The organism is Paenibacillus sp. MMS18-CY102 (assembly GCF_009789195.1).
Classification (GTDB): domain Bacteria; phylum Bacillota; class Bacilli; order Paenibacillales; family Paenibacillaceae; genus Paenibacillus_T.
On the sequence record NZ_WSTC01000001.1, the window covers coordinates 171946 to 287288 of the forward strand.

At 51.1% G+C, this 115343-nt stretch carries 106 protein-coding genes, 1 riboswitch and 1 other annotated feature (2 of these 108 only partly in view); of the genes, 24 read left to right on the top strand and 82 right to left on the bottom strand.

Translation table 11 applies throughout. The features are described 5' to 3' along the window. The 3 genes from GON22_RS00945 to GON22_RS26375 form a co-directional block, all read right to left on the bottom strand. Positions 1–174: the start of a hypothetical protein gene (locus GON22_RS00945; protein WP_160394250.1), read on the bottom strand. Its footprint begins 201 nt before the window's first position; 174 of the gene's 375 nt are visible here — the first part of the coding sequence; its start codon is at positions 172–174; its stop codon lies off the left edge, out of view. An 11-nt stretch (positions 175–185) separates the two neighbouring features. After that, positions 186–710, bottom strand: a complete 525-nt coding sequence (locus tag GON22_RS00950) for a hypothetical protein (protein WP_160394251.1) — start codon at positions 708–710, stop codon at positions 186–188. 544 nt (positions 711–1254) lie between these two features. Continuing rightward, entirely contained in the window at positions 1255–1383 is a 129-nt protein-coding gene (locus GON22_RS26375) for a hypothetical protein (protein ID WP_272898756.1), read from the bottom strand. Positions 1384–1506: 123 nt separating this feature from the next. Between GON22_RS26375 and GON22_RS00955 the strand changes: the two genes are divergently transcribed. Both GON22_RS00955 and GON22_RS00960 read left to right on the top strand, forming a co-directional pair. Next, positions 1507–2442 carry a phosphodiester glycosidase family protein gene (locus GON22_RS00955; protein WP_160394252.1) on the top strand — a complete coding sequence of 312 codons (936 nt, stop codon included), beginning with the start codon at positions 1507–1509 and terminating at the stop codon, positions 2440–2442. Positions 2443–2463: 21 nt separating this feature from the next. Beyond that, entirely contained in the window at positions 2464–3480 is a 1017-nt protein-coding gene (locus GON22_RS00960; protein WP_160394253.1) for a bifunctional glycosyltransferase family 2/GtrA family protein, read from the top strand. Here GON22_RS00960 and GON22_RS00965 read toward each other — a convergent pair whose 3' ends face one another. The 20 genes from GON22_RS00965 to GON22_RS01060 form a co-directional block, all read right to left on the bottom strand. Then, entirely contained in the window at positions 3481–4140 is a 660-nt protein-coding gene (locus tag GON22_RS00965) for a phosphatase PAP2 family protein (protein ID WP_160394254.1), read from the bottom strand. Between the two features lie 157 nt (positions 4141–4297). Then, positions 4298–5113, bottom strand: a complete 816-nt coding sequence (locus tag GON22_RS00970) for a TatD family hydrolase (RefSeq protein ID WP_160394255.1) — start codon at positions 5111–5113, stop codon at positions 4298–4300. Positions 5114–5164: 51 nt separating this feature from the next. Then, the gene (locus GON22_RS00975) at positions 5165–6025 is read right to left on the bottom strand and encodes an ABC transporter ATP-binding protein (RefSeq protein WP_160394256.1); all 861 of its coding nucleotides are present in this window, start codon (positions 6023–6025) and stop codon (positions 5165–5167) included. Beyond that, a complete protein-coding gene (locus GON22_RS00980; protein ID WP_160394257.1) occupies positions 6022–6789 on the bottom strand; it encodes an ABC transporter permease in 768 nt (255 codons plus the stop codon). Before GON22_RS00980 ends, GON22_RS00975 begins: the two co-directional genes overlap by 4 nt. Continuing rightward, on the bottom strand, positions 6779–7081 hold the full coding sequence (locus tag GON22_RS00985) for a thiamine-binding protein (protein ID WP_160394258.1): 303 nt from the start codon (positions 7079–7081) through the stop codon (positions 6779–6781). The genes GON22_RS00980 and GON22_RS00985 overlap by 11 nt, the downstream gene beginning before the upstream one ends. A gap of 28 nt (positions 7082–7109) precedes the next feature. Further along, positions 7110–8147 carry an ABC transporter substrate-binding protein gene (locus GON22_RS00990; protein ID WP_160394259.1) on the bottom strand — a complete coding sequence of 346 codons (1038 nt, stop codon included), beginning with the start codon at positions 8145–8147 and terminating at the stop codon, positions 7110–7112. A 174-nt stretch (positions 8148–8321) separates the two neighbouring features. After that, positions 8322–8433, bottom strand: a riboswitch (TPP riboswitch). 91 nt (positions 8434–8524) lie between these two features. Beyond that, on the bottom strand, positions 8525–10153 hold the full coding sequence (locus GON22_RS00995) for a glycosyltransferase (RefSeq protein WP_160394260.1): 1629 nt from the start codon (positions 10151–10153) through the stop codon (positions 8525–8527). Between the two features lie 18 nt (positions 10154–10171). Beyond that, the gene (locus tag GON22_RS01000) at positions 10172–10933 is read right to left on the bottom strand and encodes a TylF/MycF/NovP-related O-methyltransferase (protein ID WP_160394261.1); all 762 of its coding nucleotides are present in this window, start codon (positions 10931–10933) and stop codon (positions 10172–10174) included. Next, on the bottom strand, positions 10930–11859 hold the full coding sequence (locus GON22_RS01005) for a transketolase family protein (RefSeq protein ID WP_160394262.1): 930 nt from the start codon (positions 11857–11859) through the stop codon (positions 10930–10932). Before GON22_RS01005 ends, GON22_RS01000 begins: the two co-directional genes overlap by 4 nt. Then, positions 11856–13793: an NAD-dependent epimerase/dehydratase family protein gene (locus GON22_RS01010; RefSeq protein ID WP_160394263.1), complete on the bottom strand. Its 1938-nt coding sequence runs from the start codon at positions 13791–13793 to the stop codon at positions 11856–11858. Before GON22_RS01010 ends, GON22_RS01005 begins: the two co-directional genes overlap by 4 nt. A gap of 11 nt (positions 13794–13804) precedes the next feature. Beyond that, positions 13805–15097, bottom strand: coding sequence for a methyltransferase domain-containing protein (locus GON22_RS01015; RefSeq protein WP_160394264.1), 1293 nt, complete (start codon positions 15095–15097; stop codon positions 13805–13807). After that, entirely contained in the window at positions 15081–16238 is a 1158-nt protein-coding gene (gene rfbG / locus GON22_RS01020; RefSeq protein ID WP_160394265.1) for a CDP-glucose 4,6-dehydratase, read from the bottom strand. The genes GON22_RS01015 and rfbG overlap by 17 nt, the downstream gene beginning before the upstream one ends. 61 nt (positions 16239–16299) lie before the next feature. Further along, on the bottom strand, positions 16300–17094 hold the full coding sequence (gene rfbF / locus GON22_RS01025) for a glucose-1-phosphate cytidylyltransferase (protein WP_160394266.1): 795 nt from the start codon (positions 17092–17094) through the stop codon (positions 16300–16302). Next, positions 17091–19331 (bottom strand): methyltransferase domain-containing protein, encoded by a 2241-nt coding sequence (locus GON22_RS01030; RefSeq protein ID WP_160394267.1) that lies wholly within the window; start codon positions 19329–19331, stop codon positions 17091–17093. The genes rfbF and GON22_RS01030 overlap by 4 nt, the downstream gene beginning before the upstream one ends. Further along, the gene (locus GON22_RS01035; RefSeq protein ID WP_160394268.1) at positions 19325–20449 is read right to left on the bottom strand and encodes a glycosyltransferase; all 1125 of its coding nucleotides are present in this window, start codon (positions 20447–20449) and stop codon (positions 19325–19327) included. Before GON22_RS01035 ends, GON22_RS01030 begins: the two co-directional genes overlap by 7 nt. A gap of 134 nt (positions 20450–20583) precedes the next feature. Next, positions 20584–21009: a hypothetical protein gene (locus tag GON22_RS01040; protein WP_160394269.1), complete on the bottom strand. Its 426-nt coding sequence runs from the start codon at positions 21007–21009 to the stop codon at positions 20584–20586. Positions 21010–21102: 93 nt separating this feature from the next. Then, positions 21103–22212 carry a GerAB/ArcD/ProY family transporter gene (locus GON22_RS01045; protein WP_160394270.1) on the bottom strand — a complete coding sequence of 370 codons (1110 nt, stop codon included), beginning with the start codon at positions 22210–22212 and terminating at the stop codon, positions 21103–21105. A gap of 1 nt (position 22213) precedes the next feature. Next, positions 22214–23332 (bottom strand): GerAB/ArcD/ProY family transporter, encoded by a 1119-nt coding sequence (locus tag GON22_RS01050; protein WP_160394271.1) that lies wholly within the window; start codon positions 23330–23332, stop codon positions 22214–22216. A gap of 27 nt (positions 23333–23359) precedes the next feature. Then, a complete protein-coding gene (locus GON22_RS01055; protein WP_160394272.1) occupies positions 23360–24583 on the bottom strand; it encodes a Ger(x)C family spore germination protein in 1224 nt (407 codons plus the stop codon). A gap of 34 nt (positions 24584–24617) precedes the next feature. Further along, complete coding sequence (locus tag GON22_RS01060) at positions 24618–26171, bottom strand: spore germination protein (RefSeq protein WP_160394273.1); 1554 nt, start codon at positions 26169–26171, stop codon at positions 24618–24620. A 140-nt stretch (positions 26172–26311) separates the two neighbouring features. Here GON22_RS01060 and GON22_RS01065 point away from each other — a divergent pair, with 140 nt between their 5' ends. Then, positions 26312–27853: an FAD-dependent oxidoreductase gene (locus GON22_RS01065; protein WP_160394274.1), complete on the top strand. Its 1542-nt coding sequence runs from the start codon at positions 26312–26314 to the stop codon at positions 27851–27853. A gap of 149 nt (positions 27854–28002) precedes the next feature. Here GON22_RS01065 and GON22_RS01070 read toward each other — a convergent pair whose 3' ends face one another. Continuing rightward, positions 28003–29199, bottom strand: a complete 1197-nt coding sequence (locus tag GON22_RS01070; protein ID WP_160394275.1) for an MFS transporter — start codon at positions 29197–29199, stop codon at positions 28003–28005. 160 nt (positions 29200–29359) lie between these two features. Here GON22_RS01070 and GON22_RS26505 point away from each other — a divergent pair, with 160 nt between their 5' ends. After that, on the top strand, positions 29360–29767 hold the full coding sequence (locus GON22_RS26505) for a hypothetical protein (protein WP_160394276.1): 408 nt from the start codon (positions 29360–29362) through the stop codon (positions 29765–29767). 69 nt (positions 29768–29836) lie between these two features. On the opposite strand, the gene GON22_RS01080 is transcribed toward GON22_RS26505, so the two are convergent. Then, positions 29837–30175 carry a YolD-like family protein gene (locus tag GON22_RS01080; RefSeq protein WP_160394277.1) on the bottom strand — a complete coding sequence of 113 codons (339 nt, stop codon included), beginning with the start codon at positions 30173–30175 and terminating at the stop codon, positions 29837–29839. Continuing rightward, positions 30172–31416: a DNA polymerase IV gene (locus GON22_RS01085; protein WP_160394382.1), complete on the bottom strand. Its 1245-nt coding sequence runs from the start codon at positions 31414–31416 to the stop codon at positions 30172–30174. The genes GON22_RS01080 and GON22_RS01085 overlap by 4 nt, the downstream gene beginning before the upstream one ends. A 615-nt stretch (positions 31417–32031) precedes the next feature. Here GON22_RS01085 and GON22_RS01090 point away from each other — a divergent pair. Both GON22_RS01090 and GON22_RS01095 read left to right on the top strand, forming a co-directional pair. Next, positions 32032–33795, top strand: a complete 1764-nt coding sequence (locus tag GON22_RS01090) for an ATP-dependent nuclease (RefSeq protein ID WP_160394278.1) — start codon at positions 32032–32034, stop codon at positions 33793–33795. Continuing rightward, a complete protein-coding gene (locus GON22_RS01095) occupies positions 33776–35308 on the top strand; it encodes a UvrD-helicase domain-containing protein (protein WP_160394279.1) in 1533 nt (510 codons plus the stop codon). Before GON22_RS01090 ends, GON22_RS01095 begins: the two co-directional genes overlap by 20 nt. 160 nt (positions 35309–35468) lie before the next feature. On the opposite strand, the gene GON22_RS01100 is transcribed toward GON22_RS01095, so the two are convergent. The 4 genes from GON22_RS01100 to GON22_RS01115 all read right to left on the bottom strand — a co-directional run bounded on the left by GON22_RS01100 (position 35469) and on the right by GON22_RS01115 (position 39641). After that, positions 35469–35939, bottom strand: coding sequence for a DUF4871 domain-containing protein (locus GON22_RS01100; protein WP_160394280.1), 471 nt, complete (start codon positions 35937–35939; stop codon positions 35469–35471). A gap of 394 nt (positions 35940–36333) precedes the next feature. Then, a complete protein-coding gene (gene tyrS, locus GON22_RS01105) occupies positions 36334–37623 on the bottom strand; it encodes a tyrosine--tRNA ligase (RefSeq protein WP_160394281.1) in 1290 nt (429 codons plus the stop codon). 70 nt (positions 37624–37693) lie between these two features. Further along, positions 37694–37923, bottom strand: a binding site (T-box leader). A gap of 37 nt (positions 37924–37960) precedes the next feature. After that, the gene (locus tag GON22_RS01110) at positions 37961–39517 is read right to left on the bottom strand and encodes a DUF2515 domain-containing protein (protein ID WP_202113014.1); all 1557 of its coding nucleotides are present in this window, start codon (positions 39515–39517) and stop codon (positions 37961–37963) included. Next, entirely contained in the window at positions 39414–39641 is a 228-nt protein-coding gene (locus GON22_RS01115; RefSeq protein ID WP_160394282.1) for a hypothetical protein, read from the bottom strand. Before GON22_RS01115 ends, GON22_RS01110 begins: the two co-directional genes overlap by 104 nt. Before the next feature lie 102 nt (positions 39642–39743). Here GON22_RS01115 and GON22_RS01120 point away from each other — a divergent pair, with 102 nt between their 5' ends. Continuing rightward, a complete protein-coding gene (locus tag GON22_RS01120; RefSeq protein ID WP_160394283.1) occupies positions 39744–40427 on the top strand; it encodes an SOS response-associated peptidase in 684 nt (227 codons plus the stop codon). A gap of 177 nt (positions 40428–40604) precedes the next feature. Continuing rightward, complete coding sequence (locus GON22_RS01125; RefSeq protein WP_160394284.1) at positions 40605–41108, top strand: GyrI-like domain-containing protein; 504 nt, start codon at positions 40605–40607, stop codon at positions 41106–41108. Positions 41109–41238: 130 nt separating this feature from the next. On the opposite strand, the gene GON22_RS01130 is transcribed toward GON22_RS01125, so the two are convergent. The 5 genes from GON22_RS01130 to GON22_RS01150 form a co-directional block, all read right to left on the bottom strand. Beyond that, positions 41239–41526, bottom strand: coding sequence for a stage VI sporulation protein F (locus GON22_RS01130; RefSeq protein ID WP_160394285.1), 288 nt, complete (start codon positions 41524–41526; stop codon positions 41239–41241). Positions 41527–41618: 92 nt separating this feature from the next. Further along, positions 41619–43667 (bottom strand): ATP-dependent DNA helicase RecG, encoded by a 2049-nt coding sequence (gene recG, locus GON22_RS01135; RefSeq protein ID WP_160394286.1) that lies wholly within the window; start codon positions 43665–43667, stop codon positions 41619–41621. Positions 43668–43673: 6 nt separating this feature from the next. After that, the gene (locus GON22_RS01140; RefSeq protein WP_160394287.1) at positions 43674–44537 is read right to left on the bottom strand and encodes a DegV family protein; all 864 of its coding nucleotides are present in this window, start codon (positions 44535–44537) and stop codon (positions 43674–43676) included. 24 nt (positions 44538–44561) lie between these two features. Continuing rightward, positions 44562–46331, bottom strand: coding sequence for a DAK2 domain-containing protein (locus GON22_RS01145; RefSeq protein WP_160394384.1), 1770 nt, complete (start codon positions 46329–46331; stop codon positions 44562–44564). A gap of 31 nt (positions 46332–46362) precedes the next feature. Beyond that, positions 46363–46722 (bottom strand): Asp23/Gls24 family envelope stress response protein, encoded by a 360-nt coding sequence (locus GON22_RS01150; RefSeq protein ID WP_160394288.1) that lies wholly within the window; start codon positions 46720–46722, stop codon positions 46363–46365. A 561-nt stretch (positions 46723–47283) separates the two neighbouring features. Between GON22_RS01150 and rpmB the strand changes: the two genes are divergently transcribed. Next, complete coding sequence (gene rpmB, locus GON22_RS01155; protein WP_160394289.1) at positions 47284–47472, top strand: 50S ribosomal protein L28; 189 nt, start codon at positions 47284–47286, stop codon at positions 47470–47472. 161 nt (positions 47473–47633) lie between these two features. Here rpmB and spoVM read toward each other — a convergent pair whose 3' ends face one another. The 18 genes from spoVM to GON22_RS01245 all read right to left on the bottom strand — a co-directional run bounded on the left by spoVM (position 47634) and on the right by GON22_RS01245 (position 68090). Further along, positions 47634–47714, bottom strand: coding sequence for a stage V sporulation protein SpoVM (spoVM, locus tag GON22_RS01160; RefSeq protein WP_040711006.1), 81 nt, complete (start codon positions 47712–47714; stop codon positions 47634–47636). Positions 47715–47861: 147 nt separating this feature from the next. Beyond that, positions 47862–48140: a hypothetical protein gene (locus GON22_RS01165; RefSeq protein ID WP_160394290.1), complete on the bottom strand. Its 279-nt coding sequence runs from the start codon at positions 48138–48140 to the stop codon at positions 47862–47864. 71 nt (positions 48141–48211) lie between these two features. Beyond that, positions 48212–48856, bottom strand: a complete 645-nt coding sequence (rpe, locus tag GON22_RS01170; protein WP_160394291.1) for a ribulose-phosphate 3-epimerase — start codon at positions 48854–48856, stop codon at positions 48212–48214. 3 nt (positions 48857–48859) lie between these two features. Next, positions 48860–49786: a ribosome small subunit-dependent GTPase A gene (gene rsgA, locus GON22_RS01175; protein ID WP_160394292.1), complete on the bottom strand. Its 927-nt coding sequence runs from the start codon at positions 49784–49786 to the stop codon at positions 48860–48862. Next, positions 49773–51935, bottom strand: a complete 2163-nt coding sequence (gene pknB, locus GON22_RS01180) for a Stk1 family PASTA domain-containing Ser/Thr kinase (protein ID WP_160394293.1) — start codon at positions 51933–51935, stop codon at positions 49773–49775. The genes rsgA and pknB overlap by 14 nt, the downstream gene beginning before the upstream one ends. Positions 51936–51941: 6 nt before the next feature. Next, on the bottom strand, positions 51942–52697 hold the full coding sequence (locus GON22_RS01185; RefSeq protein WP_160394294.1) for a Stp1/IreP family PP2C-type Ser/Thr phosphatase: 756 nt from the start codon (positions 52695–52697) through the stop codon (positions 51942–51944). 7 nt (positions 52698–52704) lie between these two features. Next, positions 52705–53775 carry a 23S rRNA (adenine(2503)-C(2))-methyltransferase RlmN gene (gene rlmN / locus GON22_RS01190; protein ID WP_160394295.1) on the bottom strand — a complete coding sequence of 357 codons (1071 nt, stop codon included), beginning with the start codon at positions 53773–53775 and terminating at the stop codon, positions 52705–52707. Positions 53776–53875: 100 nt separating this feature from the next. Beyond that, entirely contained in the window at positions 53876–55456 is a 1581-nt protein-coding gene (gene rsmB / locus GON22_RS01195) for a 16S rRNA (cytosine(967)-C(5))-methyltransferase RsmB (protein ID WP_160394296.1), read from the bottom strand. Beyond that, positions 55453–56409 carry a methionyl-tRNA formyltransferase gene (gene fmt, locus GON22_RS01200; RefSeq protein ID WP_160394297.1) on the bottom strand — a complete coding sequence of 319 codons (957 nt, stop codon included), beginning with the start codon at positions 56407–56409 and terminating at the stop codon, positions 55453–55455. The genes rsmB and fmt overlap by 4 nt, the downstream gene beginning before the upstream one ends. A 7-nt stretch (positions 56410–56416) precedes the next feature. Then, on the bottom strand, positions 56417–56914 hold the full coding sequence (gene def, locus GON22_RS01205; RefSeq protein ID WP_006036480.1) for a peptide deformylase: 498 nt from the start codon (positions 56912–56914) through the stop codon (positions 56417–56419). A 67-nt stretch (positions 56915–56981) separates the two neighbouring features. Further along, positions 56982–59516: a primosomal protein N' gene (priA, locus tag GON22_RS01210; protein ID WP_160394298.1), complete on the bottom strand. Its 2535-nt coding sequence runs from the start codon at positions 59514–59516 to the stop codon at positions 56982–56984. Further along, positions 59513–60736: a bifunctional phosphopantothenoylcysteine decarboxylase/phosphopantothenate--cysteine ligase CoaBC gene (gene coaBC, locus GON22_RS01215; protein ID WP_160394299.1), complete on the bottom strand. Its 1224-nt coding sequence runs from the start codon at positions 60734–60736 to the stop codon at positions 59513–59515. The genes priA and coaBC overlap by 4 nt, the downstream gene beginning before the upstream one ends. 142 nt (positions 60737–60878) lie before the next feature. Continuing rightward, on the bottom strand, positions 60879–61103 hold the full coding sequence (gene rpoZ / locus GON22_RS01220) for a DNA-directed RNA polymerase subunit omega (RefSeq protein WP_160394300.1): 225 nt from the start codon (positions 61101–61103) through the stop codon (positions 60879–60881). Positions 61104–61117: 14 nt separating this feature from the next. Continuing rightward, positions 61118–61735, bottom strand: coding sequence for a guanylate kinase (gene gmk / locus GON22_RS01225; RefSeq protein ID WP_160394301.1), 618 nt, complete (start codon positions 61733–61735; stop codon positions 61118–61120). A gap of 13 nt (positions 61736–61748) precedes the next feature. Further along, on the bottom strand, positions 61749–62009 hold the full coding sequence (remA, locus tag GON22_RS01230) for an extracellular matrix/biofilm regulator RemA (RefSeq protein WP_006036475.1): 261 nt from the start codon (positions 62007–62009) through the stop codon (positions 61749–61751). 355 nt (positions 62010–62364) lie between these two features. After that, entirely contained in the window at positions 62365–64257 is a 1893-nt protein-coding gene (locus tag GON22_RS01235; protein WP_160394302.1) for a bifunctional homocysteine S-methyltransferase/methylenetetrahydrofolate reductase, read from the bottom strand. Between the two features lie 28 nt (positions 64258–64285). Further along, positions 64286–65116 (bottom strand): diaminopimelate epimerase, encoded by an 831-nt coding sequence (dapF, locus tag GON22_RS01240; protein ID WP_160394303.1) that lies wholly within the window; start codon positions 65114–65116, stop codon positions 64286–64288. A 187-nt stretch (positions 65117–65303) separates the two neighbouring features. Next, entirely contained in the window at positions 65304–68090 is a 2787-nt protein-coding gene (locus GON22_RS01245; RefSeq protein WP_160394385.1) for a calcium-translocating P-type ATPase, SERCA-type, read from the bottom strand. 195 nt (positions 68091–68285) lie between these two features. Here GON22_RS01245 and GON22_RS01250 point away from each other — a divergent pair, with 195 nt between their 5' ends. After that, positions 68286–70040 (top strand): Rqc2 family fibronectin-binding protein, encoded by a 1755-nt coding sequence (locus GON22_RS01250; RefSeq protein ID WP_160394304.1) that lies wholly within the window; start codon positions 68286–68288, stop codon positions 70038–70040. Positions 70041–70270: 230 nt separating this feature from the next. Here the strand turns inward: GON22_RS01250 and GON22_RS01255 are convergent, their stop codons facing one another. From GON22_RS01255 to GON22_RS01290, 8 genes are all read right to left on the bottom strand, one after another. Continuing rightward, positions 70271–71134, bottom strand: a complete 864-nt coding sequence (locus GON22_RS01255; RefSeq protein WP_202113015.1) for a PHP domain-containing protein — start codon at positions 71132–71134, stop codon at positions 70271–70273. Beyond that, on the bottom strand, positions 71125–72036 hold the full coding sequence (locus tag GON22_RS01260; protein WP_160394305.1) for a selenium metabolism-associated LysR family transcriptional regulator: 912 nt from the start codon (positions 72034–72036) through the stop codon (positions 71125–71127). Before GON22_RS01260 ends, GON22_RS01255 begins: the two co-directional genes overlap by 10 nt. 101 nt (positions 72037–72137) lie before the next feature. Continuing rightward, positions 72138–72575 carry a hypothetical protein gene (locus tag GON22_RS01265; RefSeq protein ID WP_160394306.1) on the bottom strand — a complete coding sequence of 146 codons (438 nt, stop codon included), beginning with the start codon at positions 72573–72575 and terminating at the stop codon, positions 72138–72140. 271 nt (positions 72576–72846) lie between these two features. Beyond that, positions 72847–73110: a YlbG family protein gene (locus tag GON22_RS01270; protein WP_160394307.1), complete on the bottom strand. Its 264-nt coding sequence runs from the start codon at positions 73108–73110 to the stop codon at positions 72847–72849. 53 nt (positions 73111–73163) lie between these two features. Beyond that, positions 73164–73664, bottom strand: a complete 501-nt coding sequence (locus GON22_RS01275; protein ID WP_160394308.1) for a YlbF family regulator — start codon at positions 73662–73664, stop codon at positions 73164–73166. 80 nt (positions 73665–73744) lie between these two features. Continuing rightward, positions 73745–75721 carry a helicase-associated domain-containing protein gene (locus tag GON22_RS01280; RefSeq protein ID WP_160394309.1) on the bottom strand — a complete coding sequence of 659 codons (1977 nt, stop codon included), beginning with the start codon at positions 75719–75721 and terminating at the stop codon, positions 73745–73747. Beyond that, on the bottom strand, positions 75718–77424 hold the full coding sequence (locus tag GON22_RS01285) for a DNA repair helicase XPB (RefSeq protein WP_237178922.1): 1707 nt from the start codon (positions 77422–77424) through the stop codon (positions 75718–75720). The genes GON22_RS01280 and GON22_RS01285 overlap by 4 nt, the downstream gene beginning before the upstream one ends. Before the next feature lie 134 nt (positions 77425–77558). Then, positions 77559–78755, bottom strand: a complete 1197-nt coding sequence (locus GON22_RS01290; protein ID WP_160394311.1) for a M20 metallopeptidase family protein — start codon at positions 78753–78755, stop codon at positions 77559–77561. A gap of 222 nt (positions 78756–78977) precedes the next feature. Between GON22_RS01290 and GON22_RS01295 the strand changes: the two genes are divergently transcribed. Then, a complete protein-coding gene (locus tag GON22_RS01295) occupies positions 78978–79322 on the top strand; it encodes a YugN family protein (protein ID WP_006036458.1) in 345 nt (114 codons plus the stop codon). Between the two features lie 13 nt (positions 79323–79335). After that, a complete protein-coding gene (gene ftsW, locus GON22_RS01300; RefSeq protein ID WP_160394312.1) occupies positions 79336–80511 on the top strand; it encodes a putative lipid II flippase FtsW in 1176 nt (391 codons plus the stop codon). A 58-nt stretch (positions 80512–80569) separates the two neighbouring features. On the opposite strand, the gene GON22_RS01305 is transcribed toward ftsW, so the two are convergent. After that, entirely contained in the window at positions 80570–80953 is a 384-nt protein-coding gene (locus GON22_RS01305; RefSeq protein WP_160394313.1) for an Asp23/Gls24 family envelope stress response protein, read from the bottom strand. A 164-nt stretch (positions 80954–81117) separates the two neighbouring features. On the opposite strand from GON22_RS01305, the gene cax reads away from it, so the two are divergent. The 4 genes from cax (at position 81118) to GON22_RS01325 (ending at position 87327) form a co-directional block, all read left to right on the top strand. Continuing rightward, on the top strand, positions 81118–82182 hold the full coding sequence (cax, locus tag GON22_RS01310; RefSeq protein WP_160394314.1) for a calcium/proton exchanger: 1065 nt from the start codon (positions 81118–81120) through the stop codon (positions 82180–82182). A gap of 215 nt (positions 82183–82397) precedes the next feature. After that, positions 82398–84155, top strand: coding sequence for an alpha-glycosidase (locus GON22_RS01315; protein ID WP_160394315.1), 1758 nt, complete (start codon positions 82398–82400; stop codon positions 84153–84155). A 190-nt stretch (positions 84156–84345) separates the two neighbouring features. Continuing rightward, positions 84346–85374 (top strand): LacI family DNA-binding transcriptional regulator, encoded by a 1029-nt coding sequence (locus GON22_RS01320; RefSeq protein ID WP_160394316.1) that lies wholly within the window; start codon positions 84346–84348, stop codon positions 85372–85374. Further along, complete coding sequence (locus tag GON22_RS01325) at positions 85375–87327, top strand: glycoside hydrolase family 15 protein (protein ID WP_237178923.1); 1953 nt, start codon at positions 85375–85377, stop codon at positions 87325–87327. 129 nt (positions 87328–87456) lie between these two features. Here GON22_RS01325 and GON22_RS01330 read toward each other — a convergent pair whose 3' ends face one another. From GON22_RS01330 to GON22_RS01350, 5 genes are all read right to left on the bottom strand, one after another. Continuing rightward, a complete protein-coding gene (locus GON22_RS01330; RefSeq protein ID WP_160394317.1) occupies positions 87457–87744 on the bottom strand; it encodes a YlaN family protein in 288 nt (95 codons plus the stop codon). Between the two features lie 124 nt (positions 87745–87868). Then, positions 87869–88111: an HPr family phosphocarrier protein gene (locus tag GON22_RS01335; RefSeq protein WP_006036450.1), complete on the bottom strand. Its 243-nt coding sequence runs from the start codon at positions 88109–88111 to the stop codon at positions 87869–87871. A 100-nt stretch (positions 88112–88211) separates the two neighbouring features. Further along, entirely contained in the window at positions 88212–89327 is a 1116-nt protein-coding gene (locus GON22_RS01340) for an aminopeptidase (protein WP_160394318.1), read from the bottom strand. Positions 89328–89418: 91 nt separating this feature from the next. Beyond that, positions 89419–90303: a hypothetical protein gene (locus GON22_RS01345; RefSeq protein ID WP_160394319.1), complete on the bottom strand. Its 885-nt coding sequence runs from the start codon at positions 90301–90303 to the stop codon at positions 89419–89421. Positions 90304–90404: 101 nt separating this feature from the next. Beyond that, positions 90405–92324 carry a sensor domain-containing diguanylate cyclase gene (locus GON22_RS01350; RefSeq protein ID WP_160394320.1) on the bottom strand — a complete coding sequence of 640 codons (1920 nt, stop codon included), beginning with the start codon at positions 92322–92324 and terminating at the stop codon, positions 90405–90407. A 403-nt stretch (positions 92325–92727) separates the two neighbouring features. Between GON22_RS01350 and rpsD the strand changes: the two genes are divergently transcribed. After that, a complete protein-coding gene (rpsD, locus tag GON22_RS01355; RefSeq protein WP_160394321.1) occupies positions 92728–93330 on the top strand; it encodes a 30S ribosomal protein S4 in 603 nt (200 codons plus the stop codon). A gap of 93 nt (positions 93331–93423) precedes the next feature. Here rpsD and yidC read toward each other — a convergent pair whose 3' ends face one another. The 3 genes from yidC to GON22_RS01370 form a co-directional block, all read right to left on the bottom strand. Further along, complete coding sequence (gene yidC, locus GON22_RS01360; protein ID WP_160394322.1) at positions 93424–94269, bottom strand: membrane protein insertase YidC; 846 nt, start codon at positions 94267–94269, stop codon at positions 93424–93426. Next, entirely contained in the window at positions 94191–94559 is a 369-nt protein-coding gene (locus tag GON22_RS01365; protein WP_160394323.1) for a hypothetical protein, read from the bottom strand. The genes yidC and GON22_RS01365 overlap by 79 nt, the downstream gene beginning before the upstream one ends. Before the next feature lie 94 nt (positions 94560–94653). Continuing rightward, positions 94654–94863, bottom strand: a complete 210-nt coding sequence (locus GON22_RS01370; RefSeq protein ID WP_160394324.1) for a YwbE family protein — start codon at positions 94861–94863, stop codon at positions 94654–94656. Positions 94864–95036: 173 nt separating this feature from the next. On the opposite strand from GON22_RS01370, the gene GON22_RS01375 reads away from it, so the two are divergent. Next, positions 95037–96398: a TrkH family potassium uptake protein gene (locus tag GON22_RS01375; RefSeq protein WP_160394325.1), complete on the top strand. Its 1362-nt coding sequence runs from the start codon at positions 95037–95039 to the stop codon at positions 96396–96398. A 167-nt stretch (positions 96399–96565) separates the two neighbouring features. Further along, complete coding sequence (locus GON22_RS01380) at positions 96566–99769, top strand: transglycosylase domain-containing protein (protein ID WP_160394326.1); 3204 nt, start codon at positions 96566–96568, stop codon at positions 99767–99769. 159 nt (positions 99770–99928) lie between these two features. On the opposite strand, the gene acsA is transcribed toward GON22_RS01380, so the two are convergent. Continuing rightward, entirely contained in the window at positions 99929–101653 is a 1725-nt protein-coding gene (gene acsA / locus GON22_RS01385; RefSeq protein ID WP_160394327.1) for an acetate--CoA ligase, read from the bottom strand. A gap of 199 nt (positions 101654–101852) precedes the next feature. Here acsA and GON22_RS01390 point away from each other — a divergent pair, with 199 nt between their 5' ends. From GON22_RS01390 to GON22_RS01400, 3 genes are read left to right on the top strand one after another with little or no spacing between them, the layout of a single operon-like run. Then, the gene (locus GON22_RS01390) at positions 101853–102485 is read left to right on the top strand and encodes a GNAT family N-acetyltransferase (RefSeq protein WP_160394328.1); all 633 of its coding nucleotides are present in this window, start codon (positions 101853–101855) and stop codon (positions 102483–102485) included. 48 nt (positions 102486–102533) lie between these two features. Beyond that, the gene (locus GON22_RS01395) at positions 102534–103715 is read left to right on the top strand and encodes an acetoin utilization protein AcuC (RefSeq protein ID WP_160394329.1); all 1182 of its coding nucleotides are present in this window, start codon (positions 102534–102536) and stop codon (positions 103713–103715) included. 57 nt (positions 103716–103772) lie between these two features. Then, on the top strand, positions 103773–104231 hold the full coding sequence (locus tag GON22_RS01400) for a GNAT family N-acetyltransferase (RefSeq protein WP_160394330.1): 459 nt from the start codon (positions 103773–103775) through the stop codon (positions 104229–104231). A 137-nt stretch (positions 104232–104368) separates the two neighbouring features. On the opposite strand, the gene GON22_RS01405 is transcribed toward GON22_RS01400, so the two are convergent. The 5 genes from GON22_RS01405 to GON22_RS01425 all read right to left on the bottom strand — a co-directional run bounded on the left by GON22_RS01405 (position 104369) and on the right by GON22_RS01425 (position 107549). Further along, positions 104369–105067 (bottom strand): 5'-methylthioadenosine/adenosylhomocysteine nucleosidase, encoded by a 699-nt coding sequence (locus GON22_RS01405; protein ID WP_160394331.1) that lies wholly within the window; start codon positions 105065–105067, stop codon positions 104369–104371. Next, entirely contained in the window at positions 105067–106074 is a 1008-nt protein-coding gene (gene ccpA, locus GON22_RS01410) for a catabolite control protein A (protein ID WP_160394332.1), read from the bottom strand. Before ccpA ends, GON22_RS01405 begins: the two co-directional genes overlap by 1 nt. A 69-nt stretch (positions 106075–106143) precedes the next feature. Continuing rightward, complete coding sequence (gene ytxJ, locus GON22_RS01415; RefSeq protein ID WP_160394333.1) at positions 106144–106500, bottom strand: bacillithiol system redox-active protein YtxJ; 357 nt, start codon at positions 106498–106500, stop codon at positions 106144–106146. A 42-nt stretch (positions 106501–106542) separates the two neighbouring features. Then, entirely contained in the window at positions 106543–106950 is a 408-nt protein-coding gene (locus tag GON22_RS01420; RefSeq protein ID WP_336604249.1) for a hypothetical protein, read from the bottom strand. 146 nt (positions 106951–107096) lie between these two features. Further along, on the bottom strand, positions 107097–107549 hold the full coding sequence (locus GON22_RS01425) for a VanZ family protein (protein ID WP_160394335.1): 453 nt from the start codon (positions 107547–107549) through the stop codon (positions 107097–107099). Between the two features lie 62 nt (positions 107550–107611). On the opposite strand from GON22_RS01425, the gene GON22_RS01430 reads away from it, so the two are divergent. Next, positions 107612–108139 (top strand): type 1 glutamine amidotransferase domain-containing protein, encoded by a 528-nt coding sequence (locus GON22_RS01430; protein WP_160394336.1) that lies wholly within the window; start codon positions 107612–107614, stop codon positions 108137–108139. Positions 108140–108194: 55 nt separating this feature from the next. Here GON22_RS01430 and ptsP read toward each other — a convergent pair whose 3' ends face one another. The 6 genes from ptsP to GON22_RS01460 form a co-directional block, all read right to left on the bottom strand. Continuing rightward, on the bottom strand, positions 108195–109925 hold the full coding sequence (gene ptsP / locus GON22_RS01435) for a phosphoenolpyruvate--protein phosphotransferase (RefSeq protein ID WP_160394337.1): 1731 nt from the start codon (positions 109923–109925) through the stop codon (positions 108195–108197). After that, a complete protein-coding gene (locus tag GON22_RS01440) occupies positions 109922–111808 on the bottom strand; it encodes a glucose PTS transporter subunit IIA (protein ID WP_160394338.1) in 1887 nt (628 codons plus the stop codon). The genes ptsP and GON22_RS01440 overlap by 4 nt, the downstream gene beginning before the upstream one ends. 141 nt (positions 111809–111949) lie before the next feature. Then, the gene (locus GON22_RS01445; RefSeq protein WP_160394339.1) at positions 111950–112561 is read right to left on the bottom strand and encodes a hypothetical protein; all 612 of its coding nucleotides are present in this window, start codon (positions 112559–112561) and stop codon (positions 111950–111952) included. A gap of 124 nt (positions 112562–112685) precedes the next feature. Continuing rightward, positions 112686–113117, bottom strand: coding sequence for a CoA-binding protein (locus tag GON22_RS01450; protein ID WP_160394340.1), 432 nt, complete (start codon positions 113115–113117; stop codon positions 112686–112688). A gap of 61 nt (positions 113118–113178) precedes the next feature. Then, entirely contained in the window at positions 113179–114471 is a 1293-nt protein-coding gene (aroA, locus tag GON22_RS01455) for a 3-phosphoshikimate 1-carboxyvinyltransferase (protein WP_160394341.1), read from the bottom strand. A 21-nt stretch (positions 114472–114492) separates the two neighbouring features. Then, a complete protein-coding gene (locus GON22_RS01460) occupies positions 114493–115053 on the bottom strand; it encodes a shikimate kinase (RefSeq protein ID WP_160394342.1) in 561 nt (186 codons plus the stop codon). A 122-nt stretch (positions 115054–115175) separates the two neighbouring features. On the opposite strand from GON22_RS01460, the gene GON22_RS01465 reads away from it, so the two are divergent. Continuing rightward, positions 115176–115343, top strand: partial view of a hypothetical protein gene (locus tag GON22_RS01465; RefSeq protein ID WP_160394343.1) — the 5' portion only. It continues 132 nt past the right edge of the window; 168 of the gene's 300 nt are visible here — the first part of the coding sequence; its start codon is at positions 115176–115178; its stop codon lies off the right edge, out of view.

A 115343-nucleotide genomic window follows, 5' to 3' on the forward strand; every position in this document is an offset into this window, starting at 1 on the left:
TGCTACTTCAGCAATAATAGAACCGTTCGGGTATTCAATCTTCAAGTTTATCAAACTCTGATCGAGATTATTATGGACCGTGATGCTAATGCCTTCTTGCTTCCCTACAATTAGAGCTACTGTAATAACCGAAATCACTAATAAAATGGCTAAAAAAAACAAACCTTTCCTCATCCCACTGCTCCTCACATGCCCGCGCTTGTTATTGAAACTTTCGTAATCACTTCATTCTCATCAAACGCATAGGTAACCCATGGAATCGAATAGTTGTGATCAAAATCGCCTTGCCTATATCCATCAATAAACCCAATTTCATTCGACGGGTTGTCTGTAATTTGCTGTTGTTCTGCATACGCCACCTTCACATCATGCAGAGTGCTGCCAACTCCTACCTTCTCCTTCCCGAATCGGTAATCTGGTGATGTTATGAAGACACAAGATAACGAAGTTCCGTGTTGAAAATAGCCGGTCACCCCTCTGTTAGTTCGAACGGTAATTGCATCTCTATCTCGATCCACACTTAAAGGTGTACCAAAACGAGCTATAAATTCCTCATATGAAGCGTGGCTCTCAATCCCCATCTTCCCAAAATAATCGTTCTCCGTGTAATGAGGCCCATCATTTATAAGCATGTAGCTTACCAACGCAATTGCTAGTACGGCACAGATCAATCCCCCGCCGATGACCATCTTCTTTTTAATCGGATTCAAGCCCCTCTCACAAAAGCACTTCTCTCTCTCTCTCTGCAGCCACCACACTCCCAACGATTGACAAAGCCATTTAGTTTCCCTGCCTCTTGCCTCGCTCCTCCACCCAGCATTTTCAGCCCGCGTTCAGCACAGCTTCAAGCTCAATTCAGGCACTGATGCTGGCGATGAAATCATCATCAACTACAATGGCGAGGAAGATTGCGACGATCCGTTGTGGTTCGATATTAAAACCGAAGAGTAACGTTAAAGATGAAAAGCCGCCAGAGCATCGGCGTGACTGAACCTGTTTGTGAGACAGGCAGCAGTCCCGCTGCGAGCTCGGGCGGCTTTTTTTGTTTGGCATGATTAGGTGCGGACAGCCAACGGTACGATGATGCGCACACGGTAAAGAGTAACGGAGGGAGGTTGACGCGCTAACGGACCGGAGAGCCCTTATTTCGAGTAAAAAGCTACTTTTTTAAAGCTAACGGACTCCAGAGACGCTATTTGCGTTCTTTTGCCCCTTTTCGATAGGTTTGAAGCCAAATAACGGCCCTGGGGTCCGTTAGAATAACAAACTGTCGTTTTTGAGCTTAATAACGGCCCCACGGTCCGTTAGATTAGTCCACCCCACAACCGACACCACAATTTCGGATTCGCCTGCCACTTCTACTGCCACTTCTACCTCCCACACGTCCCCTCGCCTTCTCTCGCATCCCCCCGCCAACCATTTTCAGCCCGCGTTCAGCACAGCTTCAAGCCCCATTCAGGCATCGATGCGACAATAGCTTCATCATTACGATGTTGAAGCGAGGTCATGTCATTGAAGAAGTTTACCCGTAAAAAGAAAATTTGGCTTAGTGCCGCCTTCGTTGCCGTTCTAATCATCGGATCCGTGCTGTATAAGCTAGCCGACCGCTATCTCATTGAGCATGTGGAGGTGCAGTTGGACGCGCCCAATTCCACTTCCGCTACCCAATCTGCAACAGCCGCAGCCAATGCGAAATATGATGATGCGAACTACGAGAGCGACGATGTTTCTATCCATGTGGATCAAGCAATAAAAGGCTCCGGAGAGGATCAAATCACGTATTACGTGGCTGACGTAACGCTGCGCGACGGTGCAACCCTGCAAACCGCGTTAGCCAAAAATGCGTTCGGCCGCAATATTACCGAAAACACATCGACGATTGCAACCAACAACAATGCTATTCTCGCCATTAATGGCGACTATTACGGCTTCCGCAGCGACGGGGTCGTTATCCGTAACGGCACCGTGTTTCGGGACGAGCCTGCCCGGGATGGGCTTGCCTTATTCAAGGACGGCACGATGCTGTCATACGACGAAAGCCAAATAAGCTCCTCAGAGCTAGTAAGACAAGGCGTAACGAACACGTTTTCCTTCGGCCCGATCTTGCTCAAAGAAGGCACAATACCAAGTGATTTCAGCCATGTCGAGATCGACACCAACTTCGGCAACCACTCCATCCAAGGGGCGAACCCCCGCACGGGCATTGGCATGATTAGCCCTAACCATTACGTGCTCGTCGTCGTTGACGGACGCAGTTCGGAGAGCAAAGGGATGACACTAGCTGAATTCGCACAGTTGTTCAAGGATTTGGGCTGCACGGAAGCTTACAATCTGGACGGCGGCGGCTCTTCAACGATGTACTTTATGGGGAAAGTCGTGAACAATCCGCAAGGCAGGGAAAAAGAACGAGGCGTGAGCGACATTATTTATGTGGGAGCTTAAACCGTCAGGAGGCGACAAAACATGACTATACTTATTCCATCCTATGAACCAGATAACCGCCTGCTTGAGCTGATCGTTCAGCTTAAAGCAACTGGCAACCATGATATCGTTGTAGTAGATGATGGGAGCGGGGAGCGCTATCGCCATATTTTCGAGAAAACGGCCGAGTATGGCTGTAAAGTGCTTACCCACGCCATTAATCTGGGCAAAGGCCGTGCCCTGAAAACCGGCTTTCAATATATGCTCGAGACCGGGCAACGAGCGTCTATTATATGCGCAGACAGCGATGGCCAGCATCTGCCCGAAGATATTATGCGGATCGCTGAGGCAGTCGAGAAGCATCCCCGCCAAATCGTGTTAGGCAGCAGGCGCTTTACCGGCAAGGTGCCGCTGCGCAGCCGGTTCGGCAATAGCGCTACACGCATGGTGTACAGCTTTACGACCGGCACGTCGCTCCATGACACGCAAACTGGCTTGCGGGGCTTCTCGCCCGACATGCTGGATTGGTTATGCCGCATCCCTGGCGATCGTTTCGAGTACGAGATGAACATGCTGCTGGAAGCGCAGCCCGAAGGCTATCATTTGCTTGAAATCCCGATTGACACGGTATATCTCGATGATAACAAATCGTCCCATTTTCGGCCGGTTGCCGATTCGATGAGCGTCTATATGCCGATTGTAAAATTCAGCTGCTCATCGCTATTCGCTGCACTCGTGGACTACTTGCTTCTGTTTCTCGTGCATTTACTCACTTCCAGCCTATTGCTATCGGTCGTTGCGGCGCGGCTAACCAGTTCAATTATCAATTACTCGATGAATCGAAAATTTGTCTTTGCCGAAGGCGATGGCGCCCAATCGAAGGTGCAGCGCTCGCTGCCCCGTTATTTTTCACTCGTATTGCTCATTCTCGCCCTTAATTATGGCCTGCTCTACATGCTGCACGACCGTCTATCGATCGCTCTACTGCCAGCAAAACTGCTTACCGAAAGCATCCTATTCGTTCTCAGCTACTGGGCGCAGCGAAAATTTGTCTATTAGTTAACGTCCCAAATAGGCTTGCCGCAGCCGGAAAAAGCCGATTGCGGCACATAGCCAAGCGCCGCTTGCCATGTACGCCCCTGCCACGTCACTCGGGTAGTGGACGCCTACATAAATCCGGCTGAGGCCGATCATAACAACGAGCAAGGTGCCCACAACCGCCAACAACGTACGGGAGCCTCTATGCTTCATATGCTTCCATAACAAATAACCCGTGACGCCATACAGCGTGAATGCCGCCATCGAATGCCCGCTTGGAAAACTGTAGCCGCCAGCCTCGACGAGCCGATCCCCTACAGGACGCGCGCGTTGAAACAGCTGTTTGAGAATCGAATTAAGCCAAGCCGACCCGCCGTTCACAACGATAAAAAAGAGCAGCTCCATACGGTAACGGAGCAGCGTAAGCACGACTAACACAATAGCACCGATGCCTACAACGGGCCAACTATCCCCTACATGCGTGATCCCTTTCATAGCTGCTGTCATCGATGGGCCTTCCAGCTTTCGCACGAACGTAATCACATGCTCATCGAAAGCTTGAATCCATGCCCCTGCTTCCCAAACTTTGATCGCGATTCCGCAGAAACCGATCAAGAAGAGCAAGGCGATGCCAAATGGCAGCCATTTTGCCCGGATGTGAACATGCTGCTGTGCCTGCAAACCATTTCCCCTCCTCTAGTTCAGCTTATTGTTTCCTTACCTTCCATTAATCTTGCAATGATGCCGATGATTCTTGTTTGCTATAAAGCAAAAAAAGCTGAAGCTAGTTTGTAATGCTCTCACTAGCGCCAGCTTTCGCTAACCGTTCACTTGACGGTTATGGCGTATACAAAGTTTTCGTATTACGGAACATCGCGCCTGCAACCTCCGCCTCGGGCAACCCTTTGAGCAAAGCAATCTCACGAATGACATCCACCACCATAGCCGGCGTTGTTGCACGGCCTTGGAGTGGTCCCTCGAACGGCCAAGGGCCATCAGTCTCCGCCATCATCAGCTCAAGCGGATACATGCGAACAAGCTCACGTATCTCTTCCTCGTACAACACATCAGGTGTGATCGAAATATATCGCCCCGTTCGAATCATCCGTTCAATCGTCGCGACGTCGCCTTTGAACCAATGAAAATGAGCCCGCCGTACCTGATATTTGTCCAACAGCTCACAAACTTTTGCCGCATCTTCGTATACCGCGTGCAGCACGAGGGTACGGCCAAGCTCTGCAGCCAGTGCCGCAAACTGCTCCAGCATATGCACATACGGCGCTTCATCGAATGAATGGCCCGCCGTCTCCTGCTCGGTACGCGTATAGTATGGCAATCCTACTTCGCCAATCGCAAAAGCTTCGCCCGCCTCATGCCGCTCACGAATCCAAGCCAACAGCTCCGCTAGCTCCTCATTGCTTGGCGCCGGCTGCTCCGGATGAAACCCGTAAGCGGGTATCACGAACGTTTGGTCGAGCTGGGAAAGCGCATAATTCTTCCGGCTAGATGCCAAATGCATCGATACGGCTACGAGCCCTTCACCGCCTGCTTCCCGCGCTTCGGCTGCCATACGTTCACGCTGTTCATCCTCGTAATGGTCCCAATGGATGTGGGCATCCATCCAGCTCCAGCCCGGTGTTCCCATTTGCTTCATCTAATCACCCCTAGGCTAATGTTCCACGCCACACCATGCGATCCATTCCGTTCAATGCATGCTGTTATTGTCCAATAAAGCGTAGATTTCGCTCTCTAGCTCATTGAATGCCGCTTGATTGCGAATCGATCCTGCACGCGGGCGCGGGAACGGCACCTCGAACTCCTGAAGAACGACAGAAGGCGATGCCGATAGTACAATGATTCGATCAGATAAAAACACGGCTTCCTCAATGCTATGCGTCACGAACAGGACGGAGCGGCGATCCGCTTCCCATAGCGATAACAGCCATTGCTGCATATGAATTCGCGTTAAAGCATCGAGCGAGCCGAACGGCTCGTCGAGACACATCAATCGCTGCGGCGACAACAATGCACGGAGAAACGAGACGCGCTGCTGCATGCCGCCTGACAGCACATGCGGATAGGCTTGGGCATAATCCGCTAAGCCTACGCGCGGCAGCCACTGCTGGACAAGCGCTCTCGCTTCGCTACGATCGACACCCGCAATCGTCAGCGCCAGCTCGATATTCGCTTCTACGGTCTTCCATTGCAGCAACGACGACTGCTGCGGCATATACGCAATCCGGCCGCGTTCCCCATCGCCCGCTGCCTTGCCCTCCAGCTCAATTGTCCCCGCAGTCGGCGCTTCAAGCCCGCCAATGAGCCGGAACAACGTCGACTTCCCGCTGCCGGACGGCCCGATTACCGAGACGAACTCCCCTTCCCGGACTGATAACGAGACGCCTCCAATTATCGTTTTGGCATGCTTGCCGCTTCCGTACACTTTGTTTACGTTATCGAGGCGCAGCACCGCCGATGCTTGCGGCTGGCTGAGTGAGGACGCTTCTGAATTCCCGATAATCGATACGCCTTCGATTCGTTCAAGCGTTCGCGTCTCCTTGTCGCTCATGTGCGTTCCTCCTTCTTCGGCCGCCAGCGTATTACAAGCCGTTCAATTAATACAATAATGCCATACAACGCCAAGCTGATCGCGACAATAATAATAACAGCAGCAAAGACTCGCGGTGCCATGAAGCCTTTACGCGACATTTGCATAAAGTAGCCTAAGCCGCGATCCGCACCGATCCATTCCGCTACGACCGCCGAGGTCATGCTGTAGGTAGCCGCAATTTTCAGCCCGCTGAACATATAAGGGATCGCATTAGGCAGCTCTAGCGAGGTGAACAGCTGCAGGCGCCCTGCCCCTAGCATGCGAAGATACTCGGCTAGCTTCGCATCCCTCTCCTGCAAGCCAGCCAACATGCTGACGGCAATGGGGAAAAAGCAAACGAGCGCAACGAGCAGAAGCTTTGGCGTTAGCCCAAAACCAAGCCAGAGCGCCAGCAGTGGAGCCAATGCGATTAAAGGAATGTTCTGGGATAAAACGAGCAGCGGCGAAATCGCCTCGCGCGCTCCCGGTATTAGATGCAGCAAAGCGGCCAGCACAATGCCAGCCGCCGCTCCTCCAATAAAACCGATTAGCGCAAGCTGCAGCGTCGCGCCCGTATGATCCAGAAGGCGGGGCGCGATGCGCGATGCCTCCTGCACGATATCCATAGGGGAAGGCAGCAGATAACGTTCCACCGCCCCTCCGTCCACGACGATTTGCCATACGATAATGATAAGCGCCAACGCTATTGCAGGCGGAACGATTTTACGCCAACTACTGGCCATCTGGGTACTTCTCCAGCAAGCGGCCCATCGAAGCGCCACTGCCCGGATTGTAATAAATTTTCACTTGCGAGATAACCGAAGGGCAGCCCAGCTCTGCCATCGCTTCACTCATTTGCTGCACAACAGCTAACAGCTCCGGCAATTCGCCCTCCATCGTCGTCTCAAGCGGCGCTACCCGATAAGGAACGCCAGCAGCTTTAATAATGTCAATCGCGCGGTCGACGTAAGGAATTACGCTTTCCCCGCCCGGTGTTGTCGGTAAAATTTGAATGCTTACGAGTGCGTTTGCCATTCGTCTCTCTCCTTTGGCCTGCTATGAATTAGGATTGTGGCAGGAAATCATTCGTGAATGCTTTGCCCGCGTCCAGCTTCTTATCCATCAGCTTATGGTCATACATCCAATTCGCATAGTTTTCCCAAACCGATTGCTTCTGCTCGCCCCAACGCGGCGCATCGTCGGTATATTTCGGGCTGAGCCACTTCTGGCTCGCTTTCACAAGCTCAGCATTCAAATCCGGCTCCGCCTTGATTAGAATGTCCGCCGCTGCATCCGGCTTGTCGATCGCGTACTGGTATCCTGCCGCAGCGCCCGCTACGAATGCTTTAACAACATCGGGCTTGTCCGCAATCATTTTCTCGTTCGTGGAGAGCACTGGCGTATAGTAATCCAGCTTATCCGAATAATCGGTCAAATACATCATGTTCAGCTTCTCGCCGCGCAGCTCAGCTTCTACACCTGTCCACGCATAGTAGATCCATGCGAAATCGATGTCCCGCTTCACAGCCGTGAAGAAATCGACGTCGCCGGTGCTGACGATTTTCACTTTGGATACATCCGCTTTATCTTCTTGCATAAGCGATCCGATGACTGCTTCCTCTACGGGAGAGCCCCAGCCGCCATACGTTTTGCCTTCAAAATCTTTCGGAGCCTTAATGTTCTTCGCTACCGGCGATGCAAAACCGGATGTATTATGCGCAATGACCGCAGCTATTGAAACTAGTGGCACGCCTTGCGTGCGGGCCAGTGTCACCCCTTCTTGATAGCTGACGCCGAACTCCGCTTCGCCCGATGCAACCATCGCATCCGCACCCGCTTCGCCTGGCTGCACGATTGTAACATCCAGCCCTTGCTCCTTGAAGAAGCCTTGATCTCGCGCGACATAAAGCCCTGTATGGTTCGTGTTCGGCGTCCAGTCGAGAACGACCTTCACCTTTGTCAACGGCTTGTCCGCCGCACCTTGCTCGGGCGTTGATTCCGTCTTATCTGCTTTGCCGCATGCTGCGAGCACAACCATTAGCGCGATTGCCGCCAGCCCCCATTTTCGTCCCCACTTGCTTCTTTCGTTACGGTTGCCCATCCTTGTGCCACTCCTCTTATCACTCGTATTGCGAAATGCGATAGCAATAGCCTGCTCTGGCCAGATTCCGTCCCCATGGCATCATAAAAGGCGCCTCCCTAATAGGAAGGCGCCGCCGTCATGCAGATTCGCGTCGCAACAAGCTTCTGCCAATCCCTCTCGGGCAGCTTCCGCCGTCGCTCCATTGCCGATTCCTACGCTGGCATTATCCAGATCAGGTTATTGGGTCAAGACGTTTAGGCGTCTCCTCTCAGCCGGTCCAAATGTCCAGCTCCCCAGGCCTATTCGATTGTTCGCTGCCCCAATTATAGCAAATGAAGGCTAGAAAAACTATACGATTTTTGTCGAATTATGTTGAAATGTTCGTTTTTAAACGATCAATCCGATTCCTTTGGGCTCCCCGGCCGTTTTACGCTGCGAATCCAGTTTAAAATATCTACGTAATACGGTTCATCCTTATAATGCGCCGTATAGATGTCTTCGAAGCCCGTAATGTCCGTGCTGAGCCCTCGTTCCACAATCCGTTGGTACCATGGCAGTACCGTCGCAGCCAGCATATTGCCTTTTTCATGCTTCAGCGCTTTGGCTGATAGGCCACGCTGTTCAAAGTGGCTAAGAATTTGCAAATAGCCTTCAATGAAGTATTCGCCGAAATTATAGTCAGCCGAATCGTTGCCTGCGTAAGCGAACATTGATTTATTAATGACTGTAAAGCCTGGCTTGCGCCGAACCGCTTCCAGTTGGAGATAGATATGGTTAAAACCCGTTCCAATAAAGGCTGATTTATCTTCAATCTGTTCGTATATGGCACGCTCTAGAATAACCGAGGATAGGAAGCCCGCATTTAGCGAAGCTTTGGCGACAAACGCATCCAATCCTTCGCCGCTTTCCACTCGGGCGTTATCGTTAAGCACATCGATAAACAAGACCGAGCTGCTCCGATTCGTGTTAACGAGATGAAGGAGCGGCATGATCGTCATATCGTGAAAGAAGTCGTCATCGCCATGCAGCAGCATGTAATCCCCGCGCGCTTCATTTAACAGCTTCACGATATTGCGCTCTGCGCCGATGTTTTCCTCATTGCGCCAGTAACGAAGATTGCAGTTCGGATACTGGACCGCGAACGTTTCGAGCACCTGCTGTGTTTCATCAGGCGAAGCATTATCTGACACGACGATTTCAATAAGCGTACAGTCGCCTGTTTGCATTACAATCGAATGCAAGCAACGGAGCAAATCAGCCGCCCGATTAAAGGTTGGGATGCAAATAGACAGCACCGGGCGTTCGCGCCGTCGCCGCATAACCGCCTCTACTTCTTCAGGCGTTCGGGCGGATATCCAATCGGCCGCTTCCGTGTCGAACATTTTGACGATTCGCGCTGGCGAGCCAACGGCTACGCAATAATCCGGCAGGCTGCGGGTAACGACGCTGTTCGCGCCGATAACGGACCCTCTGCCGATGCGAATGCCGCCTCCGATGATGCAATTGGCGCCGACCCATGTCGCTTCCCCGATGATCGTCTCATCATCGGTGCGCGTAATGCCTTGCATAATGATCGGAACACCAATTTGGCGGTATTCATGCTGCGTGTCGGAAATGTACGTATGATGGCCATAAATCGAAAACCGTTCGAGCACGATTCGATTCGCTGCCGATACGGATACGCCCACGTTAAATTGGCAGCCGTCGCCTACGATAATTTTCGGTCGTTCGCCTGTCACCTCGGTACAAATGTTGAACCATGCACCCGTGCGCATGAACACGCCGCTGCCGATTGAGATTTCAGGCCGCCCATGCAGCTGGCAGTCGGCTTCAATATAGGTGTTATCGCCCAAATGGTAGAAGCCGTGTGATGGATCCTCGGGCTCGGATGATGTTGATGGTTCTGATGGTTCTGATGGTTCTGATGGTTCTGCTGGTTCTGCTGGTTCTGCTGCTGCCTCCGCTGCTTTAGCGGCTTCACCAACAGTGTCCGGCGCACCGGTTTCCGATTCGTTCCTTGTCATCTTACACGCTCCGCTTCGTTAGAGAATGACATAGGACACCCACGGGTCCGTCGGGAATCGCCGAACCGCCGTATCGCGGATTGGCAGCATTTCGAGCAACGCCGTCGTTTCGCCTGGGAAAGAAGCGCAGTTAAGTTCATCGAAGCAAATGATAGAGCCCTTGCCCATGCGCGGGAGGAACACCTCTAGCGCCTTCTTCGTCGGCTCATATAAATCAAAGTCCAAATATAATAATGCGATAAGCATATGCTTATTTTTCTCCACATACGCTTCGCTCGTCGCCATGAAGTCGCCTTGCACAAGCTCTACATTCGGAATGTGCGACAAATAGCGCTCCGCGTTGTACTTCTCCACCGACTGCTTCAACTGGTCGAGCGTTTCGCCCTTCAAGTCGCCTACTTTAAACTCATCATCGGGCTCTTGATCCTGCTCAGCCACAGACGGAAAGCCTGCGAACGTGTCGAAGCCGATAATTTTGCGCGTATGGTTCGACGGTTCATAAATGTTTGACAGTTGCGCCCAAGTGAACAACCCCCCGCCGTTAAACACGCCGCACTCGACGATGTTGCCCGTTGTGTTCAGCACATGCTTAAAAATTTCATACCGGCATAAAAACTTCGCCAGGCTCCGTTTTGTCGCAAAGCGCGGGAACGCCTCCAGCTTATTAAACACCGACAGTTGCGATTGCTCGAACGTCTCCTCCGTCAATCGATATGCTTCAAAGTCCGAGGGCCGATGATGCTTGTTAATCATCCCCATCGGTTTATAAGAATCCGTCATAGCCCGTCGCACACTCCCCTCATCATTTGGTGAAACCGTTCATAATGAAAGCCCGACCGCTTAAGCAAATGCGAGTGGCTGCCCACTTCCCGGCAAAAAGCGTCCGGCAGGCCGAATCGCCTCAGCACCGCTCCGCTATCGCTCTCAGCAAGCACTTCCGCCACTGCGCTGCCTAACCCTCCGATCACGCTATGCTCCTCAACGGCAATAATCGGCACTCCCTGCTGGGCATAACGAAGCACTGCTTCTTCAGGAAACGGCTTGAGGGTCGGCACACTAACTAACGCCGCCTCGATCGGAATCGCCTCCTCGCGCAGGCGAAGCACCCATTCCTTCGCACGGGCGAGCGCCGTGCCTGAAGCCAACACAACTGCTTGCGAGCCGGATATAATCTCTATCGTTTCGCCAAGCTTAAATCGCGCCAATGGCTCGTGTACGCGCGGCTCGCCTGATTTGCCGATCCGAATATACATCGGGCCCGGATGCTCGAAGCTTGCCTGCACCAGCTCGCGCGCTTCGATATCGTCGCCGGGACAACAGACCGCCATATTGGGCAGCGAGCGCATAAGCGCAACATCCTCCAGCCCGTGATGCGTTGGGCCTTGGCCGCCATAAGCAAAGCCCGCGCCTACCCCGACTAGCCGCACCGGCGTGTTCATATAAGCGGCATCAATCCGAATTTGCTCATAGGCTCGCATCGTGACGAACGGGATTATGCTATACACATATGCAACATGGCCGGATAATGCCAGCCCTGCCGCCATGCCAACTGCATTTTGCTCCGCAATGCCCGCATTAAGCAGCCGGTCTGGAAACCGGTCACGAAACGGCTCCCAGACAGAGAAACCGAGATCAGGCGTAATCACCACAATTCGCGGATCAACCTCTGCCCGCTGCAGCAGCTCGCGAACGAATGCATTTCTCATTCGGGTTCCCCCTTGCCGCCCAGCTGCATCATCGCCGATTCCCATTGCGCTTGATTCGGCGACTTGTAGTGCCACTCTAACGTATTCGCCATAAAATCTACGCCATGCCCTTTCACCGTCCGCGCAAGCACTGCCTTCGGCTTGCCGCCCGCAACCGGTTGGCCCAGCGCCGCAATCAGCTGCGCCTCGCCATGGCCATCCACTTCAATCACATCCCAGCCGAATGCACGCCACTTCTGGCTAAGCGAAGCTAGCGGCGACAGCTCATCCGTACGGCCAAAGCCCTGCCAGCCATTGCAATCAACGATGGCAACCAGTGAATCTAGCCCCTGCGAGGACGCAACTAACGCAGCTTCCCAAATCGAGCCTTCGTTGCACTCGCCATCCCCTAGCACGACGAACGTGCGGCTGTCCCGGCCCGCTAATCGATCCGCCAAGGCAAAGCCAACGCCTATCGACAATCCATGCCCAAGCGACCCCGCCGAAGCATCAATGCCTGGCACGGACTTACGGTCCAGATGGCCCGGCAGCCGCCCGCCGTCTATCGCATAGCCTTCCAACACTTCCCGCAGGAAAAATCCGCGCTCTGCCAGAACCGCATATAACGCTGTGGAAGCATGCGCTTTGGAGAAAACAAGCTTATCGCGCCTTGGATCGGAAGCTTGGGCAGGGTCTACGCGAAGCACATGAAAATATAACGAAAGCATAATATCAGCGACGGATAAAGCCGCCCCAACGTGAGAAGAATTCGAGCGATAGGCCATCGTTACGATTGTTCTTTTTATCGCAAGCCTGCGTTCTTGCTCAATCCGCTTGGCATACGCTGCCACGGTCCGCTCGATCCCGTCTGCCAGTGCCACAACCGGCTTCCAGCCCGTCATGCTGGCCAGCTTCCCGATTTCTGCTTCCAGCAGCATCACTTGATCCTCGCGGTAGGGAACAGCCCCGAGCCGCAGCGGCGGCGGGGCCAGCCTGCCGCCGCCAATTGCGTATGGCATCCGTGACGCCACCGATTGCCGAACCATCTCGGCGATGGCGTGTATCGGGCTGCTCGTGCCAGACCCCAAATTGTACACGCCGCCAATGCTGTCGCTATCGCCGAAAGCTTCGGCATCCGGCATTGCCGCTGCCGCTGCACCTGCGTCCGCTGCCGTTGCCGCTGCCGCTGCCGTCCCAGAAGCGTTCCCGCATTCCGCCAGCGCGACGAACGCTGCAGCCGCGTCCTCTACGAATAAGTAATCCCAACGCTGCTCGCCCGCCGTTAAGGCCGGACTCGTACCAGCCATTAACTGCCTGATGAGGCCGGGAATAAGCCATCCGACACCATCATCAGGCCCGTAAACGCTGAAGATGCGTACCCAGCTGCCGCTTATTCCTAATCGGGCTGCTTCCGCCAGCGATTGCTTGCCCGCTGCAAGCTTCGCCCGCCCGTACGCAGTAGTCGGGGCTTCGCTGGCTGCCTCATCGGCGCGCCCGGCAAGACGCCCATACTCAGCTTGAGACCCCGCCCCGATCCAATGCGTACAACCCAGCTTTCCGGCTAAGCGCACCGTTTCGACAGCAACAGCTATATTGCCATGCTGCTTTGCATCATTGCGCGCCTCACCGGCGACCCCTTCCCAGCCCAAATGCAGCCATGACTTGAACGTTACCCCCTCAGCAGCCGCAGTTTCTAACCGATGCGCCCAGCCCATTACGTCCATTAGATCGCCCTCGACCAACCGAAGGCGAGGATGCTGCGGCAATCGGCTGGCGGTGGAGCCGGGACGAATAATGGCGTAGACATCCCATCCCCGTTCAATCAATTGCCGGCAAACCGCGGCTCCGATAAAGCCCGATGCGCCGGTCACGGCTGCGGCAGGCTGAGCGCTCACGCCATTGCGCTGCTCTTTGCTCTGATCCTGGCTCTGCTTCCTATTCTGCTCCTGTTCCATCACACGTCCCCTCACTTCAATAGGTCAAGCATCGAGACGATTCGCTTCGGAGCATGGGGCTGTTTCATCACAGCCTCGCGAATTTCAGCCATATAGCCGTAGCTGAATACGATCAGCGTATCAACCGGATCCTCAGCAAGCCGCGTAATCCCGGTGATGGGAACCTGCGATTTGGGCGCTATTCTGCCATGCAATGCCGGATTGGCGTCGCATACATAAGCAATTTGCCCCGCTGTAGACATAGCGGCCAACGTCATAACGCCGCGGCCGCCTCCCCCGTATCCTGCTACCCGGCGACCCGCAGCCGATTCTGCAGCAACAAACGCATCCAATGCTGCTATCCCTGTATCCAGTTCAGCTTGAAAGCCGACATAGCCTATTGCATCCCTATCATCAGCGCCTGTATGCCCATCCGGTGCATGGGCTGCATCCATAGGCGCAGCAACAATTAACAGCGAGTTTCCGCGCCGCTCTGCCTCAGTAAGCAGTTCGGACGTCAGCAATCGGAAGCCGCTTCGGGCCAGTGCCCGCCGCAGCGATGCCTCCGTCCAGTACGTGTAATGCTCATGCTCGAACAAACAATATTCGCGGCGCTGTACAATTTGGTACAAATCATGCACCTCCAGCACAAGCAAGCCCCGGCCGGGATGCAGCGTCTGGCGCGCCGCTTCCAGCATGCCTGTTGGATCTGGCAAATGGTCGAACGTATACGTTAGCAGGAGCACATCCGCACAGCGGAACGGTTCGGGCAGCAAGGCTGCCGTTGCTGGCTCGAATAGCGCCTCCAGCACGGGCACACCCCGTTCCCGGCTTGCTTGGCATAAACTAGCCGAAGGCTCCACCCCATAGACGCGCGCCCCTGCCCGCTCGAAACATTTGAGCTGGGCGCCATCGCCCGAGCCAATCTCAATGACCGTGAATCCGGGCTGCAAGCCATAACGGTCCCGCACCGTTACAGCTAACCGTTCCATGAACTGCGATGCGAACGCCGACTGGCCGACCGTATAGCCATAGTCAACGTAATATGGCGACAAGTCCCGCTCGCCGACCGTTTGGGACACGCCGCATGCCTCGCATGCGTACACATCAATGTCGGCAAGGAATGGAGCGGAGGGATAGCCCGGAGGATGCAACTCCTCGGTCAACGGCATATTGGGCAAATGCACCCAGCGATGCAGCGGCCCTCCACCGCAAACGCGGCACCTTACCGCCTCTGCCCCCGCCTCCATCTGCTCCTTCTGCTTCATTTCCTCCCGTTCTAAGCTGCTATGCAGGCCGTCTTGGGCATCACGTTCCTTGCTCATCCTTCGAATCCACCCCCTGAACCGGCTGCTGTGCTGCCAGAGCCTGTTCGTACGCTTGAATATGGCGATCCGTCACCGCTCGCATCGAAGCGCCCTGCCGCCATTGCTGGTACCATTCCCCTGTCTTATCGACTGCCTCATGCGTGCTCCATACCGGCTGCCAGCCAAGCCTCGAATGGGCCTTGCTGCTGTCGATGCGCAGCATTGCCGCTTCATATGGACCGGCCGCATCCCCCATCACGATGGGAGCAGGCGCGCCAATCCAACCGCTAACCCGATGGGCAAGCTCGCTCACCGTCATCTCCTGGCTAGCAGCAGGCCCGAAATTCCATGCCTCTGCCAAAGCGGCTCCTCCATCTGTGCCAAACAGCTTCTCCGCCAGCATCATATAGCCAGCGAGCGGCTCCAGCACATGCTGCCACGGACGCACTGCATGAGGGTTGCGAAGCAATGCTGCCCTGCCATCCTGCGCGGCACGCACGCAATCTGGCACGATGCGATCAATCGCGAAGTCGCCTCCGCCAATGACATTGCCTGCGCGCACTGTCGCAATGGCTGGCGGCCAAGCCCCGCTTCCGCTTCCGCCAAGCTGAGGTTGAAAATACGAATGGCGATACGCCTCGACGATTAACTCCGCACTCGCTTTGCTTGCCGAATACGGATCCAACCCGCCTAGCCGATCGGTTTCCTGTAGGGCATGCCCTTGCGCTTGCTCCTGTTTCGTATTGGCATAACATTTGTCTGAAGTAACGATGACGGCCGCCCGCACAGACGGCGCTGATCGAATGGCATTCAGCACATTAGCGGTGCCGACGACATTGACGGCAATCGTCTCGATTGGTGCCATATACGAGCGCCTGACGAGCGGCTGCGCAGCCAGATGAAAGACGATGTCCGGCTTAACTGCCAACACCGATTGCAGGAGCTTGCCCTCGTCCCTGATATCGCCGCGCACCCAAGTTCCATCATGCTCCAATCCGCACAGCCGATACATGGACGGCGCGGACGGCAGATCATTGCTGTATCCGACAACTTCTGCTCCAAGCTTGCGCAGCCATAACAGCAACCAAGTCCCTTTAAAGCCAGAATGCCCTGTAATCAACACCCGTTTCCCTCGCCAAAACTGATGACCGCCGCTCACCCTGCTGTCCTCCCTGCTCCATGTAACCTACAATCACGCCCGTTGCGGGCCGCTACATGCGTCAGACCGTATCCCGGCCCCATGTTTTCCAAGGCGCTCCGCCCAATCGCCAACGTTCCTCTAGCAGCGCCTTATCCCGCATCGTATCCATCGATTGCCAAAAGCCGGAATGCTGGTAAGCTCTCAGCTCCCCAGCAGCTGCTAACCGTTCGAGTGGCTCCCGCTCCAGCATCGTATCGTCGCCATCAATATGCGCCAGCATGCCCGGCTCCAGTACGAAAAACCCGCCGCTTACCCAATGCCCATCCCCACGCGGCTTCTCTGCGAATGTTGCAACAGACTGGTCCTCATTCATAATGAGCGTTCCGAACCGACCGACCGGCTGGACAGCCGTTACGGTAGCCAACTTCCCATGCGAGCGATGGTAATCGAGCAATTGTTGCAAATTAAGGTCCGTTACCCCATCTCCATATGTCAGCATGAACGTCTCATCGTCCAGGTAAGGCGCAATGCGTTTTAATCGCCCGCCGGTCATCGTATCCATGCCTGTATGAACCAGCGTCACGCGCCATGGCTCTGCTTGATGGCGGTGAATTTTTTTTACCGACCGTTCGCTATTGCGAAAGTCATAGGTCACATCAGATTCATGCAGCAGGTAGTGGTCAAAGTACTCTTTGACCACATACCCTTTGTACCCGAGGCACACGATGAAGTCATTAAAGCCGTAATTCGCATAAATTTTCATAATATGCCATAGGATTGGACGCCCGCCGATCTCGATCATCGGCTTCGGCTTCAGATGCGATTCCTCGCTAATGCGCGTCCCTAATCCCCCGGCCAAAATGACAACCTTCATCCGCCCACTCCCCCGATCCGTTTCCTGCACACTGCAACGATATACATCGGTTCACCGCTCCGAAAGGCATGGAACGGCAGCAATTCGCTGCCTGTCTGCCCGATTCGCAACCGCTCTTCCCGGTCTGGCGCCATGCCGTTCGTCTGGCGCAGCCAGCGCATAGCAGCGAACTGTGAATCGTCAATCCAGTTCTGGCCGTACAGCGCTTCAAGCGTAAACGATGGCAGCAAATCCCCGATTAATTCGCTCGCCTTGTACTCGAATCGATGATGCGGATTAAACGGCTGCTCCTCAAAGTAATTCGACGCGTTCGTCACAGCCCGGTTAGGCGTCGATACGATAAACAACCCTCCTGGCCTTAGCACCCGTGCCGCTTCGCGAATCCAAGCCGCTCCCGATTCGACATGCTCAATCGTCTCGAAGGAAACGACCGCATCGAACGTATTGCCGGCGAACGGCAGTCGCAGCACATCCCCTTGCAGGAACATAATGCCCGGCTTCCCATAGTCGCGCTGTGCGAGCTCGACCGCATCATGGTCGATGTCGACGCCGGTTACCGATGCCGCTCCGGCGTCGTGCAGCATGCGGGAGCCGTATCCTGCCCCGCATGCCGCATCAAGCACATGCAGCCCAGGCACATAGGCTGCCGCTGCCTCATACCGCACCATATGCTCATCATAGACATCGCGGAACTGCGATTTGACATCCGAATTGACGACGAGCCGCTCTCCCGTGAAGGAGACGTCATTCTGCTCCTTCAGCCCGGCAAGCTGCGGCGGCCCTTCGCTTGCATGTCCCGCACCTGCCGGCATTGCCTGCGCATGTTCGCCACTGAGCGCCCGCTCGGGGACGCCGGCGCCTTCGCTTCGCTCCCTAGCCATTGCCGGCGCTGCCATCCGATGGCCATGAAGGAGAAAATATGCCGCTTTTAGCACGAGCCGGTCTGCTCCTGGCCCGATACGTGCAACCGCCCGCTCCAGCCCCGCTTCATCCCGGTCAGCATCCGGCTCCACAGCATGCGTAATGCGAAGCTCGGTTACGCCTGCCGCAGCCAGCATCGCTCCCGCTTTCTCACTAGTGAGCCAAGGTTTATCGTTTAGCGACTCCCCATCTGCAAGCCGATTCGCATAACGGTAAAACTTCGCGTTCATAAACCCGGACACGATCCAGCCGCCAGGCCGAAGCTTGCGAATCATGCGCGTAAGCTGCGCCGGAACCGTCGTATACGCATGCGCCTCCCCAATGAGGATGCCATCCAACGTTCCGTCCCCTATCGCTTCCCAGTCATCGGGCCTGCCGGAGCTGTACACCTTGAAGCCAGTCGCTTCTGCTACCGCCCTCGCCTGTTCATTCCGTTCAGCGCCAAACAGCTCCGCTTCCGGGCAACGATGCTTTAGCGCGAGCAAGGTTCCCCCGCAGCCACAACCGACCTCCAAGATGCGCAGCGCTTCGCCGCTTGCCGTCTGGCCCCGTACGACGTCCAGCAGGTCCAGGCGGATCGTAGTGGCAATGGCGGGATCAAAGCTCCATTTTTGCTTAAACAATTCAGTGTTCTCCGTCAGTACCTCTTGAAACAGCGTACGGTCCTCGCCGAACGACACGCTCCCATAGTGGTGAATAAACGTGTCCTTGCACAGCAGCAGCTTGTAGCCAGCCAACCGCATCCGCAAGCATATATCATCATCCTCAAAGTTGCCGATGCCAAACTGCTCGTCAAGCCCGCCAACTTGTTCGTACGCCTCCCGTTTCATTAACAGGCAAAAGCCAATCAGCTTCAGGCGTTCTTCCCACTTCGCGGGATCCGTGTGATTATGGGCCTCCGCGAACTCCTCCATCTCGTCCATCGTCGCGTAGGGAACGGGAATGCTTGTTACATACGAAGCCGCATTTGTAACCGGGCCGACAGCACCAACATTCGGCGCGCTCAGCAGTGCCGTTGTCAGCCCCTCCAGCCATGACACCGTCACGACGGTATCGTTGTTCAGCAGCATAAGCAAGTCGCCTGCGGCGGCAGCGAGCCCCTGATTGCAAGCACGTGGGAACCCCGCGTTCCCCGCATTAGCGATGAGGCGGACATCCCGCTGCTCTGCCAGCCACTCCGGCGTTCCATCTGTGGAGCCATTATCGACAGCGATAAGCTCATAACGATCGCTATCGGTCCGTTGGCGGATGCTTTCTATGCACTGCTTCGTGTAATCCAGCTTGTTATAGGTGACTAGAATAATGCTCGTTAGCATGGCGGATTCCCCTCGCTAGGCGCATCATCGCCAACATCAGCAATCCCGAGCGCTTGCTCCAATTTGAGCTTGTTATCGAGCAGATTGGCATCATTAGGCAAATAAGAGAGCGCCTTCGCGTTATGTTCATGCGCTTTTTCCAAATCGCCTAATTTGGCGTAACAAATGCACAGCTGAACATGCGGCATCCATGTCCAACAAACCAAATTCAACAGCCCCATATGAAACGCCGGCAGAGGCAGCGCCAATGCGCTTTCGTACCAATAAATAGCAGCCTCGTACTGCTGCCGTTCTTCAAAACAGTAACCGATAGAGCAACAAAAATCGGCGCGTGGCTTGCCGAACTGCAGCCCGAGCAGCAGCGATTGCAGCTTTTTATCCTTTTTCCCCAGATGATGGTAGCTTTCCGCTAGTTTGCTATAAGCCAGCATCCGGTCATCTGGCGCATCGCCTGGATTAGCGACGAACTGCTCATAATGGCCGACCGCTTCGGCATGCATGCCCTGATCGACAAGCTCATTGGCATAGTAGAACAGGTTCCGCCCTTCCAGCTTTTCTGCGTTGCCCAGCAGCTTCTTTTGAAAAATAGCCATGTTCCTCGACGAATGGTCCCCCATTCGCTTGTGGGAAATCGCCGCTTCCGACACATAAATCTGGCCCTCATGCACTTCCAGATACTCATGAATTGGGTTATGCCACCGATAGCCCTTCTCCCGCCTGACGATGCGATTGCGCCGTGCGCCTGCTGCCGCATTGCCCTCCTGATCGAAAGCCAGATGGTAAGACATGATGATGGAATCAATGTCTGCAGGCATCTCTTCCTTGAGTTCCCTTAGCAGCTTACGATCCTTCTCGAACACGATGTCATCCGCATCCAGCCACATGATGTGCGAACATGTCGCCTGCTCGAAGGAATAGTTGCGCGCTGCCGCGAAGTCGTCGATCCATTCAAAATCAAAAATACGCCCGGTATATCGAGCGGCAATCTCTTTTGTTCCGTCCGTCGAGCCCGTATCGATGATGTTGATTTCATCTACAAGATCCGCCACCGAATCGAGGCACCTCGCCAGCACCTCTTCCTCGTTCTTGACAATCATGCATAAGCTAATCGTTATCACAGGAGCCCTCCTCACACGGCATAGGTTGTGTCTATCGTATGCACACGGCCGCTTTTCGGTTTGGACATTTGGGTTGCAAACACAAAAAAACATGCGCCCCTTGCGGGACGCATGTCCTGTCTTGCTGCGAATTCTTAAACTGTGGAGGAAGCTGTTCCGTAGAACGTTTCTGGGCCGTTGCGTGCGCCCGTGAGCACAGCAAGCGGGCCACCGGAAATAAATGCCGTGTAAACGGTTTCTTCTGCTGCAGGTGCGTTGAGGTCTTGTGCGTTGAAGCTGTAGAGTGCAGTGCCGTTCAAAACGTTCAATGCGATAGCCGATTCTGCGACGTAGATTGTTGTTCCGCCTGTTGTTCCACGAACGATTTCAACTGTGAAAGTGTTGCCAAGTGCGCCACCGCTAATGCCGATCGTACCAGCGAGCGTAACAATTGGATTAGCGACGTTTTTCGTTTGCAAGCCAATGATGCCAAACAATTGAGGGACAGTCGTCAAGCTGACGCCGATCGAGCCAGATGCATTCGCGTTCATGGAACTTCTCATATCCAAGAAAGTACCCATTGCGATTCACCTCCTGTAATTCAAGATACAATACAATATGGCGGTCACAGCTGGTCCGCTTGGACAACTTACAGGGGGTATTGGCTTATTTTATCAGTGAGCGGGTTCAATATGTTCCTTCTGCTGCTTCAGCTTCTGCTTTGCCTTGCGCCGAAGCCCAATAACGAGCATAATAACCGGAATGCCCAATTGGAAGATAAGCACCATTTTCAATGTAAAATCCAGCCCAATCGCCGTATGTACGGTCTGATTCCGCTCCCAAAACGATGCAAAGTACATGATGGTTCCGACGATCCATGCGCACACCGCCCGGCTGCAGTGCAACAGCGGCTGCAGAAGCAGCACTGCTGCCAAGAATAGAATAGACAGCTTCACGTAGAGCCCTAGAAACAGCAGAAGCGTTGCCACGATATCCAGCCGCTCTAGAAAACCGCCTAACCGAATTAGCTGCACTACCTCAAGCAATGGGATTGTTGCTGCTGCGGACAGCTGTGGGCCGAGCACAGCCATAATCATTAAGTTGCCGTAGACTAGCATGAGCATCACTGACAAATAAGCAACAATGGAAATCTTCGTCACCTTATGCTTATCTTTGACACAATGCCAAATGGCTAGAAACGATACGATCTGGCCATACGGGAACACCATAATGTCTGGAATCGCTGCCTTCACAATCGTTGACAAAGGAACCAACGGAAACAGGCGATGCCAATCCGGCAGCTTGTTCATATACAACATAACAGCTAGCACGCAGTAGCTTATAAATGCAATTGGGAATAACAACTCAATGACCCGAAACAGCACCTCTACGCCTTTGGCAACCGTATAGCCCGCTAAAATGCAAACCACTAGATTTGTTAGCCAAATCGGCGTATTTTCGAGCAAAGTCAACGCCGTTAATTCCCCATAATCGCGCACTAGCCGCATCGCCTCGTAGGCTTGCTCCATCCCGTGAATGAATGCGATGCCGCTGCCAAGCCACAGGCCAAAATGCAAGCGATACAGCTCCGTAAACCCCGCTTCCGGCGCGCGATGATGCAGGTGGAGATACATAACCGTTAGCACGAGCCCCGCCAACGCGCCCACAAACATGGCTAGCCAAGCGTTTTGCTGCGCCTTGAGCCCGAGCTCGAATAACGGTGCGCTTCCGAGAATGAACATAATGACGCCCACATACAGCTGGTTGGACCCGATTCTCTCCATCCTAGCCCCTCCGATCTTCCGCAGCTACAGTGCCGGCTGGTTTAGGTTTGGCGCCGCCCAGACGTATAGCCGCAACTAGCAGGAGCAGCAGCGGAATGCCCACCTGCATAACAAGGCTCACTTTCAAGCTGATGCCAAGCCCAATCCATAGATGCGTCGTATTGTTCCGTTCTAAGAACGATGCCGCATATATGGCTACACCAACCAGAACCGTTAATCGCCAGTAACGGACGTTGACCAGCTCGCGTAGCACGAGTGCTGCTCCCATATAAAAAGCGGTCAATTTGATATAAAGGCCCATAAATAATAGCAGCGTTACAATGACATCGAGCCGCTCCAAAAAGTTAGCGATTCGAATGAGTTGCACAACTTCGAGCAGCGGCATCGACGTAACAGGCGCCAGCGGCCCAAGGACGGTGATGATCATGACATTCATGAACACGATGAACAAAGCGGCTGCAATATATCCGCCATAAGTCGCTCGCGAAACACGGCTTTGATTGGCGGCCTCTTTCCAAAACACAAGAAAAAGAACGCCTTGCGTAAATGGAAACGAGACAATGTCAGGAACAGCGGCTTTTATAACGGGCTTCACCCCCATCTCCATTATCGGCATGACCCGATGCAGGTCCGGCAGTCGAGTCACGATAATAAGTCCCCCTAACAGCACATAACTGCATATCGTTGTAATAAACAGCAGCTGTGTTGTCCGAAAAAACGACTCGTTTCCTTGCAATACCGTATACCAGGCAATACCGACAATTATGAGCATAATGAACCATTGGGGCCGATTTTGCAGCAGCGACAGTGACGTCAGCTCCCCGAAATCACGCACGTTGCGCATCGATTGATAGGCAAAATAGATGGCATATAGGGAACCGATCATTCCCGCTCCCCACGGTCCTACCGTCAGCCTAAGCAGCCCGACCAGCCCTGCATCCGGCTGCTTCCGTTGCAGCATCAGCAGCGCCGCCAGCATCACCAGGCCAATAATCGCCCCGAGCAATACAGCAAGCCAGGAATCCTGCTTCGCCTTGGTGCCCAACAGGAAAAGAGGGGTGCTTCCGATATGAAACATCATCACCATGACGAACAACGAATAGGTTCCGATTTTCGACATCCGCATCCCCCTCCTGATCTAGTATAGCTAGTCTTTATGCTGCAGCTTGCTGAATGAATCCGTGCTCATCCCTGTACGTTCAATGACGACATCCACTTTCGTCTCAACCTTCGTGTTTGGAAATATATCCTCGTTCCAGCTTTTCGACAGCTTGTTCCATTGCTTCGGATACTTCATCCTGACCGCGTTGCCGAATCCGAGAATGTCAGCCTTCAAGCCTTGAACAGCCATGAATCCTTCCTTCACGATCATCGCAAGCTTTTGCTCTGCCTGCTTTTCCAAGGCTGCTATGCTCTCCGGCTTGCTCAAATCGGCCTCGCATGGATATTCCATTAGTGTCCCTCTTGCTTTAATGCGAACCTTGAGCTTCCAGCTGTCCCCATCCTTCTGCGCAGTCAGCCTCGTCTTCGTTCCGTTAATACGGAGAACGCTAACCTCACTCGTCCGCTTCTCCTCACATGGAAACCATACAGTGCTTTGGCGAATCTGGTCACGAATCCACATGGCGCCGTAGCTTTCCTCGTGATTTAGCCATCCGATCAGTTTGTCTTCATGCAGGACGCCCAGCTGCGCCAATTTAATTTTGGAGCTGGAATACGTTGTTTTTGTTTTATCAAGTGAATCCAGCGGGTCCTCTCCGGCGATTTGCAAGCTTGGAATGCCTACTGCCTTTGTCGGCCCGAGCAGCTCAAGCAGCACCTTATAAACGGACATATGAGGCAAGGTCGATCCATTCTTCTCCTCATTGCTGATCATTCGCTCAATCGCTGCGCCTGGAATTTCCTCCAATGGGATGAGATGCTCCAGCACCTCACGGGCACTTCGTTTCGTCAGAAATACACTCACCGTCTCGCGGGAGTCTAGATTGCGCAGGTAGGCGTCGAACAAGCTGGTTAACCCATGCTTTGCAGCCTCCTCGCTAACGACAACGATCTGATTTTGCGAAAAATAGAGGCGGCGTGACATCTCGAAGCTCGATTTGCTCACCGCGCCGCGTATGCTGTCGCCCGACGTTGAAAACACGTTGACCGGCGCTGAGCCCGTCGACGCCCCAGAGCCGTGGCTTGCAATCGCCTGCGGAAGCACGAGCTGATATGAAACTACCCATTTGCCGTTTTTCCAATCGACACCTGACGCCGAAACGATACTAATATCGTTAAGCTCCGTTCGGTTGCCGCAGCCAGTTAAGGCGAAGCACAGCAAGCTAATCAGCCCTACGATGCCTATCTTGCGCCCCCAGTTGTTATGCATGCCGGTTTCTCCCTCCTCTAGCGTGCAGCTTCTTCTATTTCTGGTGTCGCGGCCTGCCGCCTTTTTGCCGATGCGGATTAACGTCGCTGACAACAACTAAACGATGTTTTCTTGCCCACCAAGGCAGCCGAATGAGCATGTCCAGCCACGTTTGCTTCGTTACTGGTGCGAACGGCGCCATGTACGGCACCCCGAACGAGCGCAAGCCCGTCATATGGATGACAAGGAACAGCAGGCCCGCCATAATACCGAAAATGCCCAACATTCCTGCCAGCAGCATGAGGTTAAACCGAATGAGCCGCGAGGCTGTTGCCATGCTGATCTGCGGCGTCACAAAGTTCGAAATTGCGGTAAAGGACACTACAATGACCATCGCCGGTGAAACGAGCCCTGCCTGTACCGCGGATTGGCCAAGCACGAGTGCGCCTACAATGGAAATTGCAGGGCCAATAGCCCGAGGCATTCGAACACCTGCTTCCCGGAGTGTTTCGAACGTCAACTCCATTAGCAAAGCTTCCACGAGTGCAGGAAATGGGATGCCCTCCCGCTGCGCGGCCAAGCTAATAAGCAGCGTCGTAGGCAGCATTTCCTGATGAAAGGTCGTAATCGCGATAAACAGGGACGGCAAAATGACGGATACAAGAAACGCCCCGTACCGGAGCAGTCGCAGAAAAGTTGAAATATCGAAGCGCTGGTAGTTATCCTCCGCTGAACGAAAGAAATGAAAAAAGGTAGCTGGCCCTACCAACCCAAACGGCGTTCCATCTACAAGGATAATGAGCTGGCCATCCAGCATCGCTGAGGCAGCATTATCTGGCCGTTCCGTATTCATCATCGTCGGAAACGGCGTATAAGTTTGGTCCGAAATAAACTCCTCGATATAATTGCTTTCCAGTACGCCATCAATGTCAATCTCCCGAATCCGCTTGTCGATTTCTTCTACTACGGCTGGATCGGCGATGTTATTCATGTAGAGCAGTTCGACTCGTGTCCGCGTCTTCCGTCCGACAATAAATGAGCGGATCCGAAAATCAGGCGAGCGGAGAATGCGGCGCAGCAAACCCACATTCGTCGATACATTTTCCGTAAAGCTGTATTGTGGACCGCGGATAACGGTCTGCGTATTCGGTTCGGTAACGGACCGTTGCTCACCGCCGCTCGTATCCGCAGCGACTGCCTCCCGTATCCCATTGGTCAGGATTAGGCATTCGCCGTCCAGCAGCTTGTGCAGCGCATCCTCCAGCAGGCTGACCGGCTTCGTCGATCCCGTCGTTACGATTCGCTGGCGCAGCGTCTCCGTCCAGCTGCCTTTCCCCAGCGGAACCGACCAGCTCATGACCGGATTCACGACGTTATCTTGAATCGTGTCGTCTTCCACAATTCCCTTAATATACGCAACAGCCATCTCTACACCAGGCATCGCGTCACAGCGGAGCTGCCGAATAACGAAATCACTGCTGTCGCCGAGCTTTTCACGCAGTGCCTGAAGGTTAGCAGCCATACTTGCGCCAAGCGGCGTTTTGGAATGAACTGGGAACCTGCTCGTTAACGCCTTCTTGCTGTCAGCCTTCTTCCGCTTTCCAAACATTCGCTTTCCCCCTTCGATCATCTGCATTTCCAGCTAATTCTTATTTTGGGTGAAAGGAGCGGTAATTATGTACGTTATAAATAAATGAAAGATTGGCACAATAACGCAAATGATGAACGATAGAAGGAGTATGAATCATTATGAATGACTTCACGCAATCTGCAGGGCTTCCCGAAACCCCTGAATCGTATTGGCTTGCAACAGCTGGAAACGAGAAGAAATTTAATACCCTTGCTAAAGACATTACAACAGACGTCGCCGTCGTAGGCGGAGGCATTACGGGCATCACGCTAGCCTGGCTATTGGTTAACGAAGGAAAGAAGGTAGCGCTTATTGAAGCGGACCGGCTATTCGAAGGCACCACTGGCCACACGACAGCCAAAATTACAGCTCAACATGATTTGATTTATGACGAATTATGCCAGCATGCCGGGGATGAGATGGCTAGGCTTTACTACGAGGCGAATGCAGAAGCGCTCGCATTTATTCGGAAGCAAGTGGCAGAACACAGCATTCCATGCGATTGGGCGGAAGAAGATGCTTATGTGTACACAACATCGGACGCGAATGTGGCCAAGATCAATAAAGAATGGGCGGCATACGAACGGCTCGGCATTCCTGGCCGGCTTGAGGATCGCCTTCCCTTCCGAATTAATAGCAGAGCCGCTATCGTGATGGCAAATCAGGCAAGGTTCCATCCCGTTGCCTATTTGAAACATTTGGTGCAAGCGTTCATCGATAAAGGCGGGCTCATCTATGAGCAAACAACCGCTTTAAGCATTGACCAAGATTCCGCTCTGTCTCAATTGCGCACCAGCACAGGCTATACGGTCTCATGTGGCGATGTCGTATCATGTACGCATTTCCCCTTCTATGGCGTTCGCGGTTTTTATTTTGCGCGCATGTATGCGGAACGTTCCTACGCATTAGGCTTACGGACGAAGGGCCAATATCCCGGCGGCATGTATCTGAGTGCAGATGATCCTCCCCGCTCGATTCGGAACGTTACGTACAACGGGGAATCTATACTAGTCGTAGGGGGAGAACGGCATAAAACAGGCCAAGGGATCTGTACGATCAAGCACTATGAAGCGCTGGAGCAATTTGCTCGCGAAACGTTCGGCAAAGATTGTGAGATTGCTTATCGCTGGTCAGCACAAGACCTGACTACACTTGATAAAATCCCATACATAGGGCAAGTATCCAAAGACGAGCCGCATGCGTTCGTTGCCACTGGCTATCGCAAATGGGGAATGACAACAGGCACTGCCGCCGCCCTGCTTCTCAAGGACCTGATTCTAGGCATTGAAAATCGCTACGAGGAGCTGTTTACGCCATCTCGATTCTATGAAGACCCTTCGATCAAAAACTTCATTACGCAAAATGCCGACGTCGCCTTGCATCTATTAGAAGGCAAGCTCGAATGGGTGCGCCGCCATCCAGATGATGTCGAATGCGGGGAAGGATCGGTCGTGCAAGTCGATGGCAAACGGGCAGGCGCGTATCGGGAACCTAGTGGCAAGCTTCATGTCGTAGACACCACTTGTACCCATATGGGCTGTGAGGTGGAATGGAATGATGGCGACCGGACATGGGATTGCCCATGCCACGGCTCTCGTTTCTCTTACACAGGGGAAGTAATGGAAGGCCCTGCCAAGAAGCCATTAAAAACATACACATAATTGGGGCAGGCGGCCGTGCAAACGGCTGTCTTCTCTTTATAACAAAAAACGCTTCTCCAGATGCGAAGAAACGTTTTTTATTGACAATTTGGCCAAGCTTCGCATAGCTCTTCGAAGCAAATCGAGCTTAAACGACCGGCATGCAACCGTCAGGCTGTACGCTTCGGTTTAATCGACCACAGGACGATAATGGATGCGGCAAAGCACGATGCAGACAACAACCAAAACAATACGGAAAACCCGCTAATTAATGCAGCCAATGGAGGGCCCAGTGCAACGCCAATAAAGCGAATGCTGCTATAGAAGGACGTTACAGTCCCTCTTTGTTCCTTCTTAATTCCTTCCGTAATAAGCGCATCTAGGCTGGGAAGCACTGCCCCTAAGCCTGCGAACCCGATGAATAAGAAGATTAGGAGCGAAGCCGTTGGCTTTTTCCCCGTTAAAGCAAGGTATGCCATACATCCCGTTGCGATTAAGAAACCGATCACGCTTATCCATTTCATTAATGCACGATTTTGCCCAATCCACTTCCCTATGCCAAATGATGCCGCACATAATGCAGCCAAGGGAATCGCTACGAGCCCGCCTTTTGCAATTCCGTTAATGTGGCGGCCCTCCAGTATTTCTGACAGGCAAAATAAAGAAGCGAACATCACAAACATATTCAAGCCTCCGGAAGCAAACACGCCCCAGAGCCACTTTCCTTGCGTACGAAATAAATCTTTAATTGACCGCATAAATTCGCTGAATGATATCGGCTTCTGTTTTTTATCCGGAGGGACCTTTACCCAAATCGAAAGCAGAATGATCGATATCAAGCTGAAGGCAGGAATCGACCAAAACGGAATGTACCACGCCCACATCGCCAGCGCCGCTCCAATTATCGGGCTGAGCACCTTGCCGAACGTATTGGCCGTTTCCACGACTCCAAGCCCCGTGCTTACGTCGTCCTCGTTCTTGAACAAGTCGCCCACAAGCGGCAGAACAACCGGAAAGCAGGCTGAGGCGCCTAATCCTTGAAATAACCTGCCGATCAGGATCATCGTATACGGTTTATCCATCGCAATCGACGCCCAGCCGGATAGTATTCCTGCTGCTGCGACGATAATCAAGCCGGGAAGGATAACTTTTTTTCTTCCCCATAAGTCCGATAAGTAGCCCGCTAGCGGAATGAAAAAAATGGCGATCACAGCATATGAAGTAATGATAAGGCTTGTCTTGAACGAACTGATCCCAAGCACTTTCTGTATCGCTGGAAGTACAGGTATGAGCATGGAGTTAGCCAGCGTCATCATCAGTGGAATGGAAGCGATGGCCGCCAAGTCCCGTTTCTTCTTATTCTCCATTAGCTCTATAAGCCCCCTGAGTTTACGTTCAACTTAGTCCGCAAATTAAGGTCGGCTTACTCCTATAAAATTATTCTGGCAGCCAAATGTTCCCGTTGCATGAATAAAACAGCTAGGCGATAGCAATCATAACCCCGTACTTAAAAAGGAGGAATTTAACATGCAAACGAACAATCAACTCAGCCAATCGCTGCATCAATGCGAACAAATCATCCAACAGCTGGTGAATCAAACGCATCAAGCAAGCCAAAATTATCAAATGCTGCTCCAGCAAGAGCAACAAAATGTTCACCGGCTCGAAGAATTGGCTCAGCGGGAGCAAAAAGCTTCGCAAATCATCCAAACGGCTCTGCAAGGGCATCAAACCGCCATTCAGCAGCTGCAACAAGTATCCAACCTATGCAAGCAGGTTGAACAATTGGCGCAGGGCCAATTACAATCATCCATTCCGCAAAACTATCAAAACGCTCCGCTACATACGGGCTTCGCTCCACAGCACTTTAACGATTATAATGCTAACGCTGGCATTAATAATGGCTTGAACACAGGCTTCAGATCGATGCAATAGAGTGAGCGAAGCGCCCTGTATGTTACGAACATACAGGGCGCTTAACATGTCAGGCTCGCCCCTTCACGCCTATTCCCATTCCTCGCTATCGCGCTCGACGCCTTCAATTTGCCGGATATCAAACCACTCGCCATCGACCATATAACGGCCACGAAGGCTGTCAATCCGGTCGATAATGCCAATAACCTTGGACTCCTCATACGCATGATACATCCTCAGCGCAATAGGCTTGCGCAGCTGGAGCGACTCCGCCATTGCGCGCGAAACCCGTTCCCACTCATGCTCATCCAGCTCAACCGGCGGCCTGAGCCTGGCCGTTTTCGCGCTGTTTATAAGTTCAATTTTGTGTTCGGGCAGCATCATCCGGCTCGATTCCCATAGGCCGTTTCCTTGAAGTTTTTTGCTCATTTGTAGTGACCTCCGATTTTGCCGGATCGATCCCGCGCTTGGCCTGCAGCGGTTACCGAAACCGCGCGCATAATGATGGAATCCCCGTACTTCTCCTTTAACGCATCCGTCGCCCGCTCCAGCGCCATCGCACGCTCTCGGTCGTCAAACATGGCGAGCTGGTACTGCTCGCCATCTTGAAATTGCGCCAGCGTAACGCCTACCTTGCGAACGGGCTGGCCATCCCAATGCCGTTCAAGCAGTTGGACTGCCAAGCGGTATACCTGATTCGTGACATTCGTAGGGTCAATCATCTTCAGCTGGCGAAAAAATCCGGTAGGCCGATCAAAGTCCGCGCCTTGGCAGCCGACCGCGATGACCTGGCCCATAAACCCTTTGCTGCGGCAGCGCTGGCACACCAGCTCCGTCAGCTCCAGCAGCACCACCTTGATTTCCTCCAGGCTGCCGTAATCCCGAGGCAGCGTCATCTGATGGCCAATCGACTGAGGCGCTGCTTCATGCGTCTGAGGCGTGACCGGGCTGTCATCCTCCCCGTTCGCGATCCGCCAGTATAATTCCGCGTTAATATCCGAATTTTTGCCAAATTTTCGGCGCATTAGCTGCTTCAGCCGATCCAGCGGCGTCTTCGCAAGCTGGCCGATCGTCTCAATCCCCATCGACTGAAAATGATGCGTCATCCGGTTGCCCGACATAAACAGCTTATGGATCGGCAGCGTCCATAGCGTGTCTTCCAGCCCGTGTTTGTGCAGCACATACAGGCCTGATTCATTTTTTTTGGCATAATTGTCGCAAGCGGTTTTCGCCAAAATCTTGTTCTCCGCAATGCCGAAGCGGCAGTAGATGCCCGTCTCCGCCAGCACCTGCTGCTGCATGCGCCGTGCCATCTCCTCAGGGCTGCCGCCGTGCAAATGGAGCGTGCCTGTGACGTCCAGAAACTGCTCATCGATGCTGTACGGCTCGACCAAATCGGTATACGAGCGATAAATATCCGAAATTTGCAACGAAATTCGAATATACTCCGCCATTCGCGGGCGTACGATCACCACATCCGGGCATTTGGCAACCGCCTCGCCAAGGCGCTGGGCTGTCGTCACCCCCATAGCTTTGGCCAGCGGGCATGCCGCCAGCACGATGCCGGACCGCCGCTCAGGGTCGCCCGCCACGACGACTGGCTTCCCGGCGTATGCCGGATTATGCGCCTTCTCCACACTCGCGTAGAAAGACTGGCAATCGGCAAGCATAATGGCCCGTTTCGGTTTAGCAACTGGCAAGCGCGCTCACCAGACGAAACGTCCCCTTGACCGAATCTTTGCTAGTGATGCCAGCTGTGCGTTCTCTAGGCGGCTTTCTTCTTATTGCCATCACTAACAACTCCCTATACAAACGTATGTTCTTATTATATACAGAACATGCGTTCTTATTCCAGCCCAATTACTGGGATGCTTATTGCACCGTATCCCGTCATTAAGAACGGCAACAAACGCTAGCCGATGCAAAACAGAAAAATCCACGTCTCCATAAGAAAACGTGGATTTTTTCTATAAGCTTAGCTTGTTTACTCAAATCAAACTTTAACTGATGTAGGCGTAACCCCGTCGGAATTCCTCGGGCGGTTAGCACGGACTAGGAACGCGAAACATTGATGGGATCTGGGAAGGTCGATGGCTAACGGTGATCCCGATAAACTGTATTACAATAAATGGATGTCCCCAGAACTCGCTAATTCGAAGAGGAATTATTGCCGAATATTCGTTTTCAACATAGAGATTTTAAAAAAGAAATGACACTATACGAGTATAAGGATTTGGAAGTATTATAACCTTAAGGGACTATATTGAAATAAAGGAGCAACTAAATTGAATCTCAAAAGTTTAGAGATAGAAAACTTTCGGAACTTCGAAAAAGTAGCAGTTAGTCTAACAAATCAAAACGTTATATTTGGCATGAATGATGTTGGCAAAACTAATTTCATGTTTGCACTTAGATTCTTACTGGACAAAGAAGTGAGAAAAAATGGCTTTAGGGAGTCGGACTATTATAAGAATAATACAAATGAGATAATAAAAATCACTTTAGAAGTAGACTTATCGGACAGAACACATAATGATGATTCTAAACACATCATAGCTAAGGTTGGTGGCGCTAGATCAAGTGATGAACTAGATAAATTCTATTTTCAGATCACTGGTGCTTATGATCAAAACGAACAAATCGGCATTCCTAAAATTTATTGGGGAAATAAATTAGAAGAATTAGTCGAACTAAATCAAAATGGGATTTTTAGCAGTCTCGATAATTTATTCAAAATAGTATATGTCGATCCCACAATAGATTTAGAAAAGACATTCTCAAAAAATCGAAATCGACTATTTGATCAGACAAGACTTGATGAACCGGATCTCGCAATATCTAATGAAATAAAAGAATTATCCTCCTTATTGAATAATAAAATAAGTAGCATGGGAATAATACAAACCTTTCAAACCACTATTACAGAGGAGTACAAGAAATTAAAAAATGAAAAAATTAATATTGAGATGAAATCTGAATTATCAATTAACGGATACTTCAGCAATCTGATTCCTTATATTAAAAAGGACAACGATGATAATATTTATCCCACTTCCGGAGATGGAAGAAAAAAAATACTAGCATACTCTTTATTAAACCACCTAATGCAATTACAAGAAGGAAACAAAATAATAATATATTTAATTGAAGAACCTGAAAACAGTCTACACAGATCAATGCAAATTGCGTTATCAAAACAATTGTTTAATGCAAAAGTTTATAGTTACTTTTTTTTATCAACTCATTCTTCAGAATTGCTCTACGAGATGGATAATGCCTCTTTAATAAGAGTATTCTCTAAGAATAGCACAAATTGTGAATCATATATTTATCGAGTTGATGAAGAGTATAAAAATATAAAAAAGGAACTTAATCGTTCTTTGGCCGCAGCATTGTTCGCTGACAAGGTCTTGTTAGTTGAGGGTCCTTCAGAGAGAGTATTATTTGAGAAAATATTAGGAGAAGTATATCCTACGTACGAATTAGAAGGAAGCTTTCTGTTAGATGTAAGCGGAATAAAATTCAAACCATATGTGAAAGTATTACGGGGATTAAACATTTTCGTAATTGTTAAAACAGATAATGACTTGAAATCTAAAAAAGATCACCCTACAAAATTTGATCTTATTGGAATTCAAAGATGTTTGAGTCTTCTGGAAAATAGTGATGGAGAACTCTCTCTAGAACCCATAGAAATAAATTACCACATCGAAGGAACTAAAACTTATAAGAAATCCTTTAAGCAACAGATGATTAAGAACAAAAAGAAGGAACTTTATCAACAGTATGAAACCCAGATCTGTTTGTTAAAAAATAATAATATCTTCTTATCAGAAATAGATTTAGAGCATGATCTCTTCGAAGCAATTGGTGAAACTATGATAACCCTATTAGGTTCAAATCCTATTAAGTACCTACAGGAACATAAATTACTGAATATGATTGAATTAACAAACCAATTGACCAAAGAGGACTGTATAAGTATTTTCGATCATAATTTATTTAAAGTATTGAGAAAGTTGGTGTCGGATGAGATTGAAGTTAGTTGACCAAGAAGCTAGAGATAATATCTTAGAAGATAACGAAAGCATTCTGGTTTCAGCAAGTGCAGGTTCCGGTAAAACCACCATTATGGTACAGAAAATGAGCATCGAAATTAATAAAATTCCAGACCACAGAACCATCGCAGCCATTACTTTCACAGTAAAGGCCACTGATGAAATAAAAAAGAAAGCTCAATCTATTATCAAGAAATCTTTTGTAGTAATGACTAATGATTCATTTATAGAGAATGAAATAACCAGACCATTTATTAAAGATGCATTTGGAACGGAATATTCCGGTGATTATTCCGTTGAATACGGGAAAAAATATAAATTTACAGTTGCCTCACAAGGTTTAGAGCAACTTAGGTCGAGAAACATAATGGGAGGTTATCAAGACAACAAAAAAAATTTTAAATTCAAACTTGCGCTTCAAATAATAAAGAGATCAATGGCTGCACAAGAATATATACGATCTAAATATGCTACTATTTTTATTGATGAATACCAGGATTCAGATGATGATATGCACACATTCTTTATGTACCTCAAGAATGAATTAAAAATAAAACTATTTATCGTTGGCGATAGTAAGCAGGCAATTTATTTATGGCGAGGTGCAATGAGTAATATATTTGAGCTTTTAGAAAATGAGAGTTTTAGCAGCTACGAATTAGTGACTAATTTTAGGTGCGACAAAGAAATCGAAAATTTTGCAAATCTGCTCCATAATCCAAACTATTATGAAAACCATGATAGAAATGTATCTAATTTAATATTTAAGGAATATCCCTTTAGACAGTTCACAAATTTTGCAGACTCATTTACTAGTCTAGTTAATGACAACACAATTGATTTAAACAAAGAAATAACAATCATTTCAAATTTAAATAATGATGCAAGCATGTTGGCGAAGTTATTAAATGAGAACGGTTATGACTTTACATTTATTCCGAGAACACCTATAGATGAAGGGTTGCCGAATGGGCATCTTCTAAAGGAACTGGCAATGTTCTCAAAAAATTCATCCTATACAATTTATGATTTTATCGAAAAAATAGGAGCGGATGAAAGAACTCAAAATAGAAATGAAATTAACAAGATCATTAAAAGCTTAAAGGAAAAAGACAATTTAGTCGAATTGCATATTACAAGAGTACTTAATGACCTTGCTAGTTATTTAGGAATATCGCTTGGTACCGATGAGGTACCAAAGTTTTGTGAGAGTATCTGTGATCCACAGTATGACATGGCCTTTCAAATACTGGACAAAAAACATAAAGTGATGACTGTCTTTGCTTCCAAAGGGCTAGAGTTTGACCAGATAATTAGTTTTGCCCGCTATTATAAAATTCATAATGGTGATGATATGCAGAATCACTATGTATGTGTCACAAGAGCAAGGTCAAAATTAATTATGTTCATTGATAACGAAGATTACCATAATTACGTACTTCGAACTGCATCAGATAAAAATCAAAATGATAATGATCGACTATTCAGGTATATTAAACAATAAGAAAATACACAAAATTTATACTAAAAAGCACTCTCAGATGGAAGAGTGCTTTTTGGCCTTACATTATATTTTTATAAGAGCATTTAAACGCCTTTTTAGGGGGCTATCAATAATTAACTTATATCAGGATTCCCCCCCCGAGGGGATATAGGTTAAACCGTTACTTCACATTAACCGACATGCTATCAAAAAAAGTATTATTTAAATATACTTCCAACCGCCATTTCCCTGCTTCAGGGAACATCATGATGGAAGGTATGTGAATATCAGCTCCATTATTCGGTCCACCAGAACTTCCTATGTATTCAGAGACTAATTCTACAGAATTATCTTCTTTTGTTTTACCAAGTACGAAACTTTTAACATTAGTACTTAAATTAACTGCTTCTACTCTGAATTTTTTTATTTCTTCAGGCTTGAGATCAGTCCAAATGTGCCACATATGTTTATTAGCTTGATTAGCTTTAAAATCACTATTTAATAGTGCCATTTTGTTCGGTATGCCATAAAGAATTACATTTCCATTTTTAAATTCCTTTTCTTGAGATGCATCCTTTTTTTCACTATTTTCACTGCAACCAACAAGAATCAGACATAAGGTAAGAATTAGAATCTCTATTCTCTTAATCATAAAAAAGCACCTCCACGTTACATACTCTACTTTAAGCTCAAATAGCGGAACTGTATGGGAATCAACTGTCTCGCATAGGTTTTGAAAACTAAGAAGGACTCTAGTACCTCAGACAGTTTCACAATAACACGATTGATTCTAACCTATGTTTCCTGATAATACAAATAATTGATTCATATGGCAATAACCTCTTTGTTCTGCAAACCCGTCTATCGATACGCCGAGGTCTCATTAATCTTACGATCTGGGTGCTGCGGTTCTACGGTATGCTGCTGCCGCCACGTGCAACAACAAGCTAAAAAAATAGAAAAGGCGACGCAGTTCAAATTGCCTGCGCCGCCTTTATTGGGTTAACGTGAGCAAACGCTCCATTGCCCTGGTTTATTATGCAAATCTACTCGAAACGCACAAGGTAGTAATTCTTTTTGCCGCGGCGCAGCACAAGGTATTGATTGTGCAGGCGCTGCTCTTTCGTCAGCACGGCGTCGATGGCTGTGTTTCGCTCACCGTTGATGTATACCGCACCGCTCTCGATGTCTTGGCGCGCTTGGCGCTTAGATGGCGCTGCTTTGGCAGCGATCAGCAGGTCCATCAGTGCGATCTCGGCTTCGTCAGCCAGCACGACGGTCGGCATGCCTTCCAGCGCTTCAACCAGCTCCGCTTCGTTCAGTTGCGTCACGTCGCCAGAGAAGAGCGCCTCCGTAATTTTCTCTGCGCTCGCCAGCGCGTCTGCGCCATGCACGAGCTTCGTCACTTCGCGCGCCAGCTCACGCTGTGCAGCACGCTTCTCCGGATGGGCTTGAAGCTCAGCTTCCAGCTCGGCGATGCGCTCGCGGCTTAAGAACGTGAAGTATTTGAGGAATTTGATCACGTCGCTATCGTCAGTGTTGATCCAGAACTGGTAGAACGTGTACACCGACGTTTTGCTGGGATCCAGCCAAATCGCACCGGACTCGGACTTGCCGAATTTCTTGCCATCGCTCTTCGTAACGAGCGGCATAGTCAAGCCGTACGATTCGCCGCCGCCCAATTTGCCGATCAGGTCAAGGCCTGCCGTAATGTTGCCCCATTGGTCGCTGCCGCCGATTTGCAGCGCGCAGTCATGCTGCTCGCGCAGCACGCTGAAATCGTAGGCTTGCATAATCATGTAGCTGAATTCCGTGAACGAAATCCCGTTCGCCAAGCGCGAGTCTACGGAGTCTTTGGCCAGCATGTAGTTGACGGTGAAGTATTTGCCCACATCGCGCAGGAACGAAATAATGTTCATCGATGCCAGCCAGTCGTAGTTGCTGACGAGCTTCGCCGGGTTAGCCTGCGTATCAAAATCGAGGAAACGAGACAGCTGGCGCTGTAAGCTTGCCGTCCAGTTCGCAACGGTTTCGTCCGTGTTGAGCGAGCGCTCCGACGTGCGTCCGCTCGGATCGCCGATCAGTCCAGTTCCGCCGCCAACGAGAGCGATCGGATTATGGCCTGCCTTTTGGAAACGCATCAAGCATAAAATCGGAAGCAGGCTGCCGATATGCAGGCTGTCCGCCGTCGGGTCGAATCCGCAGTACAGCGTAATCGGCTCCTTCTGCAGCTTCTCGTGCAGCCCTTCGCGATGCGTTACTTGGTGAACTAAGCCGCGGTATTCCAAATCCTCCAGCAGGTCGAAGGATTGATTCGTAGCAGTAGGTTGCGTCATAAAAACATCTCCTTATAAGTAATTTCAAACAATGGTTACGAAACGAAAAAAGACCCGCCCCTGTCGATTAGACAGGGACGAGTCATCGCGGTACCACCCTAATTGAACATGCCGCATTCGCATATTCCACTCCATGTCGGATAACGGTCGACAGCCGTTTTCCCCTTCCGCCAAAGTGCGGGTTCGGGCGAAAACGCTCCGGGACGTAATTCGCATCTGCATGTGTACCGGCTTGCACCAACCGCCAGCTCTCTGAAACACCAGGTGACAGATCCTACTGATTCCCTTCGTTGCTTCTTGTGTATAAATACTTTTATAACATTGTTGCAGCGCGGTGTCAATCCACGATGGATGTGGGCGTAATAGGCGAATCATCCAGCCTCTCCAGCCCTTCAACACGATGCGACGCTTCCGCAGCAAGCTCCAGCTTGTCGAGCAGGAAGCCATATTCATTCGTTAGCTCGAACGTGTCCGGAAGCGGCAGCCGCTCAAAATAAGGCATGACTTCGGCCGCTCGCTTGAACCAGTCACCCGGTTCAGGCGGCGCAACTGGCCGGTCCGGCCATGCTGCTGCAAGCGCCGGGCTATAGGGCCGCTCTGCACCGGGCTTTAGCTTGCCACCCTGCAGGCGGGCGTTGTACGGCCGCTCTGGAAGCCCTTGCCGGATCCGGCTAAATAACTGCGGAGCAAAATCTGCCCGCGAGCCGGTATGCCGCACCTCCCGCGTGAATGTCCGCACGCCCTCATAAACGGACGGCACGCCGAACAGTATGGCGTACAGCCGCTTGCCGAACTCGATGCGTTCACTTATGCTCGCAAACCGCTCAATGATGAGCCCGGCGAGCCGAATGCCGTCTGGCCCCTCACCATTGCCATTAGCATCGCCATCGCCGTCACTATTGCTATTGCAGTTGCTATTGCCATAAGGAATTACGACGGCATTAAGCTGCAGGAACGACTGCATGCTGAAAAACAGCGTATCGATGACCCGCTTGCGGAAATAGGGATTTCGTACAACTCGATCCTCGATAAAATGCTGCTCGTTCACGATAAGCGCAACCGTCAATAGCACGCTTTCACGGCTCGCCCAGAACCGCTCCCATGCAGGCGCCATGAAGCGGGAAACGCCAAAGGCCGGCAGCAGATGAAACAGCGGGCGGCCATGCTTCATGCTGTACTCATAAAGCAACAGCTGCGGGTAAGCATCGCCAAAAATTAGCGCATTCGCCCGCTCAAGAAAAGCAAATACATCTTCGCGCTTGGACGCGCTAAGCAGCCGAGGTATCCACTCGGCTTGCAAATCCGTCATGTTCCAGCCGCCGTTGCGTGACACAAGATGCGCGAGCAGCGCCCAATGCAGCTCGGGCCGGCGCACATACACGGCATAATAAGCGGCCGTGCGCGTCACGTTGTTGCGGTTCATCCGCGCGGTCTCCTCGCGGATGCGCCCGATGAGCGCCTGCTCCGCGGCGCTCCAACAGCCGCCGGCCATGCCGGCGCTATCGCTGCCATGCCCGGGGAGTTCCCCTCCCCCGGGCATGGCAGCTTGTGGGACACCGAGCGGCGAATCAGCCGCTTCGGTGTCCCACAAGCCCGCCGGGAGCGGCTGATTCGCCGCGCTCCCGGGCGGGCCTGGCTGCGGCGCGCGCTCAAGCTTGCGCAGCGCCGCAGCCAGCGCCGCTATCGCCGCAGGGTTAAGCACCGGCGGCGAAGCGGCAGCTGCCATCGCATGCGAAGCCGCGATGGCGTGCCATTTGCCCACCGCGTAAGCTGCCGCATACGCGGTGGCCTCAGCGGGGAGCCGCAGCAGCCGCAGCGCGCCGGCTGCCGTGGCTGTGCACGCCCGCCAAGCCATTGCCGCGGCCGGGCGCCATCGGTTCATTATTCGAGCCATCGCAAGCCTCCTCTCTTATAGCGCAAGCCGTATTGGCGCGCGAGGGCGGCGCTGCAGATGCCCCGCAGCTTTTTTGCCGATGCCTCGCTTCGCCTAAACGCTCCACCCATACAATCCCTCTCATGCTATTCATTATCCTCATCATGCCCGCGCGCTAAACGATGCGCATCATGTACCCGGCATGTATAATAAAAACAATAAAACCCTATCGGGAAGGAGGCTGCTTATGTGCGGCCGCTACACGCTCACGATATCGCTCGAAGAAATGATGCTGCGGTTTATGATCGAGCAAACTTCCGTTCCCTACCATCAACCGCGGTATAATATAGCGCCAACGCAGCTCGTCATGGCCGTTGTAAACGACGGCAAATCCAACCGTTTGGGCGAGCTCAAATGGGGACTGGTACCGCCATGGGCGGACGATCCGAAGATCGGCTCCAAAATGCTGAACGCTCGCGCCGAAACTGCTGCAAGCAAGCCTGCATTCCGTGAAGCCATCCGCCGTAAACGCTGCCTCATTCCAGCAGACAGCTTCTATGAATGGCAAATTCGTGCCGATGGCACCAAACAGCCGATGCGCATCCGCTTAAGAAGCGGCGAGCCATTCGCCATGGCCGGCTTGTATGAAACTTGGATTGCGCCAGACGGCTCCAAGCTTAGCACCTGCACCGTCCTTACGACTTCCCCGAACAAGCTAATGGAACCGATTCATAATCGGATGCCCGTGCTGCTCCATCCGAAGGACGAGAAACTTTGGCTCGATCGCTCCATCCGTGACCCCGAGCAGCTGCAACCGTTGTTCGAGCCATTCGAACATTCGTTAATGGAAGCTTATCCGGTGTCAGCCGCTGTAGGCAGCGTCCGCAATGACTCACCTGGCCTGATCGAACGGCTGGAGGAGGCAAGGTAATCCGCTTAGCTGCCCTCGGGCCGCCAGCTGCCACGAATTTATTTTTTTCCAATTAAGAAGGAATTTTGCCACTTAGAACGAATTATTCTCATTCAAGGGGTTGCGAACATACGATCCCCATCAGCGAGAACCGTGATCTTCCACAATCCCCTTTCGAAAGGATGCGTGTTTTTCACTATGATTTTAAGTACTCATCTCGCCTCGCAGTTTCCATTCGCCGCAGTAGGCCGAACGATTGTATTTTCCCCAAGGGATGAACAAGCTTCCACCAACCCTATCGCCCAGCTATGGGATGAGATTGCCCCACGGCTAACTGAGCTCGTTCGCCCGTCTGATAAGCCCATTGCTAGATATGGCATTTGCTTCAGTGCCCCTGGCGCCCGGCCAGGCGACCCGTTCGATTACATGGCTGCTGTTAGCTCGACTGCCCTTGCCGAAGTGCCCGACGATCTAGAAACAAGAGCTATGCCTGGCGGACAGTACGCCGTTGTCACCTATCAAGGCCCAATCGATGGCATCCACTCCATTTTCGACTATTTTCACGGCACATGGCTGCCTTCATCGAACTACCGCTATGCACACACTCGCCCAGAGTTCGAATTATATGACGAACGCTACACGAATCGCACCGATGTCAACTCCATATTCGAGATTTGGTTTCCTGTTGAGCTTCCCGCTTAACTCATCATACAGCCACAGCTCTTCATAAACACATAACTGGCACATCGTGGCCCTATAGGAACACCAAAGGCGGCCCCTTAGCGGACCGCCTTTGGTGTCTGCAATCGCTGCGCAGGCCAGTCCGGTCCAACTACCGGAATGTCGCCCACAGCTTTAACAGATGAAACGTATTGTTTGGATCGATTTTTTGGCCGATAATGAATGCGATAATTTGCTCCTCTTGCGTCTCTGTCAGTTTCTCTGATAAAGCGGCTGATGCAGACTTTACCAGCTTGCGCACCTTCATGCGATCCTGCAGATCATACTTCGTTACTGTGCTTAACATCTGCTTCATCCGGTCCTTGACGACCGGATTTTTCATTTTGTACTTCACCCGTTCCACGAGATCTGGCCGGATTCCGTATTTTTGATAGCTCATCGAAGGCACCTCCATCCGGCAGCGCTGCGTCCGCCCGCCGAGACTGGCAATCGCTTATACATATGCCGGGTATCCATGAAAGTTACCTTCTTTTAATCAATCTGCTCACCCTGGAATAACGGAACCTTCAGCAGCCGCTGGCGAAGCTCAGCATAAGTGGATGCGGTCCAAAAATCAGGCTCTCCCGTCAATTCCGCGGCATCCTCTCTTGCTTCCTCCAGCGTCTCATAATCGGCTACCATATCCGCAAGCTTAAATTCCGGCACCCCGCTCTGCTTCGTTCCGAAAAAATCACCCGGTCCCCGCAGCTCCAAATCTTTGCGTGAAACCTCAAAGCCGTCATCCGTTTCGGTCATTACCTTCATCCGCTCCCGCCCCGTCTCCGACTTGGGATCAGCGACGAGAATACAGTGAGATTGATGCTCGCCTCGCCCGACCCTGCCGCGCAGCTGATGCAATTGCGATAAGCCGAACCGCTCCGCATCGATAATAACGATAAGCGTCGCATTAGGCACGTCAACGCCAACCTCAACAACAGTCGTTGCGACGAGCGCCTGCGTTTCATTCACGCTGAACGCCCGCATCGCTTCATCCTTCTCAGCCGTTGTCATGCGGCCATGCAGCAAGCCAACCTGAAGTTTCGGAAGCGACATCGCAATCGTCGCATGCATCTCAATCGCGTTTTGGACATCCAGCTTCTCCGATTCTTCAATAAGCGGGCAAATGACATACGCTTGGCGCCCTTGATCAACCTCGCGTTGAATAAACTCAAACACGCGATCCATCGCCGACGGCTTCGTCCAATATGTCTTGATCGGCTTGCGGCCCTTCGGCCGTTCGCGCAGCGTTGAGACGTCCATATCCCCAAATGCCGTAATGGCAAGCGTACGCGGAATCGGCGTTGCGGTCATCGTCAGCACATCCGGGCTTAACCCCTTGCGCCGCAGCACGCTCCGCTGGTTCACGCCGAATCGATGCTGCTCATCCGTCACAACAAGGCCAAGCGAGCGGAAAATAACATCGTCTTGGATAAGCGCATGCGTTCCAACGGCGATGTCGATCATCCCCATCTGCAAGCCAGCTAGCGTGTCACGCCTTTTTCGGGCCGTGAGGCTCCCAGTCAACAAACCGACCTCGACACCCGTACCGTCAAACAAGCGCTGCAGTGACCGAAGATGCTGCTCAGCCAATATTTCCGTTGGCACCATCAACGCGCCCTGATGGCCCGCTTTAACCGCCGCATACAGCGCAATCGCAGCAACGACTGTTTTGCCCGAACCGACATCACCCTGCAGCAGCCGGTTCATCCCATGCTTCTGGCGCATATCCTGCGTAATTTCGTTGACGACCTTCTTCTGCGAATCGGTCAGCTCAAACGGCAGACGCGCGGCAAAATCACGAATTACGGCGCTATCAATCGGGAATGCCATCCCATCCGAGCGCGTCCGAATTAATGAACGGTAAGCCTGCAGTTTAAGCTGAAACCAGAACAGTTCCTCGTAAACAAGCCTTCGCCTTGCCCCTTGCCCTTCTGCCGCTCCATCCGGATGATGAATGCGCAATATCGCATCCCGCCGAGGAATAAGCCGGTGCTTGCTAATCAATTGAGGGGGCAAGCTGTCCTCGATGAGGTCGCCGAATTGGACTAATGCTTGCCCTATCGCCTTGCGCATAAATGCCTGCGTTAAGTTGCCTCCCACGGAATAAACAGGCTGGAGCGATCCTGAGCGGGCCTTCCCGCGATCAGGAAACTCCGACTCTGATACCGTTAGCTGATGCCGGTTAGCATCCCATTTGCCCGTCAGCGTAATTTCCCGGCCCAGCACAAGCTGGTCCTGCAGAAACGCGCGATTAAACCACACAGCCGTCACAAGGAAATGATCAATTTCTACTTTGCAGGTCATCCGAGCTTTCCCCCGGCCAAACCGCGCTACCGCAGGCAGGCTGCGAATGTGGCCCTGAACGGTCACTTTCTCTCCGTCCTTCACTTCCGTCAAGTCCCGCAGGCGATAATCCTCATACCGAAACGGAAAATAGTCCAGCAAGTCAGCAACCGTACGGACGCCAAAGGCGTGAAGCTCGCCTTCTTTCTGCGCGCTCACGCCTTTTACTTGCCGGACCGGTATTTGATCCAGCTTCATTTTCACTCACACCCTATGCATAAAAAGGCCTACGGTGCCTGGACCGGCATGCGTGCCGATAACAGGACCCAGCTCGTAGAACGTTGTATGATCGACGTTAAAATTCTCCTTCAGCAGCGCACACAGCTCGTCCGCAACGCCTGTATGCTGCGCATAAGCCACTGTGATAGCGACAGGCTGCTGCGTGTCAAAATCTTTGTGAAACAGCTCAACGATACGATTCATCGCTTTCTTCTGTCCACGGACTTTATCAACCGAAGTAACGACGCCGTCCTCATCCAGCGTTAAGATCGGCTTAATATTCAGAATAGATCCAATGAGCGCCGATGCCTTGCCGATTCTGCCGCCTTTTTGCAAATATTCAAGCGTATCGACGAGAAAATAAAGATGTGTCGCCTTGCGCATGCGCGTAATCTCTTCCACGATCTCATCCATCGTACAGCCGATCCGAGCCATCTCCGCCGCTTTCAAAACGAGTATGCCGCAGCCGCTAGACGCGGATTTGGAATCAAAAACAGTAATATTGGCTGCGCCTTCCCCTTCTACCATCGAAGAGCCGATAACTGCCGATTGGTACGTGCCGCTAAGCGCAGCAGATAGATGGATAGATAAAATCTGGGCATCCGGCTGTTCCGCCAAAATGCGCTCATACGTTGCTGCGAACGTGACCGAGGCCGGCTGTGACGTTGTCGGCGGCTTATTCGAAGCCTCTAGCTTCTGATAAAAATCATCAGGCGTGATCGTTATCGAATCCAAATAGGATTCCTCGCCGAACAACACTTCTAACGGCACCATCTCAATCCCTAGCTGCTCCCTAATTTCGGCCGGAAGATCGGCCGTACTGTCTGTGACAATTCGAATCATAGGCATACGTTCCTCCCCCTTCCTGCAACGTTATTCAATCGCGAACAAATACGGATACAACGGCTGTCCGCCAGCCAGCACTTCCAGCTCAACATCGGCATGCTCCGACGCCACCCATGAAGCCAGTTGCTTCGTCACGTCATTGTCCGCATCTTCGCCCGTGAGCACGGTAATTAAATCGCCGCCGTCCTCCAACATGCGGTCCAGCAGTGTTCTGCATGTATCCAGCAGGTCTGCAGTCGACACGACGATCGCCTTCTCGCGAATGCCGATAAAGTCGCCTTCCCGAATGCTCACATCGTCGATATTCGTATCGCGAACCGCTTGCGTCACTTGCCCAGTGCGAACAGAATCGGCAGCGCGCTTCATCCAATCTGCATTCCGTTCAACAGATTCATCTTCTTTGAATGCGAGCGCGGCGGCCAGCCCTTGCGGCACTGTACGTGTCGGTATAACTTTGACGCTGCGGCCCGAGAGCTCAGCAGCTTGTTCGGCAGCCAAAATAATATTGCCGTTATTGGGCAGCAAATAAATATGCTCAGCTTGCAGCACTTCAATAGCTTTCAGGAAATCTTCTGTGCTTGGGTTCATCGTCTGTCCGCCCGACAATACAATGTCAACATTGTTGTCCAGCAAAATATCAGCGATGCCTTCGCCCATCGCAACGGCAATGATGCCGTAAGGCGCAAGCTCATGCACTTGATCCGGCGAAACGGACTGCGGCGCAACGCCGCCTGTCAGCACCTCGGCAGCTGCCAATGCTTCTGCTGCCTGCTGGTCATCCGAAGCGGAATGTGCTTCGCCCTCAAGCAAATCACGATGCTGCTCCCGCATGTTAAGAATGTGAATATCAATCAACTCACCATAAGGCAGCGCGAGGTTCAACACATCGCCTGGCCTGCGCGAGTGAACATGCACCTTGATGACATCATCGCTTTCGATGACGAGAATCGAGTCCCCATCCTTCGCAAGCGCTTCCTTGAAGCGCCGTTCATCGAAAGCAGGCACGGTACGCCCTGCGAGCTTACGGTCGATGAAAAACTCCATATCGTACAGGAATTCAATATCGCCAGTAGCCAGCTTCGACTGGGCTGAGGTTGGCGCTGGACGGGCTGCCTGAACGGCAGGCTGTGCGCTCATGCCAACATCTTCTGGCCATGCCGCTTCTGTAATAACCGGTTCATCTGCAGGCATGTCCGATGACAATACTTTGGCGAAGCCCTCGTATATAAATACAAGCCCTTGGCCGCCAGAGTCCACGACACCAACTTGCTTCAACACGGGAAGCTGGTCTGGCGTGCGCTGGAGCGCTTCATAAGCCTTGGCATGCACTTCACGCATAAGCTCGTCTGCTGTAGCCGTCCGGCGAGCAATCTGAACGGCATGTTTAGCGGCTTCGCGCGCAACAGTCAGAATGGTGCCCTCCACAGGCTTAACGACGGCCTTGTAGGCCATGTCGACGCCATTTTGGAGCGCTGCAGCCAATTGAACCGGGCCTGCCTCATCCATCGCTGCGAGCGATTTAGAAAACCCGCGGAATAGCTGCGACAAAATAACGCCCGAGTTGCCCCGCGCGCCCATCAGCAATCCTTTGGAGAGCGCTTCTGCTGCTTTCCCTAGGCTTGGCGAAGGTTTGCTATGCAGCTCTTTCATGCCAGAAGTCATCGTTAGGTTCATGTTCGTCCCTGTATCGCCATCTGGCACCGGGAAGACGTTTAACGCGTTTACATGCTCTGCATTACGCTGTAAGCTTTCCGCACCGGCAGCAGCCATGCGGTGAAAATCAGTTCCGTTTATCATGCGTTTGCTCAACAAAGATTCCCCTTCCTAACTACTTGAGTACCCGCACGCCTTGGACGTAGATATTAACGAGGTCAACCTCTAATCCAATCACATCGTTAAGCACATATTGGACTTTCGTTTGAATGTTATGCGCGACTTCGGATATTTTAGTTCCATAGCTTACTATAATATGAAGGTCAATTTGGAGGCTATCGTTATCCCGGCGCACTTCTACACCGCGAGACAGGTTGTCTCGGCCAAGCATTTCCGCAATGCCGTCTTTCAATTGCTTGCGGGACGCCATGCCAACCAATCCATAGCATTCCAATGCCGCAGAGCCTGCAATAACGGCAATGCATTCGTCTGTAATGAGTACTTTTCCGAGCTCGGTGCTGAGCTGCAGTGGCATGGAGATCCGCTCCTTTTCCGTATGTATCTCTATTGTGGACTTTTCAACATTGTACTATAATCCTTGACGTTATAGAAGCATGCCAAACGAGGCTGACCCTCGCAGCATTAATCATGAAAACGCATCCATAAGCAATCGGATTACGAAACGATGTATCAAAGCGCCCTCTTCCAGACGTTCCTGTCAGCCGAATGCTGTAAATTCGAGTAACATTATCGCCATTTTACAATGTTTTTCGACAATTATCTATAGCATAACGAAGATAGTGGACGCAAATTGCGTTCTGCAAGTGATTTTCTTCCCAAAACAAGCCTAAATGAGGCTATTTGCCATCTCCCCTTCACAGCCCCCTTCTCAAAATGAGCAAGGACTAGACAAAGAAAAGGCAATTGTGATACGATAATCAAGTATGTTTATATGCGCTTCTTGTGACGAGAAGCCGGTTATCATGAAGACGTATGACTAGCAATTTCAGCGGAAGCTTTCCATGCTGTTATGCTCCGCCTAATGAGCGGATGCTTGCGAAGCCAGATGCTCCGCATCGATTAAGGAGGTGTATCCATGTCTCGCAAATGTGCAATTACGGGTAAAGCGCCTGGTTCAGGCAACCACGTATCCCACGCGAACAACAAAAACCGTCGTACTTGGGGCGTAAACGTTCAAAAAGTGCGTATCCTCGTCGACGGCAAACCGAAACGCGTATGGGTTAGCGCCCGCGCGCTGAAATCCGGCAAAGTAACCCGCGTATAATAGGCCCGGCCAATAGCCGACGCCAGCAGAAGACCGTGTCTTATGACACGGTCTTTTTTGTATGGCGAGCCTATACATATAAAACGACTGTACTCTGCGTATGCAAAATACAGTCGGTATAGGCTTGCTTCCACGATCGAACCATCGTCAGCTCGGCCGCATCAGCTTTTTTGGAACGTATTCAAGATGGCCTTGACGAAACCGCCTAGAAATTTAGGCAGCTTGATCGTGTAAAATTTCATGCCCCATCCCTCCTCAAACGCGCTCATCGGTTAATCGTTGCCTTCATAACGCACAAATGGTTACAAGAACCTCGGATCTTCGCGGAACCATCGTTCATGTAACCATCCTATGCGTAATCAAGTCGTCCTATTCCAGCGCGCCCAGGCCTAACCTGCAGGGGGAGGATCGTAAGTAGCAATCGTAACAATCACTGTAAGCAACAAATACCAGATGATCGAGAGCACGATGAACCACACCCTCGGAGCCAGATTCTCGATCTTGCGGAACGAACGCAGCACAATAACGAGCGCCAGCAGTGAGAACACGAAACGAATGGGCCCATCCACGGTCGCAAACAGCGTCAAGCAAATCCCGGCAAGCCAACTGAAGAAAGCAACAAATAATCCTGTGCGTGGCTTGCGGTCTAGATCTTCAAATTTTTCCATGATGTGCCTCCTGTAGCCAAACGAAAAGCCAGCCACACGGCCGGCTCACGATTCAAAGGATGAAATGCGGTTTAACGAAGTGAAGCGACAGCAGCAGCCCGGTCCGAAGCGCCATACACATAGCTTCCAGCGACTAGCACATTCGCTCCAGCTTCGCGTACGAGCTTCGCCGTCTCTGCATTAACGCCGCCGTCTACCTGTACATTCATGTGCTCCAAGCCGCGTTCCTGCAGCATGGTGCGCAGCTGGCGCAGCCTGCCGACAGACTGCGGAATAAATGCTTGTCCGCCAAATCCCGGATTAACGGTCATAATGAGGACGAGATCTAGATCGTCCAGTACAGGCTCGACAGCCGATACTGGCGTACCTGGATTAATTGCTACACCGGCAGGCAATCCATGCTCTTTGATCAGTTGGACGACGCGATGCAGGTGAACACATGCCTCTGCGTGCACCGTAATGCGGTCTGCTCCCGCTTTAACGAAGGCAGGGATATAAAGCTCCGGCTTCTCAATCATCAGATGGACATCAAAGGGCAGCTTCGTATAAGGGCGAATCGATTCGATTACGACCGGGCCAAAGGTCAAGTTGGGCACGAAATGCCCATCCATGACATCAATATGTATCCAATCCCCACCGGCTTTTTCAGCCGCTTGAACATCCTCCCCAAGTTTTGAGAAATTAGCCGATAAAATCGACGGTGCAATAATGGTCATCCGTTAGTACCTCCGTTTTTTCTCTTTCATCTCTTCCATGAACGCCAAATAATGCGCGTGGCGCCCAGCGTCAATCTCTCCTGCCTCCAATGCGTCAAGCACCGCACAGCCTGGTTCGTGATCATGCGTGCAGCCACGGAACTTGCAGGACGGCGACAGCTCCCGCATTTCCCTGAAGCAGTAGCCTAGATCTTCGATGCCAAGTTCTTCAAAGTCCAACTGGCTAAATCCAGGCGTGTCCGCTACGAAGCCGCCAAAGCCTGTTTCAATCAGTTCGACATGACGTGTTGTATGCTTCCCGCGCCCCAGGCGATTGCTGATAGCGTTGGTCTCTAGTGCCAGTCCCGGAACAAGCGCATTAAGCAAAGAGGACTTGCCTACGCCAGACTGCCCTGCAAAGACAGACATCCGATGATTAAGCCGTTGCTGTAGCGGCTCGCAGCCTTCTGACAGGCGCGAGCTTGTCTCGAACACTTCATAACCAAGCGGCTCATAGACAGCCCGTACGCGGCGTAGCGCCTCACGGGCACTTTCGCCCTCCTTGCCTTCTGTTAGCGCGAGATCACTCTTGCTTAAGCAAATCACGGTATCAAGTCCCGCGTGTTCAATATGGACGAGGAACTTGTCTAATAGCTGAAAATTTAACTCAGGCTCCGTAACCGAGAAGACAAGCACCGCCAGTTCGATGTTAACGACTGGCGGGCGAATCAGCTCGGACGTACGCGGCAATATTTGTTCAACTGCCCCATCACCGTTATCCGTAAGGGAATAGACGACGCGATCACCGACGAACGGAGAGACGCCCCTCTTCTTGAATATCCCCCGTGCACGGCACTGAACAGGCTTGCCCTGCCCCGTATCCGGTTGAACATAATAGAAACCTGCTAACGCTTTGACAATCGTACCCTTTAATTCACTATTGTTGGCCATCTGGCTGGTTACCCTCGTTTCCGTCTTCTGGAACGGTGTTAGGATCGGTTCCTGCTGTGTTCGGATCTGTCGGTTGGACCTCGCCTTGTGCAGGCTGGTCAATGACGGGCGGCGGCTCTTCCTTGCCAGGCACCGTTTGCTCGGATGGCTCCTCAGCCGAATCGTACGTAACTGGGAACGAATCGACCAACAGCCCGTCGCGGAATACCATGACCATTGCATCCTTATTCGGAGCTACGATAACCTTGATCGTGAATCGCTGCGTATCTTTGATTTTGCGCTTGCCCCACTCAATATTCTCGCCGGTAGCGTCGGAATATACAATCCGGATCTCACTTGAATGGCCCGCCTGGGCAGGAGAAATGACAATAGGAAGCTTCCGCTGTATCGCATCTGATGGCAAGCCGGAGCTAACCGTAATCGACACTTCTGCGCCTTTCCCTACCTGCGCGCCTTTTTCGTAAGGGAATTGCGCCAATACCGTGCCTTCTGGCTCATAGCTTGGTTCCCGGACGATATTATCATCCGAAAGCTTCAATCCTTGTTGGCTTAGCAGCACTTTTGCTTCTGCTTCTTTCTTGCCTACCAGATCTGGCATCACGACCGTTTCTTGCCCTTTGCTTATGGTAAAACGAACGGCAGCGGTCTTCGGATCAAACGGCTCACCGGCTGCCGGTGTCTGTGACAAAATCGTGCCCGGATCCTCGTCGCTAAACACTTTATCGCTGCTGCTTATACGATCCTTGGATACGCCAAGCGCCTCCAGCTCCTCCATAGCCGCTGTAAGCTGCCTTCCGCTATAGTCCGTCATTGCAGACAGCTCAGTACCCTCACTCACGTAGAGGCGAATGGACGCGCCTTTCTTGACCTTCATATTAGCCTTGGACTGCTCATAGACGATCCCTTTCGCCGCTTCATTAAACTCCCGAATAATCGGCTGTTCGACCATCAAGCCCGCTTCCTCAATCGCTTGGACCGCCTGCGCTTCCTCCATATTCACAACATACGGAACAGGGACCTCTGGAACATCCAAGCTGTTCGAGACAGACTTAACCGCGAAGTAAAGCCCTGCAATGACGACCAATGTCAAAATGATCATCGGCAGTGGGCGCTTCCACCACGGCTTAGGCCCTTTCTGCTTCTCATCCTCCCACTCGATCGTCTGCGTATTCGACGCCGCTTGCTGAGAGGACGCCTTTTCACGCGAAGAAGGCACTTCAGGAGCAGCAGGACGCACTTCAGGCGCCGACTGCCTAATAGCTGGCATGACACGCGTCTCGTCCAAATCTCCCGCTTCGCTGAAGAACGTCGCCTTCGGCTCATGCAGCCGCTGAGCCTGCAGGGAAGTTTCCAAATCCTTCAGCATCTCGCTTGCCGAAGCATAGCGCTCGCTCGGATTTTTGCGCATTGCCCGCAAGATAACGTTTTCTACGCTCTGCGGAATGAGTGGGTTAATCGCTCGTGGCTCAACAAACGTTTCCTGCAAATGCTTTAGGGCTACGCTGATCGGGCTTTCCCCCTGGAAGGGCAGCTTGCCGGTCAACATTTGGTACATAACGATGCCTAATGAATAGAGATCCGACTTCTCGCCCGTGCTTGTCCCTTTGGCATGCTCCGGCGAGAAATAATGCACAGAGCCTACCACAGAGCCAGTCTGCGTAATGGTTGAAGCCGTGACAGCACGCGCGATGCCAAAATCGGTCACTTTCACTCTGCCATTGTTGCCAATAAGAATATTATGCGGCTTAATATCGCGATGAATAATTTGGTTCTGATGAGCATTCACTAACGCATCGCAAATCTGTGCAGCGATATGTATAGCTTCGTCCGGCTGAAGCGGCGCACGCTCTTGAATAATTTCGTTCAAGTTGCTGCCTTCCACATATTCCATGACGATGTAGTGCACTTCATCCTCTTGCCCTACATCATAGATGCTGACTACGTTCGGATGAGAGAGAGAAGCCGCCGATTGCGCCTCCCGGCGGAACCGTCGAATAAACTCCTCATCGTGAACGAATTGCTGGCGCAGCACCTTGACCGCAACCTTCCGGTTCAGCAGCAGGTCATGGGCTTTATACACAAGCGCCATGCCCCCGCCGCCGATCCGGGTAATAATTTCGTAACGTCCTCCAAGTTCATGTCCGATCAATATTCGTCACCCCTCTCGATTCTTACTGGCAGCTCCTTGCAGCAAAATGACGGTAATATTATCATCGCCGCCTGCTTGCAGTGCCAGTTGAATGAGACGATCCGCCTTGCCATCAAGATCGAGCGTCTCCGATTGCAGCGTTTCGAGCATTTGCTCATGACTAACCATATCCGTAAGCCCGTCGCTGCACAGCATTAACAGATCTGCCGGCGACAAACTGGCAATGGAAACGTCCGCCTCAACTTCGGGATCGGTGCCAACAGCCCGCATGATTACGTTACGGCGTGGATGATTGGCTGCTTCTTCAGCCGTAATCTGGCCTGACTTGAGCAGTTCGTTTACAAGTGTATGGTCGTCCGTCAACTGAATGAGGCCGTCTGCGTCCAACCGATAAATCCGGCTGTCGCCAACATGGCCAATTACAGCCCTTTCGCCCTCAATCACAGCGACAACGACCGTTGTGCCCATATTGCTGTAGCGTTCGTTGCGCGAGGCCGTATCAAATACGATCTCGTTAGCAGACTTGATCGCCGCCCGCAATATGGTTTCACATTCCTCATTAGACATCCCAGGTGCAATCGCACCGAGCGACGCGCTAAGCGCATCGACGGTCAGTTTGCTTGCCACCTCGCCTGCGAGATGGCCGCCCATTCCATCAGCAACAACTGCCGCAACAATTCCTCCCTGCAGCTCCTCAACCCAATGGCTGTCCTCGTTCTCCTGTCGGACGCGTCCGATATCCGTCCGGTTAGCCGTAATCAAATCCGGATCACCTCGCCGTGGATTCCATATGCTTCGCCCGCAATTGACCGCATGCCGCCGCTATATCGTGGCCTTGCTCCCTGCGGATCGTTGCATTGATTTTGTTCCTCTCCAATATACGCTGGAATTCAAAAATATCGTCGCGTGGCGTACGCACGTAATTCCGTTCCGGCACATGGTTAACCGGAATGAGGTTGACGTGGCAAAGCATGCCTTGCAGCACTTGCGCGAGCTCTTCTGCGTGCTCAGGGCGGTCATTCACGCCGCCGATCAACGCATACTCAAACGTAATGCGGCGCCCGGTCTTCGCGATGTAGTAACGGAGCGACTCCATCACATCGTTGAACGGGAAACGGCGGTTAACTGGCATCAACTTCGAACGAAGCGCATCGTTAGGCGCATGAATCGAGATCGCCAAGTTAATTTGCGTATTCTCATCCGCAAATTTATAAATATTCGGCACGATGCCACTTGTTGACACCGTAATGTGCCGTTGGCCGATATTGAGCCCTTTTTCGTGAATCATGATCCGAAGGAAGTTCATTGTCGGCTCATAATTTTCGAAAGGCTCGCCTGTTCCCATGATTACAATGCTCGAGACGCGTTCATTCGTAGCATCCAGCAGCTGTTGTGCCCAAACGACTTGCGCGACGATCTCGCCTGCCGTCAGATTGCGTTTCAAGCCGCCCAGTGTCGACGCGCAAAACGTACAGCCGACGCGGCAGCCGACCTGCGTCGTTACGCAGATGCTGTTGCCGTAATTGTGGCGCATAACGACCGTTTCAATCGCGTGGTTGTCATGCAGCCCGAATAAAAACTTGACGGTGCCGTCCTTTGACTCGAACTTCGTAATTTCGGAGAGCGTGACAAAAGCAAACTGGTCATCCAGCTTTTGCCGGAAAGCTTTCGGCAGGTTCGTCATCTCTTCGAAGCTGCGCACCCGCTTCACATAAAGCCAATCGAACAACTGGCCTGCGCGGAAAGCCGGCTCGCCATTCTCTTTGACCCATGCCTGAATTTCTTCTAGCGTATAGTCATAAATGAAAGGTTTCGTCTGTTCTTGTATCTGTTCGCCCATCTGTTTATCACACCTAAACCTTAAAATAATACGGACACGAGTTTATCGTATCCGTTGTCGTTTATTTTACCACAAACGCCCATGCCAGACTACAAGCGGCCTAAACCGTACGTTTGCGCATCGTTGCAATATAAAAGCCGTCGCTGCCAAAATGGTTCGGAAGCAGCTGCAGAGCTCCTGTAAATTCCCCTTGCACCGCACCTGCAGACCGCAGAGCCTCCAGCAGCTCGACTGGCCATTCCGTATCTAGCGTATATTCCGGGTGATCCTTGAGAAACTGTCTGATTTGGAAATCATTCTCGTCGCGATCAATCGTACAGGTGCTATACACAAGCCTTCCATCTGGCTTAACAAGCCCAGCAACACCATTGATCAGCTTCTTCTGAATCGCAGCGATATCCCGGATGTCGCCTTCCGACTTGGTCCACTTGATTTCAGGCTTGCGTGCAATAACGCCAAGGCCCGAGCAAGGCGCATCCAATAACACGAGGTCGAACGATTCCGGGGAATACCGCTGGCCGAGCTCCGCTGCATCGCCGGTTACAGTTTCCACACATGTAAGGCCAAGCCGCTCCGCTTGCTGCTGAATGAGCGCTTGCTTATGCGGATGAACGTCATTGGCAATGACACGGCCCACATTGCCCATCAGCTCTGCAAGATGGGTCGTCTTGCCGCCCGGTGCCGCGCAGCAGTCCAGCACGTTCATGCCGGCAGCAGGCCGTGCCGCCTGTGCAACAAGCATGGAACTCTCATCCTGAATCGACCATCGGCCATCGCGGAAGCCGATCGTATCGGCTAGGCTTCCGCCACGCTGCGCGATAACGCCGGAAGGCGATACGGCAGACTTGGCTGCCTCGATGCCGGATTCGGCGAGTATCGCAATCGCTTCCTCCCGCGTCGCGCGCAAAGGGTTGACGCGAATGCTGGCATGCGGCGGCTCATTGCCCGCCGCACAGATTTGTTCCGCCGCCTCTTCGCCATAGGCGGCGATCCACCGCGCGACGAGCCACTCGGGATACGAGTGGCTCAGCGCAATGCGAAGCGCCGGGCTCGCAGCCGAATCGGCTGCAGCTTCCGGCGCGAGCTCTTCGCGGCGGCGGAGCAGGTTGCGCAGCATGCCGTTAACCATGCCGGATATGCCGGCATGGCCGCGCCGCTTCGCGATCGTCACCGCTTCGTTGACCGCCGCGTGCGCGGGAACGCGATCCAAGAATAGCAGCTGGTAAGCACTTAGCCTCAGCAGTTGCAAAACCCAAGGTTCAAGCTTGCCAAGCCCTTTGGCAGCAAGAGAGGACAACGCATGGTCAATCGATAAGCGGCGTTGCAGCGTGCCGTAGACCAGTTCAGTAGCCAGCCCAGCATCTGCGCGGGACAATTCCGCATACTGCAAAGCGCTGTTCAAGACGAGGTTGCTGAATGCTCCCTCCCGCTCAATCTTAACGAGCACATCCAATGCAACCTCACGGGCAGTTGCAGGGCGCCGTGCTGGGCGAGGCGCCCCTGCAGGTTGTGCGCCGCCTGGTTTCTTTCCGCCAGCGGTGTTGTTGCCTGATCGGCTTTGCCCGCCGGCAATCGGCTTTCTCATGCCAGCAGCGCTAGGCTTTCCTTGCTTGGATTGCGTAGATGGCTTCGGCTTGCTGCTGGTTGCGCGCCCGCTATTACCTTCCGTCTGCCGGCTCATTGCAAACCTCCGCCGAATTGCGCCCCTGCTTCAAGGCGAGCGCCCTTCAGCCAATCCGCAGCCGGCATCGCCCGCTTGCCCGCAGGCTGAATGTCTAGCAGAAGAAGAGCGCCTTCCCCTGCCTGAACAGCAATTCCCTCTGGCGATGCCGACAAGACAGTCCCTGGAGGCACAGCAGCTTGTACACCGCTATTCGTAGCCGCGATAGCCTGGCACCGCCAGATTTTGAAAGGCTCGCCATTCCATTGCGTAAATGCGCCAGCCATCGGCGATAGCCCGCGCACTTGGTCGTACAGCTGCCGCGCTGTGCGCGTCCAATCAATACGTTCGTCTTCCCGCGTTAAATTCGGGGCGTAAGACGCATCATCATGCTGCTGGGGCACAGCTTGGACAGTGCCCGCTTCGATGGAGGGAAGCGTCTGCATGAGCAGGTCCGCACCCGCTGCACTCAGCTTCTCGAACAGCGTGCCCGATGTATCAGCCTCATCAATAGGCACTTCTACACGGCTGATCATGTCCCCCGTATCAAGGCCCTCTGCCATGTACATAATCGTCACGCCGGTAACTTGCTCACCATTAATAATGGAACGCTGGATAGGCGCTCCGCCCCGATATTTCGGCAGAAGCGAGCCATGCACATTAATACAGCCGAGCGGCGGCACATCAAGCACCGCCTTCGGCAAAATTTGGCCATATGCAGCCGTTATAATTAAATCTGGCGCAAGCGAGGCAACAAGCGCAATCGCTTCCTCACTGCGCATCCGCTCCGGTTGGTAAACGGGAAGGCCATGCTGCAGCGCTGCTTCCTTCACAGGAGGCGGCGCCAATTCACGCTTCCGCCCCTTCGGGCGGTCAGGCTGCGTAATAACCGCAATCACGTCGTGGCCGTTAGCCAATACGCGTTCTAAGGAAGGGACCGCAAACGACGGCGTCCCCATAAATACGATTTTCATGCCAAGCTCACTCCCCGCTCTTCCGACGGCGAGACTGCTGCTGCGTAATGTCATACACGTTTTCTGCCAAGTCCGTGAAGAGAATGCCGTTCAAATGGTCAATCTCATGCTGGAACGCACGCGCCAAGAACCCCGACGCATCCACCTCGATTGGATTGCCATTACGGTCCTGGCCAGCCACTTTCACGCGATCTGCACGGCTCACATCGCCGTTCAAATTCGGAATGCTTAAGCAGCCTTCCGGACCGAATTGCTCACCTTCGCTGAGCACGATAACGGGATTGACAACCTCGATCAAACCACTTTCCTCTTCGCCAATGTCTACGACGATGACACGTTTGGAAATGCCGATTTGGGGCGCAGCAAGGCCAACGCCTTCCGCATCGTACATCGTATCTGCCATGTCATTAAGCAGCTTGTGGAGGTTAGGCGTAAACTTTGTTACTTCCTTCGCGACTTCGCGCAATACTGGATCTGGCTCTTTCACAATAATTCGAATGGACATAATAGGTACCTTCTTTCTTCGATGATTGATGAACGGGAACCGCTCACGCGGCAAAATAAAATTCGATTTATAAAATCATATGAGGATCGACGTCAATCCCGAACTGCACGCCTCGCCCTTCTGAACCTTCCATGAATGGTCGGATCGTTTCGCGCAGCAACGCTGTAGCGTCAACGTTTCCCCGATATTTTATCATACATTGAAAACGGTAGCGATCCTTCATCCGTGCAATCGGTGAAGCTACTGGACCAAGCACATCCAGCGCTCTTGGCCCGCTCGTGCCGTCTACACGGCCGAAAACGCCAGCAGACACCGCAGCGTCCCGAAGCCGCTGGGCGAATCGATCGCCAACATCCGTTAACAACGGAAGCTGCTCATGCGACATCGTCACCAAAATAAGCCGGCAATACGGCGGGTAGCCCATCGCACGTCGATGCGCAAGCTCCTCCCGTACGAAAGCATCATAATCATGATGCTGCGCCGCTTGAATCGCATAATGCTCAGGCGCGTAAGATTGCACAACGACTTCGCCGGGCAGCTCATGCCTTCCCGCACGCCCAGCCACCTGCGTTAACAATTGGAACGTTCGTTCTGCCGAACGAAAATCAGGCAAATGCAGCGAAGTATCGGCAGCAACGACGCCTACTAGCGTCACATAAGGGAAATCGAGCCCCTTCGCCACCATTTGCGTGCCGAGCAATACATCCGCTTTTCGTTCGCCGAACTGCTTCAGCAGCTTTTCATGCGAACCTTTCTCGGTCGTTGTGTCCACGTCCATCCGAATGACACGAATGCCCGGAAACAGCTTCGCTAGCTCTTCTTCTACCTTTTGCGTCCCCGTTCCAAAAAAACGGATATGCTCGCTCTCGCACGATGGGCACGAAGAAGGCGCACCCTCGGAATGCCCGCAATAGTGGCAGCGCAAAACACGCGTCTTCTGATGATAGGTTAACGAGATATCGCAATGCGGGCACGCTGCTGTGTACCCGCAAGTACGGCACATAACAAACGTGGAATAGCCTCTGCGATTCAACAGAAGCACCGACTGCTCGCCCCGTTCAAGCCGGTCTGATAAGCCCGCATACAACGTGCGGCTGAACATGGAGCGATTGCCCCCTTGCAGCTCCTCCCGCATGTCGACGACCGTGACGGGCGGCATTGGGCGGCCTGCCACACGATCCGGCATAGCGAGCAGGAGCGGTGCACCCCCGCCTCCGTTCCCGTTGTTGCTGCCGGATGAACGGACAGCAGTCGCTGCAGCAAACGACTCCAGTGACGGAGTAGCTGAACCTAGCACAACGGTAGCGCCGTGCTGCTTTGCCCGCATAATCGCCACGTCGCGCGCATGATATTTTGGGCTTTCCTCCTGCTTGTAGCTGGATTCATGCTCTTCATCGATAATCATCAGCCCGATTGCTTCAAATGGGGCGAAAATCGCTGAACGTGCACCGACTGCAACCTGTGCACGGCGCTCACGGATTTTGCGCCACTCATCATACCGTTCGCCGTTCGATAGCCGGCTGTGCAAGACAGCAACCGCATCCCCAAACCGCCCTTTGAATCGCTCCACCATCTGTGGCGTAAGCGAAATTTCGGGGACTAGCACGATTGCTTGCAGCCCTTGGTCTAAGCAGCGCTGAATCGCTTGCAAGTACACCTCTGTTTTCCCGCTTCCGGTTACGCCGTGCAGCAAATAAGGCTTCGGCTCACGGGCATCGATAGAAGCGACAATCCATTTCAACACTTCCTGCTGGCCTTGCGTTAACGGCAACGGCTCAGTTCGCTGGAACGTACGCCCCGCGTAAGGGTCACGCGACGCCTCTACTTCCCGCATCGTTAGCCAGCCTTTGTCCACTAGCGCTTTAACCGTAGAAGCTGTCGTCCCCAATTGTGCCAGGAGCTGCTGCAACGGCATAGGCCCTTCTGCATCAAGCATAAATGCAAGAACATCCCGCTGTTTGCCAGCACGCGCTGGCCAATCCGCAAGCGCTTCACGCGCCCCTTCCCGATCAGCGGGAGGAAGGACGGTCTGAACCTTGCGAATGCCGACCTTATCCCGGATGGCGACCTGCTCCTCCAGCAAACCAATTCGAATCGCTGCTTTCACATAGGCCCCTGAATCTGGGAATCGTTCACGTAACGTATCCAGTTTGGCCGGGCCACTTCGCTTGAGCCAATCCCGCATGCCGTCCGGCAACAGCACCGCTGCTGCAGCGGCAGGCTCCTGCTCCTCGAACGCTTCGCTTAATCGGACCGTCCGTTCTGCTTTGCCCTTCAGCGCGGCTGGAAGCATGGCCTGCAGTGCAGCAATCATCGTGCAACAATATTTAACGCTAAGCCAGCCGGCCAGCTCGATCAGATCAGGCCTGAGCGGCGGCAGTGGATCAAGCAGCTCCGCAATTGGCTTGAGTCTGGACCGGTCGACCTCCGAAGCTTCGGAATGGACCAATCCAACAACAAACCCTTGCAGCACGCGCCCACCAAAAGGCACACCGACCCGGCTGCCCGCCTCAATCCAGCCTTCAAGCGCCAACGGCACTTCGTAATCAAATGGCCGATCGGTCTGCCGGCTCGGCACGTCAACAATAACGCGCGCAATCATCGGCCAGCCTTCCCAGCCTCTCGATTGGCCATCCGTTCCGCCGCTAGAGCGATAATGCGGCGGGCTGTTTCGAGCTTGGAAAGGAGCGGAAGAGATTCGACAATGCCGTCTTTGTCATATATGCGAATGATGTTCGTATCGGAATTAAAACCCGCACCCTCTTGGCTAACATCGTTGCCCACGATCAAATCGCATTGCTTGCGCTGCAGCTTATCCATCGCGTACCGATCCAATTCTTCTGTCTCTGCCGCGAATCCGACCAAATATTGCTTCGTTTTCTGCTCGCCAAGCGTCTGCAAAATATCGGTTGTTTTCTCTAGCTCCAGCACAAGGCGATCGCCAGACTTCTTCATCTTCTTATCTGCACGCATGACAGGCCGATAATCAGCAACTGCAGCGGATTTAATGACCATATCTGATTGCGGGTAACGTACAAGTACGGCTTTGAGCATGTCTTGCGCCGACTCCACTCGGACGAGGGAAACTCCGTCAGGCGGCCGTTCCGATGTTCTTCCCATCACGAGGGTAACCTCTGCCCCGTAATCTCTGGCGATTGCAGCCAAGGCGAAGCCCATTTTACCTGACGAATCATTCGTCAAATAACGGACAGGGTCTAACCGCTCTACCGTGCCGCCTGCCGTGATCAACACTTTTTTGCCTAACAAAGGCTTGCTTGCACCTTCGCGCAACATGTCACTAATCGAAGCGACAATCGATTCAGGCTCTGCTAATCTTCCTTTGGCGACATACCCGCAAGCTAATTGGCCAGTCTCAGGCGCAATAAACCGAACGTTTCGCTCAGCCAGCAATTGAATGTTGCGGATAACAGCGGGATGGCTATACATATGTACATTCATCGCTGGCGCAACAACGATTGGGCAGGTCGCAGCCAAAAGTGTTGTACTGAGCATATCATCTGCCAGCCCATTCGCCATCTTCGCAATTGTATTCGCAGTTGCTGGCGCCACTAGTATGAGATCCGCACGGTCAGCAAGATCAATATGGGAAACAACAGCCGGGTCACGCTCGTCGAATGTGTCCGTATACACCAAATTGCGCGATAATGTCTGCAGCGTAAGCGGCGTAATGAACTGGCAAGCGTTTTCCGTCATGATGACATGTACGTCAAAACCTGCTTGTACAAGTTTACTGCACAAGGCAGCTCCCTTATACGCAGCAATACCGCCGGTAATGCCGAGTATGATCGTTTTACCCTTCATTCGGTCATCGCTCCCTCTCGGAAAACAAAAAAATAACAACCGCAATCCGGTTGTCACTTTTTTGCCGTTCTGTTCGGCCGATATATAGCGAATGTCGCAAGCTGCAATACCGACAGCCGGACCTGCTAAATCCCGGCTAGTATTATCTATTCCCTTTGCTGGATGGCGGAACTTCTACCGATTCAACAATGAGCATGTCATGGTAAATCTCTTCGAGTGCAACGCCGACTTGCTTGTTCGACTTTGCATTGCGAATTTCAGGCTTAGAGCCTTCGCGAAGCATGCGTGCACGGCGGGAAGCCGCCACTACGAGCTTATATTTGCTGTCCACTTTCTCAATCATTTCATCAATCGATGGATACAACATTCGATTCACCCCGTCTATGCTTTCTCTGAAGCTGCAGGCAATTGCGGCATGTCAGCAAGAATCCGGCTTGCTTGGCAATGCTCTGCTGTTATGATGCTTTGGATTCGGTGGCATGCGGCATCGATCTCGTCGTTAACGACGGCATAATCATAATGGCGAAGCAAGTTCATCTCTTCTACCGCAACCGACATCCGATGGTCAATTACATCTGCATTCTCAGTACCACGCCCTGTAATGCGCTGCCTCAGTTCCTCAAGGGATGGCGGCATCAGGAAAATAAATACGCCCTCGGGAAACTTTTGTTTCACCTTAAGTGCGCCCTGCACCTCAATCTCAAGAATGATGTCTTTGCCTGAAGCAAGTGTCCGATCGACAAAATCACGCGGCGTGCCATAATAATTGCCGACATATTCGGCCCATTCCAACAGCGCGTCATTCGCGATCATATCCTGAAACTGTTCACGCGATTTAAAGAAATAGTTGATGCCGTTAATCTCGCCTTGGCGAGGGTGGCGGGTCGTCGCCGATACCGAATAAATGAGTTCCGGCATCCGATGCCGCAGGTTTGCGCATACTGTGCCTTTGCCTACGCCAGAAGGGCCGGACAATACAATAAGTAATCCTCTGCTCATAATGCTCCCCGTACTATTCGTCATGATCGTCATCTTTGGCGGAAAGCCGATGCGCAACCGTCTCAGGCTGCACCGCCGACAAGATCACATGATCACTGTCCGTAATAATGACGGCACGCGTCCGACGGCCGTATGTCGCGTCGATCAGCATATGCCGGTCTCTTGCTTCTTGAATAATTCTCTTGATCGGTGCCGATTCCGGACTGACGATCGAGATGATTCGATTAGCGGATACGATGTTGCCGAATCCGATATTAATTAGTTTGATAGCCATCTCTGGTCTCCCCTCCGGTCCTCCACATGCAACTGGCAAATAATAATTGGCTTGCAATAAATGAGAATCAAAACAACTTCCAGCTGCCGGAAATGAATGGCAGAACCCCCGCACTATTATGAACGAAAATAACCGGACTCATACGTCCGCGCAACGTTCCATCCAATGCTCGCTAATGTTGAACGCAAACAGATAACATCCGTTGTTTCGCTTCAAAAATCGACGAGAGAGCATGGCATATGCATTGTTAATCCATTTTAAAGGATTTTCATGCGACTAACAAGTGATTTTTTCACAATATCGGCTGATATCGGCGAATTTCGCCAATATCAGCCGCATCATCGTACTATAATTATCATGCTTCGTTCATGAACCGCCCTATCCTATGCCAAACATGCTCCGTTAATTTGACGGCCATCTCATAGAACATAAACGGCGTCATCAAGTAGATGCCTTTGAAGTGAGGAATAATCGCATCGAGCAATTCCGTAGCAATCTGGACGCCTTCCGCACGCCCCGCTTCGCCTTCCAGCCCCGCCATGCGTTGCCGAACTTCATCCGACAGCTGGATGCCTGGCACCTCATTATGCAAATATTCGGCATTGCGGCCGCTAGCAAGTGGCATCACGCCAACGAAGATCGGCACTTGAATATGCTTGGTCGCTTCCGCCATCCGTTCAATAAGCGCCGGGTCATATACAGGCTGCGTCATGATGTAACCAGCGCCGGATGCAACTTTCCGTTCCAATCGCTGCACCGCCTTGTCCAAATGCTTCACATTTGGGTTGAATGCAGCGCCGATTACGAATTTCGCCTTTTGCTTAAGCTGTTTTCCAGAAAAAGCCTTCCCCTCATTCATCTGGCGAATCATCTTAATCATATCGAAAGAAGTCATATCGTAAACCGAGCTAGAGCCAGGAAGGTCGCCAAAACGGGCAGGGTCCCCTGTCACAGCAAGCACATGGTCAATGCCCAGTGCATCGAGCCCCATCAAATGTGACTGCGTGCCGATCAAGTTACGGTCACGGCAAGCAATATGAACAAGCGGGCGAATGCCTGTACGTTCTTTCACAAGGGCAGCGAGTGCGATATTGCTCATGCGCGTTACCGCCAAAGAGTTGTCCGCCATCGTCAACGCATCCGCTTGCGCTTCCTTAAGGGCAGCTGCGCCTGCCATAAACTTCGTAATGTCCAGATCGCGCGGAGGGTCCAGCTCGACGATGACCGTATGCCGCTGTTGAACCAGCTCGACGATGGACGGCTCTTCAGCCGGTGGCGCAACAGGCGGAACAGGCGTAGAGCTAACCGTCACAGAAGGACCGCCCTCATGTTGCGGAGCTGCCGGCGCTTCTGCCACAGGGACAGCATCTAACGCAGCAGGGGTGTACCCATCTAGTGCAGCGGCAATTGCGGCGATATGCTCTGGTGTCGTGCCGCAGCAGCCACCGATAATTCGTGCACCGCGGTCGGCGAACCGACGTGCTGTCTCGCCAAAGTAAGCCGGGGTAGCCGAATACGTATACTTGCCATCAACATAGTCAGGAATGCCTGCATTCGGGAAAACAGAAAACGGAAGCTGAATCGTTCCATCAAGCGAATCAATCGAGCGCATAATGCCGTTAGGACCCGTTCTGCAGTTAAAGCCGACCACGTCAGCCCCTTCACTCTGCAAACGGTTAAACGCATCAATAAGCCCAATGCCATCTTGCGTGCTGCCACGGTCTTCTACGGCAAACTGGCAAATGACCGGCACGTTGCTAGATTGCCGAACGGCACGAATCGCCAGCAACATCTCTTCCATGTCCAAGAATGTTTCTAACAAAATGCCGTCGACACCTTCATCCAAAAGAATTCCGATCTGCTGGGACAACGCATGTTGAACCGTAGCTGTACGAACGCCCTTGCGCCTTGCTGCACGGATCGGGCCAACTGCCCCTACCACGTAAGCGTCCGCACCTACGGAAGCACGTGCCAATCGAACGCCAGAGCGGTTAATCAGCTCGATATCGGACTCTAATCCATACTTGGACAGCTTTTCAGCATTCGCAGAGAAGGTGTTCGTCTCGATTAGCCTAGCGCCGGCTTCATAATACCGCCTGTGCACACCGCCTATTACCTCAGGGCGAAGCACGTTGAATTCCTCATAGGATACCCCTACAGGAAACCCCGTCTGGTATAGGTACGTGCCCATCGCGCCATCTCCGGCCAAAATCCGATGCTGGAGAGCTTCACGCAAATCCTGTTTCATCAGCATCCCACCCGTGACTTAATTCCGATTAGAGCGAGCCGCGGAATACAGCAGCCGCCGGGCCAGTCATGTAGACGTGGTTGTCCGCTTCGCTCCATTCGATCAACAAATCGCCGCCTTTAAGCGACACTGTAGCCGTGCGGTCTGTCAAACCATTCAATACCGACGAAACGACCGTTGCGCAAGCGCCTGTACCGCATGCAAGCGTCGGGCCTGCACCGCGTTCCCAAACGCGCATATCCGTATGCGTACGGGAATTGACCGATACGAACTCAACATTGATTTTGCGAGGGAACATCGGATGTTTCTCCAGCTTAGGGCCCCAAGTTAACAGATCGAAATTTGCAGCATCATCGACATAAATAACGCAATGGGGATTGCCCATGGATACTGCTGTGAACGTGAACTCGCGCCCGTCAACCTCAATCGGATGTGCAATGACGCGGTCGGCATCAACCGTCGTAGGCACTTTGAGGCCCTCCAAAATTGGCTGGCCCATATCAACGCGCACAGTTGCGACTTGCCCATCCTGCACATTCAATTGAACCTGCTGCACGCCTGCGCCAAGCGTCTCAATCGTAATGTCAGTATTGCTCGTCAAGCCGTTGTCATACACATACTTTGCAACGCAACGGATCGCATTGCCGCATTGCTCAGCTTCCGAACCGTCGGAGTTAATAATGCGCATTTTGAAGTCTGCATTCTCGCTCGGGAGAATATAGACGAGGCCGTCGGCGCCGATGCCGAAAAATCGGTTACATAAGTCAATCGCAAGCTGCGATACATTCTCGGGCAATTCTTGATAACCTGCAAATACGACAAAATCATTTCCTAATCCATGCATTTTAGTGAATTCCATTTCCATTAGTCCCCTTTAACGAGTAGATGAATAGCATCTTGCCATTTTGTTCATTAGCATATCGTAAAAGGGGAATGGAACGCCATTGCTTAATTGGATGATCATTTGCACTAATCGCTCAATAGAATAAGCAAAAAACAAGCCTTCAGCAGTATGGCTGGCATACATGCAAAAGGCTGTTTTCGCATTATCTCGCAGCGGAGCGCGTGCTGGTTGGCGTCCATTTCGATTTTGACTTTTTGCGGTTTGAGCTCAGTACGCTGCCAATTCCCATCACGAAGGTTGGGATGCCAGCTGCAACGAACACGAGGCACCATTCGCGGAAGTCGAGCGGAACCGTTTTGAACACCGGCTGCAAAGGCTTAAGATAGAGAACGCCAATCATCAGAATGAGAGAAGACAAGACCGCCAGCACCAAGTACTTATTTTGCAAAATGTTACGATGGAAGATCGAACGCGAGCTTCTGCAGTCGAAAACATGGATCAATTGCGCCAGCACGAGTGTTGCGAATGCAACCGTCTGCGCCAGTACGAGCTGCTGCGGGTCATTCGGCGCCTTGGCGAGCGTCAGCCAGAACGCTCCTAGCGTACACACGCCGATGAGGATGCCCCGGCTAATAATTTTCCAGCCGAGCCGCCTTGCAAATATGCTTTCCTTCGATGAACGGGGCTTTTGTTTCATCAAATCTTTCTCCGCTTGGTCGACGCCAAGCGCCATCGCCGGCAAGCCATCCGTCACCAAATTAACCCATAGGATCTGGATCGGGATAAGCGGCAGCGGCAGCCCCGCCATCATGGCCAGGAACATCGTCAAGATTTCGCCGACATTGGATGCAAGCAAGTATCGAATAAATTTCCGAATGTTTTCATAAATATTTCTGCCTTCTTCAATTGCCGCTACAATAGTCGAGAAGTTATCGTCACTTAGAATGAGCGACGAAGCTTCCTTGGAAACATCCGTACCCGAAATGCCCATCGCAATTCCAATGTCCGCTGCTTTGATCGCAGGCGCATCGTTTACGCCATCGCCTGTCATCGCCACGACATGCCCTTGGCGTTGCAGCGATTTTACGATCCGAAGCTTGTGCTCGGGCGATACGCGCGCATAGACGTAGATGTTATCCGACAGCCGGTCGAGCTGGTCGTCGTCCATATTCGAAATCTCGCGGCCGCTCACCGCAATGCCGCCACGCGGCATAATGCCGAGCTGATGCGCAATCGCCTCAGCCGTAAGCTGATGGTCGCCGGTAATCATAACGGTTTTGATCCCTGCACGGCGGCAAGTTGCAATCGCATCCCTTGCCTCCTTGCGCGGCGGATCGATCATCCCTGACAAGCCTGCGAATACAAGCTGCGTCTCTGCTTCCGCAGACGTCGTGCAGTGATCATGAGGGCGCAGATCACGGTAAGCGAATCCGAGCACACGCAGCGCCGAGGAAGCCATCGTTTCCGCCGCCTCTGACACCTTGCGCTTGAGGGTAGACGTGAACGGCACAACCTTATCGTCCCATAGCACGTACGAGCATTGCTCCAATAGGACATCCGGAGCGCCCTTGGCGCATAGCAGTTTGCCTCCTTGATGGGCGACGACGACGGACATCCGCTTGCGATCCGAATCGAATGGAAACTCGGCTACGCGTTTATATAGCGGTTCAAGCGCCTTCGCTGCCAACCCCAGCTTGGTCGCCAATACAGCAAGCGCACCTTCTGTCGGGTCCCCTTTTAGCTCCCACTCATCCTTAATCTCGGTCCCTTTCTTCCTCTTGCTTTCCTCGGTTTCAACACTGCGCACAACCTCAGCGTTATTGCAAAGCGCAGCTATTTGCAGCAACCGCCGCAGGGACTGGTCATGCTTCGGATCGACCGGCTTCCCTTGCTCCAGCGCTTCGCCGGACGGATCATAGCCTTCGCCTGTAATGTCGACGGACCGCCCGCCGAACCACACTTGCTTCACCGTCATTTTGTTTTGCGTCAGCGTGCCCGTCTTGTCGGAGCAAATGACCGAGGCGCAGCCAAGCGTCTCTACGGATGGCAGCTTCCGGACAATCGCCTTTCGTTTAATCATCCGCTGTACGCCAAGCGCAAGCGCAATCGTAACGATGGCTGGGAGCCCTTCTGGAATGGCTGCCACAGCCAAGCTGACGCCTGCGAGGAACATGCCATAAGCAGGCTGGCCATGCATAATGCCAGCGACGACAACGAGTACGGTCAAGGCGACTGCCACGATAATCAAAATCTTGCCTAGTTGCTCCAAGCGCCGCTGCAGCGGGGTTTCCATTTCTTCAGTGTTTTGAATGAGATTGGCGATTCGCCCCATCTCTGTTTCCATGCCCGTTCGAATAACAATGCCTCGTCCCGTTCCGCCCGTCAGCATCGTGCCCATAAAGCCAATGTTCCGTTGGTCCCCCAGCGGCAAATCTCCTTCGGCTATGGCGTCAGCATGTTTTCCGACAGGAACAGACTCTCCCGTCAGCGCTGATTCTTCTGCATAACAGCTGTTCGCCTGTACGAAACGAATATCAGCTGGCACGCGGTCCCCGCTTTCCAGCAGGATCAAATCGCCAGGAACGAGTGCATTAGCAGGAATGGTGACCGCTTGCCCGCCGCGTATCGTTTTGGCTGTAGGCGCCGACAAAGCTTTGAGCGCCCGAAGCGACCGTTCCGCGCGAAACTCTTGGACAAAGCCCAACACTGCGTTTAGCACGATAATGGCTACGATCGTTACCGCATCCAAATATTCGCCCAGCAGGCCCGATATGAGCGTAGCCCCCATAAGAATCAGCACCATAAAATCTTTGAATTGATTCAAAAACAGCAGCAGAGGCGATACGCGGGCCCCTTCCGACAATTCATTAAGCCCGTACTGCTGCAGGCGCTCCGCTGCGGTTGACTCTGCCAATCCATGGTCAACATCGCAGCCTAGCGACTGGGTGAGCGACTCCATCTTCAACTGATGCCATTTGTTCTGCTCCATCTCCATGCTAATTTTCTCCCTCCCACATAAGCCGATCGCCGACTGGGCCATTGCCGCAGGCGGACAGCCTTCCTGCCTCCAATCTATTCGGACAAACCGCAAATTATCCCAGTTGCGCACTTAAGTTTTTCGTTAGACTATGGCATGATAGAGAAAGCATGATTCTAAAGACATACCTAAAGGAGATTTTATTCCATGGCATTAGATGGCATCGTTATCCGTGCTGTCGTACACGAGCTTCAGTCTTGTGTAGGCGGCCGCATTCATAAAATTCATCAACCGAACCCCCATGATCTCGTGCTGCAAATCCGTGGTGGCGCAAATCCAGGCAAGCTGCTCCTCTCGGCTAACCCGACCTATCCGCGCGCGCATTGGACAGAAGCTACATACGTGAATCCGCTTGAGGCGCCTATGTTCTGTATGCTTATGCGCAAATATTGCGAGGGAGCCGTTATCGAAGCGATCAGCCAACCCGGCCGGGAGCGCGTACTGCACATCGATGTCCGCCAACGTGATGAACTGGGCGACTTGTCGTATAAACGCATTATCATAGAGCTGATGGGCCGCCACAGCAACATCATTTTGCAGGATCCGGCAACGGGCGCCATCCACGATGGCATTCACCATGTCACCCCTGCGCTTAGCAGCTATCGCATTGTCATGCCTGGCGCACCCTACACACCGCCGCCTGAGCAGCACAAAGCAGATCCAATCGACGTGCAAAGCAAAGACGCGTTCAAAACCGCTTATCTTGCAGCCGAGCATGCCGACTCGCCTGACAAACGGCTAGTCAGTGCTTTCAGCGGCTTGAGCCCGTTACTGGCAGGCGAAATTGCGCATCGTGCCTCACTGAACGTTGTCGATGCAGATGATAGTGAAGATACGATCGACGCGATATGGCATGCGTTCGACGGGATGATGGCACCGCTTCGCTCGCATAGCTATACGCCCGAAATCGTCACTAACGAGCAAGGGAAGTCGTATTTTTCTGCCGTGCCACTGACTCGTTTCAACGGAGAACGCAAAACGTATGCGTCGATCAGCCAATGCCTTGAAGACTATTACGGCGAAAAAGCTGGGCGCGACGCAGTCAAGCAGCGGGCAGCCGACCTGCTCAAATTTGTCCAAAATGAAATTTCAAAAAACAAAAGCAAGCTTGAGAAGCTTCACGAGACTGTAGAGGAAGCCAAAGGCGCTGACCAATACCGCGTGTTAGGGGAGCTTCTTACAACGTACATGCACGCGGCAGGCAAAGGGGATCGGTCTATTGAGGTCATCAACTACTACGAGGAATCGCAGCCAACGATAAAGATCGAGCTCGATCCGCTGCTAACGCCGTCGGAGAACGCCCAGCGCTACTTCCGCAAATATAATAAACAGAAAAACAGCCTACAGACTGTCGAAGAGCAGATCACATTGACTAAAAACGAGAACACTTACCTCGAGCAGGTGCTCCAGCAGTTGCAAACTGCTGCACTGCAAGATTTGCAGGAAATTCGCGACGAGCTGGTGGAGCAGCAATATTTGCGCGACCGGAGCAAACGCGGCACGAAGAAGAAAAAATCGACGAAGCCTTCGCTCCTCTGCTACACCTCATCCGAAGGGATCTCGATTTTCGTAGGCAAAAACAATACACAAAATGAATACTTAACGAACAAATTAGCGTCGGCATCAGATACGTGGCTGCATACGAAGGACATCCCAGGCTCTCACGTCGTCATTCGAAGCGAAAGCTTCGGAGAAGCAACGTTGCAGGAAGCAGCTATGCTGGCCGCTTATTACAGCCAAGCGCGTGAATCAAGCCAAGTGCCTGTCGATACGACGCTAATCCGTTACGTCCGCAAGCCGAACGGCGCGAAGCCGGGCTCCGTCATTTATGACAAGCAGAAGACGATCTTCATTACCCCGGATGAGCAGCGGATTCGCAGTTTGCCCCATCTGGTCAAATAACGGCAGCATATCAACAAAAATGGTGGAACAGGGCTTCGAAGACACGAAACCTGTACCACCATTTTTTAAAATTTATTTGGGTTAAATAGAGAAGCTGTCCTTCTCTCGCGGTCGTGCAAGCGAGTCAACTGCGAATTTAATTTAATAAAAAAATTTGCGCAAAATAAAAAAACAAGCGGTCCCGCCCTAAGGCTGCCACTTGTCATCAATACGCACTTATTCAGAACACCTTACACAGGCCTTCTTAACTGCTTCAATTGCTCCGCCACTTGCATACTCACAGAGCGATGCCCGATCGGCCCATGAAAGACGACACCTTGCTTCTCTCCGTGGAAGTCAGAGCCGCCGGTAACGAGCAGGCCATATCGCTGGGCCAATGCCTCATAACGCTGTTCCTGCCCGGCATCATGATCGGAGTGGTACGCTTCAATGCCTTGGGCGCCATGCCGCACAATAGCTTCTACCATCTCATCATCGCCGTACAATCCAGGATGCGCGATTACACTGACTCCTCCCGCTTCCCGAATCCAATCAATAGCTTCAAACGGCTGCAGCCTCGGCGGATTGCAATACGCAAGCCCATTCTCGCCCAAATAACGGTCGAATGCCTCCCGCATGTCAGCAACGACGCCGCGGGCGATAAGCACTTCCGCCAGATGGGGACGGCCGATCTGCTCGACGCTTTCCACTTGCTTTCCGCTCTTCCTAGCGTGGCTGACAATTTCATCAAGCGTCACATCAATGCCAAGATCACGAAGCTTCCCGATCATCATCCCATTACGATTGCCGCGAAAACCTTGTTGCGACCGCAGCCGATCCAGCCATTGCCCATCGTTTGCATTACACCAATAGCCCAATATATGAACGTCTCGGCCATTCATAACCGTACTTAGCTCAATGCCTGGAATAACTTCAATGCCTAACCGGTCTCCTTCCGCTAGCGCTTCAGCCCATCCAGCTATGGTGTCATGGTCGGTAATGGCAACCGCGGCGAGCCCCGCTTCCTTCGCCAGCCGAACGACAGCTGCTGGAGCATTGGTCCCGTCAGAAGCAAGCGTATGCGTGTGTAAATCTGCATTCCCCATTATAGCCATTGCTGCAGGTCCCTCTCCCGTAAAAAAGTCAAAAACGTTACTGCGGATATCGGCAGCAAAGCAGATTTGAGCTGAATCGCATAAAAATGCCGCTTAAACTGAACATCCGCAAGCGGAATGATGCGAATCAACCCGAGCGCAACCTCATGCTTGACAGAGGAAGCAGATACGATTGATATCCCTACCCCAGCTTCTACCGCGGATTTGATCGCCCCTGTACTGCCCAGCTCCATTACAATTTCCAGTGAATTTGGGTCGATATCCTTCGCTTTGAGCTGTTCTTCCATGACAAGCCTAGTTCCTGAGCCCTGCTCCCTTAGGACGAACGGGTATTGCACTGCATCCGAAATCGTCACATGATCCATCTTCACGAGAGGATGCTCCTGAGCTACGATGAGCACCAGTTCATCGCTTAACACCTTCTCCATCAACATCTCAGGATGGTCTACAGGTGCTTCTATTAATCCAAAATTCAGCTGATGGTGCGTAATATCGTCAATAATTTGAGCCGTATTCATTACTTTCATGCTAATCGAAATGTGCGGATATTCCCTTCCGAACGGACCTAGCAGCCTCGGCAAAATATACTCGCCAATCGTCAAGCTGGCTCCCAGCTGCAGCCTTCCTTTGAGCTTGCTCGTAAATGCGGACATCGCTGCGTCAGTTTCACGGATCAGCTCCATGCTTCGCTGTGCATAAGGCAACAATGCTCTTCCTGCCTCTGTCAGCTCAATCTTCTTGGTCGAACGCTGCAACAGCTTCGTTCCGAAATAATCCTCCAATGACTGCACTTGCATCGTAACTGCGGGCTGCGTCATATGCAAAGCTTGGGCTGCAGCCGAGAAGCTTCCCCTTTCTGCAACCGAATAAAATATATGAAGCTGATGAAAGTTAAGCGCCATGTTTGTTCCTGCCTTCCGATGATGTGCCTATGCGTTTCATTATACCTTTATTTTGTTACAAAAAAGAAGCGCCTTGCGGCGCTCCTCCAATGATTCGTATGCTATTTGCGTTTTCTGCTGTTCTTAATCAATGTCATTCTTCTTGAATGCCGCAACCATGAATAATATGACTTCAAGTCACGAAGCTCAATCGTCTCTGACATTCGTCCTAAGAAGGTTACCACGATCATCTTGTGCAGTGGATTCCCAATCAGGTCTCTCTCTTTCTCAAGCTCTGCAAATTCAGCAACGAAAACGAGATCGTCATCGATTAAATAAACATCCTGCTCGTTGCGATAGTAAGAAGCGATTCGCCCTTGCTTCAAGCATTGCCACATAAATTCAGCAATATCAGCAAATCCGGTCTTCTCGCTTTCTACGCGATCCGTCCACCGACTCTTGGCATGATTCGTGATGACAACATCTGCCACCTTCTTATCCGCCAGTTCTACATGAAACGGTTCGTAAGTACTCCATCTCTCGGTCGTTTTGTCTCTCATCCCGACTCACCCCTCCCCGGGAAGCAGGCCTTTGTAACTATTTTTATGCACGCTTCCATTCTACCATTCCAGCCTGATATTTCAACAGTAAATTAAGCAAGTCACCAATATTGTTATTAATTGTATTACCATTATATGAAATATAACGAGCCTCATGCCCGCTTGTCCAGTCCTTATTTGAAAAAAACCTACGCAACATTCCTAATTCGGAAAAATAATGCGCAGGGTTATCGGTTAACCCCATTCCAGTTGGGGACTTACGCCATAACCATTATAGACTGTAAAATCGAGACTTATCCGGTACATTCTTCGCGTATTCCGTTTTTAACTCATTTCGGTAGGAACGCTCAATTTTTTTGACAAATGGCAAACGGGCCACATTGCGGGCTGTATCCTCCGCACGTTCCGTATCCACATAGAATACGACATAGTGCATCTTTCTAGACATATAATGAACAGTTCCGTATTTATCCAGCGATCTCGCAGCTTTTAAATCCGAAACCCAAATAATATAACCCGTACGTTCTGCTATCATAACGCCCCTCCCCCCATTTCCAGCGGTAATTCCGCTTTCTCCTCATCCGATCGTTATCCGCAGCCACCGCTTCCACAACCGCAAGAACCGCCGCTTCCACAGCCACTGCCTTTTGGATTCGGATCATTGCTTGGCACTTTCACGGATTCCGAAACAGCATCTGCAATGATACGTGACACTTCGTAAAGCATCGTATCAACCTCATGCTCCGCTTCCTTAAATTTACGGACGCATTCGAATGTTTCGAGCTCCGCTTGTACAGCCGCGACACGATCCTTCGCCGCATGAAAATCCGGGTGAAACCTGCCGAACCGTTCACAATCAGCGAATTGCTCTCTCGCCTTCGCAAATTGCTTAACAACAGCCTGTACCTCTGCGTCATTATCCACGATAGCCTTCCAATATAAATAATCGGCGACTTCCGCCGAATGGTTAATACTGTCTCCTAAATCGTAAGCTTCCATCAACATGCCAGTCATATCGATTGATTCAAAATATCCGCTGTCCGTGACCGCGTTAATTTCTATATCTGGCTGATTTTCTACCGTTGGCATCCATACACCTTCCTTCGGATGTAATTAAATAAGGTTCTTCTTTACTATACCATTATAGATGGCGGAACGATAGAGCATGGTTATACCGGCTTAGTATCCGCATATGCAGATGGAACAATAATCCTCATTTCTTCCCACATATGGGGAGATAAGTCTACAGGCACTATAGCCTCGTCGGTTTCGCCACGCAAAAAACCCGATACCTCCCAACGGTCAGCGTATCCATTCAGCCGCTCTGGCACAAGCTCAACAAGGCGGCCTTCGGTTTTGATTTCAATCGGCGCACCCCACGCCAATGCGCTCTCCACCATCTGCCGACGAGTCGAGTGGTGATAAGCACGCAGTTGCCCGGTCCATGATGAAGGCCATTGCGCCGGCACAGCCGCATGCTGGCCCTCCCCATTACCTTCAGCAAATTTAGCGGGCGATACTAGCTCATAAATATGAAGCGCCTTCGCATCAACGACGAATGGCCCTGCCTCAACCAGCTCCCGCGCGGCTGATCCTTGCTGTAACGCCGGCATTGCCAAGCTATTGTTTTTGGCTAATGGCCAGCCCGCCCGCTCCAATTGCTGGCGAAGCTTGGCCACATCTGCAGGCTGCACGATGAAACAACGTTCACCAATCCGTTCCGTAAGCAACCCGGCAAGCGCTGGGTGGCAAGAAGCGGCATCAGCAGTGTCAACCGTATCACAACGCAGCAGCAGCACTTCTTCAAGTGAAGTACGATTTACACAAGCTGCCCAATGTTGGATTGCACGTACAAGTTCATCAGGAACAGGCAACCCGCCTGAAGCCTGATGTAAGGTGTCCAACAATTCGCTGGCATCGATTCCGTCTTCCACAGCATCTGCAATTGAACGGCTTGTCAGCCTGTATATTGAAACCGCATCGTCACGAATCCATTGCGCAACTTGCTCTAACGTCCATCTCAGCGCGTAACTAGCGTTTGGGGAGACGATGAGTTCGCCATCTGGCAGTGCGATCAACGGGATATCTTCTGTTAACTGAGCCTCTTCTGCTGCAACGGGCTGTTCTGTTGCCCACGGGTCGATCAGCCAGCAAAAGCGCGCAACGCCGTTATCCTGGACAGTTATGTTAGCCCACCCAAACGCATTCATTACATGTATCCAACGATTCTGTGCGTCCGCCAAAGGCAGTTGTGCCGCATACTCGATTGTTGGTTCAAGCAAAAGCAGTTCAGAAACAAACAGTGCCAGCTCGCAGCTTTCCAAACCATACGCCATCGTAACTAAACGCAACAACTCAGCCTCGCGCAGCACTGGGCTTCCAGCAAGCCACTGCTCCAACTGCCCATCATCCCAGACGTATCCAGCTTCCCCTTCAACCCTTTTCAACAAACCAAGCTTAGCTGCTATGTCCAGCACGAACGCGAATGGAGCGGGATAATGCTCATGGTGAACCGGCTCAACAAAGCCGAACAACCATACGATATCGTCGGCTTGCTTCCACGCAAGAGCCGACAGCACGTCCACGATTGTTTTTTTAGGAAATAATCCTTTAGCAGTCAGCTTTAGATCAGTCCGTTTGAGGGCAACATATGCCCGGAGCAACCTGCGGCCCAGCGGAACTTGTCCGTTCGAACGGTTTAGAGCCTCTTCACTCTGATCGCTTGCTGTCTCTTGAGCTTTCCAATACGTCTCACTCAAGCCTTGTACGCGTCTCCAGGCCATATAGCTGTCACGCGGAAGGAACAATAAACGTTCTCCCCAAGATTTGCGAACCGCAAACAAAATGCCGCCCTCACACAACTCTCGAAGCGCTGCCCTTACTTCAGATCCAGCCAAACCCGTTTCACGGGATCCAGCAATATGAACCCGCTCCTCCTGCATCGGCGTGGGACCAACCTTTTGAATCCAGTAAGCTAACAATCGCTTGCCATGAGGCGACAGCCGTTGTTGTGCCATCCTCAGCAATTCAGGCACAAGCGCAGCATCTGGCCACTGTACCGTTTCGGTATTGGGCCAAATGGATGCGGCTTGCACACGTTTCATCGCATCATCAGGCATTCGGCCTGTCCAGTATGTAAGCATCATAATCTTTCCTCCGCTTCTGCTCTTGCCACAGTCATGTCATACCGATAACCCTGCTCTGTCATAAATAGCTGCCTCTTCAGCGCGTAGTCAACCTCTTTGGTCCCTTCTGACACGAGCGTATAAAACACGGCCGTGTTATGCCCCTGCTTCGGGCGCAGCAGCCTGCCGATTCGCTGGGCTTCCTCCTGCCGGGATCCAAACGTGCCAGACACTTGTACGGCTATTGCAGCATCGGGCAGGTCCACAGCGAAATTCGCAATTTTTGATACGACAAGCACAGGATGTTCTCCCTTTCGGAACGCATCATAGATTTGAGCCCGCTCGTTATGGCCCACTTCACCTGTCAGTAGCGGTGCATCTAACGAAAGGGCAAGCTGCTTCAGTTGGCTGAGATAAGCGCCGATAACAAGAGCCGGTTTCCCTTTGTGGCGTTCCAACAGTTTACGGACAACGGCTGCCTTATTCGGATTTTCCGCTGCCAATCGGGTCTTGGTGCGGGCATCGCTCGACCAGTAGTTTTGTTCCGCTCCATTAGGCAACGGCACACGTACCTCTTCACATCGAAGCTCGGCGATTTGCCCTTGCCGTTCTAGCTCCTTCCACGGCAGTTCATAACGCTTAGGACCAATTAACGAGAAAACGTCTGTCTCTCGCCCATCTTCACGAATAAGCGTTGCTGTGAGCCCGAGCCTGCGGGTCGCCTGAAGCTCTGCAGTCAATCGAAAAACAGGCGCTGGCAGCATATGGACTTCGTCATAAATAATAAGGCCCCAGTCCCGTTCATTAAATAAAGCCATATGGCGATACCCCCCTTCGGTCCCGCCATTGGTCGCCAACATATTGTAAGTAGCAATGGTTATAGGCCGGACTTGCTTTGCCTGTGAAGAATATTCACCAATCGCTTCCGCCTCCAGCGTAGTCTTGTCCAACAATTCCGACTTCCACTGCCGCACAGAAGTTAGGCTGGATGTGACGATAAGCGTCGCGCATTGCAGGCGGGCAACAGCCCCGATACCGATGACCGTCTTGCCCGCGCCACAAGGCAGCACCATTACCCCGCTTCCGCCTGCTACAGATCCCTCCTGATGAAACCGTTCAATCGCCTCCTGCTGATAATTCCGCAGCACAAAAGGCGCTCCAGTTCGCGTTCTCGAACGCAGCGTTAAAGCAAGCAATTCTCCCGAGCGATATCCGGCATAATCCAATATGGGATAGCCTAGACGGGCTAACTCCCGCTTAATAGCGCCTCGCCGGTCGCCACGAATGCCTAGAGCCGCTTCGCTGCTATTGGAAGCGATATGCGTTTGAATCGAAGGCTCCATTCGAATGGCCGCTATTAATCCTTCGTCTCCAGAAAGGACAAGCTGATCTTCTGCATCGCGGTCCAATCGCAGGCGCCCGAATCGTTCCATTAATAATCTAATCTGGCCTTCGGCTTCCTTAGCCATCGTGTATCGGTTAAATCGTGCAAGTGAATCCAGCACTTCATTGGCGGCCATGCCCGATGAGGCTGCGTTCCATAACGATAACGGGGTAATACGGTAGGTATGCATAAAACTCGGGCTCTTCTCAAGCTCCGCAAACCGTACCAGCGCCTCTCTAGCTGCATGGCTATCTTGTGTCCGCTCATCAAGCAGAACAGTCAGGTCTGCAAGCACAATGAGCGGCTTGGGCGCTCTAGCTGAAGTTGAAGATGTGTGCAATTCCATCACTCCGCATCTGTTCAATCTTTAACTTTATTAGTTTGAAAGAAATGAGGAATTATTATCCGTATTTATGCAAAAGAAAAAACGCCTTTCGTTCCGACTGAGTCGGAACGAAAGACGCTTTTTCTTTACTATCCTGCTGGTGCAGTTCCCGAAGCCCGATGCTCCGCCATGCCAATTAATAGCCTTGCCGCATGCAGCATTGCACGCTCGTCAATGTCAAACCGGGGATGGTGATGTGGATAGCTCGCCCCACAAGCGTCGTTGCCCGCACCGACGAACATGAAGCAGCCAGGCACCTGTTGCAAATAATAAGAGAAATCTTCGCCCGCCATGATTAGCCCGGAAAGCTGTACCGCCTCATCGCCAAACAATCGTTTCGCAACCGACTGGAAGCGTTCCGCTTCCCCATCGTCATTAACGACCGCAGGATAACCTTCGCGATAATCCAGCGTAATCTGAGCGCCGAACATCTCTGCAATATGTTGGATGACCGTCTCCATACGCGATCGTATTCCCGCTCGCACTTCATTGCGGAATGTGCGTACAGTGCCGTGAAGAGTGGCCCGCTCAGCAATAACATTTCCTGTAGTGCCCGCTTGAAAGGAGCCTACCGTCACAACAGCTGGCTCAGTCGGATCCACATTACGGCTAACGATCGTCTGCAGCGACTGCACGAGCGATGCACCGGCTACAACAGCATCTATCGTTTGATGAGGCAATCCGCCATGCCCGCCTTTGCCTACAATTTGAATCGTAAATTCGTCTGGCGCTGCCATGAACGGCCCGCCTCTGGATGCAAGCGTTCCATAGGGCAGCGGAGTCCATAGATGAACGCCATATATGGCTTCAACACCCTCCAGCGCGCCATCCTTAATCATAGGTACAGCACCGCCGGGGCAAAGCTCTTCGGCTGGCTGGAACAGGAATCTTCGGGTGCCTTTCCAGTCCGAACGATTATGTGCATAAGTACGCGCTATTGCAAGCAGCGTAGACGTATGGGCATCGTGGCCGCAGGCATGCATCACTCCTGGCACAGCAGATGCATAGTCGCAAGATTTGGCATCTTCTATAGGAAGTGCATCGATGTCTGCCCGCAACGCGACACACGGGCCAGCTTCATCACTAGATAACTCTGCAACAACGCCATAACCGCCGACGCCTTCCTGCACGTCGCAACCGAATGAACGCAGCATCTTTGCAATCCATGACGACGTTTGTTGCTCCCGGAACGAAAGCTCGGGATTACGGTGCAAATAGCGGCGCCACTCGACCATATCCGCATACGCAGCTTGCAGTTGTTCTGACGGATCCCATCGTGCCGGCATACCGTGTCCCCTCCCTATCGCTTCAATCTTTCATATGAAATCAATTGTACCAGAACAGAACCATTGAAGGGTAGTCCAGCAACGATATCCGCCCTTGTTGTGCAAGGCTTGCGCGTAAAGGGGAAACATACTATCATGGGTAAAGAATACAATCCCCATCATCCGCCAATTGGCAGATGACAGTGACAATTTCTCTTTTGAACATTAGGAGGTCAACAACAAATGATTATCGAAAATACGGGATTAAACGGCATGACGAGCGATCTGGGCCACTTAGACGAATCGGCGGACAAGCTCGGCTTCGTTAGATGGCAATGGGAGTACACTCGCGCTACATACGACCTGAAACTGGAAGATAAATCGAATAACGAAGTATACTTCGTCCGGTTTAACACGCGCGCGATTGAAGGCAAACTGGAATCGTCCAGCGCCATCCTTTCTATTGAATCCGTATACCTCGGCCGCGGCACATTCCCGCATGGCCTTGATTATGAATCGCAAGTTCCGCAACAAATTTTGAGCATCGCGACACAACGACTCGAGCAATTGCGCAAACTGCTCGCTTAGCGGAAATCAGGATATGAAGACAAAGACGGGAACCACATCGAAAGGTCGACCTGATTTTTTGCTGCTCGTGCTCATTATTCTGCTCGTCGGCTTCGGTCTCGTTATGGTTTTCAGCTCCAGCTCCAGCATTGCGGTAGCGGACTCACGCTACAATTACGACTCCCTATACTTTTTGAAGCGTCAGATCATGTTTGCATTCTTCGGCCTGATTGGCATGTTCGCTTGTATGAACATGCCTTATCTGTCGTTTCAAAAAGGGATCGGCATGCTGTATATTGTAGGATCGCTTGGTTTGTTAGCCATCGTCCCTTTCATTGCAACAGAGGTGCATGGCGCGCGAAGCTGGCTCTACATCGGCAGCTTCGGCATTCAACCGACCGAATTCGCCAAGCTTGCGCTCATTCTATACCTCGGGCGGCTGATCGCCAAGAAAGGCGAAACGTTCCGGGACTTCAAACGAGGGCTGCTGCCCGTCTTCATCATTCTCGGATTGTTTTGCGGCTTGATCATGAAACAGCCCGATCTTGGCGGCTGCGTCATTATCGCAACAACCGCGGCGTTCATGATGGTTGGCGGAGGAGCGAACTTGAAGCAGCTTGCCACCTCTGGGCTTGTCGCTGTGACTGGCTTCGTCCTTTTCTTAGCCGTTTCAGCCTTGTTCGACTCAGATGCGTCATCGTATCGGATTAACCGCTTCACTTCCTATCTGCACCCACTTGATACTGCACAGGAAAGCGGGTTCCATCTCGTTCGATCCTTGGGAGCGCTCGGCCATGGCGGCCTAACAGGAGCGGGCTTTGGGCAAAGTGTTCAGAAGCTGGACTACTTGCCATTCCCATACAATGACTTTATCTTCGCCATTATCGCCGAAGAGTTCGGCTTTATCGGAAGCGTCGTATTCTTGCTCGTCTTCCTGCTCTTCCTGTGGCGCGGCTTGATCGTCGCCCTTCGCTGCCCGGACACTTATGGGACAGTCGTTGGCACGGGAATTGTTGGCCTTATCGGATTCCAAGCATTCATTAACATCGGCGGCGTTATTGGCGCCATTCCGATAACTGGCGTTACGCTCCCCTTCATCAGCTACGGCGGGTCTTCCATTATCGTCGTTCTGCTCTGTATGGGCGTGCTTCTAAGCATATCTCGAGAATATTACCGAAGTGACCGCACGGTTAAGGCCTCATCCCGATAAACAAAATGCCCCTCAACCAGCCTGCTGGCCGTTGAGGGGCATTTTATCATCATTGCTGTTATTTCACGCGGGAAGAATCTACGTCCACTACTTCTTCTTCCTTGAAAGCTACGCCTTCAACTTTAATATTGACTTCAACCACATGAAGGCCAGTCATATTCTCGACTGATTCACGTACGTTTAATTGCAGTTGGCGGCTAACCTCATGAATCGGAATGCCATACTTTACGATAACGCGCAGATCGATTGCAGCTTCGAGCTGGCCGACCTCCACCGACACGCCTTTTTGGACATTTTTACCGCTTAGGCGCTTCGCAAGCCCTTCAGAAATACCGCCTGACATTGCAGCTATTCCTGGCGTCTCTAACGCAGCCAATCCAGCGATCGTAGCGACGACGTCGTCGGATATTCGAATAAGGCCGGTTTGAAGTTGTTCAGTCATGTCGCTCACTCCTCATCAATTTCCATTTGATATTATTGTAATGGAACGACCGCTTCGAATCAAGCCGCGAATGCCGTCGAATATGGGAAAGTTTACATGAAAACTAATTTTTAGTATAGTATTGTTCAGCTAACGCACAATGTTGTAAAACGAGGTGTTCAATTGTGAGACAGAAACTGTTTTTTCTAGGCTTGATTGTTATGTTTGCCTTGAGCGCGATCGGCCATTTTGGCCATTGGGATATGACGCTGCAATTCGTTATCTCCGCTATCGCAATCATATTCGTCGCTGGCTTCCTTGGCAAAGCCACAGAAAGCGTCGCACATTATGCTGGCCAAAGGCTAGGCGGCTTTCTTAATGCGACGTTCGGCAATGCAGCCGAATTAATTATCGCGTTTTTCTTGGTCAAAGAAGGGCTGTTCGATATGGTCAAGGCGAGCATCACCGGTTCGATCATCGGAAACCTGCTGCTCGTGCTAGGCTTAAGCGTCCTGTTTGGCGGCCTGAAGTACAAGGAACAAAAGTTTAACGCACGGCTCGCCGACCATAATGGCACGTTGATGACGCTTGCTATTGTCGCGCTATTCGTGCCTGCGGTTTTCGTGAAAGTGGAGCATTTCTCGCTCGATAAGGATAAGATGCTCAGCATCGCTGTTGCGTGTATTCTCATCGTATGTTATTTGCTCTGGCTCGTCTTCTCAATGATTACGCACAAAGATATGCTGGCGGATGAAGAAATGTCAGCCGATCATGGCGAAGAGCCCGCTTGGTCCAAAGGCGTATCCGTTCTCATGCTCGTTGTAGCTACCGTTATGGTTGCCTTCGTCAGTGAGTGGCTCGTCCATACCCTCGACTCGTTTACGCACAAATTTGGGCTATCAGAGCTCTTCGTAGGCGCATTCGTAATTGCGATCGTCGGCAATGCGGCAGAACACAGCGCTGCGATTATGTTGGCGATGAAAAACAAAATGGGCGCAGCTGTGGAAATTGCAATCGGAAGCAGCTTGCAAATTGCTTTGTTCGTAGCTCCTGTCCTGATCTTGGTAAGTACGCTGGTCAATAAAGGCTCCTGGATGGACATCGTCTTTTCGCCAATTGAGCTTACTGCAATAGGGGTATCCGTATTCGTTGCCAAATCGATTTCCAAAGACGGTTCAACCAACTGGTATGAAGGTGTCCTATTGCTCATGCTCTATGTCATACTCGGGTTTGCGTTCTATTTGGTCTAAAGGCTGGCGCTCTTAGCCGCAATCCGCTATAATAGGTAAAGAAACCGGTTGCCCACTAACCTTACTTACACAACTTAAAGGCAATGTTACCTGTGCAAACCACGTAGGTACAACCTCGGACGTCAACTTGGCGAACTCCGGGGCTGTGCCTTTTTTGTTTTATGCAGCCTATTGGCCTGCCTCATTACCTTCATCATGTAGAGGAGACAATCACGATGCTAAAAGAAGCGATCTATCATCGCCCCAAGCAAAATTGGGCGTTCGCATACAACTACGAAACGGTGATTCTCCGCATTCGCACAAAACGGGATGATGTACAATCCGTGGAAGCCATCCACGGAGATAAATATGATTGGGATAAGACAGTTACGGCCTCTTCGATGCGCCTGCTTTCTTCTGACGCCCTGTTCGACTACTGGGAAGTGTCCGTCAAGCCCCCATTCCGCCGGCTTCGATATGCCTTTAAGCTCAAGGGATTAGACGGTGAGACAGTCTACCTGACAGAGCAAGCATTCGAGACCGAAGCTCCAGAGGACGCAATGTCCTTCTTCGATTATCCGTATTTAAATCCAATTGACCTATTCCAACCGCCTGCATGGGTGAAGGATGCGGTGTTCTATCAAATCTTCCCGGAACGCTTCGCCAACGGCGATCCATCCCTTAATCCAGAAGGCACTGAGCCTTGGGGCGGAGAGCCTACGCCTTCGAATTTCTTCGGCGGGGACCTTCAAGGGGTCATCGACCATTTGGACCATCTCAGTAGCTTGGGCATCAATGCCATTTACTTTACGCCTGTGTTCCTAGCTCCTACTAATCACAAATACGATACAACTGACTACATGCAGGTCGATCCTGCTTTTGGGACCAACGAGCTGTTAAAGCAGCTTATCTCAGACTGCCATGCTCGCGGCATTCGCGTTCTGCTTGATGCCGTATTCAACCACGCCGGGCGAACGTTCCCGCCGTTTGTTGACGTATTAGCCAACGGAGAAAACTCCCGTTATGCAGATTGGTTCCATGTTCGGGAATGGCCGATCGGCGTAAAAGACGGAATTCCTACGTATGAAACATTCTCCTTCGCTCCGACGATGCCGAAGTTGAACACCGAGAATGCCGAAGTGAAACAATATTTGCTCGATGTTGCAAAATATTGGATCGAAGAGATTGGCATTGACGGCTGGCGCCTTGATGTGGCGAATGAAGTCGACCATGCCTTCTGGCGCGAGTTCCGGCAAACGGTGAAGCGTGCGAATCCTGAAGCCTATATTTTGGGCGAAATCTGGCATGATTCTCTCATGTGGCTGCAAGGCGACCAGTTCGATGCCGTTATGAACTACCCTTTCACCAATGCCGTGCTCGACTTTTTCGCCTATGGAAAACGCGATGCGAAACATTTTGCCGACGCAATTGGCCGCCAGCTAGCGGAATACCCGCAGCAGGTAACCGAAGTAACGTTCAATTTGCTGGATAGCCACGACACGCCTCGCTTGCTCACGCTATGCGGTGACGATGAACGCCGAATGCAGCTAGCTGCATTGTTCCAGCTCACTTATCCGGGCACACCTTGTATCTACTACGGCGATGAAGTCGGCATGAGTGGCGAAGGCGATCCGGGATGCCGGCAATGTATGGTATGGGATTCAGCTAAGCAAAACCAATCGCTATTGAAATTTTACAAGGATGCCTTATCGTTACGTTCACGTTATGCCGCACTTCGAGGCGTTGGTTTGCAGTTCGTATCCGCAGAGCGCAAAAGCCATGTGCTTGCATACGAAAGATTCGACGAAAACGAACGTTTATTCATCGTTATGAACGTTTCGGATCAATCTGTTCAGTATGCGCCACCTGCCTCCATCAGCAACTTAAACTGGGCAGATCAATTATCCAGCGGTGTGGCACAGGCCGGCACAGGCACAAATGCTTACAGCATCTCGCTCGAACCATTTGGATTCGCCGTTTTTGCACAACAATAGGCGCGATTCCTCTCTATCAAGACCACTTTAAAGTGCTAAAGTAGGGTTTTACCTCCTACCTTAGCACTTTTTTTGTATTTTTTTCTAGGAAAATGGACAGAAATAGCCTGTCTATTTACAATAATCGCTACTTGCTATAACATAGGGGCAGTAACATTTCAAACGATTGCACAGAGAGGCTGTTGTCGTTATGGTCACAATCAAAGATATCGCAAGAATCGCAGGGGTATCCCCTTCAACTGTTTCGAGGGTTGTATCCAACCACCCGCGAATCAGTTTGGATACTTCACGCAAAGTAAAAAAAATAATGGATGAGCTTGGCTATCATCCGAACGTCATGGCGAAGAGCCTCGTCTCCAAAACGACGAACACGCTCGCCATCCTGTTGCCTAGGCCAGCAGAAGAACTATTCCAGAACTTCTTCTTCGGGGAGCTTCTTCGCGGTATTCTGACTCAGGCGAATCGCGCGGGATATGACATGCTTATGACGACTGCAACGAGCGAACACGATGAAATTGAAACAGTATCGAGGCTTGTGCGCGGCCGGCGTGTCGACGGTGTCATCCTGATTAGCTCCCGAGTGAATGACCCGATTGTCGCGTTTCTTGTTCAGCAAGCGTTTCCTTTTGTGCTTATTGGACGCAGCGACTCTTATCCAGACGCATTATCCGTCGATAACGACAATAAACAAGCCGCCTTTGATGCAACACAGCATTTAATTAGCCAAGGGCATGAGCGAATTGGTTTTGTAAGTGGACCGATTAACTTAACCGTATCCGGAGATCGGCTTAGCGGCTACAGCAGCGCTTTGGAAGCTGCCGGCCTGCCCGTCCGCCCTGATTGGATCGTTGAAGGCGAATTTTTGCAAGAGAGTGGCTATCGCGCAATGTCACTGATCATGAGCTTGCCGGAGCGCCCTACTGCGCTTGTTGTCATTGACGATATCGTTGCTTTTGGCGTTTTGCGTGGTTTGAACGAGCTTGGCTATTCGGTTCCCGATGACATTAGCCTCGTGAGCTTTAATAACATTGCTCTTTCAGAACTGGCTACGCCACCGATCAGCTCCATTGATATCGGCACTTATCAGCTCGGTTATATTGCTGCGCAGACACTTGTGCGTGCTGTTAATGATGAACCTTCCCACCAGAAACAAATCATTATTCCGCATCGTCTCATGATCCGCGAATCATCTTTAATGACTACGAATAAGAGAGGCTGAATGTTAAAAATGAACGCTAACAAACCCTATCTAATTGACGCTATCGTTGGTAATGGATCTATGCTCGCCGCCTTTGGGCGGTCGGGCACGCTATATCGGCTATGGTGGCCGCATATCGACTTCCCCCAGCATGCCGATGCTGCTCGTTTCGGAATCCGTTTCGGCAATCGCACCGAATGGCTTGACGACGCGAACAACGATTGGTCCAGCGAAGCTGACTATGTAGCGCGCACGAATATTTTGCAAATCAAGTCCCAAAGCACGCAATCTCCAATTCGCATCTCGAGCCGTTATTTTGCTGTCCCTAATCGTGATCTCCTCGTTATGGAACATACCCTTACGAATAGCGGCAGCTCACCAATTGACTTTGAGTGGCTTCTATTCTCATCGTTCCACATTCGGGAAAGCCAGCTCTATAACACGACATTATTTGAGCCTTCCGAGGATGCTTTATTGCATTATCGTAGCGGTACTTTTTTTGCGCTTTCTAGCGCAAACGTGTGCACAAAGTTCCAAGCAGGGCATGCATGGGAAGCAGCCCACACAGGCGAGCTTAACGGAAACGTTATTGACATGCAGCCAGATGGCGCATTAGCATGGAGCTTCCAAGCTTTGCAGCCAGGCCAATCCGTTACTGTTCCCGTTTACGTTGCGGTTGGCAGTGATCGCCCTTCTGTCTGGAAAACGTTGCAGGAAGCAAAATCACAGCCTTCTGAGGCTTGGGTTCAGCTCACGACAGAATACTGGCATCAATATTTGGCGGAAGCTGCGCCATGCCCGACCGATCTGCCGGGTGTCAAGCAATTGTACGAACGTTCACTCCTCATGTTTAAACTGATGTCCGATGAGCAAACAGGAAGCATCGTAGCAGCTCCTGAGTTCGACGAAACCTTCTCCCGCTGTGGCGGCTATGCTTATTGTTGGGGACGCGACGCTGCTTTCATCACAACTGCGCTAGACCAAGCAGGCTTGTACGGATTGTCTGATCGCTTCTATGATTGGGCACTGACCGCTCAAGATCCGGACGGTTCATGGCAGCAACGCCACTATCATGACGGCTCGCTCGCACCATCATGGGGCTTGCAGATCGATGAAGGCGCTTCGATTATCTGGGGCATGTGGCAGCATTATCAAACGAAGCAGGATCTCGCATTCGCGCAACGTGTATGGCCAGCTGTCGCTAAGGGCACGAATTTCTTGCTTTCGTATTTGGACGAAGAAACAGGGCTTCCATTGCCAAGCAACGATCTGTGGGAAGAGCGTGAAGCCGAGCATACTTATTCTGCTGCTGCCGTATTTGGCGCATTCCGTGCTGCCGCTTCCTTCGCAGAGCTTCTAGGCGAACAATCCAATCGTGACGCATGGCAAACTGCGGCTGACCGCATCGCTTCTTCCATCGAAAACTTGTGCTGGAACGAGGACAAAGGCAGCTTCTATCGCGGTTTGAAGCTCACGGCTACACAATCGCAATATGAGGAAGCAATCGCTGCTGGCAAAGGCGCTTATGCAACAGCAGGGCTTAAACAGTACACTCGCTATGTGCTAGAGCATGATCCAATCGTAGACATTAGCTTACTCGGCATTTCCGTTCCATTTGGCGCAGTAGCAGCCGATCACCCATACATGCAGCAAACAGCGGATACTATCGAGCAATTGCTGACGAGCCCTAACGTTGGCGGCATCAAACGGTACGAGGATGACAACTACATTGGCGGCAATCCATGGATTTTGACAACGCTATGGCTTGCTCACTACCGGATTCAAACTGGCCGCTATGATGATGCTAAGAAGCTGTTGCAATGGGCAATTGACCATCAAACCGAGACAGGGCTCCTGCCTGAACAAATTGACCAGCATACGGGCGAAACCGCGTGGGTTGTTCCACTGACGTGGTCACATGCCATGTTCGTATTAGCAGTTACAATGCTCGAAGAGCATGGACAATGGTCCTAATATAATCTTTTGTACAATCGTTTGAACAACTTGGACAAGGCTAGGGAATATTCCCTAGCCTGTGTTTATATTATAGGTCTTATTCCCTGATTCACTAATTACAAAAAAAAAGCAGCCTCGCTAGCGAGACTACCCCTTGTTATTCAACGCTTCATACAACTTCGCCAAATTCCGTTCCAGCTTACTGACGATGTCCCGGCCAACTGATTCATCAACCAGCCCCGCTCTCACCGCAAAATCAACTTCACGTGAAAAGCCATACATCTGCGTGTCCAATACTTCCTCATAAAGTGGGCATTGGCGAGTCGTCAAGTTTTCCATCTGGACTTCAATTAGCTTTTCAATTTTATTGGCATCTTCCTCGAGAAGATTGAATGCTTTCTGATGCAGACGCTCCATAACATCCGGTGAAGACATCGTTTTCCCCCCTGTGCGCATTCTTCGCCGTCTTCTATATTCTTTATATTAGACGAAAAAGCAAATAAGTACAAGGAGCAAACAGAACAAAGCGCCCATGAAGGGCGCTTCATCTTCCACAATATTATTCGCTAATAACCGTAATATTCAAGTTATGTTTAGCAAATACATTTGCCATTGCCTTTTTCGCCTCTTCAGCATCTGGACCGTGAACGTGCAACTCATACGATTGACCGCCGAGCAACGTCGTAAACAAACCAAGAATGCTTTTCACGTCAATATATTTGTTTTCCGCTTGAAGAACGATCGAAGACCGAAATTGGCTTGCTGTTTGGGAAATTTCTACGATTGCTGCATTGTTGGACATGAAGATCCCTCCACCATAGATAGTAACCATTTCCTTAATACCGTCTTCATCATACCGTGAAAAGAAGCGTCATTCAAGAGAAAAAATGCAATCTTTCCGGTTATCTCAAATTTTCAGGATTTAATCCTGTAAGCGCATCAATTACGAACATTCCATCCTTGCGAATTAGTACATCATCGAAGTAAATTTCACCGCCACCGTAATCTGGACGTTGTATAAGCACGAGATCCCAATGGACTGCGGAGCGATTGCCGTTATCAGCTTGCTCATAAGCTTGGCCTGGCGTGAAGTGAAGGCTTCCTGCAATTTTCTCATCAAACAAAATATCCTTCATCGGGTGCAAAATATATGGATTAAACCCTAAGCTGAATTCGCCAATATATCGAGCGCCTTCATCTGAATCCAAAATTTCATTCAACCGCTTCGTATCATTCGCCGTTGCTTGCACAATTTTTCCATTCTCAAACGTAAACGACACATTCTCAAACGTGACGCCTGAATATATCGATGGCGTGTTGTATGTAATCTTTCCTTGCACCGAGCCGCGAACTGGCGCCGAATAAACCTCGCCATCTGGAATATTGCGGTGGCCCGAGCAGTTAACCGCCCCTATTCCTTTAATCGAGAAAGAGAGGTCTGTCCCTGGCGCAACAATTCGAACGCGGTCCGTTTGCAGCATCAATTGGCGCAGCGGCTCCATTGCCTCCTCCATCTTGCTGTAGTCGAGATTGCATACATCGAAATAAAAGTTTTCGAACGCCTCATTGCTTTGATTAGCCAATTGCGCCATCGATGCATTCGGATAACGAAGCACAACCCACCTCGTTTTCTTAACGCGTTGCTCGGAATGAACCGGGTGGCGATAGATGGAGTCGTACAGCTTCATTTTATCGCTGGGCACATCTGAGAGCTCATTCACGTTATCGCCTGACCGTACCGCAATATACCCCTGCATTCGCTTCATCCGCGCAAGATCGAGCTCTGCCCATATTTTAAGCTGCTCCTTGGTCGCATCACGCAACAAGGCACGGAGCACGCCTCGATCACTCGTTTCCACGAATGGGCGGCCGCCGCGTTTTGCCACTTCTTCCACCAATAGCTTCACAAGTTCCCGCTCACTGCCCACATAGTCGATTAGTATATTTTCGCCGGGCTGTACGTTAACCGAGTATTGGACCAGGTTTTCCGCCAATTTTCTTAATCTGCTATCATACATTGTTCGATCCCTCCGGTGCTCCCAACAAGCATATTTGTTATATATCGTAGCATGATGCTGCAACTAATCACACTGGATGCGGAACAATCGATCAATAATCGCCAAACGTTACTTCGCTCGTATAAAATTCTTCTCTTGCCTGCCCCTCCGACACAAAATGAAGCTTGGATTGCTCCGTAATGTGATGAGGCAGCATTGAACGCCGGTCAGCCTTTAGAGTAATAGTCGTCTCAGCCTCCAGTGATTGGAGCATCGCTTGCAGTTGCTTATCCGCTTCCGCATATGCCGTTTGCCAGGCATTGCCCTTCACCTTGTTTGACGTTGCTAATAGCGCTTGATTGCCAGTGGCCGTAAGCCATTCTGATTGAATTCGGTCACTCCAATCCTTCTTCGCTGCCGCCCCATCAAGAATAATGCGCACAACGCGGTATCGGTCATCCCCATTGTTTTCATCATACGAAACGCGCTTAGCTGCATCTCTAATGCGCTCCAACCTTTCAACAGGATTAATGTTGCTCCAGCTATCCTCACTCCAAGAGCGCGCCCTTACGCTCGCCTGCGCACCTGCCGATGTTTTTGCCTTCACATTGGATTCATGCTCTCCCCGTACATGTGCCCATTGGTCAGCGCCTTTCTGAGGGACTGCACGCCATTCATCCGTACTGGACAGAAGCCCTACTCCGCTGCTCCCGCCTGTACCATCACCATCGCCGCTCAGTTGGACCTTCATGCGGGAATGGCCAGAAATTTCACCTCGGTATGATAATGCATGCACGCGCACACCAGCAGGCAGCACAATGCCACTATTGCCTTCAAACGTGTACTGGTCCTTCCCAGCTAGGCCCGAGACTGAGAGCGTAAAAAACTGTTCTGGTTCCATCGTCCCCGATACATTGCCGCAGCTGCTTAGCCCTACCATTAGCGCACACCATGCCAAGCTTGCTATCCATCTTCTCCACCATCGTTCCCTGATCATCCTTGCCCCTCCAACCCTATATGAGATGGCCATTATGAAGGGTAATGTAACCATAAAAAAAGGACACTATGCGAGTCATACTCGAGTGTCCTTCATTGCCTTTATCCGATATTTATGCGATTGCGGCCGCTGTTCTTCGCCTGGTACAGCGCCATGTCAGCCCGATAGAAGAGCGATTCAACGCTTACCTTGTCATCCTCGAACGTCCATTCCGATAAGCCGCAGGATACGGTAACCGATGGGGAGGTGTCCGACTCTACCTTCATCCGAATCCGTTCTGCAATTCGATAAGCCTGTTCCCTGCGAATTTCGGGCAAATAGATTGCCAACTCTTCGCCGCCCCATCTTGCTGCGATGTCAGTATCGCGGATCGAGGCTTTAATCGTCTCAGACACTTGCATCAGAATCTGGTCGCCAACTTGATGGCCATACGTATCATTAATGCTTTTGAACTTGTCAATATCCACAACGATGAGCGAGCCGCAACGGTCCTTGCGCTGCTTGCGCTGAATCCGGTCATTCAAATAATGGCGCGCACTCAATCCCGTCAGATGGTCTGTAATGACCATTCGGCGCACTTCGGCATGCAGGGATGCATTCGACATCGCTAGGCCAATGTGGCTTGACAGCACCTGCAGCAGCTTATAGTTCTCATAGGAAAAATAATTTGGGCTGCGGTGCCCGACCAAAATTACTCCAACGACTTCGGAACCGGATAAAATCGGCGCGGCGATTAACGAGCGCGAGCCTGTGTCATCCATCCATCTGGAGGAGACGCTATTCGATTGCCAGTAATCCGAAATGATTACAGGCTCTTGCGAACGGTACACAACCCCAGTAAATCCATATTCAATAGAAAACTGTTCATTCTCAAATGACGGCAGGTTGCTCGACATGACCACAAATTTCTGTTGTTCCTTATCATAACTCAACAAACAGCAGCAATCCGCCTGATAGATCCGAAGCAATTCGCTTGTCGTATAGTTAAATATATCTTTGAGTTTAAGCGACTGGCTTAACAGCTTCGTAAGCTCATTAATTAGGCGCAACTCACCGATAAGAACATTAGATTGCTCATAGAGCTTCGCGTTCTCGAAAGCACTTCCTGCCGTGTCAGCAAGCAGTACAAGTGCTGGCAAGTCCGCCGGGTCCCATAATTGGTCGTTAATTAACAATCGAAGCACGCCATACACAGCCTGTTTCCCCGACATAGGGACTGCCAAATCGACAAGCCCGCCTTCACGCGGGCGAACGAACGGTTTCGCTTCAAGGAACGACTTCGCTACAAAATCGCCAGAGGGATGATTAAAGTGCAAAGGCTTCACCCTTGCATCCCCTTTCATATGATCCTGGGATAAATAAAGCCGTATGCGGGAATCTGGATACAACGCAACTAAGCTCTGCATCATCTCCGACAATACCGACCCTACATCGATCCCGTCATATAACCGCTTCGCAGCTGCAAAAAGTGAAGCGCGATGCTGGGCATCCCGTTCGGACATCCGTTGATGCTGGATAATGTCGGCTATAAACATGCGCTCAAATCGCCTATAAAAGCAGCCTCGCAAATGGAATGTCGCTGCTTGCAATTGGGCAATCAGAACATCATCCGCCTCCGGCGCAACAGCAGTAAGCACGGCGAAAGGCTGTTGCTCATCCTTGCGGCGCATAAGCGGCACCGCAATTGCAGCGCATCCCGAGCTATGTATAATCGCAATGGCTTGCCCTGTTAATGCTTCTTGGGCAGCCTGCATAGCTGCTTCGTCCATTGGAATATTGCGTGCAAGCGCACCAGCTGTATCCGCAACCTTCAACTCAGGCGAGAATAAGCTTAGCGCAACGCGATTCATTAGCGGCAAGCCGTTCGACTCTTCCAGCCATTGGCTGAAGCTTTCTTGTAGAAGTGACATCAAATAGGGGACGTCATTGGCGTTGATGTCTTCACTTTCATACCATAAATCCGAAGCTTGTCCAGATCTGCCGGTTAAAGTATCAGCATCGTTCAATATATGTTGGCGCATAGGTAGCTCACCGCCCTTCCGTCAAAACGGAAAAATGAATGAATTCACTGTCTTCCTTCATGCAGTCTACCAGAAAATATAATACAAAGTAGGTAATCCTATAATACTGTATTCTCATGAATTATGCACTACTTGCATAGGTCTTTTGAATCAAATTTTTTGTGAAGATTCTAACTATTCTCCAACATTGCTTTTCACTTGACAACACTGTTCATTTTCCTATAAAATTTATTAATGATTGTTGGGCGGGGCTTTTTGTGTCACCCTTAGGATCTTATCGCTGACAGGCCAGCGGCTGAACTAGTCTGTCAGGACTTACCGTGATTTTCGGTTAAGCAGATATTTTCCGGCGAAACAGCGACCCCATTTTCAAAATTACATTTGAAGAAGGAGTTACACACATATGTCACGTTATACAGGCCCTAAATTTAAACTTAGCCGCCGCCTCGGTATTTCCCTGAGCGGTACGGGTAAAGAACTTGCAAAACGCCCATTCCCACCAGGCCAACACGGCGCTAACCTTCGTAAAAAAATTAGCGGCTACGGCGTTCAATTGCAAGAAAAACAAAAGCTTCGCCACATGTACGGTTTGAACGAGAAGCAATTCCGCAACCTGTTCGATCGCGCATCGAAACAAAAAGGTATCTCCGGCGAAAACTTCATGTTCTTGCTTGAGAGCCGTCTGGATAACCTCGTTTACCGTCTTGGTTTCGCGAACTCCCGTGCAGGCGCACGCCAGCTCGTATCCCATGGACACGTAACGGTTAACGGCAAAAAAGTCGACATCGCTTCCTACACGGTTGCTCTTGGCGACGTTATCGGTCTGCGTGAGCGCAGCCGTGCAATGAAATCGATCAAAGAAGCTCGTGAAGGCCGCAACCATGTTCCTAACTACTTGGACCTGAACGAAGCAGCACTCGAAGGCAAATTCCTTCGTCTGCCAGAACGCGCTGAGCTTTCCCAAGATATCGACGAAAAACAAATCGTCGAGTTCTACAGCCGTTAATAACATCTTTAAGAGAAAGCCATTGAGTGATTTCACTCGATGGCTTTTTTTCGTTTAAAAAAGGACGAAACCTCTCGGTTCGCCCTTCAACCATTACCCTTCAGCGCCTCTTGGATTTATGATCGGCGGCTCAGCTTGCTTCACCGTACGCCTCTGATATAGCTTATAAGCCAGCCACGATTGCCCAATCATGAATACTCCGCCAACGGCCCAATATAACGGCAGCGCAGCTGGCGCTGTAAAAGAAAAGAGCCCCATCATGACTGGCGATAAGTACATCAATATGGCCATCTGCTTCTGTTGGCTTGCATCCGAACCCGATAAACGTTGGGACACGAAAGATTGAATCAAATATACGCCTGCTGCAATAAACGGCATTACAGGATCCGCTGAGCCAAGCTTAAACCATAAGAAAGTATGGGTCTTAAGCTCTGGTGTCATTCGAATCGCATAGTACAGGCCTGTCAATATTGGCAATTGAACGAGCAATGGCAAACAGCCGATCGCGAGTGGGTTAACACCGTGCTGCTGGTACAACTGCATCGTCTCTTGCTGCAGCTTGCGTTGGGATTCCGCATCTTTTCTTGACTTGTACTTTTCTTTGACCGCCACCAATTCAGGCGTTAATGCTTTCATCTTCGCCCTCATTGCCAACTGGCCGGTTTGCTGCCGAATCATCAATGGCATAAGAATTAGCCTGACGAGCAAAGTAATGACAATAATCGAAATGCCATAGCTGCCGTCGAACCAACCAGCCACATGCTGGATCACCGTTGAAAACGGATAAACAATATAATGATTAAACGTTCCAGGCGTGCTGCTGTCTATCGTGCCGTTTGCCCCACAACCGCTAATAAGCATTAATGCGATGAACAGTAATACGAATCCGTAACGACGCGGGAAAGCGAACCCGCTGTTGCTTCTTTGTATTTTCCCCATTTGAATCCTCCTCGTATAGTAGAACCTAGTTCTTCTGCTAACGAGGAGTTACAATCTGTTGCATCTTCGTCGGGCGCTTCCTTCCGTTTCACTTTTCGCACGAGCCCATGCCGAATATCCGCCCATTCACGTACAGTGCCTGCTAACGGCGCTTCCGAAAGCCATACATACGGTTCACTATTGTAATACTCGATAGGTGAATGAGCTGTCCAGCAGAAGTAAACATACGCCAACGAACACAACACACTAATGGAGAACAAATAAGGGATAATATCATTTAACTCGAACATCAGGGTTCACCTCCCTTCATCGCTCATAGCCGATGCCTATATTGTAGGCCTTTCTAATAGGAAGCTGCAACCCGTCAAGCACTGACAATGATCGCTAGTTTCCGCTCGAATGTACCACTTTCACGCGCCCCACTTGGCCATCCTGCAGGCGAACCTTGATGCCATGCGGATGATTAGGCGAATTCGTTAAAATTTGTTGAACCACACCGCGTGTCAAAGCGCCCGTGCGTTGATCCTTTTTCAATACGATATCGACTGTCAATCCCGTTCGAATGTTGCTTCTGACATTTCCTGATTCACTCATTTAATCTCGTGCTCCTATCTATCCTTAAACGTTTACCTATCGTAGCATAATTAAATTATGGACACCAATATTGATCCATTCTTCTATACAAGGTATGCTAAATTCATCTAATTACATAAGTTTATTCTGCAATCCAATAATAATCATACTTTCATTTGTTCGGAGTTGAATACATGCTTAATTATTCGAATAGAAAACGGGCATTTCGATTATCGCCACCCCAGACGTTAGCACTTGGCTTTATCGTCATTATTTTAATTGGATCAGTTATTTTTGCCACTCCGAGCTCCAATACAAACGGAGAAGCGCTTCCCTTCCTTGATGCCATGTTTATTGCCGCCTCTGCTGCCTGCGTAACGGGGCTATCTGTCATTAATGTTGGAATGGACTTTACGACGCTTGGACAAGTGTCCTTAATGGTTCTAATCCAGGTAGGCGGGCTCGGGTTTACGACGATGGCGACGCTTATTGCGATTGTGCTTAGGCGACGGATTTCATTCCGGGAGCGGCTCATTTTACAGGAAGCAATGAATCAAACGACACTTGAAGGCATTATCCCGCTGATTAAGAAAGTAATGGTCTACTCGCTCGTGATCGAAGCAGTAGGCGCCATTTTATTAGCCTCACGTTTTATGACAGAAATGCCAGTTGGACGAGCGTTATACTTCGGTTTGTTTCACAGCATCTCCATTTTTAACAATGCAGGATTTGATTTATTCGGGATGTATCCCGACCGGTCCGCCAGCTTGATTGATTACGCGCAAGATCCGTTCATTTCGATCGTATCCATGATTCTGATCGTTCTCGGAGGGCTAGGATTCATCGTCCTTTCCGACCTTATTACATACCGCCAAAACAAACGCCTAACGCTTCACTCCAAAGTCGTACTGGCGGCGTCCGCAGGGCTTATCGTGTTCGGAACGATCATTATTTTTATTTTCGAATATTCAAACCCCAATACCATGCAGCCGCTATCGTTTACTCATAAGCTGCTCAATGCGATGATGCAGTCGGTAAGCTCCCGTTCAGCAGGCGTGAGCACTGTCGATATTGGCGAGTTGCGCCAGGCAACCCAATTTGCCATTATGCTTCTTATGTTCGTAGGGGCCGCTCCCGGATCCACTGGCGGAGGGATCAAGGTAACGACGCTAGTCGTGCTCATCTTTGCTGTTATTGCTATGCTAAGGGGCCGTGAAGATGTTGTCCTGTTCCGCAGGCGGCTCGATCAAGATCGCATTCATAAAGCGATTACATTCACGCTGCTATCCTTCTTCCTTATCGTTATTGCAACAATGGTTCTAACGACGACTGAATCTGCCCCTTTCCTGCCTATTATGTTCGAGGTAACTTCCGCATTTGCAACGGCTGGCATGTCGACAGGCATAACGGATCAGTTCAGCTCGTTTGGCAAAGCCTTTCTCATCGTGCTCATGTTTGTCGGCCGGCTTGGCCCTGTTACATTAGCATTCGCCCTAGCACGAAAGCCAGAGAAGGACAAATTCAGGCGTCCCGAGGGACGCATTACGATTGGCTAATCTAGATTGCTGCTGCAAACATTCCAAGCAATTGGAATGTTTGTTTTTTATCGAAGCTTCGGCTGGCTGGCAGTGGAGAGGATGGGAATGAACCCCAATCAAAGGATGCCGATCAAGCGCGAATTATGCTATAATAAGTCTGTTAATCGGAGGAGGAATTGGCTTGTATGGCAGAAGAACGGAAGTCATCATCACCCGCGGTACATAGCAAATGGCGAACATTTGGCCTCGTTGTTTGGATAACCTTCAAATGGATGTTCATTTTCGGACTCATGATCGGCTTATTCGCCGGAGGAATTGCAACGGGCTATGTCGCATCATTCGTAAAGGACGAGCCCGTTCGTCCTCGAGCGCTCATAGAGCAGAAACTCGTTGACAATTCAGAAACCGGCTTCGTTTATTTTAACGATAACGTCACGCCGATCGGGCAATTGCGAACGGAAGAGGATCGACGTGTGGTCGAGCTCAAGGATGTTCCGAAGCAAGTCATAGATGCAGTGCTTGCCACGGAGGATAATAACTTCTATGAACACTTCGGCATAGACTTGAAGGGCACCGCGAGGGCAGTTTTACAAAAGGTAATGAATAAAGAAACGCAGACTGGCGGCAGTACGCTGACGCAGCAAATCGCCAGACGTATGTTCCTCAGTCTAGACAAGTCAGACAGCCGTAAGGTAAAGGAAATCTTCCTTTCCATACGCATGGAGCGTTACATCACGAAGGATGAAATCCTAACGGCTTATCTGAATAAGGTGCCTTTCGGCAATGGCTCAAGCGGCTACAACTTATACGGCATTAAAGCAGCAGCCAAAGGCATTTTTAATATTTCCGACTTGAATCAGCTGAACATTGCGCAATCGGCCTATCTCGCCGGACTGCCGCAGCGTCCATCCGCCTATACAGCCTATAACGGCAAGGGTCAATGGAACGAGAAAGGACTCAAATACGCCATTGAACGCCAGCATAATGTACTCGGCTACATGCTGAACAAGGGCCGGATTACGAAGCAGCAGTACGATGAAGCATTGCAATTCGACATCCGGGCTACGATGGCGCAACCGACGAAAAAAGCATACGCTACCTTCCCTTACCTCATGTTGGAATCGGAACGTGAAGCAGCAGAAATTTTGCTAATGCAGCAAGATTCAGATTTGACGAAAGAGAAGATCGCAGAAAACCCAAGCCTGCTTGAGGAAGCTCGCGAGCAGCTGCAGCGTGGCGGTTATCGCGTATACACGACGATTGATAAGAAAATCTACAACCTCATGCACAAAATTGGCGAGAATCCAGAAAACTTTGCGCCAGACAGCAAAGAAAAAGGAATCGAGCAAATCGCCGGCATCATGATTGACCATCGGACAGGCGCCATTCTTGGCATGTTAGAAGGCCGCGACTTCTACGAAGAGCAAATGAACTTCGCGACACAAATGACGCGCCAGCCAGGCTCTACGATGAAAACAATCGCCGCATACTTGCCAGCGCTAGAAAAAGGGTATATCCAACCAGCTGGCGTGCTCGATGATGCTCCAATCGTGTTGAAGGATGGCCAGAAAGGCTATCATATTCCTAAAAACTCGAACAATCGTTATCTGGGCCTCGTCACGGCGAGGGAAGCGTTGAACCGCTCGCTTAACTTGCCAGCGCTCAAGCTTTTCCTTGATGATGTCAAAATCGATAACGCTTGGAAGTTCGCGCGTTCATTAGGCATAACTACTTTGCAACCCGAAGATGACAATGCCCAGACAGGTGTAATTGGCGGTTTAAGCAAAGGCGTAACGGTCGAGGAACTGGCGAATGCCTATGGTACAATACCGAACAAGGGCGTTTTCAATGACGCGTTTATGATTTCGAAAATTACCGATTCCGCTGGAAAAGTAATTTATGAGCATAAAGCAAAACCAACACGCGTCTATTCTGAGCAAACCGCATTCCTAATGACGGACATGCTCAGTACCGTTATCTCTGATGCGAATGGTACAGCCCATTCTGTGAAGTCGAAATTTAAGCAATACGGCAAAATCCCTGTCGCCGGCAAAACCGGTTCAACTCAAGATTATGGCGATGTATGGTTTATGGGCTTCACGCCAGACATTACGCTTGGCGTCTGGGCAGGTTATGAGAAGTCGGTTCATACCTTGTCTAAGGATGGGCGCACGCGCGCTCGCTCTATTTGGACGATGATCATGAACGAAGTCACTGCTGCAGAACCAGAATTGTTCCCTACCAAGTCTTGGTCCAAGCCGGACGGAATCGTTCGCGCCACCGTGTCCAGCGTAAGCGGCAAGCTGCCTACAGACTTGACTAGACAAGCGGGACTGCTAGTGACGGACTGGTTTAACAAAAAGTATTTGCCAAAAACATCCGATGATGCACTCGTTAAAATGGCGTTCATCCCTTACAACGGCGTGAACTATGTTCCGAATGCGGCTACGCCATCCGATATGGTGCGAGAACAAATCGTCGTTAAACGGAAAAGGCCACTCGATGTATTGATGGAAGAAATTCAGAAAGCCCAGTCCGTCCTGCCTTCGAGCAGCCGCCGGCCAATGTCATTCTTCTTGCCTGAGGATGCCGAGAACAACGCACCATCTAAGGTTGACCCAAGGCAAGACGACGGCAGTGCACCAAGTGCACCTGCAAACGTAAGATTAGCATCTGTAAGCGCATCTGCTTCAAATATTTCATTTAATCCGAGCCCACAGGCTGACGTTGTTGGATATCGCCTCTACCGCTCTGATTCGCCAGGTGCACCATTCAAACAAGTTGGCGATACGGTCCTAGTGGGTGAGAAAACAGTCTTCTCAACGGCAGCTGGTGCAGCGTTTACTTATTACGTAACTGCGGTGGACGTAGTCGGCCATGAATCCGCACCTAGCCGATCAGTTGGTGCATCTAGCGGCCCTAGTGACCCAGCAACGCCACCGGCCACACCTGATACAGGCACAGGCGTTCCAACGCCGGGCACGACGCCAGGCGGTTCTACAGGCAACACGGGAGGCACCACTGGCAATAACACCGGTGGCACCACTGGCGGCACTTCGAACGGCAATGCTAATTCTGGTGGCACGCCAATTGAACCCGAAACGCCAGAGGGTACGATCCCATTGCCTTCCGCACCTAACGGGCTGTCCGTGGAAGCGACAGATATAGGCGTCCGAATTACGTGGAACGCGAATGCTGTGTCTGATCAAGTTACGAAGTACAACGTTTATTACAGTGCAAACAATGATGGAAAGTATGTGAAGCTTGGCTCGACGGGCGAAACTCACTTCGAATACGTTTCTGTCATGACTACAGGCTCTTACCAGGTAACAGCCGCCAATGATCGCGGTGAATCATCAAGCTCCGCTTCTATTATCTACGGAAGCTAGCCGATCAGGTCTAAAACACAGTAAGCTGCAAAACATTTAAGGGCTATTCCCTAAGGTCTTGATGACCATAGGGAATAGCCCTGTTTTCTTTCATATCGAGCAGAACAAAATGAAGCCGCCTTGAATGTCATGATGACTTCCAAGACAGCCCCTACACCATTAATCTTCAATTGTAGATAAATCGCCAGTTGGCAAATTGAGTTCCCATGCTTTCAATACGCGCCGCATAATTTTGCCGCTGCGCGTTTTCGGCAGCTTATCCCTAAACTCAATTTCACGTGGAGATGCATGCGCGGACAATCCGATTTTGACAAACTTCGCGATGTCCTCTTTCAACTCATCTGAAGCTGTAAAGCCTTCACGAAGAGCGATGAACGCTTTAATGATTTCGCCCCGCACAGGATCTGGCTTGCCAATAACGCCTGCTTCGGCTACGGCCGGATGCTCAACCAGTTTGCTCTCAACCTCGAAAGGCCCTACACGTTCGCCCGATGTGTTAATCACGTCATCGATACGCCCTTGGAACCAGAAATATCCGTCCTCGTCCATATAAGCGGAATCACCTGAAATATACCAACCAGGAATACGGAAATATTCCTCGTATTTCGCATCGTTATTCCAAATGCGGCGCATCATCGACGGCCATGGCGCTGCTACAGCCAAGTTGCCCATGCGATAAGGCGGAACCTCATTGCCTTGGTCATCAATAATCGCAGCGCGTACGCCTGGCAGAGGCTTGCCCATGGAGCCTGGCTTAATATCCATTGAAGGGTAGTTACAAATTAATTGCCCACCGGTCTCCGTCATCCACCACGTATCATGAATGCGTTGGTTGTACACTTTCAGCCCCCACCGTACAACCTCAGGATTGAGCGGCTCGCCTACGCTCAATACATGGCGCAAGCTAGAGAGATCAAAGCTCGATACGACGTCTTCACCAGCACCCATCAACATACGGAATGCCGTTGGCGCACTATACCATACCGTAACGCCATACTTTTGCAACGTGCTGTACCAGTCCTGCGGGCTGAATCGGCCGCCACGAACGACATTCGTAGCCCCATTGAGCCACGGAGCGAAGATGCCATAGGACGTCCCTGTTACCCAGCCTGGATCGGCTGTACACCAGTATACATCATCCTCACGCAGGTCGAGAACGACACGGCCGGTATAATAATGTTGGATCATTGCATTTTGTGCATGGAACACGCCTTTCGGCTTGCCTGTAGATCCCGACGTATAATGTAAAATGAGCCCGTCCTCACGGTCAAGCCATTCCACCTCTGCTTCGTCTGAAGCTTGGCTCATCTCCTGCTCGTAGCTCAGCAAGCCTTCCTGTGAAGCATCCGTGCCGCCCACGAGAACGATATGCTTAAGTTCAGGCAGCTCGTCCCGATTGATGCGCTGCACCAAGGTTGGTGTCGTCACAATCGCACATGCTCCGCTATCTAGCAATCGGTCCTTTACGGCCGTTTCCATGAACGCTTCGAATAATGGCCCGACGACAGCGCCTACTTTCAGTGCGCCGAGCAAGCTGACATACAGCTCCGGTGTGCGGGGCATGAAAATAAATACGCGGTCCCCTTTGGCAACGCCATGCTGGCGCAGCACATTGGCAAACCGATTCGATTGCTTGCTCAATTGCTCATAGGTCCAGCTCTCCTCGCGGGAAGCATCGCTATAATGAAGCGCAACCTTGTCCCCTTTGCCTTCCAAAACATGCCGATCAATGGCTTCATGCGCCATATTTACTTTGCCAGTCTTATGCCATGTGAAGTGGCTTTCTATTTGCTCCCAATCAAATTGTGCACGTGCGGCGTCATAATCCCCGAGATTCGTGCGCTCTGCTGTTGCCGGTATGCGTTCTTGATGTAAGTTGATCATGCTTATCATCTCCCGTCAAATAAGCGACCTTCATCTATTGGAAGGCGCAAGCGAGTATACGTTTTCATTTCCACCTGTGATATTATACCATAGAGCCTATAAACGAGACTATCCTTTTCAAATGGCATTCGTTTTGCTATAAGTGTAGTAGGCTTAGGCTTCTGCCACACTTGATGACGGAAAAGGGGGAATTCTGGCATTGGAGCATGTGAAGCGATATCAACGCATTTCTATAACCCAAAACAACCGTGAACTCGTAATTGAGGGTCCAGTTCCTCCCGAGCGATTGCAAACCTACCAAATGCATGCAGGGCTTCATGCCTTCCGTCGCCCTGCTGACCAGTTAGTCGCACTAATCGAAATTGCAGATCTTCCAGAGGGCCGAATTATTGTCTGCCGCGATGGCGAAACCATCATCGGCTACGTCACCTTCCATTATCCCGATGAGCTTGAACGCTGGTCTGATGCAGGCATGGCCGATCTTGTCGAGCTAGGTGCCGTCGAAGTTGCTGCCGAATACCGTTCAGGCGGCATTGGCAAACAAATGATTCAAATTGCCTTCGCGGAAGGCCAGCTTGACCGAATGATTGTATATACAACGGAGTACTATTGGCATTGGGACTTAGAAGGAATGAAACTCAGTGTTTGGGAATATCGCGGAATGATGGAGCGTGTCATGCAATCTATCGGCATGATCTGGTTCGCAACGGATGATCCCGAGATTTGCTCACACCCTGCGAATTGTTTGATGGTCCGTGTAGGGCCAGACGTTCCGCTCGCTTCCGTTGAGCAATTCGACCGGGTTCGCTTCAGGCAACGATTTATGTATTAAGCAATCGGTGCTTCCCACCGTATTATGCTAGGAAGGGTGTTTATCTATATGCCACCGGCTGATGCCGTATTTATCCATCATCCCGATGCGGAACGCTATCGGTTTAATGAACATCATCCCTTCGATCCTACTCGCTTAATCACAACAAGAGACCTGCTCATTCGAAGCGATGCCCTGCAAGGCGCTGACATTATCGCCCCAACTCCTGCGAGCGATGAGATGATTTTATCCATCCATCGCCCTGATTATGTCCGCACCGTCCGGCAATTAAGCCAGTCTAACCCAAGTGAGGCAGCAATCACTGCTGCGGCCAAGTATGGCTTCACCACAGACGATACCCCTTACTTTGAAGGGATGCATGAAGCTTCCGCTGCCATTGTAGGCGGTTCTGTACATGCAGCTGAAACCGTAATGAGCGGAAAAGCGACTCGCGCATTCCATATGGCTGGAGGGCTCCATCATGCGTTTCCAGATCGCGGAACGGGCTTCTGCATCTACAATGATGCTGCTATAGCAATCGAGCATATTCGCAGCAAATACGGCACTCGCATCCTGTACATCGATACAGACGTCCATCACGGCGATGGCGTGCAGTGGTCCTTTTACAGCAATGAGGATGTATTCACCTATTCGATTCACGAAACCGGCAAATTCCTATTCCCTGGCACTGGCTTCGTACATGAACGCGGCATGGACGCTGGCGTAGGCGCATGCATGAACGTGCCGCTAGAGCCCTATACCGAAGACGATTCATGGCTAGAGATCTTCCAATCTACCGTTGAGGAAGCTGCACGGGTATTTCAGCCTGGTCTCATTATTAGCCAGCATGGCTGCGACGCACATGCATACGATCCGTTGTCCCATATGCATTGTAGCATGCGAATATATCACGAAATGCCTGCCATTATTAAAAATCTCGCTGACCGCTACTCTGGCGGCAAATGGGTGGCACTTGGCGGCGGCGGCTATGACATCTGGCGAGTCGTCCCTCGCGCTTGGTCGCTGGTGTGGCTAACAATGGTTGGCCATCCTCTAGCGCAGCATGAACCCACTGCCTCTCCCCCTATTGCGGAGGATTGGAAACAAGCATGGGCGGAGCATGCCGGAGGGGATGAGCAGTTGCCCACCCATTGGCATGATGATCTTCAAGCATGGGAGCCGATTCCCCGCCGCAGCATTATTGAAGCCGCTAATCGGCAAACCCAAGAGCGAGTATTGCAGCGAATTTAAGTTCGTTTAAATCGATGGGAAAGCAAGGCTTCTTACCGGCACAAGGAGGAGTGAGTTATGACAAACTATCAAATAAAGCAACTTAATCTTAGTGAGTATGAAAAGTGCAGCAATATTTGGGATATGAAAAAGAACGTAACTATGGCAAATAAGTTTTATGGCGAACTAGAAAGTGGAAACAGAATTACTTTTATTTATTCAGAAAATGATGAGTTTATAGGAGAAGGCTCATTGGTTTTTAGAAACGATGATCCGGATTATACGATCCCTAACAAACGCATTTATTTATCTCGCATGATTGTTAAAGAAGAGTATCGCAATCGTGGAATCGGCAGCATTATGCTTGATTATTTGATTGAATATGCTGTTAACCTTGGATATGGGGAAATCTCCCTTGGCGTCGATACAGACAACTACAATGCAAAGCATCTGTACGAAAAAAAAGGCTTTACTGACGTCTTATTTACAGGTGCAGACGAGTACGGCGAGTATGTCAAACTCCTTAAGAAACTATAATCAACAATCCTTGACCGAACAACACGATTTTTCGATTTTACACATGAAACGAATCGATTGATACATACAACGGGCAGTACGACAAAAAGGACAGATCGCGAACCAGTCGCATCTGTCCTTCGTTGTGCTTCATCATGTTACATTTGACCGATCATTTCATTAATAATTCCGAACGAATTGTTGGCAGCAACAATCGTGAATTCTGCAAAATTAACATGTGCAGAGCCATCCGCCTTGTCAGACATCGAACGGATAACGACAAATGGTGTCTCGTTCATCGCACAAACCTGTGCCACTGCAGCGCCTTCCATCTCCGTACATGTGCCGTCCAGCTTCTCAAACAGCTCCTGCACCGCCTCACGGCTAGCAATGAACTGATCGCCTGAAAGCACCTTGCCCGTCCGGTGGTGACCGGAAAACAGCTTCTCGGCTGCATCAGATGCCAGGTTGACGAGACGTTCGTCAGCATGGAATTCCCATACCTCTTGGAACGGAATTTGGCCACGAGCGAAGCCAAGCGGCGTACAATCCATGTCATGTTGGAGGCAGGTTGACGATACAACGATATCTCCGATATTCAAGGCTGGATCAACCGCACCTGCTACACCTGTAAATAAAATGGAATCAACATGCTGGTCGATAAGCAACTGTGTGCAGACTGCAGCATTCACCTTGCCAACGCCCGATTTGCAATAGACGACCGTCTTGCCATGGAGCGTACCCTCATAATATGTAATGCCTGCCCGTACCTGCTCAGACTTCACGTCAACATGACGGTGCAATAGCTCAATCTCTTCTGCCATCGCCCCAATTATGCCGATCCGTTCGAAAACCATTAGTTAAGCCCTCTAACGGAATGGCGGGTAATCACTTCATGCGGCAAAATGACTTTAGCTTGATCAACAGCTTCCTTCTTCATCAGCTTCGTCAGCAAACGCATCGATACCGCACCAATGTCATACATTGGCTGTGCCACAGTCGTGAGCTGAGGGCGCACCATCGAAGCCATCCGGCTGTTGTCGACACTGATCACAGAAAGATGGTCAGGCACTTTCAGCCCTGCATCCTGAATGCTATGAATCGCACCGATCGCCATCTCATCCGTTGCTGCAAACACTGCAGTAGGGCGCTCAGGAAGCTCTAAGAAGTACTTGATCGCCTCGACACCGGATTCATACCGATAGTTGCCGATACGGACAAGCGACTCATCATAGGCAATTCCTTCCGCTTCAAGCGCACGCTTGTATCCATGGAAACGGGCATAACCGTTGGATGGATCTTGCAACGTGCCGCTAATCATAGCAATTCTGCGATGCCCATTAGCGATAAGGGTCTTCACAGCGTCGAATGCAGCTTCCTCGTGATTAATGTCTACAGCAGGAATGTGGCCGTCCTCATCGGAGGTCGCGCAGAGAACAACCGGCACGTTAGCCGTTTTGAACGCTTGCAAATGCTCTTCAGTAACGGCGCCGCCCATGAAGAGCAATCCATCAACTTGCTTCTCAAGAAGCGTATTAATGACTCGAATTTCTTTCTCTTTCCGTTTATCAGCGTTACACAAAATAATATTATAATGATACATATTCGCAATATCTTCGATTCCGCGCGCAACCTCAGCAAAGATTGCGTTCGAAATATCAGGAATAACGACGCCGACTGTCGTCGTTTTCTTGCTGGCCAATCCGCGTGCAACCGCGTTCGGACGGTAGCCGAGGCGTTCAATCGCTTCGTATACCTTCTTGCGCGTCTGTGGCTTAACGTTCGGGTTGTTATTTACGACCCGCGACACCGTTGCCATAGACACGCCAGCTTCCCTTGCTACATCATAAATGGTTACCGTCACGTTCCTTCTCTCCATTGCTCCGAATTTTTATCGCACCGCTTCATGTTAACGTAATGATACGACAAAAATTTACTTTCCGCAATGCGCGCGGAGATGTTCCTCTAGCGAAGCTTGCGTAATATGCCAATGGGATGTGTTCCATACTGCCTCGCCATTCACAATTAGAATAGCTTGCGGCGATGCGTGGGTTACGCCTGTAGCTTCCGCAATGGCATTGGAAACTGGACGGTCTTCGACAACGTTCACAAGCGTTTGGCGAATGCCTGAGCCTTGGTTTTCTTCAACCCACTTCGTCCAAGCCTCGATCGCTTCAGCGCTCACCGAACAACGCGTGCTGTGTTTGAAAACAAATAATGGCTTTTCGGCGGAAGATGCCGCTGCATCCTCCCATTGCTCAACAGTACTTAACGTTTCGTATAAAGTCATTATCGTTCCTCCTCATGATCGTTGGCCATGCATGGCCGAATGTTAAAACGTGGACACACGTTTATGTAGAGAGGCAGAATGGCTGATTTGAGCCAATCGCTTAGCGAGATCTTCCTTCCAATCGGCGTCCCCTATTTTCTCGGCAAGCGAGTACAGGTCGAGCAGCATATCAATGCGCTCAGCAACAAGCTTGTCGACTGCAGAGTGATCCGGTTCTTTTTTCTTCCCGTTGCATGCCTCTACCAATAAATTTGCCCACTCATTCCATTCATTAAACCGGAAAATTTGTTTGTCCGGATGCGAGCCGAGCTTGCCAATCAATCCGGTCAAATCCGGTTTAACAACAGGAAACACTTCGCTCCGGCTGCAAACCTTGCATGTATATACGGGTACATTATCAATCTCTACTTTACCAGAATAAATGACTGTGCGCAGTTTCATTTTCATCATATCTCCGCACATACACAGCTTTTGCAAACTAAAGTCACTCCTTCGCCTGAAGGGCAGTCCGTTAAACGTCAATAAACGGCGTTTTATCGGATACTGTTTCGACTTCGTTCGCCTGAATTCCTTCTCAATCCCCTATGTAATTTTTGCTATCGCATTAGCGCTTGCCACCTTCTGCGAATAGCTGGAACGCTTAACAATAAGACAGCGGCAGAAGCGCCAATAGCGTCATGCAGCAAATCATGAAGATCAAACGTCCGCCCTTCAACAAAGAGCTGGTGAACCTCATCTGTCAAGCCGTATAGCGTGCAGGCCAACACAATCAAACAACAAGCCACGATTCGCCGAAACCTAGCCCCTGCCATCCAATCAAACGTGACCCCGAGTACAAAATAAGCGATATAATGGCCCCAATCAAAACCTTCCATAGCCGGGAATAGCTCTTGAAACCAAGGCAAAAACACCGTATCCAGCTCACTGCCCGGTTGGGCGGACATGATGAAGATCAAGGCCATGCAAGCAATGGCTGGCAAGATCCGAACCAATCGGCTGCTTCGTCTATGGACAATTTGGGAATCAGCCTTAGACATGGTTTGCTTCATATCTTCACCTTCGATACAATAGGGTATGATAATTGAATTTTTCGATTTGGAGAGGAGAACTTATGAGTCTTAATAACCAAACCGTCATTTGCTTGCTAGATGATGAATTTGAAGACTTGGAACTGTGGTATCCCGTATATCGCATTCGCGAAGAGGGAGCGACAGTTCTATTTGCAGGGCCGGAGAAGGGCAAACAGCATATTGGCAAATACGGCGTTCCCGCTGTAGCTGACTTGTCGTACGACGAGGTCGATAGCGCAACGATTGACGGCCTGCTCGTTCCTGGCGGATGGGCACCGGATAAAATCCGCCGTTATCCGAAAGTGTTGGGCCTTGTTCGCGAGATGAACGACCAGAACAAGCCGATCGGGCAAATTTGCCATGCAGGCTGGGTGCTCGTCTCTGCCAAAATATTGGACGGCCGCAAAGTAACTTCAACGCCAGGCATTCGGGATGACATGGAAAATGCAGGCGCACAATGGTTTGACGAAGCAGTTGTTGTAGATGGAAACTTGATTTCCGCTCGCAGGCCGCCCGATCTGCCAGAGTACGGACAAGCTTTTGTAGAAGCTTTGCGGGCTAGATCATAATCTATCTGCCCCTAAACATAAGATAGCCGGCTGTCCATTACGGGCAGCCGGTTTTTTAATGAATCGCTTTGACGAACGACTTGAGCTTATCATGGATGTCGGCACTCGTTCTGCACCGCAGCAATTCAGCGAACAGCTCACGGCTTTCCGCTTGATTGGTGCGAAGCAGCCTTTCTTTCACTTCCAGAATGGAGTGCCCTGACATGCTAAGCTCATCGACATCGAGCGCGAGCCAGATCGGCAACGCATCGAGATCACTTGCCATTTCGCCGCAGACGCTTATTTTGATGCCGTTCTTCTTCGCGGCTTCCACCGTCATCTTTAACATACGCAAAATCGCTGGATGGAATGGTTCGTATAAATACGAAATTTGTTCATTCATCCGGTCGACTGCCAATGTAAATTGTACGAGGTCATTCGTGCCGATGCTGAAGAAATCGACTTCCTCTGCCAGCAATTCAGCAATTTGAACCGCAGCGGGCAATTCAATCATGATGCCAGTCTCTAGCTCCGTATCGAATGGAATTCCTTCTGCAAGCAGCTCCTGCTTTGCTTCCTCGAGCAGACGGTTCGCACCCTGTACCTCTTCTACAGATGAAATAAGCGGATACATTACTTTGACTTGGCCATAGTGGCTAGCGCGCAAAATAGCACGAAGCTGCGTTTTGAACAAGTCTGTTCGGTCCAAACTAATTCGAATCGCGCGATAGCCAAGGAACGGATTATCCTCTTCCGGCAGTTCAAAATAGTCTAGCTGCTTGTCGCCGCCAATATCCAACGTTCTTATAATTAGCGGCTTGCCGCAAAGATGCTCGGCAACACTGCGATAAACATCGAACTGCTCATCTTCGCGGGGGAAGCGCTGGCGATCCATGTACAAAAACTCGGTCCGGAACAGCCCTACCCCATAAGCTCCACTGCTTAGTGCGACTTCTAGCTCTTTCAGTGAGCTAATATTCGCCCCCAACTCCAGTTTCTTGCCATCTGGCGTAACAGGCAATACATTGGCGAATCCGCGCAGCCGTTGGCGAGCTTCCCGCTGAACATGCTGCAGCTGCGCATACTGCTTAATTTCCTCGATAGTCGGTTCAATAAGAACGATGCCCTCATTCCCATCAATAACGAGCATTTCACCCGTCTGGATTGGATCTTCTTGAGCTTCTTCAACAACTAAGCTAACGACCAGCGGAATGCCTAGTGCGCGAGCCATAATCGCTGAATGCGACGTCGTACTGCCAGATAATGTGACAATGCCCAGTACGTGCTGTGGGTTCAAATGGGCTAGCTGTGACGGGGAGAGCTCTTTGGCTACGAGAATAAACGGCTGCGTATCAGAAGGCAAGGTAATTTCAGGGGCACCTAACAAATGCTTCAGCAATCGGTTGCCGACATCCTTAATATCCAATGCCCGTTCCTTCATATACTCATCATCTAATAGATCAAACATCGTAACGAAATGGTCGATTGCTTCCTTCACCGCAACTTCGGCTGCTTTATACTGGCGTTGAATCATCCCTTGAATCTCGTTCATGAAGGCTGGATCGTCGAGAATCGCAAGATGGGCGTCAAAAATCGTGCTTTCCTCCGTGCCCACAACCTCTCGCAGCTCATCCTTCATCTGCTCAATCTCGACTTTTGATGTACGAATGCCTTCATATAAACGTTCAAACTCGCGCGCCAGATCAGCGACGTCGATTTTTTGGTCCGTTAATTCCCATTCCCAATTGGGCAGAACAAATGATTTGCCGATTGCAATTCCAGGTGATGCGCCAATCCCGTTTATCATCGCTTCTCCCCCCCAGCGTCTCTCTCTACTAACACAACCGACATAACCGAAGCCTGGCCTTTCTTCACCGCTTTGAACGGAGCGAATCGCCAAGTTTTGACCAAGTCGGAGTTTGTTATGATCATCGGTGTCGCAAGCGATTTGCTTGCCTTCCGTATCCGATTCAAATCAAATCGAATAAGGAGTTGGCCAGGCGTAACCGCTTCCCCCTCGCTGACAACCGCTTGAAAATATCCTTGATCCGTTAGCTTAGACGTATCGATGCCAATATGCAGCAATACATCGATACCTTCTTCGGTACGTATGCCGATGGCATGCATTGTCGGATAAATTAGAACGACATTGCCTTTAACTGGCGATACAAGCTCGCCTTTATCCGGCATAAATGCAACACCTTGGCCGACTAGCTTGCCAGCAAAAATTGGGTCTGGCACTTCTTCCAGCGGAATCATCCGGCCCTGCACAGGTGAACAGAACAGCAGCTGTGTTTGGTCATTGCGGATAACCTTGTTCATCTCTTCGCGAATGAGCTCAGAGAATGTCCCGAAGACGACCTGCACATGCCCACCGCCGAGCCGGATGACCCCTGCCGCACCAAGATTCCGAAGTGAATTAATATCGAGGAGCTTCTCATTGGCAACCTTCAAACGAAGGCGCGTAATGCAAGCTTCCATTTGTACGATATTTTCTTTGCCGCCGATCGCTTCTAAGATCAATGGCGCACGGTAAGGAATATCACCCGCCCACTCGTCCAGCTGCGAACCTTCCTCACGGCCAGGTGTCGGAATGCGGAACCTACGAATCGCCCATCGGAACAACACATAATAAATAATCCCGAATACAAGGCCAATCGGTATGATGAGCAGTCCCCTTGTGGCAAGATGCTCGTTCAAAATGTAATCGATCGCGCCAGCGGAGAACGAAAAGCCATGCCGAATGCCTAGTTCATAAGTAACCCACATCATTACGCCCGACAACAAAGCATGAACGACGAACAAATAAGGTGCAACGAAAAGAAAAGCAAACTCTACCGGCTCCGTAACGCCTGTAAGGAATGATGCAAGCGCGGCAGTCAAAAATGTTTTACGAATTTTAGGCTTTAAATCCTCGCGCGCTTCTTGGATAATTGCAAACGCGATAGCCGGCAGTGCGAACATCATCGTCGGATACAAGCCTGCCATATAAGCCCCTGCAGTCGGGTCACCAGCAAAAAAACGAGGCAGATCGCCATATGCGACAGTTCCATCCGGTTCCATGAACCCACCGACTTGGAACCAAAACACATGATTCAATAGATGATGCAAACCGAACACAACGAGTATCCGATGAATAAATCCGTACAAAAACACGCCAAATCCGCCCGCTGAGCTGACAATTTCCCCTAAGCGAAACAGCCCGTTCTGGATATGGGGCGCCGCCCCTACCATCATAGCGGAGAAAATAACGGCAAATACACTGACAAATAAAGGAACGAAACGCGGTCCGCCAAAAAACTGGATATATTCTGGCAGCTTTATATTTTTGAAACGCTCGTAGCTCAGGCCAGACACCAATCCTATTATGGCGCCTATGAATACGGTAGGCTGAATGTCTGGATTGCCCGCCTGCGTAATCCCTACATAGATAAACATGCCTGCTAATGCTGCCAGTCCGGCCGACCCGGCATTGCCAGACATGCCGACAGCTACGCCAAGCGCAAACACATAGGGCAAAAAGGCGAAGATCGCATGGCCCGCCAAAGCTAAATATTGCGCCATATCCCCTAAACCGAGCTTATCCCATGGCAGTGTGCTCAAGCTAAGAAATATTGATGCTGCGGGCAAAGCGATCATGGGCAGCATAACCGATCTACCTAGCTGTTGCATCCTACCGAGCACATTCAATTGCTATATCCTCCCCTCAATAACTAGTACGATCGTATGCGCTAATATGTATGTTGTCAGAAAATTTAATGGGTACGCAATAGGAGGGCTGCCTCTGATCGCTTGATCAGAAACAGCCCTGCTCCTAATATTGCTTCATAATTAGCGCTGATTGGATTCCCATCCGCCGAAATGCTGGATGACGGGACCAGCTTCCGCATAAGCATTCGTCGCTTGATAGACGGGATGCTGATGGGTTGCTGATGTTGTCGCGTGCGCCCCATAGAAGGACGGCTGGTAAGTCGATTGGGCAGCATGCTGTTGTTGATACGCATACTGCTGTGGCTGATGCTGTTGGAACGCTTGATTCACAGGGCCATAGGAATCAGGTCCTGCTTGATAACCGTACCGGGATATGACCGGTCCAGCTGTGTAAGATTGGTTAGAAGACGCTTGTTGGTTATACGTGTGAACAGGTGCGTAGTTATGCTGTTGCGTCGACTGTTGCAAGTCGGGACCTGCTTGCCATCCTACACGAGAAATAACAGGCCCAAGCGATTGCGACGCTGGCGTGTAGTTCTGATAGCTGTTATGCGTTTGAGATGCATAAGGCTGATGGCTAGAGGCTTGATAGCCTCCCGGAAGGACGCCTGGCTGCCCAAAGCTTGGTTGGCTAAGTTGGCCTTGATAATGCGACTGCACATAACCGCCTGCATGATAAGGCTGCTGTGCGTTCTGCGAATACGCCGTTCCCTGCTGGTTCCCTTGATACATTCGATGTCGTCCTCCTCGGATTCATACCATAATTCGGTTCCCGGCAAGTTCATGAACGAAAGCCCATGAACGCGATCGGAAACCTCACTTATTGTTGGAAACGACCTCGCTTTTTATCCCAGCATTATTTGGATTTGCCCCCTGGCAGCAAAATGGAATCCTCCACTTTAATGCAGCGGTCCATAATAACGGTAACGCCGCCCGCTTCAGCGATGGAAGCCGCTTCTTCATTAGCAATGCCAAGCTGCAACCATAATACTTTCGCTTTGATCGCAACAGCTTCTTCCGCTACAGGAGGCGTATGCTCACTTCGGCGAAACACATTTACAATATCAACAGGTTCAGGGATGTCAGCTAACGACGGATAACATTTCTCTCCAAGAATCGATTCTGCATTCGGATTAACCGGGATAATGCGATAACCTTTAGCCTGCATCGCCTCGGATACCATGTACGATGTCCGATCCGGCTTATCCGATAGCCCTACAACCGCAATGGTGTTCGACTGCTCAAGAATGGAACGAATTTCGTCGCGTGATGGATGCGAATATGCCATCAATATGACCTCCCTGTATTTCAAAAAATAGACTGGCCGCCCTTAAGAGGGCGGCACAGTATTATTCAACCCATTCGACTTGCGCGCCAAGTGCCTTGAGGTGATCAAAGTAAATTGGGTACGATTTGGCTACATGATGCGCGTCGCGAATGCGAATTGGCTGCTTCGAGCGCAAGCCTACAACTGTCAGCGCCATAATAACGCGATGATCGTAATGCGCATCGATTTCTACACCGCCTTCAACACCCTCCGGACGGCCATGAACGATGATTTCACTTTGGCGCTCTTCCACGTTCGCCCCTGCTTTGCGCAGCTCGTTCAGATAGTCCGTGATTCGGTCGCATTCTTTATAACGCAGGTTCTCAACATTGTAGAAACGGGAAGTTCCTTCTGCAAATACAGCTGCTGCCACCATTGCAAGTACAGCATCCGTAGCCACGTCGCCGTCGAATTCAAGCGCTTTGAGCTTGCCGTTGCCTTGAACGCGCACAACAGCATTATCGTGCGTCAATGGCACATTCATCATGCGGAGCACATCGACAATCGCGCGTTCGCCTTGCTTGCTCTTCTCTTCCAATCCGCGAAGCGTCACATCAGACTGAGTAACTGCCGCCGCTGCGAGAACAGCCGCCGAACCAGGATAGTCGCCTTGCACGCGGTACGTTTTGGCTTCGTACTTCTGGCGGCCTGGAATGCGGTAGTGCATCAGGTCTTCGCTCGCATGAATGACGATGCCGGCTTGCTCGATAACTTCCAGCGTCTGTCCGATAACGATCTTGGACTTCAGGTCATGAAGCACTTCAATTTCGCTATCTTCTTCTAGCATAGGCGTCAAGAAGAGCAATGCGCTGAGGAACTGCGAGCTGATGTTGCCAGATACGGTGATTTTGCCGCCTTTCAATTGGCCGCCGCGAATCGTAATTGGCAATTTGCCTTCGTTATGGTCAATGGATGCACCCAGTTGCTCAAGCGATACAATTAAGTCATCATGCGGGCGTTTGCCAAGCGAATCTGGGTACGTATTAACGAATGTAATTTCGGGGCTTAGGGAAGCAATTGCCATCAGGAACCGGAGAACTGCCCCCGCATTGCCTACATTCAACTCTTTCACGTCGCTAGGGCGATTGCCGAAGCCTGTGATCGTAATTTTCTCTTCATCTTCCTCAACAACAGCGCCCAAATCACGAATACAACGGCGCATAGCATCACTGTCTTCGCTATGTGCAGGATAGTAAATCGTGCTCGTTCCTTCTGCCAGTGCAGCTACAAGCAGGTAGCGAGTCGTATAGTTTTTGGAAGAAAGCGCTTGAATATCGCCTTGCAGCCTTGGTGTAGGCGTTACGATAACGTCCATGTTCAATTAGTCCCCTTTATGTTAAATGTGTAATTGATATCGCTGTTCCAATATAATCTTGCATACCGCATCAGGCGTTAATCCTGTCGTATCAATAATTAGCGGTGCAAAATCATAAGCAGTCCGCCGCTCATCCAGCAATCTGCGTACGTTCGCTGCTGTGTCCCCTTGCAATAAAGGCCGTGATGTATCGCTGGAAACCCGCTCCACGATATGCGATTCGTCTGCCTTAAGCGCGACGACAAGCGATTGTGACAGCATAGCGCTTCGATTCTCTTCGCGAAGTACCGCGCCCCCTCCTGTCGCAATGACCGCCGGCGTGCCTGCCTGCAAGATTGCACACAGCGTCTCCGACTCTATATTGCGAAAATGGGCCTCGCCGCCTTCTGCGAACAAATCCTTGATCGCTTTGCCTGTAACACGAACGATTTCTTCATCTGAATCGATTCGACGCCAACCCAATTGCTCGGCTAGCAGACGGGAAACCGTCGATTTGCCCGTACCCATAAATCCGACTAGAACAATTTTATCGGCCATTCCCGTATTCGAAGCGACTACATGAGGATTGTTTGGTTCGCTCATTATTAGCCCCTCCTCTATACATACCGACTTATCATACCATTTTTTCCGGACAAACTGGTATAAAAATCTTAATTTTGCCGTAAGGATGGAAGTAGGAAATAACCACTAAGGAGAATTGGCCTATGCATGATCTGACACGCCCGCTGCCTCAAGACAACCTGGCTTCCAAACGATTAAACCGGCTGCTTGACCATTCTTATCCGCTCTGCCGGGAAGATGTCATCTGGGTGCTTGAATATATTAAAAAGAAGTTGGCTGACGCAGACCCCAAATTAATGGATCTATCGCAG

What these genes read in the sequence shown, in the direction of transcription:
- GON22_RS00955 (WP_160394252.1), top strand. Translation starts at nt 1,507, where the DNA reads ATGTCATTGAAGAAGTTTACCCGTAAAAAGAAAATTTGGCTTAGTGCC.
- GON22_RS00960 (WP_160394253.1), top strand. Translation starts at nt 2,464, where the DNA reads ATGACTATACTTATTCCATCCTATGAACCAGATAACCGCCTGCTTGAG.
- GON22_RS00970 (WP_160394255.1), bottom strand. Translation starts at nt 5,113, where the DNA reads ATGAAGCAAATGGGAACACCGGGCTGGAGCTGGATGGATGCCCACATC.
- GON22_RS00975 (WP_160394256.1), bottom strand. Translation starts at nt 6,025, where the DNA reads ATGAGCGACAAGGAGACGCGAACGCTTGAACGAATCGAAGGCGTATCG.
- GON22_RS00980 (WP_160394257.1), bottom strand. Translation starts at nt 6,789, where the DNA reads ATGGCCAGTAGTTGGCGTAAAATCGTTCCGCCTGCAATAGCGTTGGCG.
- GON22_RS00985 (WP_160394258.1), bottom strand. Translation starts at nt 7,081, where the DNA reads ATGGCAAACGCACTCGTAAGCATTCAAATTTTACCGACAACACCGGGC.
- GON22_RS00990 (WP_160394259.1), bottom strand. Translation starts at nt 8,147, where the DNA reads ATGGGCAACCGTAACGAAAGAAGCAAGTGGGGACGAAAATGGGGGCTG.
- GON22_RS00995 (WP_160394260.1), bottom strand. Translation starts at nt 10,153, where the DNA reads ATGACAAGGAACGAATCGGAAACCGGTGCGCCGGACACTGTTGGTGAA.
- GON22_RS01000 (WP_160394261.1), bottom strand. Translation starts at nt 10,933, where the DNA reads ATGACGGATTCTTATAAACCGATGGGGATGATTAACAAGCATCATCGG.
- GON22_RS01005 (WP_160394262.1), bottom strand. Translation starts at nt 11,859, where the DNA reads ATGAGAAATGCATTCGTTCGCGAGCTGCTGCAGCGGGCAGAGGTTGAT.
- GON22_RS01010 (WP_160394263.1), bottom strand. Translation starts at nt 13,793, where the DNA reads ATGGAACAGGAGCAGAATAGGAAGCAGAGCCAGGATCAGAGCAAAGAG.
- GON22_RS01015 (WP_160394264.1), bottom strand. Translation starts at nt 15,097, where the DNA reads ATGAGCAAGGAACGTGATGCCCAAGACGGCCTGCATAGCAGCTTAGAA.
- rfbF (WP_160394266.1), bottom strand. Translation starts at nt 17,094, where the DNA reads ATGAAGGTTGTCATTTTGGCCGGGGGATTAGGGACGCGCATTAGCGAG.
- GON22_RS01030 (WP_160394267.1), bottom strand. Translation starts at nt 19,331, where the DNA reads ATGCTAACGAGCATTATTCTAGTCACCTATAACAAGCTGGATTACACG.
- GON22_RS01040 (WP_160394269.1), bottom strand. Translation starts at nt 21,009, where the DNA reads ATGGGTACTTTCTTGGATATGAGAAGTTCCATGAACGCGAATGCATCT.
- GON22_RS01045 (WP_160394270.1), bottom strand. Translation starts at nt 22,212, where the DNA reads ATGGAGAGAATCGGGTCCAACCAGCTGTATGTGGGCGTCATTATGTTC.
- GON22_RS01050 (WP_160394271.1), bottom strand. Translation starts at nt 23,332, where the DNA reads ATGTCGAAAATCGGAACCTATTCGTTGTTCGTCATGGTGATGATGTTT.
- GON22_RS01055 (WP_160394272.1), bottom strand. Translation starts at nt 24,583, where the DNA reads ATGCATAACAACTGGGGGCGCAAGATAGGCATCGTAGGGCTGATTAGC.
- GON22_RS01060 (WP_160394273.1), bottom strand. Translation starts at nt 26,171, where the DNA reads ATGTTTGGAAAGCGGAAGAAGGCTGACAGCAAGAAGGCGTTAACGAGC.
- GON22_RS01065 (WP_160394274.1), top strand. Translation starts at nt 26,312, where the DNA reads ATGAATGACTTCACGCAATCTGCAGGGCTTCCCGAAACCCCTGAATCG.
- GON22_RS01070 (WP_160394275.1), bottom strand. Translation starts at nt 29,199, where the DNA reads ATGGAGAATAAGAAGAAACGGGACTTGGCGGCCATCGCTTCCATTCCA.
- GON22_RS26505 (WP_160394276.1), top strand. Translation starts at nt 29,360, where the DNA reads ATGCAAACGAACAATCAACTCAGCCAATCGCTGCATCAATGCGAACAA.
- GON22_RS01080 (WP_160394277.1), bottom strand. Translation starts at nt 30,175, where the DNA reads ATGAGCAAAAAACTTCAAGGAAACGGCCTATGGGAATCGAGCCGGATG.
- GON22_RS01085 (WP_160394382.1), bottom strand. Translation starts at nt 31,416, where the DNA reads ATGCTTGCCGATTGCCAGTCTTTCTACGCGAGTGTGGAGAAGGCGCAT.
- GON22_RS01095 (WP_160394279.1), top strand. Translation starts at nt 33,776, where the DNA reads ATGAGATTGAAGTTAGTTGACCAAGAAGCTAGAGATAATATCTTAGAA.
- GON22_RS01100 (WP_160394280.1), bottom strand. Translation starts at nt 35,939, where the DNA reads ATGATTAAGAGAATAGAGATTCTAATTCTTACCTTATGTCTGATTCTT.
- tyrS (WP_160394281.1), bottom strand. Translation starts at nt 37,623, where the DNA reads ATGACGCAACCTACTGCTACGAATCAATCCTTCGACCTGCTGGAGGAT.
- GON22_RS01110 (WP_202113014.1), bottom strand. Translation starts at nt 39,517, where the DNA reads ATGGCTCGAATAATGAACCGATGGCGCCCGGCCGCGGCAATGGCTTGG.
- GON22_RS01115 (WP_160394282.1), bottom strand. Translation starts at nt 39,641, where the DNA reads ATGAGAGGGATTGTATGGGTGGAGCGTTTAGGCGAAGCGAGGCATCGG.
- GON22_RS01120 (WP_160394283.1), top strand. Translation starts at nt 39,744, where the DNA reads ATGTGCGGCCGCTACACGCTCACGATATCGCTCGAAGAAATGATGCTG.
- GON22_RS01125 (WP_160394284.1), top strand. Translation starts at nt 40,605, where the DNA reads ATGATTTTAAGTACTCATCTCGCCTCGCAGTTTCCATTCGCCGCAGTA.
- GON22_RS01130 (WP_160394285.1), bottom strand. Translation starts at nt 41,526, where the DNA reads ATGAGCTATCAAAAATACGGAATCCGGCCAGATCTCGTGGAACGGGTG.
- recG (WP_160394286.1), bottom strand. Translation starts at nt 43,667, where the DNA reads ATGAAGCTGGATCAAATACCGGTCCGGCAAGTAAAAGGCGTGAGCGCG.
- GON22_RS01140 (WP_160394287.1), bottom strand. Translation starts at nt 44,537, where the DNA reads ATGCCTATGATTCGAATTGTCACAGACAGTACGGCCGATCTTCCGGCC.
- GON22_RS01145 (WP_160394384.1), bottom strand. Translation starts at nt 46,331, where the DNA reads ATGATAAACGGAACTGATTTTCACCGCATGGCTGCTGCCGGTGCGGAA.
- GON22_RS01150 (WP_160394288.1), bottom strand. Translation starts at nt 46,722, where the DNA reads ATGCCACTGCAGCTCAGCACCGAGCTCGGAAAAGTACTCATTACAGAC.
- rpmB (WP_160394289.1), top strand. Translation starts at nt 47,284, where the DNA reads ATGTCTCGCAAATGTGCAATTACGGGTAAAGCGCCTGGTTCAGGCAAC.
- spoVM (WP_040711006.1), bottom strand. Translation starts at nt 47,714, where the DNA reads ATGAAATTTTACACGATCAAGCTGCCTAAATTTCTAGGCGGTTTCGTC.
- GON22_RS01165 (WP_160394290.1), bottom strand. Translation starts at nt 48,140, where the DNA reads ATGGAAAAATTTGAAGATCTAGACCGCAAGCCACGCACAGGATTATTT.
- rpe (WP_160394291.1), bottom strand. Translation starts at nt 48,856, where the DNA reads ATGACCATTATTGCACCGTCGATTTTATCGGCTAATTTCTCAAAACTT.
- rsgA (WP_160394292.1), bottom strand. Translation starts at nt 49,786, where the DNA reads ATGGCCAACAATAGTGAATTAAAGGGTACGATTGTCAAAGCGTTAGCA.
- rlmN (WP_160394295.1), bottom strand. Translation starts at nt 53,775, where the DNA reads ATGGGCGAACAGATACAAGAACAGACGAAACCTTTCATTTATGACTAT.
- rsmB (WP_160394296.1), bottom strand. Translation starts at nt 55,456, where the DNA reads ATGAGCCGGCAGACGGAAGGTAATAGCGGGCGCGCAACCAGCAGCAAG.
- fmt (WP_160394297.1), bottom strand. Translation starts at nt 56,409, where the DNA reads ATGAAAATCGTATTTATGGGGACGCCGTCGTTTGCGGTCCCTTCCTTA.
- def (WP_006036480.1), bottom strand. Translation starts at nt 56,914, where the DNA reads ATGTCCATTCGAATTATTGTGAAAGAGCCAGATCCAGTATTGCGCGAA.
- priA (WP_160394298.1), bottom strand. Translation starts at nt 59,516, where the DNA reads ATGATTGCGCGCGTTATTGTTGACGTGCCGAGCCGGCAGACCGATCGG.
- coaBC (WP_160394299.1), bottom strand. Translation starts at nt 60,736, where the DNA reads ATGAAGGGTAAAACGATCATACTCGGCATTACCGGCGGTATTGCTGCG.
- rpoZ (WP_160394300.1), bottom strand. Translation starts at nt 61,103, where the DNA reads ATGTTGTATCCATCGATTGATGAAATGATTGAGAAAGTGGACAGCAAA.
- gmk (WP_160394301.1), bottom strand. Translation starts at nt 61,735, where the DNA reads ATGAGCAGAGGATTACTTATTGTATTGTCCGGCCCTTCTGGCGTAGGC.
- remA (WP_006036475.1), bottom strand. Translation starts at nt 62,009, where the DNA reads ATGGCTATCAAACTAATTAATATCGGATTCGGCAACATCGTATCCGCT.
- GON22_RS01235 (WP_160394302.1), bottom strand. Translation starts at nt 64,257, where the DNA reads ATGAAACAGGATTTGCGTGAAGCTCTCCAGCATCGGATTTTGGCCGGA.
- dapF (WP_160394303.1), bottom strand. Translation starts at nt 65,116, where the DNA reads ATGGAATTCACTAAAATGCATGGATTAGGAAATGATTTTGTCGTATTT.
- GON22_RS01245 (WP_160394385.1), bottom strand. Translation starts at nt 68,090, where the DNA reads ATGGAGCAGAACAAATGGCATCAGTTGAAGATGGAGTCGCTCACCCAG.
- GON22_RS01250 (WP_160394304.1), top strand. Translation starts at nt 68,286, where the DNA reads ATGGCATTAGATGGCATCGTTATCCGTGCTGTCGTACACGAGCTTCAG.
- GON22_RS01255 (WP_202113015.1), bottom strand. Translation starts at nt 71,134, where the DNA reads ATGGCTATAATGGGGAATGCAGATTTACACACGCATACGCTTGCTTCT.
- GON22_RS01260 (WP_160394305.1), bottom strand. Translation starts at nt 72,036, where the DNA reads ATGGCGCTTAACTTTCATCAGCTTCATATATTTTATTCGGTTGCAGAA.
- GON22_RS01265 (WP_160394306.1), bottom strand. Translation starts at nt 72,575, where the DNA reads ATGAGAGACAAAACGACCGAGAGATGGAGTACTTACGAACCGTTTCAT.
- GON22_RS01270 (WP_160394307.1), bottom strand. Translation starts at nt 73,110, where the DNA reads ATGATAGCAGAACGTACGGGTTATATTATTTGGGTTTCGGATTTAAAA.
- GON22_RS01275 (WP_160394308.1), bottom strand. Translation starts at nt 73,664, where the DNA reads ATGCCAACGGTAGAAAATCAGCCAGATATAGAAATTAACGCGGTCACG.
- GON22_RS01280 (WP_160394309.1), bottom strand. Translation starts at nt 75,721, where the DNA reads ATGATGCTTACATACTGGACAGGCCGAATGCCTGATGATGCGATGAAA.
- GON22_RS01290 (WP_160394311.1), bottom strand. Translation starts at nt 78,755, where the DNA reads ATGCCGGCACGATGGGATCCGTCAGAACAACTGCAAGCTGCGTATGCG.
- GON22_RS01295 (WP_006036458.1), top strand. Translation starts at nt 78,978, where the DNA reads ATGATTATCGAAAATACGGGATTAAACGGCATGACGAGCGATCTGGGC.
- ftsW (WP_160394312.1), top strand. Translation starts at nt 79,336, where the DNA reads ATGAAGACAAAGACGGGAACCACATCGAAAGGTCGACCTGATTTTTTG.
- GON22_RS01305 (WP_160394313.1), bottom strand. Translation starts at nt 80,953, where the DNA reads ATGACTGAACAACTTCAAACCGGCCTTATTCGAATATCCGACGACGTC.
- GON22_RS01315 (WP_160394315.1), top strand. Translation starts at nt 82,398, where the DNA reads ATGCTAAAAGAAGCGATCTATCATCGCCCCAAGCAAAATTGGGCGTTC.
- GON22_RS01320 (WP_160394316.1), top strand. Translation starts at nt 84,346, where the DNA reads ATGGTCACAATCAAAGATATCGCAAGAATCGCAGGGGTATCCCCTTCA.
- GON22_RS01325 (WP_237178923.1), top strand. Translation starts at nt 85,375, where the DNA reads ATGTTAAAAATGAACGCTAACAAACCCTATCTAATTGACGCTATCGTT.
- GON22_RS01330 (WP_160394317.1), bottom strand. Translation starts at nt 87,744, where the DNA reads ATGTCTTCACCGGATGTTATGGAGCGTCTGCATCAGAAAGCATTCAAT.
- GON22_RS01335 (WP_006036450.1), bottom strand. Translation starts at nt 88,111, where the DNA reads ATGTCCAACAATGCAGCAATCGTAGAAATTTCCCAAACAGCAAGCCAA.
- GON22_RS01340 (WP_160394318.1), bottom strand. Translation starts at nt 89,327, where the DNA reads ATGTATGATAGCAGATTAAGAAAATTGGCGGAAAACCTGGTCCAATAC.
- GON22_RS01345 (WP_160394319.1), bottom strand. Translation starts at nt 90,303, where the DNA reads ATGATCAGGGAACGATGGTGGAGAAGATGGATAGCAAGCTTGGCATGG.
- GON22_RS01350 (WP_160394320.1), bottom strand. Translation starts at nt 92,324, where the DNA reads ATGCGCCAACATATATTGAACGATGCTGATACTTTAACCGGCAGATCT.
- rpsD (WP_160394321.1), top strand. Translation starts at nt 92,728, where the DNA reads ATGTCACGTTATACAGGCCCTAAATTTAAACTTAGCCGCCGCCTCGGT.
- yidC (WP_160394322.1), bottom strand. Translation starts at nt 94,269, where the DNA reads ATGGGGAAAATACAAAGAAGCAACAGCGGGTTCGCTTTCCCGCGTCGT.
- GON22_RS01365 (WP_160394323.1), bottom strand. Translation starts at nt 94,559, where the DNA reads ATGTTCGAGTTAAATGATATTATCCCTTATTTGTTCTCCATTAGTGTG.
- GON22_RS01370 (WP_160394324.1), bottom strand. Translation starts at nt 94,863, where the DNA reads ATGAGTGAATCAGGAAATGTCAGAAGCAACATTCGAACGGGATTGACA.
- GON22_RS01375 (WP_160394325.1), top strand. Translation starts at nt 95,037, where the DNA reads ATGCTTAATTATTCGAATAGAAAACGGGCATTTCGATTATCGCCACCC.
- GON22_RS01380 (WP_160394326.1), top strand. Translation starts at nt 96,566, where the DNA reads ATGGCAGAAGAACGGAAGTCATCATCACCCGCGGTACATAGCAAATGG.
- acsA (WP_160394327.1), bottom strand. Translation starts at nt 101,653, where the DNA reads ATGATCAACTTACATCAAGAACGCATACCGGCAACAGCAGAGCGCACG.
- GON22_RS01395 (WP_160394329.1), top strand. Translation starts at nt 102,534, where the DNA reads ATGCCACCGGCTGATGCCGTATTTATCCATCATCCCGATGCGGAACGC.
- GON22_RS01400 (WP_160394330.1), top strand. Translation starts at nt 103,773, where the DNA reads ATGACAAACTATCAAATAAAGCAACTTAATCTTAGTGAGTATGAAAAG.
- GON22_RS01405 (WP_160394331.1), bottom strand. Translation starts at nt 105,067, where the DNA reads ATGGTTTTCGAACGGATCGGCATAATTGGGGCGATGGCAGAAGAGATT.
- ytxJ (WP_160394333.1), bottom strand. Translation starts at nt 106,500, where the DNA reads ATGACTTTATACGAAACGTTAAGTACTGTTGAGCAATGGGAGGATGCA.
- GON22_RS01420 (WP_336604249.1), bottom strand. Translation starts at nt 106,950, where the DNA reads ATGATGAAAATGAAACTGCGCACAGTCATTTATTCTGGTAAAGTAGAG.
- GON22_RS01425 (WP_160394335.1), bottom strand. Translation starts at nt 107,549, where the DNA reads ATGAAGCAAACCATGTCTAAGGCTGATTCCCAAATTGTCCATAGACGA.
- GON22_RS01430 (WP_160394336.1), top strand. Translation starts at nt 107,612, where the DNA reads ATGAGTCTTAATAACCAAACCGTCATTTGCTTGCTAGATGATGAATTT.
- ptsP (WP_160394337.1), bottom strand. Translation starts at nt 109,925, where the DNA reads ATGATAAACGGGATTGGCGCATCACCTGGAATTGCAATCGGCAAATCA.
- GON22_RS01445 (WP_160394339.1), bottom strand. Translation starts at nt 112,561, where the DNA reads ATGTATCAAGGGAACCAGCAGGGAACGGCGTATTCGCAGAACGCACAG.
- GON22_RS01450 (WP_160394340.1), bottom strand. Translation starts at nt 113,117, where the DNA reads ATGGCATATTCGCATCCATCACGCGACGAAATTCGTTCCATTCTTGAG.
- aroA (WP_160394341.1), bottom strand. Translation starts at nt 114,471, where the DNA reads ATGGACGTTATCGTAACGCCTACACCAAGGCTGCAAGGCGATATTCAA.
- GON22_RS01460 (WP_160394342.1), bottom strand. Translation starts at nt 115,053, where the DNA reads ATGAGCGAACCAAACAATCCTCATGTAGTCGCTTCGAATACGGGAATG.